At 62.7% G+C, this 115,343-nt stretch carries 97 protein-coding genes and 6 pseudogenes (2 of these 103 running past the window's edge); 59 read left to right on the top strand and 44 right to left on the bottom strand.

Going from position 1 to position 115,343, the window contains the following annotated elements:
• On the bottom strand, window positions 1–370 hold the beginning of the coding sequence (locus LNV07_RS09865) for a two-component regulator propeller domain-containing protein (protein ID WP_263570996.1). It extends 3,584 nt beyond the left edge of the window; 370 of the gene's 3,954 nt are visible here — the first part of the coding sequence; the start codon lies at window positions 368–370; its stop codon lies beyond the left edge, outside the window.
• Between the two features lie 150 nt (window positions 371–520).
• Window positions 521–1,417 carry a LysR family transcriptional regulator gene (locus LNV07_RS09870; protein ID WP_263570997.1) on the bottom strand — a complete coding sequence of 299 codons (897 nt, stop codon included), beginning with the start codon at window positions 1,415–1,417 and terminating at the stop codon, window positions 521–523.
• Between the two features lie 74 nt (window positions 1,418–1,491).
• On the opposite strand from LNV07_RS09870, the gene LNV07_RS09875 reads away from it, so the two are divergent.
• The 5 genes from LNV07_RS09875 (at window position 1,492) to LNV07_RS09895 (ending at window position 8,022) form a co-directional block, all read left to right on the top strand.
• Window positions 1,492–2,124 (top strand): cupin domain-containing protein, encoded by a 633-nt coding sequence (locus LNV07_RS09875; protein WP_263570998.1) that lies wholly within the window; start codon window positions 1,492–1,494, stop codon window positions 2,122–2,124.
• On the top strand, window positions 2,121–3,497 hold the full coding sequence (locus LNV07_RS09880; protein WP_263570999.1) for an MFS transporter: 1,377 nt from the start codon (window positions 2,121–2,123) through the stop codon (window positions 3,495–3,497). The genes LNV07_RS09875 and LNV07_RS09880 overlap by 4 nt, the downstream gene beginning before the upstream one ends.
• 182 nt (window positions 3,498–3,679) lie before the next feature.
• The gene (gene groES, locus LNV07_RS09885; RefSeq protein ID WP_263534656.1) at window positions 3,680–3,970 is read left to right on the top strand and encodes a co-chaperone GroES; all 291 of its coding nucleotides are present in this window, start codon (window positions 3,680–3,682) and stop codon (window positions 3,968–3,970) included.
• 180 nt (window positions 3,971–4,150) lie between these two features.
• The gene (gene groL / locus LNV07_RS09890) at window positions 4,151–5,803 is read left to right on the top strand and encodes a chaperonin GroEL (RefSeq protein WP_263571000.1); all 1,653 of its coding nucleotides are present in this window, start codon (window positions 4,151–4,153) and stop codon (window positions 5,801–5,803) included.
• A 206-nt stretch (window positions 5,804–6,009) separates the two neighbouring features.
• Window positions 6,010–8,022, top strand: coding sequence for a DUF1631 domain-containing protein (locus tag LNV07_RS09895; protein WP_263571001.1), 2,013 nt, complete (start codon window positions 6,010–6,012; stop codon window positions 8,020–8,022).
• Here LNV07_RS09895 and yihA read toward each other — a convergent pair.
• Window positions 8,019–8,768: a ribosome biogenesis GTP-binding protein YihA/YsxC gene (gene yihA / locus LNV07_RS09900; protein WP_263571002.1), complete on the bottom strand. Its 750-nt coding sequence runs from the start codon at window positions 8,766–8,768 to the stop codon at window positions 8,019–8,021. The genes LNV07_RS09895 and yihA overlap by 4 nt on opposite strands.
• A gap of 104 nt (window positions 8,769–8,872) precedes the next feature.
• Between yihA and LNV07_RS09905 the strand changes: the two genes are divergently transcribed.
• The 12 genes and pseudogenes from LNV07_RS09905 to LNV07_RS09960 all read left to right on the top strand — a co-directional run bounded on the left by LNV07_RS09905 (window position 8,873) and on the right by LNV07_RS09960 (window position 21,615).
• Window positions 8,873–9,475 carry a c-type cytochrome gene (locus LNV07_RS09905; RefSeq protein ID WP_397545555.1) on the top strand — a complete coding sequence of 201 codons (603 nt, stop codon included), beginning with the start codon at window positions 8,873–8,875 and terminating at the stop codon, window positions 9,473–9,475.
• Between the two features lie 119 nt (window positions 9,476–9,594).
• A complete protein-coding gene (locus LNV07_RS09910) occupies window positions 9,595–11,748 on the top strand; it encodes a cytochrome c biogenesis protein ResB (protein ID WP_263571004.1) in 2,154 nt (717 codons plus the stop codon).
• Window positions 11,745–13,124 carry a c-type cytochrome biogenesis protein CcsB gene (ccsB, locus tag LNV07_RS09915; RefSeq protein WP_263571005.1) on the top strand — a complete coding sequence of 460 codons (1,380 nt, stop codon included), beginning with the start codon at window positions 11,745–11,747 and terminating at the stop codon, window positions 13,122–13,124. The genes LNV07_RS09910 and ccsB overlap by 4 nt, the downstream gene beginning before the upstream one ends.
• A 7-nt stretch (window positions 13,125–13,131) precedes the next feature.
• Window positions 13,132–13,923 carry a substrate-binding periplasmic protein gene (locus tag LNV07_RS09920; RefSeq protein ID WP_263571006.1) on the top strand — a complete coding sequence of 264 codons (792 nt, stop codon included), beginning with the start codon at window positions 13,132–13,134 and terminating at the stop codon, window positions 13,921–13,923.
• A gap of 85 nt (window positions 13,924–14,008) precedes the next feature.
• Window positions 14,009–14,989 carry a protein-methionine-sulfoxide reductase catalytic subunit MsrP gene (msrP, locus tag LNV07_RS09925; protein ID WP_263571007.1) on the top strand — a complete coding sequence of 327 codons (981 nt, stop codon included), beginning with the start codon at window positions 14,009–14,011 and terminating at the stop codon, window positions 14,987–14,989.
• A 1-nt stretch (window position 14,990) separates the two neighbouring features.
• Window positions 14,991–15,617: a protein-methionine-sulfoxide reductase heme-binding subunit MsrQ gene (locus LNV07_RS09930; protein ID WP_263571008.1), complete on the top strand. Its 627-nt coding sequence runs from the start codon at window positions 14,991–14,993 to the stop codon at window positions 15,615–15,617.
• 84 nt (window positions 15,618–15,701) lie between these two features.
• Window positions 15,702–16,586: pseudogene (locus LNV07_RS09935) on the top strand (NAD(P)/FAD-dependent oxidoreductase); the annotation flags it as partial.
• 87 nt (window positions 16,587–16,673) lie between these two features.
• On the top strand, window positions 16,674–17,042 hold the full coding sequence (locus LNV07_RS09940) for a dihydroneopterin aldolase (RefSeq protein WP_263571267.1): 369 nt from the start codon (window positions 16,674–16,676) through the stop codon (window positions 17,040–17,042).
• Window positions 17,043–17,058: 16 nt separating this feature from the next.
• The gene (gene ttcA, locus LNV07_RS09945) at window positions 17,059–17,976 is read left to right on the top strand and encodes a tRNA 2-thiocytidine(32) synthetase TtcA (protein WP_397545556.1); all 918 of its coding nucleotides are present in this window, start codon (window positions 17,059–17,061) and stop codon (window positions 17,974–17,976) included.
• On the top strand, window positions 17,977–18,696 hold the full coding sequence (locus LNV07_RS09950; protein ID WP_263571009.1) for a response regulator: 720 nt from the start codon (window positions 17,977–17,979) through the stop codon (window positions 18,694–18,696).
• A complete protein-coding gene (locus LNV07_RS09955) occupies window positions 18,693–19,994 on the top strand; it encodes an ATP-binding protein (RefSeq protein ID WP_263571010.1) in 1,302 nt (433 codons plus the stop codon). Before LNV07_RS09950 ends, LNV07_RS09955 begins: the two co-directional genes overlap by 4 nt.
• 85 nt (window positions 19,995–20,079) lie before the next feature.
• Window positions 20,080–21,615, top strand: a complete 1,536-nt coding sequence (locus tag LNV07_RS09960; RefSeq protein ID WP_263571011.1) for a Do family serine endopeptidase — start codon at window positions 20,080–20,082, stop codon at window positions 21,613–21,615.
• Window positions 21,616–21,622: 7 nt separating this feature from the next.
• On the opposite strand, the gene LNV07_RS09965 is transcribed toward LNV07_RS09960, so the two are convergent.
• Window positions 21,623–22,501: a Kdo hydroxylase family protein gene (locus LNV07_RS09965; protein WP_263571012.1), complete on the bottom strand. Its 879-nt coding sequence runs from the start codon at window positions 22,499–22,501 to the stop codon at window positions 21,623–21,625.
• Between the two features lie 113 nt (window positions 22,502–22,614).
• Between LNV07_RS09965 and glmU the strand changes: the two genes are divergently transcribed.
• From glmU to LNV07_RS10015, 10 genes and pseudogenes are all read left to right on the top strand, one after another.
• Window positions 22,615–24,000 carry a bifunctional UDP-N-acetylglucosamine diphosphorylase/glucosamine-1-phosphate N-acetyltransferase GlmU gene (gene glmU, locus LNV07_RS09970; RefSeq protein WP_263571013.1) on the top strand — a complete coding sequence of 462 codons (1,386 nt, stop codon included), beginning with the start codon at window positions 22,615–22,617 and terminating at the stop codon, window positions 23,998–24,000.
• 128 nt (window positions 24,001–24,128) lie between these two features.
• The gene (locus LNV07_RS09975; RefSeq protein ID WP_263571014.1) at window positions 24,129–24,572 is read left to right on the top strand and encodes a hypothetical protein; all 444 of its coding nucleotides are present in this window, start codon (window positions 24,129–24,131) and stop codon (window positions 24,570–24,572) included.
• A 116-nt stretch (window positions 24,573–24,688) separates the two neighbouring features.
• On the top strand, window positions 24,689–25,225 hold the full coding sequence (locus LNV07_RS09980) for an SRPBCC family protein (protein WP_263571015.1): 537 nt from the start codon (window positions 24,689–24,691) through the stop codon (window positions 25,223–25,225).
• A 315-nt stretch (window positions 25,226–25,540) separates the two neighbouring features.
• Window positions 25,541–25,699, top strand: a pseudogene (locus LNV07_RS09985) (DinB family protein); the annotation flags it as partial.
• On the top strand, window positions 25,696–26,106 hold the full coding sequence (locus tag LNV07_RS09990; protein WP_263571016.1) for a GFA family protein: 411 nt from the start codon (window positions 25,696–25,698) through the stop codon (window positions 26,104–26,106). The pseudogene LNV07_RS09985 and the gene LNV07_RS09990, both read left to right, overlap by 4 nt.
• A 150-nt stretch (window positions 26,107–26,256) precedes the next feature.
• Window positions 26,257–26,778: a class IV adenylate cyclase gene (locus tag LNV07_RS09995; protein ID WP_263571017.1), complete on the top strand. Its 522-nt coding sequence runs from the start codon at window positions 26,257–26,259 to the stop codon at window positions 26,776–26,778.
• A 23-nt stretch (window positions 26,779–26,801) separates the two neighbouring features.
• Window positions 26,802–27,359 carry a GNAT family N-acetyltransferase gene (locus LNV07_RS10000; RefSeq protein WP_263571018.1) on the top strand — a complete coding sequence of 186 codons (558 nt, stop codon included), beginning with the start codon at window positions 26,802–26,804 and terminating at the stop codon, window positions 27,357–27,359.
• Window positions 27,360–27,395: 36 nt separating this feature from the next.
• Window positions 27,396–27,758: a DUF1801 domain-containing protein gene (locus tag LNV07_RS10005; RefSeq protein WP_263571019.1), complete on the top strand. Its 363-nt coding sequence runs from the start codon at window positions 27,396–27,398 to the stop codon at window positions 27,756–27,758.
• 26 nt (window positions 27,759–27,784) lie between these two features.
• Window positions 27,785–28,111: an isochorismatase family protein gene (locus tag LNV07_RS10010; protein ID WP_263571020.1), complete on the top strand. Its 327-nt coding sequence runs from the start codon at window positions 27,785–27,787 to the stop codon at window positions 28,109–28,111.
• Window positions 28,112–28,388: 277 nt separating this feature from the next.
• A complete protein-coding gene (locus LNV07_RS10015; RefSeq protein WP_263571021.1) occupies window positions 28,389–29,276 on the top strand; it encodes a LysR substrate-binding domain-containing protein in 888 nt (295 codons plus the stop codon).
• Between the two features lie 27 nt (window positions 29,277–29,303).
• Here LNV07_RS10015 and LNV07_RS10020 read toward each other — a convergent pair whose 3' ends face one another.
• Both LNV07_RS10020 and LNV07_RS10025 read right to left on the bottom strand, forming a co-directional pair.
• Window positions 29,304–30,221 carry a transposase gene (locus LNV07_RS10020; RefSeq protein ID WP_263571022.1) on the bottom strand — a complete coding sequence of 306 codons (918 nt, stop codon included), beginning with the start codon at window positions 30,219–30,221 and terminating at the stop codon, window positions 29,304–29,306.
• A 95-nt stretch (window positions 30,222–30,316) separates the two neighbouring features.
• Window positions 30,317–30,817 carry a thioredoxin family protein gene (locus tag LNV07_RS10025; RefSeq protein ID WP_263571023.1) on the bottom strand — a complete coding sequence of 167 codons (501 nt, stop codon included), beginning with the start codon at window positions 30,815–30,817 and terminating at the stop codon, window positions 30,317–30,319.
• Window positions 30,818–30,908: 91 nt separating this feature from the next.
• On the opposite strand from LNV07_RS10025, the gene LNV07_RS10030 reads away from it, so the two are divergent.
• Genes LNV07_RS10030 through LNV07_RS10045 form a run of 4 tightly spaced genes read left to right on the top strand, consistent with a single transcriptional unit; the run spans window position 30,909 to window position 34,323 of the window.
• A complete protein-coding gene (locus LNV07_RS10030; protein ID WP_263571024.1) occupies window positions 30,909–31,829 on the top strand; it encodes a DUF808 domain-containing protein in 921 nt (306 codons plus the stop codon).
• 58 nt (window positions 31,830–31,887) lie between these two features.
• A complete protein-coding gene (locus LNV07_RS10035) occupies window positions 31,888–32,115 on the top strand; it encodes a hypothetical protein (protein ID WP_263571025.1) in 228 nt (75 codons plus the stop codon).
• 25 nt (window positions 32,116–32,140) lie between these two features.
• Window positions 32,141–32,791: a UPF0149 family protein gene (locus LNV07_RS10040; protein ID WP_263571026.1), complete on the top strand. Its 651-nt coding sequence runs from the start codon at window positions 32,141–32,143 to the stop codon at window positions 32,789–32,791.
• A complete protein-coding gene (locus LNV07_RS10045; protein ID WP_263571027.1) occupies window positions 32,788–34,323 on the top strand; it encodes a M48 family metalloprotease in 1,536 nt (511 codons plus the stop codon). Before LNV07_RS10040 ends, LNV07_RS10045 begins: the two co-directional genes overlap by 4 nt.
• Here LNV07_RS10045 and LNV07_RS10050 read toward each other — a convergent pair.
• A complete protein-coding gene (locus LNV07_RS10050) occupies window positions 34,320–35,438 on the bottom strand; it encodes a PEP-CTERM sorting domain-containing protein (RefSeq protein WP_263571028.1) in 1,119 nt (372 codons plus the stop codon). The two genes, LNV07_RS10045 and LNV07_RS10050, sit on opposite strands and share 4 nt — an antisense overlap.
• Before the next feature lie 186 nt (window positions 35,439–35,624).
• The gene (locus LNV07_RS10055) at window positions 35,625–38,327 is read right to left on the bottom strand and encodes a S9 family peptidase (protein ID WP_263571029.1); all 2,703 of its coding nucleotides are present in this window, start codon (window positions 38,325–38,327) and stop codon (window positions 35,625–35,627) included.
• A gap of 111 nt (window positions 38,328–38,438) precedes the next feature.
• On the opposite strand from LNV07_RS10055, the gene LNV07_RS10060 reads away from it, so the two are divergent.
• Window positions 38,439–38,750, top strand: coding sequence for a hypothetical protein (locus LNV07_RS10060; RefSeq protein ID WP_263571030.1), 312 nt, complete (start codon window positions 38,439–38,441; stop codon window positions 38,748–38,750).
• 46 nt (window positions 38,751–38,796) lie between these two features.
• Here LNV07_RS10060 and LNV07_RS10065 read toward each other — a convergent pair whose 3' ends face one another.
• The 3 genes from LNV07_RS10065 to LNV07_RS10075 all read right to left on the bottom strand — a co-directional run bounded on the left by LNV07_RS10065 (window position 38,797) and on the right by LNV07_RS10075 (window position 43,812).
• Window positions 38,797–40,188, bottom strand: a complete 1,392-nt coding sequence (locus LNV07_RS10065; RefSeq protein WP_263571031.1) for a cation:proton antiporter — start codon at window positions 40,186–40,188, stop codon at window positions 38,797–38,799.
• Between the two features lie 662 nt (window positions 40,189–40,850).
• Window positions 40,851–42,713, bottom strand: coding sequence for an amidohydrolase (locus tag LNV07_RS10070; protein ID WP_263571032.1), 1,863 nt, complete (start codon window positions 42,711–42,713; stop codon window positions 40,851–40,853).
• A 616-nt stretch (window positions 42,714–43,329) separates the two neighbouring features.
• The gene (locus LNV07_RS10075; protein ID WP_263571033.1) at window positions 43,330–43,812 is read right to left on the bottom strand and encodes a GreA/GreB family elongation factor; all 483 of its coding nucleotides are present in this window, start codon (window positions 43,810–43,812) and stop codon (window positions 43,330–43,332) included.
• 910 nt (window positions 43,813–44,722) lie between these two features.
• Here LNV07_RS10075 and LNV07_RS10080 point away from each other — a divergent pair.
• A complete protein-coding gene (locus tag LNV07_RS10080) occupies window positions 44,723–45,169 on the top strand; it encodes a GNAT family N-acetyltransferase (protein WP_263571034.1) in 447 nt (148 codons plus the stop codon).
• Between the two features lie 94 nt (window positions 45,170–45,263).
• On the top strand, window positions 45,264–45,713 hold the full coding sequence (locus tag LNV07_RS10085) for a VOC family protein (protein WP_263571035.1): 450 nt from the start codon (window positions 45,264–45,266) through the stop codon (window positions 45,711–45,713).
• A gap of 401 nt (window positions 45,714–46,114) precedes the next feature.
• Here LNV07_RS10085 and uvrA read toward each other — a convergent pair whose 3' ends face one another.
• On the bottom strand, window positions 46,115–51,784 hold the full coding sequence (gene uvrA, locus LNV07_RS10090; protein WP_263571036.1) for an excinuclease ABC subunit UvrA: 5,670 nt from the start codon (window positions 51,782–51,784) through the stop codon (window positions 46,115–46,117).
• 338 nt (window positions 51,785–52,122) lie between these two features.
• On the opposite strand from uvrA, the gene LNV07_RS10095 reads away from it, so the two are divergent.
• Window positions 52,123–52,638, top strand: a complete 516-nt coding sequence (locus LNV07_RS10095; RefSeq protein ID WP_263571037.1) for a response regulator — start codon at window positions 52,123–52,125, stop codon at window positions 52,636–52,638.
• A gap of 69 nt (window positions 52,639–52,707) precedes the next feature.
• Here the strand turns inward: LNV07_RS10095 and LNV07_RS25445 are convergent, their stop codons facing one another.
• Together LNV07_RS25445 and LNV07_RS10110 are read right to left on the bottom strand one after the other, a co-directional pair.
• Window positions 52,708–54,249: a methyl-accepting chemotaxis protein gene (locus tag LNV07_RS25445; protein WP_318013711.1), complete on the bottom strand. Its 1,542-nt coding sequence runs from the start codon at window positions 54,247–54,249 to the stop codon at window positions 52,708–52,710.
• A gap of 159 nt (window positions 54,250–54,408) precedes the next feature.
• Window positions 54,409–57,906 (bottom strand): DEAD/DEAH box helicase, encoded by a 3,498-nt coding sequence (locus LNV07_RS10110; RefSeq protein ID WP_263571038.1) that lies wholly within the window; start codon window positions 57,904–57,906, stop codon window positions 54,409–54,411.
• Window positions 57,907–58,021: 115 nt separating this feature from the next.
• Between LNV07_RS10110 and LNV07_RS10115 the strand changes: the two genes are divergently transcribed.
• Genes LNV07_RS10115 through LNV07_RS10125 form a run of 3 tightly spaced genes read left to right on the top strand, consistent with a single transcriptional unit; the run spans window position 58,022 to window position 61,162 of the window.
• A complete protein-coding gene (locus LNV07_RS10115) occupies window positions 58,022–59,557 on the top strand; it encodes a malonate--CoA ligase (RefSeq protein WP_263571039.1) in 1,536 nt (511 codons plus the stop codon).
• Window positions 59,554–59,760, top strand: a complete 207-nt coding sequence (locus LNV07_RS10120) for a cysteine-rich CWC family protein (protein ID WP_263571040.1) — start codon at window positions 59,554–59,556, stop codon at window positions 59,758–59,760. The genes LNV07_RS10115 and LNV07_RS10120 overlap by 4 nt, the downstream gene beginning before the upstream one ends.
• Window positions 59,750–61,162 carry an aminotransferase-like domain-containing protein gene (locus LNV07_RS10125; protein ID WP_263571041.1) on the top strand — a complete coding sequence of 471 codons (1,413 nt, stop codon included), beginning with the start codon at window positions 59,750–59,752 and terminating at the stop codon, window positions 61,160–61,162. Before LNV07_RS10120 ends, LNV07_RS10125 begins: the two co-directional genes overlap by 11 nt.
• Here the strand turns inward: LNV07_RS10125 and LNV07_RS10130 are convergent.
• Complete coding sequence (locus LNV07_RS10130) at window positions 61,126–62,361, bottom strand: benzoate/H(+) symporter BenE family transporter (protein ID WP_263571042.1); 1,236 nt, start codon at window positions 62,359–62,361, stop codon at window positions 61,126–61,128. The genes LNV07_RS10125 and LNV07_RS10130 overlap by 37 nt on opposite strands.
• Before the next feature lie 284 nt (window positions 62,362–62,645).
• Between LNV07_RS10130 and LNV07_RS10135 the strand changes: the two genes are divergently transcribed.
• Window positions 62,646–63,806, top strand: coding sequence for a response regulator (locus LNV07_RS10135; protein ID WP_263571043.1), 1,161 nt, complete (start codon window positions 62,646–62,648; stop codon window positions 63,804–63,806).
• A gap of 31 nt (window positions 63,807–63,837) precedes the next feature.
• Here LNV07_RS10135 and LNV07_RS10140 read toward each other — a convergent pair whose 3' ends face one another.
• The 15 genes from LNV07_RS10140 to LNV07_RS10210 form a co-directional block, all read right to left on the bottom strand.
• Window positions 63,838–65,172: an NRAMP family divalent metal transporter gene (locus tag LNV07_RS10140; RefSeq protein WP_263571044.1), complete on the bottom strand. Its 1,335-nt coding sequence runs from the start codon at window positions 65,170–65,172 to the stop codon at window positions 63,838–63,840.
• Complete coding sequence (locus LNV07_RS10145) at window positions 65,169–65,603, bottom strand: universal stress protein (RefSeq protein ID WP_263571045.1); 435 nt, start codon at window positions 65,601–65,603, stop codon at window positions 65,169–65,171. The genes LNV07_RS10140 and LNV07_RS10145 overlap by 4 nt, the downstream gene beginning before the upstream one ends.
• Before the next feature lie 95 nt (window positions 65,604–65,698).
• Window positions 65,699–66,190 (bottom strand): 3'-5' exonuclease, encoded by a 492-nt coding sequence (locus LNV07_RS10150; RefSeq protein WP_263571046.1) that lies wholly within the window; start codon window positions 66,188–66,190, stop codon window positions 65,699–65,701.
• A gap of 31 nt (window positions 66,191–66,221) precedes the next feature.
• Window positions 66,222–66,845 (bottom strand): EcsC family protein, encoded by a 624-nt coding sequence (locus tag LNV07_RS10155; protein ID WP_263571047.1) that lies wholly within the window; start codon window positions 66,843–66,845, stop codon window positions 66,222–66,224.
• Window positions 66,846–66,873: 28 nt separating this feature from the next.
• On the bottom strand, window positions 66,874–67,959 hold the full coding sequence (locus LNV07_RS10160) for a hypothetical protein (protein ID WP_263571048.1): 1,086 nt from the start codon (window positions 67,957–67,959) through the stop codon (window positions 66,874–66,876).
• Window positions 67,956–68,291: a metal-sulfur cluster assembly factor gene (locus LNV07_RS10165; RefSeq protein WP_263571049.1), complete on the bottom strand. Its 336-nt coding sequence runs from the start codon at window positions 68,289–68,291 to the stop codon at window positions 67,956–67,958. The genes LNV07_RS10160 and LNV07_RS10165 overlap by 4 nt, the downstream gene beginning before the upstream one ends.
• Entirely contained in the window at window positions 68,288–69,469 is a 1,182-nt protein-coding gene (locus LNV07_RS10170) for an NnrS family protein (RefSeq protein ID WP_263571050.1), read from the bottom strand. The genes LNV07_RS10165 and LNV07_RS10170 overlap by 4 nt, the downstream gene beginning before the upstream one ends.
• A 4-nt stretch (window positions 69,470–69,473) precedes the next feature.
• Window positions 69,474–69,962: an RrF2 family transcriptional regulator gene (locus LNV07_RS10175; RefSeq protein WP_263571051.1), complete on the bottom strand. Its 489-nt coding sequence runs from the start codon at window positions 69,960–69,962 to the stop codon at window positions 69,474–69,476.
• A 14-nt stretch (window positions 69,963–69,976) separates the two neighbouring features.
• A complete protein-coding gene (locus tag LNV07_RS10180; RefSeq protein ID WP_263571052.1) occupies window positions 69,977–71,185 on the bottom strand; it encodes an NnrS family protein in 1,209 nt (402 codons plus the stop codon).
• Window positions 71,186–71,211: 26 nt separating this feature from the next.
• On the bottom strand, window positions 71,212–71,514 hold the full coding sequence (locus tag LNV07_RS10185) for a DUF2249 domain-containing protein (RefSeq protein ID WP_263571053.1): 303 nt from the start codon (window positions 71,512–71,514) through the stop codon (window positions 71,212–71,214).
• Window positions 71,515–71,643: 129 nt separating this feature from the next.
• On the bottom strand, window positions 71,644–72,654 hold the full coding sequence (locus tag LNV07_RS10190) for an FHA domain-containing protein (RefSeq protein WP_263571054.1): 1,011 nt from the start codon (window positions 72,652–72,654) through the stop codon (window positions 71,644–71,646).
• Window positions 72,630–73,934 (bottom strand): S1 family peptidase, encoded by a 1,305-nt coding sequence (locus tag LNV07_RS10195; protein WP_263571055.1) that lies wholly within the window; start codon window positions 73,932–73,934, stop codon window positions 72,630–72,632. The genes LNV07_RS10190 and LNV07_RS10195 overlap by 25 nt, the downstream gene beginning before the upstream one ends.
• Window positions 73,935–74,044: 110 nt before the next feature.
• On the bottom strand, window positions 74,045–74,791 hold the full coding sequence (locus tag LNV07_RS10200; protein WP_397545557.1) for a DUF3025 domain-containing protein: 747 nt from the start codon (window positions 74,789–74,791) through the stop codon (window positions 74,045–74,047).
• Window positions 74,788–75,846, bottom strand: a complete 1,059-nt coding sequence (gene pyrC, locus LNV07_RS10205) for a dihydroorotase (protein WP_263571057.1) — start codon at window positions 75,844–75,846, stop codon at window positions 74,788–74,790. Before pyrC ends, LNV07_RS10200 begins: the two co-directional genes overlap by 4 nt.
• Before the next feature lie 47 nt (window positions 75,847–75,893).
• Window positions 75,894–76,646, bottom strand: a complete 753-nt coding sequence (locus tag LNV07_RS10210) for an SDR family oxidoreductase (RefSeq protein ID WP_263571058.1) — start codon at window positions 76,644–76,646, stop codon at window positions 75,894–75,896.
• A 100-nt stretch (window positions 76,647–76,746) separates the two neighbouring features.
• On the opposite strand from LNV07_RS10210, the gene LNV07_RS10215 reads away from it, so the two are divergent.
• Window positions 76,747–77,646 carry a LysR family transcriptional regulator gene (locus LNV07_RS10215; RefSeq protein WP_263571059.1) on the top strand — a complete coding sequence of 300 codons (900 nt, stop codon included), beginning with the start codon at window positions 76,747–76,749 and terminating at the stop codon, window positions 77,644–77,646.
• A gap of 3 nt (window positions 77,647–77,649) precedes the next feature.
• On the opposite strand, the gene LNV07_RS10220 is transcribed toward LNV07_RS10215, so the two are convergent.
• The 6 genes from LNV07_RS10220 to LNV07_RS10245 form a co-directional block, all read right to left on the bottom strand.
• A complete protein-coding gene (locus tag LNV07_RS10220; protein ID WP_263571060.1) occupies window positions 77,650–78,384 on the bottom strand; it encodes an amino acid ABC transporter ATP-binding protein in 735 nt (244 codons plus the stop codon).
• Window positions 78,385–78,409: 25 nt separating this feature from the next.
• Entirely contained in the window at window positions 78,410–79,075 is a 666-nt protein-coding gene (locus LNV07_RS10225) for an amino acid ABC transporter permease (protein ID WP_263571061.1), read from the bottom strand.
• Window positions 79,075–79,818, bottom strand: a complete 744-nt coding sequence (locus tag LNV07_RS10230) for an amino acid ABC transporter permease (RefSeq protein WP_263571062.1) — start codon at window positions 79,816–79,818, stop codon at window positions 79,075–79,077. The genes LNV07_RS10225 and LNV07_RS10230 overlap by 1 nt, the downstream gene beginning before the upstream one ends.
• Before the next feature lie 101 nt (window positions 79,819–79,919).
• Complete coding sequence (locus LNV07_RS10235; RefSeq protein WP_263571063.1) at window positions 79,920–80,828, bottom strand: transporter substrate-binding domain-containing protein; 909 nt, start codon at window positions 80,826–80,828, stop codon at window positions 79,920–79,922.
• A gap of 115 nt (window positions 80,829–80,943) precedes the next feature.
• A complete protein-coding gene (locus tag LNV07_RS10240; protein WP_263571064.1) occupies window positions 80,944–81,855 on the bottom strand; it encodes a LysR substrate-binding domain-containing protein in 912 nt (303 codons plus the stop codon).
• A gap of 26 nt (window positions 81,856–81,881) precedes the next feature.
• Window positions 81,882–83,726, bottom strand: coding sequence for an ABCB family ABC transporter ATP-binding protein/permease (locus LNV07_RS10245; protein WP_263571065.1), 1,845 nt, complete (start codon window positions 83,724–83,726; stop codon window positions 81,882–81,884).
• 61 nt (window positions 83,727–83,787) lie between these two features.
• Between LNV07_RS10245 and LNV07_RS10250 the strand changes: the two genes are divergently transcribed.
• Window positions 83,788–84,207 carry an acyl-CoA thioesterase gene (locus LNV07_RS10250; protein ID WP_263571066.1) on the top strand — a complete coding sequence of 140 codons (420 nt, stop codon included), beginning with the start codon at window positions 83,788–83,790 and terminating at the stop codon, window positions 84,205–84,207.
• On the opposite strand, the gene LNV07_RS10255 is transcribed toward LNV07_RS10250, so the two are convergent.
• The 7 genes from LNV07_RS10255 to LNV07_RS10285 form a co-directional block, all read right to left on the bottom strand.
• Entirely contained in the window at window positions 84,191–84,955 is a 765-nt protein-coding gene (locus LNV07_RS10255) for an enoyl-CoA hydratase (protein WP_263571067.1), read from the bottom strand. The genes LNV07_RS10250 and LNV07_RS10255 overlap by 17 nt on opposite strands.
• 40 nt (window positions 84,956–84,995) lie before the next feature.
• The gene (locus LNV07_RS10260; protein WP_263571068.1) at window positions 84,996–85,448 is read right to left on the bottom strand and encodes a DUF1569 domain-containing protein; all 453 of its coding nucleotides are present in this window, start codon (window positions 85,446–85,448) and stop codon (window positions 84,996–84,998) included.
• Between the two features lie 79 nt (window positions 85,449–85,527).
• Window positions 85,528–86,742, bottom strand: a complete 1,215-nt coding sequence (locus LNV07_RS10265; protein WP_263571069.1) for an acetyl-CoA C-acyltransferase — start codon at window positions 86,740–86,742, stop codon at window positions 85,528–85,530.
• Window positions 86,743–86,808: 66 nt separating this feature from the next.
• A complete protein-coding gene (locus tag LNV07_RS10270; RefSeq protein ID WP_263571070.1) occupies window positions 86,809–89,205 on the bottom strand; it encodes a 3-hydroxyacyl-CoA dehydrogenase/enoyl-CoA hydratase family protein in 2,397 nt (798 codons plus the stop codon).
• Between the two features lie 59 nt (window positions 89,206–89,264).
• Window positions 89,265–89,705: a DUF2147 domain-containing protein gene (locus LNV07_RS10275; RefSeq protein ID WP_263571071.1), complete on the bottom strand. Its 441-nt coding sequence runs from the start codon at window positions 89,703–89,705 to the stop codon at window positions 89,265–89,267.
• A gap of 56 nt (window positions 89,706–89,761) precedes the next feature.
• Entirely contained in the window at window positions 89,762–91,552 is a 1,791-nt protein-coding gene (locus LNV07_RS10280) for an acyl-CoA dehydrogenase C-terminal domain-containing protein (RefSeq protein ID WP_263571072.1), read from the bottom strand.
• A 28-nt stretch (window positions 91,553–91,580) separates the two neighbouring features.
• Window positions 91,581–92,345: a TetR/AcrR family transcriptional regulator gene (locus LNV07_RS10285; RefSeq protein WP_397545544.1), complete on the bottom strand. Its 765-nt coding sequence runs from the start codon at window positions 92,343–92,345 to the stop codon at window positions 91,581–91,583.
• Window positions 92,346–92,594: 249 nt separating this feature from the next.
• Here LNV07_RS10285 and LNV07_RS10290 point away from each other — a divergent pair, with 249 nt between their 5' ends.
• From LNV07_RS10290 to LNV07_RS10370, 16 genes and pseudogenes are all read left to right on the top strand, one after another.
• Entirely contained in the window at window positions 92,595–93,152 is a 558-nt protein-coding gene (locus LNV07_RS10290; protein WP_263571073.1) for an HNH endonuclease, read from the top strand.
• Between the two features lie 84 nt (window positions 93,153–93,236).
• Complete coding sequence (locus LNV07_RS10295; protein WP_263571074.1) at window positions 93,237–93,728, top strand: outer membrane lipoprotein; 492 nt, start codon at window positions 93,237–93,239, stop codon at window positions 93,726–93,728.
• 515 nt (window positions 93,729–94,243) lie between these two features.
• Window positions 94,244–94,744, top strand: coding sequence for a hypothetical protein (locus LNV07_RS10300; RefSeq protein ID WP_263571075.1), 501 nt, complete (start codon window positions 94,244–94,246; stop codon window positions 94,742–94,744).
• A gap of 38 nt (window positions 94,745–94,782) precedes the next feature.
• Window positions 94,783–95,145, top strand: coding sequence for a response regulator (locus LNV07_RS10305; RefSeq protein ID WP_263571076.1), 363 nt, complete (start codon window positions 94,783–94,785; stop codon window positions 95,143–95,145).
• Window positions 95,146–95,184: 39 nt separating this feature from the next.
• Window positions 95,185–95,538, top strand: a complete 354-nt coding sequence (locus tag LNV07_RS10310; RefSeq protein WP_263571077.1) for an STAS domain-containing protein — start codon at window positions 95,185–95,187, stop codon at window positions 95,536–95,538.
• Window positions 95,529–97,784: a chemotaxis protein CheA gene (locus tag LNV07_RS10315; protein ID WP_263571078.1), complete on the top strand. Its 2,256-nt coding sequence runs from the start codon at window positions 95,529–95,531 to the stop codon at window positions 97,782–97,784. The genes LNV07_RS10310 and LNV07_RS10315 overlap by 10 nt, the downstream gene beginning before the upstream one ends.
• Window positions 97,785–98,812: 1,028 nt before the next feature.
• Window positions 98,813–99,574: pseudogene (locus LNV07_RS25515) on the top strand (PAS domain-containing protein); the annotation flags it as partial.
• Window positions 99,575–100,219: 645 nt separating this feature from the next.
• Window positions 100,220–101,116, top strand: a pseudogene (locus LNV07_RS10325) (methyl-accepting chemotaxis protein); the annotation flags it as partial.
• Between the two features lie 38 nt (window positions 101,117–101,154).
• The gene (locus LNV07_RS25605) at window positions 101,155–104,037 is read left to right on the top strand and encodes a methyl-accepting chemotaxis protein (RefSeq protein WP_263571079.1); all 2,883 of its coding nucleotides are present in this window, start codon (window positions 101,155–101,157) and stop codon (window positions 104,035–104,037) included.
• A gap of 57 nt (window positions 104,038–104,094) precedes the next feature.
• Window positions 104,095–105,447: pseudogene (locus LNV07_RS25630) on the top strand (MCP four helix bundle domain-containing protein); the annotation flags it as partial.
• Window positions 105,448–106,173: 726 nt separating this feature from the next.
• A pseudogene (locus tag LNV07_RS25635) lies at window positions 106,174–106,977 on the top strand (methyl-accepting chemotaxis protein); the annotation flags it as partial.
• A gap of 47 nt (window positions 106,978–107,024) precedes the next feature.
• On the top strand, window positions 107,025–110,114 hold the full coding sequence (locus tag LNV07_RS25535) for a methyl-accepting chemotaxis protein (RefSeq protein WP_397545546.1): 3,090 nt from the start codon (window positions 107,025–107,027) through the stop codon (window positions 110,112–110,114).
• A gap of 13 nt (window positions 110,115–110,127) precedes the next feature.
• Complete coding sequence (locus tag LNV07_RS10355; protein ID WP_263571080.1) at window positions 110,128–110,676, top strand: chemotaxis protein CheW; 549 nt, start codon at window positions 110,128–110,130, stop codon at window positions 110,674–110,676.
• A gap of 18 nt (window positions 110,677–110,694) precedes the next feature.
• Window positions 110,695–111,507, top strand: a complete 813-nt coding sequence (locus tag LNV07_RS10360) for a CheR family methyltransferase (protein ID WP_263571081.1) — start codon at window positions 110,695–110,697, stop codon at window positions 111,505–111,507.
• Window positions 111,500–112,063: a chemotaxis protein CheD gene (locus LNV07_RS10365; protein ID WP_263571082.1), complete on the top strand. Its 564-nt coding sequence runs from the start codon at window positions 111,500–111,502 to the stop codon at window positions 112,061–112,063. The genes LNV07_RS10360 and LNV07_RS10365 overlap by 8 nt, the downstream gene beginning before the upstream one ends.
• Entirely contained in the window at window positions 112,060–113,199 is a 1,140-nt protein-coding gene (locus tag LNV07_RS10370; RefSeq protein WP_263571083.1) for a protein-glutamate methylesterase/protein-glutamine glutaminase, read from the top strand. The genes LNV07_RS10365 and LNV07_RS10370 overlap by 4 nt, the downstream gene beginning before the upstream one ends.
• A 3-nt stretch (window positions 113,200–113,202) precedes the next feature.
• Here LNV07_RS10370 and LNV07_RS10375 read toward each other — a convergent pair whose 3' ends face one another.
• A complete protein-coding gene (locus tag LNV07_RS10375) occupies window positions 113,203–113,568 on the bottom strand; it encodes a response regulator transcription factor (RefSeq protein WP_263571084.1) in 366 nt (121 codons plus the stop codon).
• A 230-nt stretch (window positions 113,569–113,798) separates the two neighbouring features.
• Between LNV07_RS10375 and LNV07_RS10380 the strand changes: the two genes are divergently transcribed.
• Together LNV07_RS10380 and LNV07_RS10385 are read left to right on the top strand one after the other, a co-directional pair.
• Window positions 113,799–114,686: a phosphate/phosphite/phosphonate ABC transporter substrate-binding protein gene (locus tag LNV07_RS10380; protein WP_263571085.1), complete on the top strand. Its 888-nt coding sequence runs from the start codon at window positions 113,799–113,801 to the stop codon at window positions 114,684–114,686.
• A gap of 21 nt (window positions 114,687–114,707) precedes the next feature.
• Window positions 114,708–115,343 carry the 5' end (the start) of a PAS domain-containing sensor histidine kinase gene (locus tag LNV07_RS10385; protein WP_263571086.1) on the top strand. Its footprint extends 1,644 nt past the window's final position, so the window shows 636 of its 2,280 coding nt (coding positions 1–636); its start codon is at window positions 114,708–114,710; the stop codon falls past the right edge of the window.

Raw genomic sequence — 115,343 nt, forward strand, 5'->3', positions numbered from 1 at the left:
GGCGTTGGATCTTCTCGCTCGCCAGGTCCAGGCGGTCCAGACCGGCTCGCGTGCCGATCCAGAGCTGCCCTTGCTCGTCCTCCAGCAGAGCGTCAATCAGGGAATGGCTGAGCGTGTCGGTCTGATCCAGGCGCGCATAAAAAGACTTGATGCGGCGTCCGTCGTACCTTGCTAGGCCCGCTGTAGTGCCCAGCCAGACCAAGCCTTGGCTGTCTTGCACCATGCTGATTACGGCGCCGCCGGGCAGGCCGTCCGCCACCCCCAGTTGCGAAAAGCGCAGACTGTGCAGCGAGTTGGCCGAGGCTTGCGGCACGGCCAGCAGCCAGGCCAGCAAAACTGCCAGCCACAGCAGCAGAGTCAATGCCCGCACTGTTCTAGGCAAGGCCAACAACATCGGCAAGCGCCCCAGTAAAGCCAAGTTCAGCCTCCCAAATTGTTTGCGCAAGCATAAGCCTTGGCTCGCCTTTGCGCAGTTCGGGGCTCTACCGATAAGACGGCCAAATCGACCGATTGCTTGGAACTACTCGGCGCAGACGTCCCTCACGCAGCCCCGCAACCAACGGTGCGTCAGGTCTGCATCCAAGCGCGGGTGCCAGAGCATGGAGACGGTGAACGGCGCAAGCGGCAGCGGCAGCGCGAAGCTGTGCATGCCGGCATACAGAACTCCGCTGTGCCGCTCGTGCACGCAGGTGACCAAGTCGGAGGCCCGCACCAAGGCCAGCGCGGCCGCGAAGCCCCCGACCGTCGTGGCAATTTGTCGCTGCAGGCCCAGGCCCGCCAAGGCGGCGTCGATCGGGCCTTTTTTGTCGCTGTCCCGCCTAGATACATGGACATGGGCGGCGGCGGCAAAGCGGGCGGGCGTGATTTCTTCTCCATCGCTCAGCGGATGGCCCGCCCGTACGACGCCGATATAGCGATCGCGAAACAAGCGCTGTGCGCGCACTTCCGGGCCGATGGCAGGGTCCACCACGCCGGTTTCCAGATCGACCGAGCCGTCGCGCAGCGGCCCGCTGTCCTTGTCCAGCTTGTGCAAAAAATGCAGACGCACGCCCGGGGCCTCGCCGGCAATGCGCGCCAGCAGTTGGGCCCCGAAGTTCTCCACAAAGCCCTCGCTGGCCCGCAGCGTGAAGGTTCGGTCAACCTGCCCGAGATCGAGCTTGCCGGCCGGCCGCAGCGCCGCCTCGGCATCTTGAACGAGTTGGCCGATGACATCGCGCAGCGCCAGCGCACGAGGCGACGCCACCATGCCGCGACCCGCGCGCACCAGCAACGGATCGCCGGTCGCCTCGCGCAGCCGCGCCAGCGCGCGGCTCATCGCCGACGGGCTCAGGCGCAGCCGCCGGGCAGCGCCCGCGACGCTGCCTTCAGCGAGCAACACATCCAGGGTGAAAAGCAAATTGAGATCGGGTCTGGACAAGCTGAGGCTCCGAGTTGTTGGCTCTAAGTTGCTGCTTTTGACATGGCGTTTCGCGCATGTATCGAGTGCGAATCATGCGCCTTCCGCCAGCGCTGGTGAATGACTATCTTCTGGCCATGCGCTTGAACGACGGTCGCTTGAGCGGAACAGCAGGAGAAATCATGGACAGCAACACACTTGCAACATCGATGGCGGGGATCAAGTCGGCCTGGGGCCCGCTGAGCACCGAGGTGGTCGCCGCTTGCAGCAAGCAATTGGAGGCCTTGCTCAAAGCCCCCGCCAGCGAGGCTTGGTTGGCGGCGCTGCACCGGGATGGCCCGGCCAATCAGGAGCTCTACCGCGACCACGAACAGGGCTTCATGCTCCTGGCGCACACGGAAGCAACGGGGCTGTACAGGCCACCCCACGACCATGGCCGGGCTTGGGTTATCTACGCGGTGCAGCAAGGTGAAATCGAGATGAGCACCTATGCCCGCCTGGAGCAGCCGGACGGCATGGTTCGATTAGTGAAACGGGGCTCAACGCTGCTGCGGCCCGGTCATGTGCAGGCTTATCTGCCCGGAGACATCCATGACACCTGCTGCGTGAGCGGGCCCGCCTTGCTGTTTCGCTTCACCGAGCGCGACCTGAAGAAGGAGGACCAGCAAGCAAAGCAGGTGACGCGCTATGTCGAACGGGACGGCGTCTGGACCGAGGGCCTGCTGTGATCAGCGAGCCGCAGACCGAAGCGGCAAGCGCCGGGTTGCAGGGGCCAAGGCGTAAGGCGGCAATCGCCGCCGTGTTGGCGGCCATGGTGCTGGCGGTGCTTGACGCCGCGATCGCCAACGTCGCGCTGCCCAGCATGGCGCGGGCCCTGCAGGTGACGCCGGCCATCTCGGTCTGGATCATCACCGCCTACCAAACGGCCTTGGTGATGGGCCTTTTGCCCTGCGCCGCAATGGGCGAGAGCTTGGGCTATCGGCGGGTGTTCACGAGCGGCGTCGCGCTGTTCACGGTCGCGTCCGCCTTGTGCGCATTTGCCCCATCGCTGCCCTGGCTGGTCGCGGCGCGCTTTCTGCAGGGGCTCGGGGCAGCTGCCATCATGGCGCTGGGCATTGCGCTGCTGCGCCTGACCGTTCCCCCGCACTTGCTCGGCGCGGCCATCGGCTGGAACGCGCTCGCCGTGGCACTGTCTTCGGCGGCCGGTCCCACGGTCGGTGCAATGCTGCTGGCCTTGACGAGTTGGCCCTGGCTCTTCGCCTTGAACCTGCCTCTGGGTGGGCTGGTGCTGCTCGCGAGCCGTGCCTTGCCCGACCTCGCCGGCACGGCACGGCCGCTGGACCGCTTCAGTGTGGCGCTGAATGGCGCTGTCTTTGCGGCATTGGTGATAGGCGCCGAATTGCTGGTGGAGCGGCCTGCGCTGGCCGGCGCTCTGTTTGCCACGGCAGCGATCAGCCTAGCGGCGCTGATCCGCAGAGAGATGCCCAAGCCTGCGCCCTTGATTCCGCTCGACCTGCTGCGCGCGGGACCCTTCCACATCTCGGTGCTGGCTTCGGTCTTTTGCTTCGCCGGCATGACGATGGGCTTGCTGGCGCTACCTTTTTACTTGCAACACAGTCTCGGGCAGGGCACCCTGATGACCGGGCTTTACATGACGCCCTGGCCCTTGACCGTGGCAATCGCGGCCCCGTTAGCGGGCCATCTCGCCAATCGCATCTCGACCGCATGGCTGTGCGCTGCGGGCGGCGGCTGTCTTGCGCTGGGGCTCGCCGCTGCCGCGCTCTGGCCGCTGCAAGGCAGCGCCTTGAGCTTGCTGCCCTTCACCATCATGTGCGGCCTGGGCTTTGGCCTCTTTCAGGTACCGAACAACCGCAATATGTTGCTCGCGGCGCCACGCGAAAGAGCCGGCGCCGCAGGCGGCATGCAGGCGACCGCCCGGCTGGCCGGTCAAACCGCCGGTGGGGTTTTCATGACGCTGCTATTTACCCTCGCGTCGGGCGATTCCGCACCCAGACTCGGCCTCGGGATCGGGGCGGTGCTGACCTTGGTGGCGGGTCTCGTCAGCCTGCTGCGGGTGAAACCTGCGCTTATCGCGGCATAAGGGGGCTTGAAAGCTTGCCACTCGCCCATATAATTCGATTGCTAGCACTCAACTCAAGCGAGTGCTAACGATCCAAGAAGCCCGGTTTGGCCGGTCAACGCGGATCTCGAAAATCCCCAATCGGGGCGTCCGGCCTGTCCGAATGCCTCGAACCAAAGTGTCGAAACTCTCTAGGAGAAGTGATGAATTTGCGTCCTCTGCACGATCGTGTGATCGTTAAACGTCTCGAGCAAGAAACCAAGACTGCCTCGGGCATCTTCATCCCTGACGCAGCGGCCGAAAAGCCCGATCAAGGCGAAGTGCTGGCCGTCGGTAACGGCAAGCGCAATGACCGCGGCGACCTGATCGCCCTGAACGTCAAGGTCGGTGACCGCGTTTTGTTCGGCAAGTACAGCGGCCAGACCGTCAAGATCGACGGTAACGAGCTCCTCGTCATGCGCGAAGAAGACCTCTTCGCTGTGGTCGAGAAGTAAAGCTACTGCGCGACGCGCTGGCGTCGTTGGGCGAATGCTCGGAATCCTCACGTACAGGAAGTACGTTCCGGTTCCTGCGCTTCGCCCGCTTAGCCAGCACGACGCTCGCTACGCTTTTCTTCCCAACAATTGATTTGGCAAGCAAAAGCGTAGTTCTTATTCAAGATTTGGAGAAATTTCATGGCAGCAAAAGACGTAATTTTCGGCGGCGAAGCACGTGCCCGCATGGTTGAAGGCGTGAACATCTTGGCCAACGCGGTCAAGGTCACACTGGGCCCCAAGGGTCGCAATGTGGTGTTGGAGCGCTCGTACGGCGCCCCTACCGTGACCAAGGACGGTGTGTCCGTGGCCAAGGAAGTCGAACTCAAAGACAAGCTGCAGAATATGGGCGCTCAGATGGTCAAGGAAGTTGCTTCCAAGACCTCCGACAACGCCGGTGACGGCACCACCACCGCGACCGTGCTGGCACAAGCCATCGTGCGCGAAGGCATGAAGTATGTGGCCGCCGGCATGAACCCGATGGACCTGAAGCGCGGTATCGACAAGGCGGTTGCCGCTCTGGTCGTCGAGCTGAAGAAGGCTTCGAAGGCCACCACGACTTCCAAGGAAATCGCGCAAGTTGGCTCGATCTCGGCCAATAGCGACGAGTCGATCGGCAAGATCATCGCCGACGCGATGGACAAGGTCGGCAAAGAAGGCGTCATCACCGTCGAAGACGGCAAGTCGCTGGACAACGAGCTGGACGTCGTCGAAGGCATGCAATTCGACCGCGGCTACCTGAGCCCTTACTTCATCAACAACCCAGAGAAGCAAGCCGCTCTGTTGGACAACCCTTTCGTGCTGCTGTACGACAAGAAGATCTCCAACATCCGTGACCTGCTGCCGACGCTGGAGCAAGTCGCCAAGTCGGGCCGTCCACTGCTGATCATTGCAGAAGACGTCGAAGGCGAAGCCCTGGCAACGCTGGTGGTCAACACCATCCGCGGCATCCTGAAGGTTGTGGCCGTCAAGGCTCCAGGTTTTGGCGATCGCCGCAAGGCCATGCTGGAAGACATCGCCATCCTGACCGGCGGCAAGGTCATCGCCGAAGAAGTCGGCCTGACACTGGAGAAGGTCACTTTGGCCGATCTGGGCCAAGCCAAGCGCGTCGAAGTGGGCAAGGAAAACACCACCATCATCGACGGCCTGGGCGCTGCTGCCGACATCGAAGCACGTGTCAAGCAAGTGCGTATCCAGATCGAAGAAGCGACCAGCGACTACGACCGTGAAAAGCTGCAAGAGCGCGTGGCCAAGCTGGCCGGCGGTGTTGCACTGATCAAGGTTGGCGCTGCGACCGAAGTCGAAATGAAGGAAAAGAAGGCCCGCGTTGAAGACGCCCTGCACGCTACCCGCGCTGCTGTGGAAGAAGGCATCGTGGCCGGTGGTGGCGTGGCTCTGCTGCGCGCCAAGCAAGCTGCAGGCACCATCGTTGGCGCCAACGCCGACCAAGACGCCGGCATCAAGCTGGTGTTGAAGGCGATCGAAGCGCCACTGCGCGAGATCGTTTACAACGCCGGTGGCGAAGCCAGCGTTGTGGTGAATGCAGTGTTGGCCGGTTCGGGCAACTACGGTTTCAACGCTGCCAATGACAGCTACGGCGACATGATCGAAATGGGCATCCTGGACCCAACCAAGGTGACACGCACTGCACTGCAGAACGCCGCTTCGGTGGCTTCGCTGATGTTGACAACCGAGTGCATGATTGCCGAATCCGCCAAGGAAGAAGCACCTGCAGGCGGCGGCATGGGCGGCGGCATGGGTGGTATGGGCGGCATGGGCGATATGGGCATGTAATGCCTCGCCTCAAAGCCTAAGCGCTTTGAAAAAAAACCCGAAAGGGGCCGCAGCGATGCGGTCCCTTTTTTTCGTTTATAACGAATGCGTTGAATAGTGCCCACAGTAAGCAGCGGCGACAAAGAACCAGACATTCATAATTGCAAACCAAGGCTGTGCACTCGCCCCACCCGCTATAGCCGACCCACACCAGCCTGATTCCGCCCATGTCTGCTGCACTCTCTTTGCAATCGCTGCTGAATGAAGTCCGACTCGAAACGCCGGGGCTGAGCCGCGAGTTGCTGAATGCCATCCAGGCCGAGCTGGACGCAAACACCAAGCATTTCCCGCTGCTGGAAGGCTGGCGTCGGATGCGCGGCCGCTTCGCGGCTGACTTTGAGCGCGCCATGCTGCCGCTGCTGGAAACAGCCGGACTCGGCCAAGAGCCCTTGGAGCGCCGCGCGCCTGCCAACCTGGACGCGCTAAGCCTGGTCGACGAACGTCAGGCCTTGCAGGATGTGGCGATCGCCCATGTCATCCAGGCCATCGAGGATGGCAGCGGGCCCGAACTGCATCAGCTTAGTAATTTCTTTGCCGCGCTGCGTGGCACGGCGCGTGCCCGCAAGAATGAAAACCCGCTTCGCGCCGCCTTGTTCGCGCAGGCCTTGTTGGTGGCCCTGTCCAGCGTCGAAATGGAGCCTCAACACCGTTATGACCTGATGCGCGTGGCCGCCACGCCGATGGCGCCAGCCTTGCACCGCATCTACTCAACGCTGTGCGCCCGGCTGCGCGCGGCCGAGCTGAGTCAGATGGTGTCCAGCCATGCGGCCCGCGCGCAAGACCACGATATTGCACAACGCATTGCACAGGGGCGACGCAATACGGAACCCGCCACCTTGGACGGCCTGGCTCGCCGTGTCCAAGAACACAACACACGACCAACAACCCTGCAAACACCCACGGTGGGCGCGCCGACACCGATCTTCATTGCCGGCCCCGGCCCCGACCTGCTGAGCCGTTTGTATGAGCAAATTCTGGCCGACCCTCGTCTGCTGCCAGCAATGAAGGCATTGCTGGCGCGGCTGCAGGTGGCCGTTGTGCGACTGGCCCGCCACGACAGCAATCTGCTGCATCGGCAAGACCACCCGACTTGGGCCTTGCTGAACCGTGTGGCGGCACATGGCATGGCCTTCGAGCGCGCCGATGATGAGCGCCTGCTGGCGTTTCTGCGTTTCATGACGGCCGAAACTCAGTCATTGATCGAGGCCCCAATTCCTGTTGCGGCACAGTTTCAACAGGTATTGAAGCGGGTTGAAAGCCACTTGAGCAGTCAAGCCCAGCAACGCAGCGAGCGCAGTGCCTTGGCACTGGCCTCACTGGAGCGGGAACAAAAGCGCACACAATGGCTGCGCCTGTTGCGCGAACAAATCACGGCACAAATCGCCGATGCGCCCTTGGGCCCCGAACTGCGCCAGTTTTTGCAAACTGACTGGGTCGAAGTGATCGTGCAGGCGATGGTGCTGCATGGGCAAACTTCGCAGCAGGCCTTGGCAGGCATCGAGTGGGTGGATCATCTGCTGGCCAGCCTGCACAAGCCGGACGGCGAGCGCGGGCAACAACAACTGCGCATGGCGCTGCCCGACTTGATCGCGCAGCTGCGCAGCGGATGCGATGCCATCGCGTTGAGCGAAGACAAGCGCGAGCCGGTACTGCAGGAACTGATGCTGCAGCATGGCCGAATTTTGCGAGGACTCCCGGCCTTGAGCGAAACTGCCGCAAGGCATGTCGCAACACATGCAGCGACCAGCTCCACAGCCGAGCCAAGCCCCGAGGAATTGCTGCAACACCTGTTGACCGAGCGAGAAAGCCAGCTGCCGGAGCATTGGGCTCATACCAAGGTCGACCGAGCTCAACTGCCGACGGTGGCCATGCAGTTATTTGATCAACATGACCACGATGCCTCAATGGCGGCGGTATCCAACTGGATAGCCGGCCAGCGCGTCGGCAGCTGGTATCACCTATTCATTCAAAGCGAATGGCTGACGGCGCAGATCGCCTGGATCAGTGACTCCGAGCAGTTCTACCTCTTCATCGGCCAAGACGCAGACCAGCGCCACACGCTGACGCGCGGCGCGGTGGAGCGACTGCTGGCGAATGGCCTGATCACCGCTTTGGACGACGACAGCCTGGTCCAGCATGCCGTCGACTCGCTGATGCAGGATCTTCAGAGCGAGGCCTAACTGGAATTCCGCTCGGCCTCAGCAGCGCCATCGCCGCCGCCCGCCTTGACGGGAGGGTGAACCCAGCAATGCAGGATCTGCGCCGCCTTGCCCACGCCCTGCTTCTTGAGGGCAGAAAACAACATCACCGTGATGTCGGATTCGGCGCTGGCGTTCTCGGCCAAGAAGGCGCGTGTGCCGAACAAGGCTGCATCGGCATCTTTGCGGTTTAGCTTGTCGGCCTTGGTCAGCAAGACCAGCAACTTGATCTCGCCGGTACGCACGCGCGGCGTCACGAACTCCAGCAACTGCTTGTCGAGGTCGGTCAGGCCCAGGCGCGAATCGACCATCAGCACCACGCCGGAAAGGCTGCGGCGCACTTCCAGATAGTCGGCCATCACCTTTTGCCAGCGCAGCTTGGCCGAGCGCGCCACCGCCGCGTAGCCATAGCCGGGCAAGTCGGCAAACCAGGCGTCGGCCTCGTCCTTGGGGCCGAGCTCGAACAAATTGATATGCTGCGTGCGGCCCGGCGTCTTGGACGCAAAAGCAAGCCGTTTTTGCTGAGCCAGCGTGTTGATCGCGGTGGACTTGCCGGCATTGGAGCGCCCGACAAACGCAATTTCGGGCAACTCATTGGCCGGCAAATGCACCAACTCGCTGGCGGTGGTCAGAAAACGGGCCGTGTGGGTCCATCCCAACACCACTTTTTCCGTCGGAGTTGTCTCAATTTCCGCAGAATGCTGCGACACAGATGGGGTGTTGGTCATGGATTATTCTGGCTGAATGGATTGCCATTGTAAAATCTTAAAGTTGCGCTTACCGAATCTATAAATTCATGACTAAGACTGCCGCTTTTCTGACATCTAGCCTTATGGGCATTTTTGGCCTTTTGCTTGCTTCCGCCGCCGCGGCGAATGAAGCCCACGCCCCGGCCAAGCCCGATCTGGTCAAGGGTCAAGCCACCTCGACTCAGGTCTGCGCGGCCTGCCACACGGCCGACGGTTCGCGCGGTAGCCCCGCCAACCCAATCCTGCAAGGCCAGCACCCGCAGTACTTGGCCAAGCAATTGACCGAATTCAAGTCGGGTCAACGCAAAAACCCCGTCATGCAGGGCATGGCCGCGATGCTGTCGGAAGAAGACGTCAAGAACGTTGCCGCTTTCTATGCATCCAAGCAAGCCAAGCCAGGATTTGCCAAAGACGCAGGCTTGGTTGCTTTAGGTGAGCGGATTTACCGCGGCGGCATTGCCGACCGCCAGATCCCTGCCTGCGCAGCCTGCCACAGCCCCAATGGCGCCGGCATCCCGGCCCAATATCCGCGCTTGGCCGGTCAGCACAGCGACTACACCGAATCGCAGCTGAATGCCTTCCGCTCCGGCAGTCGCGCCAACAGCTTGCAAATGAACGGTGTGGCCGCCAAGATGAATGACCGCGAAATCAAGGCCGTCTCCGACTACATCGCTGGTCTGCGCTGAAACGCCGGTCCAAGGGCCTAGCCGCTATCTGGCTTTAAATCTGCAAAAGGCCGGTGAAACTCACCGGCCTTTTTTCTTGCCGTCCTGCACCGTACCCGATGTCCTCCGACACTAGCCCCATGAGTGAGTCCCCCAGCAGCCCACCGGCCCGACCGCGCAATAGCGTCGCCAGTGAAGCGCTTGATTTGCTGTCGTCGATGCGCTTTGCGATCGCCCTGCTGACGGTAATTTGCATCGCATCCACCATTGGTACAGTGGTCAAACAGCGCGAGCCGCTGAGCAACTATGTGAATCAATTCGGCCCGTTCTGGGCCGATGTATTTGGCAAGTTCGACCTCTATACCGTCTACGGTGCCTGGTGGTTCTTGCTGATACTGGCGTTTTTGGTGATCTCGACCAGCCTGTGCATTGCCCGCAATGCACCCAAGATCATCCATGACCTGAAGAACTTCAAGGAGCATGTGCGCGAGCAATCCTTGCAGTCTTTTCACCACAAGGCGCTCGGACATATCGCCATAGGACCCGAGGTGGCCTTGAGTCAGGTGAGCGCCTATTTGGCGAACAATGGCTGGAAGACCCGTGTGCAAGCACGCGAACGGGGCGTGATGGTCGCCGCTCGCAAGGGTGCGACCAACAAGATTGGCTATTTGGCGGCCCATTCTTCGATCGTGCTGATTTGCCTGGGCGGCCTGCTCGACGGCGATTTGCTGGTGCGCGCGCTGATGTGGGCGCAGAACAAGACGATTTATCAGGGCGGCGGCTTGATCAGCGAGGTCAAGCCCGAGCACCGTCTGCCCACCAGCAATCCGAGCTTTCGCGGCAATCTGATGGTGCCGGAAGGCGGCCGCGCCGCCACCGCCATTTTGAGCATGCCCAACGGCGTGGTATTGCAAGACCTGCCCTTTGATGTCGAGCTGCAGAAGTTCATCGTCGAGTACTACGACACCGGCATGCCCAAGCTGTTTGCCAGCGAAATCAGCATCCGCGACCACGAAACCGGCGCCGTCACGCAGGCCTTGGTCAAGGTCAACGAGCCGGCCTTTCACCGCGGCATCGCCATCTATCAAAGCAGCTTCGAGGATGGCGGGTCCGACCTCAAGTTGCTGGCCCAGCCGATGGGCAAGGCCGGCGCCGGCGGCGGCGGCAATAGCAACAAGCCATTCATCATCGAAGGCCGGGTCGGCGGCAGCACCGAGCTGAAGAGCGAGGCACAAAGTCTGAAGCTGGAATTTGCCGGCCTGCGCGTGATCAACGTCGAGAACCTCGGCGGCAGCCCTTCAGCGAACGGCGGCACCGATGTGCGTAAAGTTGATCTGGTCAATTCGCTACAAAGCCATATGGGCAGCGGCGCCAAGACCCGTACGGACAAAGAGTTACGCAATGTCGGGCCCTCATTCAGCTACCGGCTGCGCGACGCATCCGGCCAGGCGCGCGAGTTCAACAACTATATGGCGCCGGTCGAATTGGACGGGCAGCGCGTCTTCCTGGCCGGCGTGCGCGAATCGGCCTCCGAGGCCTTCCGCTATTTGCGCATTCCGGCCGACGAGAAAATGAGCATGGACGGCTGGCTGCAGCTGCGCCAGGCCTTGCTGGACCCGGCCGAGCGCGAGCGTGCCGCCAAACGCTATGCCGAAGCGGCGACACCCGCCGACAAGCCACAGATGACGCCCCAGTTGCAGGCCACCGCGCGCCGCGCACTGGGTTTGTTTGCCGGGGCCGAAGGCGTCAAGCCAGGGGCAGAAGGCTCGACGGCGATGCCCGGTGGCCTGCCAGCCTTGTCACAGTTCATCGAGAGTGAAGTGCCCGAGGCCGAGCGACAGCGCGTGTCAGAGGTGCTATTGCGCATTCTGAACGGCAGTCTGTTTGAGCTCTACAAACAGAGTCGCCAACAGGCCGGCTTGGACGCGCCCGCTTCGGATGCCGCCACGCAAACCTTTATGACCCAGTCGGTGTTGGCGCTGTCGGACAGCATGTTCTACCCGGCGCCGGTGCTCTTGCAATTGGATGAATTCAAGCAAGTGCAGGCCAGTGTCTTTCAGGTGACCCGTGCACCCGGACAAAAACTGGTCTATCTTGGTGCCATCCTGCTGATCATCGGCGTATTCGCTATGCTCTACATCAAGGAACGCAGGCTATGGCTGTGGCTTGAAGCTGCGCCGGGTCAAGGCGAGGCGACGCGAATCCGCATGGCCTTGTCCAGCAGCCGCGAAACACCCGATACCGCGACCGAATTTGCACAGCTCAAGCAAGATATTTTGAAGGACAGCGTATGAATAGCGCGACCCACGGCGGCGCCCCCGGCATCAAGCTCACAACACCCGGCGCACAAGGCTTCTTCAAGGGCCGCGATGTGTTCGACTGGCTGTTCGCGGCGCTGATCATTGCCGGCGTTCTGTTCGCCTTCTCTCGCTATGGCGCCTCGATGGACGGCTACGAAAAGGGCATCCTGACCTTCGCGATGCCATCCTTGATCGCGCTCGGCTGGTTCTGGCGACCGTTACGCCTGCTGGTGGTCTTGGCCGGCGCGGCCAGCCTCTTGGCCATCAACCTCTATGGCCAGCACAGCGATGCCTTTGGCGCCGACTTGGCCGCGGCCGACAAGGTCTTCTGGCTCAAGTACATGCTGTCCAGCCAGAGTGCCATTTTGTGGATGAGCCTGCTGTTCTTCATGAGCACCTTGTTCTATTGGGGCGGCTTCTTCGTCAAGAGCGGTGAGAGCAGCGCGGCCGAAGTCATAGGCTCCAAACTGGCCTGGGGCGCCGTCTTCATGGCCTTGGTCGGCACCATGGTGCGCTGGTTCGAAAGCCACCAGATCGGCCCCGACATCGGCCATATTCCGGTCAGCAATCTGTACGAAGTGTTCGTGCTGTTCAGCTGGATGACGGCGCTGTTCTATCTCTATTACGAAGCCCGTTTCAAGACCCGGGCTTTAGGCGCCTATGTGATGCTGGTGATCAGCGCGGCGGTCAGCTTCCTGCTCTGGTACACGGTGGCGCGCGAGGCGCATGAAATCCAGCCGCTGGTGCCCGCCTTGCAAAGCTGGTGGATGAAGATTCACGTGCCCGCCAATTTCGTCGGCTACGGCACCTTTGCCCTGGCCGCGATGGTGGCAATGGCCTATCTGCTCAAAACCGCTTCGCAGCGCGCGTTGTTGATAGGCCTGATCGGCCTGCCGGCCGGCTTGATCGCCGCGATCTTGGCGGCGCGCTTCTTTGCCGCCGACCTGTCGCCCGAGACGATTCAAGGCCTTGATGGCTGGGCCCGCAAGATGGGTGGCCTGCTCTTGTTCTTCGGCCTGTGCGTGAGCCTGCGCAAGCAGTTGACCGCCCGCCTGCCCGCGCTGCCCTTGCTGGAGGACCTGATGTACAAGGCGATTGCGCTGGGCTTTGCGTTCTTCACCATCGCCACCATACTCGGCGCCTTCTGGGCCGCCGAAGCCTGGGGAGGCTATTGGAGCTGGGACCCGAAAGAAACCTGGGCGCTGATCGTCTGGCTCAATTACGCGGCCTGGCTGCATATGCGCCTGATGAAGGGCCTGCGCGGCATGGTCTCGGCCTGGTGGGCACTGAGTGGCTTGGTGGTGACGACCTTTGCCTTCCTGGGCGTCAATATGTTTTTGTCGGGCCTGCACTCTTACGGCACCTTGTAAGCCGAGCATGGCGACCCTGCTGCGCACCGTCTGCTCACTCTTGTTCTTGAGTGCGGCAGCATCGGCCAGCGGGGCCGACCCGGTACGCATCGCCACCGGAGAGCTGCCGCCCTACGCGACCGAATCGCGCCCCGACCAAGGCATTGCGCTGGCCATCGTGCGGCGCGCCTTCGAGTTGGGCGGCCACAAGGTCGAATTTCACTTTCAACCCTGGTCACGCGCACAGATGGAGACCAAGGCCGGCCTCTGGGACGCGTCCGCGCATTGGGGCGCGTCGGCCGAGCGGCGCCGCGATTTTTTGCTCAGCGACAACATCCTGACCGAGCAATGGGTGATCGTGCACCGCAAGAGCACCCCGCTGCAGTGGACGCAGCTCAGCGACCTGCGCCCCTACACGCTGGGCTATATCGCCGACTACACCTATACCCCCGAGTTCTGGGCCTTGATACGCAGCAAAGAGCTGCGCAGCGACAAGACGCCCAACGATTTGATCGGCCTGCGCAAGATGAAGCTAGCACGTATTGATGCGATGCCGATGGAGCGCAATGTCGCCTGCGACCTGCTCAAGCGCAATTTCACCACCGCCGAAGCGGACGAGTTTGCCGCGCATCCGCGCTTGCTGACCGACGCCTTCACCACTCACCTGATCCTGCCGCCTCAGCGGCCGCGCAGCGCCGGCTTGCTGGCCGACTTCAACCGGGGCTTGAAAGCCTTGCGAGACAGCGGCGAACACGCACGGCTCTTGCAAACCGTGCAATGCCCGCCGACTTGGGCCAATAGCGCGCCGGCCGCCCGCTGACAAGATTTCTTTCGAGCGCGTAAGTTTTTTGCGATTGCTGCGACAGATAACAAATGCCAGCCAACAACATCAAGAAGGTTATTCCATGTCCAGCAAAAACCTGATCATTCCCGCCTCTGAAATCACCCCTCAAGCCGCCTATGAAGATCGGCGCCAATGGCTGCGCCTGATGGCCAGCGGCGCGGCCGGCACGGCACTGGCGACCTGGGCGGGCCGCGAAGCGCTGGCTCAAACGCCCGGCGGTGGCAAATTGGCCAAGCTGCCCGGCGCGCGCAGCGCGGTGGCCGGCGGCTTGGTCCTGGAAAAGCCGACCAGCTACCAGGACGCCAGCAGCTACAACAATTACTACGAGTTCGGCACCGACAAGGCCGACCCGGCGCGCACCGCCGGCACGCTCAAGACCAAGCCTTGGACCGTCAGCGTCGAGGGCGAAGTCGGCAAGCCCGGCGTCTTCGATTTGGACAGCCTGCTCAAGCTCAGCCCCATGGAAGAGCGCATCTACCGACTGCGCTGCGTAGAGGGTTGGTCGATGGTGATCCCTTGGGTCGGCTACTCGCTGGCCGAGCTGATCAAAAAGGTCGAGCCGAACTCCAAGGCCAAGTTCATTGAATTCACCACGCTGGCCGACAAGGCCCAAATGCCCGGCCTGCGCGGCGGCTCGCTCGACTGGCCCTATGTCGAAGGCCTGCGTATCGACGAAGCCATGCATCCGCTGACGCTCCTGGCCTTCGGCATGTATGGCGAGGTCTTGCCGAACCAGAACGGCGCGCCGGTGCGCCTGGTCGTGCCGTGGAAATACGGCTTCAAGTCGGCCAAGTCCCTCGTCAAGATCCGCTTTGTCGAAAAACAGCCGACCAGCAGTTGGACCAAAGCGGCGCAGCAGGAGTATGGTTTTTATTCCAACGTCAACCCGCAGGTCGATCACCCGCGCTGGAGCCAGGCCACCGAGCGCCGCATCGGCGAAGACGGCTTGTTCGCCAAGAAGCGACCAACGCTGATGTTCAATGGCTATGCCGAGCAGGTGAGCTCGCTGTATGCCGGCATGGATCTGAAGCGGAATTTCTGAGATGGCGCGCCGCTCGCTCTGGCTGCATCCCGCCGCCAAGCCCGCCTTGTTCCTGATTTGCCTCCTACCGCTGGCCTATCTGGTCTGGGCCGCCGTGAACAACCAACTCGGCGCCAACCCGGCCGAGGCCTTGATTCGGCGCTTGGGCGACTGGAGCCTGCGCGCCTTGTGCCTGACGCTCGCGATCACACCGCTGCGCCAGCAGTTCAATCTGCCGGCGCTGGCGCGTTTTCGTCGCATGCTGGGCCTGTTCACTTTTTTCTATGCCTCGCTGCATCTGCTGTCTTACGCTTGGCTGGATATGGGCCTGGAGCCGGTCGACATCGCCAAAGACATCGCCAAACGGCCCTTCATCCTGATGGGCTTCAGCGCCTGGGCCTTGTTGCTGCCGCTGGCCGCCACTTCCTTCAACCGTGCGATCAAGTCGCTCGGTGCCAAGCGCTGGCAGATGCTGCACAAGGCCGTCTACGCGATCGCGGTGATTGCGATGCTGCACTTCATCTGGATGCGTGCCGGCAAGCAGAACTTTGGCGAACCGGCAATCTACGGCACCGTCTTGGCGCTGCTGCTGGGCTGGCGTATTCAGAAGGCTTGGCGGCGAGCGCCGGCGCTGGCCGGCCGGATCTGAAAAACCCGCGCCGCACCGGCTTTGGCGCGGGCTGGGATAATCGCCGGTTTTCCGGACCCAAGCCAACGCCCCATGCCCAACACAATGCCGTCCTCAAAAGTTGACGTCGCCATCATTGGTGGCGGGCCGGCCGGCTGCAGCGCTGCGTCCTGGTTGCATCAACTGGGCCTGAGCGTCGTGCTGATCGAGCGCGAGCCCCAGCTTTGCGCCGCCTTGCAAACGCTGCAGTTCGGGCAGGATTGGGTCTTGGGTGCGCCGGGCCAAAACCTCGCCACCCTGGGCCAGCAATACGCGCGCCACATCGAGAGTTTGGCCGCCATCCAGGTCTTGCTCGGGCGCAGCAGCAATCATCTGGACTGGAGCGCGGCCGAGGGCTGGCGCTTGCAACTCGATGATGGCCGCGGGCTGAACGCCCGCACGCTGATTTTGGCCACCGGGCAGAAGCCGCTGCGCCCGGAGGCTTTCTTCCCGACTGGCGCTGCCCCGAATGCCCGGCTGATGGATGCCTTGAGCCTGACCGCTTGCCGCGAGCATTTGCCGGCCGGCCGCATATTGCTGCTGGGCGGTGGCGACAACGCGGTCGAGAACGCCTTGTTCTTGCAAGCGCGCGGCCATCAGGTCACGCTCTGGTCACGCAGCGACTGGCGTGCCCAGCAAGGGCTGGTCGAGCGACTCCAGGCCCAAACAAGCGGCCTGAGCCTGCGCCCTCGCAGCGCGATGCCCAGCCGCTTGAGCGCCGACGACCAAGGCGTGAGCGTGCAATCGCAACAGTTCGGCGCCGAGCGCTTCGACCATGTGGCGGTGCTGCTGGGTTTCGAGGCCGAACCGAGCGCCTGGTTGCTGGTCGGCGACGCGCTGCAACGCGCCGGCGTCACCGCGCCCTCGCATCCCTTCCGTGATGAGCCGCGATTTGCGCCGCTGGGCCTGTTTGTGGCGGGCGACACCAGCGGCCGCCAACACCCCAGCGTGCAAACCGCCTTGGGCGACGGCGTCGTCGCGGCCAAAGCGGTGGAAGCATTCTTGCGCCCGCTGGGCGAGGGCCAACCCTCACCGGCGCTGCGCCGCAACAACCGCCAGATCATCCACATCAGCGGCCTGCGCTTTGGCGCCAACCTGGGCGTGCTGGACTTCGAGCGCGAAGGACCGCAGCCGATACAGGTCGATGCCGAGGTCAACCTGGGCGCGCAGATGGTGGTCTCGCGCGATGCCGACATCGGCCATGTGCTGGACTACCGGCGCGTGCGCGCCATCATCATCGATGAATGCACGGCCGAACATACCGACCTGCTGGAGGCCCTGCTGGGCAAGCTCTGCACGCGCTTGATGAAGCTGCCCGGCGTGGCCGGTGTGCGCATCAAGGTGACGAAGTTAGAAATTTTTCCCGACTGCCAAGTCGCAATCAGTGCCGAATGCGGCCAATGGTGAACATAAAGTGAACGCAATCAATATCGAAGCCCTGGCTCCCGCCGAGACCCCCGAAGACGTCAAGCTGTCGGTCGAACTCAGGAAGCTGTCCAAGCGCCTGCATCGCCAGGTCGGGCAGGCCATCGTCGACTACAACATGATCGAAGAGGGCGACAAGGTCATGGTCTGCCTGTCCGGCGGCAAAGACAGTTATTCGATGCTGGACATCCTCATCAATATGCAGCAACGCGCGCCGATCAATTTCGAGATCATCGCCGTCAATCTGGACCAGAAGCAGCCCGGCTTCCCCGAGCACATCCTGCCCGAATACCTGAAGGGCCGCGGCGTGCCCTTTCACATCGAGGAGCAGGATACCTACTCGATCGTCAAGCGCCTGGTGCCCGAAGGCAAGACCACCTGCAGCCTGTGTTCGCGCCTGCGCCGTGGCAATCTGTACCGCGTGGCCGAAGAGTTAGGCGCGACCAAGATCGCGCTCGGCCACCACCGCGACGACATCGTCGTCACCTTGCTCTTGAATATGTTCTTCGGCGCACGCATGAAGGGCATGCCCCCGAAGCTGGTCAGCGACACCGGCCGCCATGTGGTGATCCGCCCGCTCGCCTATGTGGCCGAGCCCGATCTGGTTCGTTGGGCCGAACACCGAGAGTTCCCCATCATCCCGTGCAATCTATGCGGTAGCCAGGAGAACCTGCAGCGTGTGCAGGTCAAGGCGATGATCAACGAGTGGGAAACGAAGTACCCGGGCCGGGTCGAAAACATGTTCACGGCGATGAGCAAGGTCGTGCCTTCGCACATGATGGACCGCGAGTTGTTCCCCTTCCAGACCATCAAGGCCACCGGCGTGCCGGATGCCGATGGCGACATCGCGTTTGACGAAGACGAGAGCTGCGCGCCACAAGCCCCCAGCTCGGTCATCACGCTGCGCCCACGCTGAATGCGCCTGCTGCTGGTCGAAGACGACGCAATGATTGGCGAGAGCCTGCGCTTGGCGCTGCGCCAAGAGGGCTACGCGGTCGACTGGGTGCGCGACATCAGCGCCGCCCACGCCACGCTGGCGAGTGAGCGCTTCGACCTGGTGCTGCTGGACCTGGGCCTGCCCGAAGGCGGGCCGCAAAGCCAAGCAGGCAGCGGCAACTCGGCTGCCAGCGGCTTGGATGTGCTCAAAGCGCTGCGCACCCGCCAGGACAACACGCCGGTGATCGTGCTGACCGCGCGCGACGGGCCGGGCGAGCGGGTGCTGGGCCTGGACAGCGGCGCCGATGACTATCTGGTCAAACCCTTCGAGCTGGACGAACTCAATGCGCGCATCCGCGCAGTGCTGCGCCGGCACAGCGGCCGGACTCAACCGCTGCTGAGTTGCGGCGCCGTGACGCTCGACCCCGCGACCCGCCAGGTCACGCTGGCCGCCCAGCCAGTGCTGCTGTCGGCGCGCGAGCTCGCCTTGCTGGAAGCTTTGATGCAACGGCCCGGCGCCCTGCTCTCACGCGCCCAACTGGAAGACAGGCTCTACGGCTGGGGCGAAGAAATCGAGAGCAATGCGGTGACGGTCTATATCCACCAACTGCGCCGCAAGCTCGGTGCCGACTTTATTCAGAACGTGCGCGGCGTCGGTTATTACGTCGGGCAGCCCGGCGGCAGTAGCGAGGGCCCATGAGTCTGAACTCGATGCGCGCCCGCTTGCTGCTGAGCTTGTTGGCGCTGCTGGCGGCCGCCGCGCTGGTGATGGGGGCCAGCAGCTACCGCAGTGTGTTGGCCGAGACCGAGGCCATGTTCGACTACCAACTGCGCCAGATGGCCTTGGCCCTGCGCGATCAAGGCGAGATTGCACCCAGCCAAGCGCACACCTTGAGCGATGAGCAGCTCGACTTCGTGGTGCAAATCTGGACCGCAGATGGTCGCAGCATCTATGCCTCGCGTGAACATGCCAATCTGCCGGCGCGGGCCTTGCTGGGTCTGGCCGAAATCAATGTGGCGGGCCAGCGCTGGCGCACTTATAGCGTGGCCACGCCGGGGCGGGTGATCCAGGTCGCGCAGCCGGTGCAGATTCGCCAAAAGCTCGCGGCTGCGGCCGCCCTGCGCAGCGTGCTGCCCTTGCTCTGGCTGGCGCCTTTGCTGGCCTTGCTGGGCTGGTGGCTGAGCGCCTTGACCGTGGCGCCGCTGCGTGCGGTGGCGGCCGAGGTCAGCCAGCGTGACGCGCAGGCACTCGCGGCGCTGCCCACAGCAGGGCTGCCCGATGAAGTCGCACCCTTGGTCAAGGCGCTGAATGCCTTGCTGCAGCGGCTGGGTAGCTCGCTGGATCAGCAGCGTGCTTTTGTGGCCGACGCCGCGCATGAGCTGCGCTCGCCGCTGACCGCCCTGAAGCTGCAGGCACAGTTGCTGCAACGCGCGCCCAGCGAGGCCGACCGCGCCGCCGCCATGGCCGCGCTGACGGCCGGCATCGAACGTGCCGCCCGCTTGGTTGAACAGTTACTGGCGCTGGCGCGGGCCGAGCCGGGTGGGCCAGCGCTGGCCTTGCAGACACTGGACTTGAGCGAGTTGGTGCGCGGCGTGATGGCCGACTGCCACCCGCTCGCTCTGGCGCGCGGCACCGAGCTGAGCTTGCACGCCGACATGCCCGTGCAAGTACAGGCGGAACCGACAGCGCTGGCGATGCTGGTGCGCAATTTGCTCGACAACGCCTTGCGCCACGGCAAGGCCGGCGGTCAGGTCGAATTGAGTGTCAGTGAGATCGCGGGCCGGCCGACGCTGTGGGTCGATGATGATGGGCCGGGCATTCCAGCCAATGAGCGCGAGCGTGTGTTCGATCGTTTTTACCGCCGCAACCCCGGCGCCGAAACCGGATCGGGCCTGGGCCTGGCCATCGCACGCAATCTGGCCGAACAGCATGGCGCGCAACTCAAGCTGCTTGACTCGCCTTTGGGCGGCCTGCGCGTCAGCCTAACTTTCGCCTAACTCTCGCCTAATCAAGCCCTAATGGCCAAGGCCTATCGTTCAAGTCATGCGGAATCTTCCGCGGCTTTGACGACAGGAACACGCCATGACCATCAAACCTCTGAATGCAGCCTTGCTGGCTGCGGGTCTGGCCGCAGGCAGCGCGGCCACTGCACTGATCTCGCCGCAATGGCTGAACCCTGCCCCTGCACAACCTCAAACGACGGTCAGCGCCCAAGCAAACAGCGGCGCAATTGCCAACGAAACCTCGACACCGTCGCAAGCTGCGCAGACCGGCCCCGTCCCCTATCTGGCCGCCGGCGGTGTGCCCAACTTCCGTGCCATCGTCAAACAGGCCGGGCCGGCCGTGGTCGGCGTAACCGTCGAAGGCATGCGCCGTGCCAGCCGCGAGGAGCAAGGCATGCCCGAAGCCTTCAGTGACCCGCGGTCGCCCTTCTCGCAGTTTTTCCGCGGTCAGCCCGGCCAGCGTGGCCACGAGCAAGGTGGCCAACCCTTCCGAGGGCAAGGTTCGGGCTTCATCATCAGCAGCGACGGCCTGATCCTGACCAATGCCCATGTGGTCAATGATGCCAAGGAAGTAACAATCAAGCTCAGCGACCGCCGCGAGTTCTCGGCCAAGGTCCTGGGCCTCGACAAGGCCACCGATATTGCCGTCTTGCGCATCCAGGCCAAGGATCTGCCAACCGTGCGCCTGGGCGACCCGCGCCAGTTGGAAGTCGGTGACCCGGTGTTGGCGATCGGCGCGCCGTTTGGCCTGGAGCAGACCGCCACGCAAGGCATCGTCAGCGCCAAGGGCCGCTCATTGCCCAATGACGCGGTTGTGCCTTTCATCCAAACCGACGCGGCCGTCAACCCCGGCAATTCCGGCGGCCCGCTTTTTGACGGTTCGGGCGGCGTCATCGGCATCAACTCGCAGATCTACTCGCAATCCGGCGGCTATCAAGGCCTGAGCTTTGCGATCCCGATCAATGTGGCCTTGAAGGTCAAGGACCAAATCGTCGCCACCGGCAGTGCCCAACATGCGCGGCTCGGGGTTGCCGTGCAGGACCTGACCCAGTCACTGGCCGACTCTTTCGGCATGGCGCGGCCCGACGGCGCCTTGATCGCCCAGATCAGCCCGAACAGCGCGGCCGCCAAGGCGGGGCTCAAGCCTGGTGATGTGGTCACCGAGGTGGACGGCGAACCGGTCGTGCGCTCGGGCGCTTTGTCCAGCCTGATTGGTTTGTCGGCGCCCGGTGACAAGGTCAAGCTGAAAATCTGGCGCGACCATGCGCCGCAGACGCTGAACATCGTCTTGGGCGGCGCCGAGGCCGAAGCCAAATTGGCCAGCACAGCCGCCGCCCCGCAAGGCCGCCTCGGCTTGGCGCTGCGGCCCTTGAACAAGGAAGAATCGCGCGCGCTCGGCTTGGGCACAGGCGCGGCCGGCATGTTGATCGAGGAAACGGAAGGTCCGGCCGCCCGCGCCGGCATCAACGCCGGTGATGTGCTCTTGGCCATCAACGGCCGCCCGGCGCAATCGACAGCACAGGTGCGCGAAGTCTTGGCCAAATCAGGCAATATGGTCGCGCTGTTGATTCAGCGCGGCGACAGCAAGATCTTTGTGCCGGTGAAACTGGGCTGAAGCAAGGCTACCTGAGTTCTCGCCCCAGCAGCCGCTCCAGCGTGCCGCGCGGTGAGGTCTCGGAGCGCAGTTGGTGCGCCGCGTCGAGATAAAAGGTTTGCTCCATCATGTACTGCCCGCCCATCGCGGCATGCAGGACCTGGTCACTGAACACCACCCAGGTCGTGCCGGGCGCAAAGTCGACGCGGGCTTGCGGACTGCTGCGCTGAAACTCGGCGTCAGCCTTGGCATGGTCGTGCAACTTGAGCATCAGATAGTCGGATTCGGTGCGCCGGCGCTTGGTGATATGCAGCTTCTCCAGCAACCAGGCCGAGCCCGGCAGCGGCCGCCCGATCTGCGGCAGATAGCGCTTGGCATGGGCCTCGAAGGGCTCGCCGACACGCCACTGGCGCGGTAGGCCGTCCGGGTTGATATTGCAAAAAACCCGCAGCAAGCGCGTGCCCTGCATCGGGTTGGACGGGAAGGCATCGACATGCAAACGCGTGTCGTCCTTGCGCCAACTGGTCTCGCGCCCGGCCACATTGACCGGCCGGAACGAACTGTTGCCGCGCCGCAAATGCCCCCGGTAATGCGGAAACAGGCGCAGGGCCAAGGCCTCGCTTTGCTCGGCATAGCGGCCGATCATCGCCTGCAAGGCGGCCATCTCGGCAGCGCTGCCGACCGCGCCGCGCAATTCATTGGCGGGCCAACGCACCGAGATGTTCTTGGCCTTGGCGTCCGCCCAGCGCGGGTCGAGAAACTGCTTTTCGGCCTCGTTCAGCACGAAGGGCAGATGCGGGAACTGCAGCACCTCACCGGCCTCGATCAACGCCTCAATGCCACGCGTTGGGCCGTCATCGGCCCAAGTGCCGTCAGGGAATTCGTGGATGCTCGTGACGTTGCTCATGGATTCGGGGCTGCTCGATCGGTCATGCTTGGAATGTTAACTGGGTCGGCGTCATTTGAGCGCCACGCGCGCCCGCCATAATTGCGCCTTCTCAGACCGTTCAAACACCACTTATGTCGCTGAATATTGTCATCATGGCTGCGGGCAAAGGCACCCGCATGAAGTCCGCGCTGCCCAAGGTGCTGCACAAACTGGCCGGGCGTTCATTGCTGCAACATGTGCTGAACATGACCCAAGGTCTGGGCGGCGCGCGCAATGTGGTGATCACCGGCCACGGCGCCGAAGCGGTCGAGGCGGCCGTCGCCGGGCCCGGCGTTCAGTTCGTGCGCCAGATGCCGCAACTCGGCACCGGCCACGCGATTCAGCAAGCCGTGCCGGCGATCGAAGGCGAAGGCACAACGCTGATCCTGAACGGCGATGTGCCCTTGATCAAACAGGCCACCGCGCGCCGCCTGGTCGAGGCCTGCGACGGCAAGGCGCTGGTGCTGCTGACCATCCACCTGAGCGACCCAAGCGGCTACGGCCGCATCGTGCGCCAAGGTGGCACGGCAGACGGCAATGTGCTCGCCATCGTCGAGCACAAAGACGCCAGCCCCGAACAACGTGCCATCAAGGAAGGCTACACCGGCATGATGGCCGCGCCGACGGCGGCGCTGAAGCGCTGGGTCAGCCAGTTGAACAACAACAATGTGCAGGGCGAGTACTACCTGACCGACATCGTCGCGATGGCGGTCGCCGAAGGCGTACCGGTGCTCGGCATTGCCGCGCCGAACGAGACCGAAGTCTTGGGCGTCAACAGCCCGGTCCAACTGGCCGACCTGGAGCGGCGCTTCCAGCTTGAACAGGCGACCGACTTGCTGGAGGCCGGCGTGCGCCTGGCCGACCCGGCGCGCTTCGATCTGCGCGGCGTTTTGAGCTGCGGTCAGGATGTCGAGATCGACGTCAACTGCGTCTTCGAAGGCCAGGTCAGCCTGGGCGACAACGTGCGTATCGGCGCCAACTGCGTGATCCGCAATGCCAACATTGGCGCCGGCGCGCGCATCCATGAATTCACCCATATCGACGGCGAGTCCGTCGGCGTCAAGGTCGGCGCGGGCGCCTTGGTCGGGCCATTCGCGCGGCTGCGCCCCGGCGCCGATTTGGGCGATGAGGTCCATATCGGCAACTTCGTCGAGGTCAAGAACTCGACCTTGGCCAAGGGCGCCAAGGCCAATCACCTCGCCTATCTCGGCGATGCGACCATCGGCGAGCGGGTCAACTATGGCGCCGGCTCCATCACCGCCAACTATGACGGCGCCAACAAACACCGCACCGAAATCGGCGCCGACGTGCATATTGGCTCCAACTGCGTGTTGATCGCGCCGGTGGCGATTGGTGCGGGCGCGACCATTGGCGGCGGCTCGACCATCAGCAAGAACGTCGGCGCGGGTGAGCTGAGTGTTGCGCGCGGCAAACAGGTCGCCATCGCGGGATGGACAAGACCCGTCAAGAAACGGTGACTATTGCCGACCGTCTGCGTGATAATTGCACGCAGACGGTAGTCTTCACTGCGCGACTCCCCCGACTTGAGGGAAGCGCTGCAAGCGGCCACCGCCTAGTATTGGGCCGATAGCAGTGAAAGCACATCATGGCGCGACATTCCACTCGTCTCCCGATCCCGCAACTCCAGCAGGACGACAGCATTTTGATCGACAGCACTTGGCCGAGCTTGGACGAAGCACAAACGCGCCAGGAGCAAGCCGCTCGCAGCGCTGCGCTGGAGACGCAAGCCCAATACCATGCGCAGTGTGATGACGCGGCCAGCGCCTGCTGGTATCTGTGTCGCAGCCTCGGTCTGGCAAGGCAGATGGAAGCCGGCGGTGAACCGACGCTGGAACTCCTGTTCGAATTGCTCGGCGCCTTGGCGGATCTGCCCGCCGAGATTGGCAATGCGCCGATGCCTGAGCAAGTGGGCGCCGACAAACTCGGCGTGTTTGAGCTCTGCCAGCAACTCGCTGCCGCCCGCGAAGCCAGCCAGGAAGCTTGGGTCGACGCCGACTTGGCCGCGCCCACGCAGACGCTGACGCATTGAGCGCTTGGCCGCTCAGGCGCTCAGGTTTTTTGCGCTCAGGCGGCCAGCGGGTTGGCGAGGATTGCAGAATCCGCAACTTCGCCGCATGCTAACCGGCAGTTCAACGGGAGCTGCCCATGAAGATCCTCAAATTTCTCGGCCTTGGCCTGCTCTCGCTCCTGGCCATGCTGCTGATCGGCGGCTGGCTGCTACCGTCCACATTCAGCGTCTCACGCAGCGTGCAGATTGCCGCCAGCCCTGACAAGATCTATCCCCTGGTGGCCGCGCCCAAAGAATGGCGGCAATGGAGTGTTTGGAACCGCCGCGACCCGGCCATGGTGATCGAGTACAGCGGCCCGGCCACCGGGGCCGGCGCGGTCTGGGCCTGGAAAAGCGTCAGTGAGGGCGACGGCAAGATGAGTTTCACCGCCGCAGAGCCGCCGAAGCGCGTCGCCTACGATCTCTACTTCCCCGATTTCGGCACCACCTCCAGCGGCGAGTTCCGCTTTGAGCCGCAGGCCAATGGCGCCACGCAAGTCACCTGGCTGATGAATGGCGACATGGGCAAGAACCCCTTGTTCCACTGGATGGCCTTGTTTGCCGATGGCATGGTGGGCAAAGACTTCGAGTCAGGCCTGGCCAATTTGAAATCGGTCGCCGAGAAAGCGCCTTAGGGCCGCGCCGCACAAGCCCAGCGTCTTGTTGCAGGCTGGGCTTCCCCTCGGCGCATGGCCCTCGGCTGACATACCCTGGGTGTCTGTAGAAGGCCAACGCTTGTTCGGCGAGAATATCCTGCAAACCGCCGCCTTGCGGCACGAAACTGTCGCGTGCTTCAGCGCCGTCATGCGGTCAATCATGGCAGTTTCACGTTGCTGGCCGGCGTCATTGAGCGCCCAGCGTACAGACGCCTACGGCCGCGCCCTTCATGATCCCACCCTCACCCGAAACACCCGATGAATCCCGTCACCCTCGCCGCGCTGCAGGCCCTCCCGCAGCAACTCGATCGCACCGCCATGTTTGAAGCTTATGGACCGCTGAGCTTGCGCAGCCTGGTGCATTACCTCTGCAGCCACGATCAGCCGCACTTGGCGGGGCTGCAATGGTTGCTCGGGAAAATCGAGGCCTCGCGTGTCGTGTTTGCGCCATGAATAGCTACCTCGCAACTTGTTTATGCGGCGCGGTGGCATTGGAGATTCAAGGCGGCATTGAAGCCATCATTCATTGCCACTGCTCCAAATGCCGCAAGTCCAGCGGCACAGCCTTCGCCACCAACGGCTACATTCGCTCGGCTGGCCTGCGGATTACGCGGGGTGAACAAAGCATTCGCGGCTATGAGGTCACTGCCGGGCGCAGCCGGCATTTTTGCGGCGTCTGCGCATCCCCTCTGTTCAGCTCGAACGCCGCTGACCCCGACCGGCTCAGGCTGCGCCTGGGCATCCTCGACTCTGACATCAGCGAGCGCCCCATCTCGCATAATTTTGTATCCTCAAAGGCCTCGTGGGAAGAGCTGGACGCCGAGCTCCCCCGCTATGACGGCCATGAGCCTGGGCGCTGAAGCCGCGCCGTTCAAGCCGCCAATCCGTCCTGCGTAGACGTTAGTATTCAAGCAGGCTTTGACTACAATCCCCCAACTCCATGCGTGGCGATGCGGGCAGCAAGATCCAAAATCTCGTGCAATTCTTCCAAAGAAAATAGCATCCAAAAAATGGCTCGCAACATTGAAATCAAAGCCCGCATCGCCAGCATTGACGCCTTGCGCCAGCTGGCATCGACGATAGCGGATGGCGCGCCCGTAGATATCTTGCAGGACGACACCTTCTTCAACTGCGCGCTCGGTCGCTTGAAGCTCAGGGCCTTTGTTGACGGCACGGCCCAACTTGTTTTCTATCGTCGCGCCGATACGCAGGGACCCAAGGAGTCTTTCTATGAAATCGCACCCGTTCATGCGCCCGAGGCTCTGAGAAAAACACTGACGCTCGCCTACGGCAGCGCTGGGCGCGTGAAGAAGCAGCGCAGCTTGCTGATGGTGGGGCGGACCCGAATTCACCTCGACCGGGTCGAAGGCTTGGGCGACTTCATGGAACTTGAAGTCGTGCTCGATGAGCAAGAGTCAGCCGAAGACGGGGTGCGCGAGGCCCACCGCATCATGGCGGCGCTGGGCATCCAAGCAACCCAGTTGGTCGAGGGCGCTTATCTCGACTTGCTGGCCATAAAGTCCGGCCTCTAACCCGCTGCACCCAGCCTCTGCCGATGCAAACGCTATTGATACCCGGGTTTGTAGTTCGCCCCGCCCGGCTAGAAGATGCCGCCGCCTGGGCGAGCTATGCCTGTCTGCCCGAGGTCAAGCAACACACGAGCTCGACCGCCTCGAACGTGGACGACGTCAAGGCCGAGATTCAGCGCTGCCTTGCCGGTGAGCCCAACACACCAATCCGCTTTGTCATGCTTCCACTTGGGGAGAAAACCATCGTGGCGACGGTGGGCTTTCACAGCATCTCCTCGGCGTTCGGCACGGCAGAGATCACCTATGACGTCACGCCCAGCCAATGGGGAAAAGGCATTGCCCAAGCTGCCTGCCGGGCCGCCACACGCTGGGGCTTTGAAACAAGGGGTTGGCACAGAATTCAAGCCACCACCGTCTTGAGCAATCTGCGTTCTCAACAGGTACTGCAGCGCTGCGGCTTCCAACGTGAAGGCCTCGCCCGCAAGCTCAGGCTGGTCCGCGGTGTGCCGACCGATTACTGGGTCTACTCGGCCATTCCGGAGGATCTGCCGCCCCTGGCGAGCATAATCTCAAAACTCAGCTGACAATCCCGGCACCGTCAAACACCTGAGGCCCTCCCTATGGCGACGAAATCGATTCAAACCTGGCTTGAAGACGTTCGTCTGCTCGGCGAAGAGCAGTACCAGATCGCTTCGGCGGTCCGCGCCTTGGTGCGCGAGCAGTTCAAGCCCTTTGCAGAAGAGCTCAAGTATGGCGGCATCTTGTTTTCTTCCGGCCGGCCCTTCTGCGGCGTATTTGCCTACAAAGCCCATGTCAGCGTCGAATTTGCTCAAGGTGCCCGCATCAGCGACGAATTCGGTCACCTCGAAGGGGCCGGCAAAGGCCGCCGCCATCTCAAACTCGCCTGCCTGGCCGACATCGAGAACAAGCAGCTGGCGCAATACCTGCCGCTCGCTTTGCAGGCGGCACAAACCAACTCCTAACTCGTAACTCCTAACTCCCCACTGCTATGCGCACAGCCCTGCTCATCATTGATGTCCAGAATGCTTTGTGTTTTGCCGAGTACGCGGACGTCGACAGCCGAGGCCTGATCGAACGCATCAACCCAGTCAGCGCCAAGGCGCGCGCGGCCGGCGCGCCGGTGATCTTGATTCAAGATGCGTCGCTGGAAGGCGGAGCGCTTGGACGAGCGGCTGCAGATGGCACAGACGAATATCCTCGTCGCAAAGACGGTGCCCTAGACAACGTCGTCCTGAGCGCGGCGCAGATTTCGACCCGCCTCGCTGGCCATCATCACCAGCTTCGGGCCGAGGGTCACGCCAATGAACGCTGCTGAGTTTGGGTTTGATTGACTGACTGACTGAAGCCCAACTGCGCCCCGCACCAATGCCGGGGCCAAATCCAAGGCTTTCTTACGCGCCATCATGCAGGCGAAACGGCCCTGGCCAGTTGCCCCAAAAAGCAGCAGACCGATGCAATACCAGTCATATCAATGACTTATAGCCGCTGCCAGCGGCTTGCCCACGGACTTATCCACAGGCAACGGGGATAGATCGCCCGGAGGCCGGGGCGGAGGCAGGCCGCTGCGCCCGGCGATCAGGGAAAATAGCGCGATGCGTATCCGTTCCCCTTCCCTGCATGAGTTGCATGCTTTCGCGGCTGCGGCCCGACTAGGCAGCTTCTCCAAAGCGGCCGAGGAGCTGTGCGTCACGCAAGGAGCCATCAGCCGGGCCATTGCCCACCTCGAAGCGCAGTTGGGCCACACCTTTTTTGTGCGCCGGGCTCGCGGCATCGAATTGACGACGCGCGGCCGCGACTACCTGGGCTTGATCGGCCCCGCCTTGCAAACACTGGAATCCGCCGCCATCGCGCAGCGCTCGCCCGACGAGCCAACGCGGCTGAGGGTGTCGGTTCCGCCGACCTTGGCCGCCAAATGGTTGATTCCCAAGTTGGCCGATTGGCAGGCCTTGCACCCGCAGATATCGCTGTCCCTGGCACCTTCTCAACACGAGGAAGACTTCAGCAATGCCGATATTGACGCCTGGTTGCGGCCCAGCGGTGGGGGCTTCCCGAATGGCATCGACGCCGAGTACATCGTCGGGCGCGAAATCGTCGCGATCTGCCATCCCAAGGACCTGCGCGGCCGCAATGCGCTGACTCAGCCGGTCGACTTGTTGAGCCGCCCGCTGCTCTGCAATACCAACTATCAACACAATTGGCGCATCTGGCTGGACGCCGCTGATTTAGGCGAACAAGAGTTCAAGCCAAGCGCCGATTTCGAGCAGGTTTCCATGTTGGTTCAAGCGGTGATGGCCGGCTTGGGTGTGGCCGTCGTGCAGCGCTGCTTGATTGACGATGAACTCAACTCCGGTCGCATCGTCATACCGTTCGAAGACAAGGTGGCTTTCACGGTGGGCTATATGTTGTGCACCCGCCGAGCCAGCCATTCAAACCGCGCTTTGCAGCAACTCGGTCAATGGCTGAAGACTCAGGCAGAGTAGGCTGCAAGCGCCTCGGAGCAAATGGCATCAACCCTTGGCTCGACCCAGCAGACTCTTCTCATGGCCGGCGATCAAGCGGCTGATGCGCGACACCGAGAGCCCCAACTGGGCCGCCAATGAACTCATCGTTTGGCCGGCTTCGGTGTGAGCCTTGTAAAGCGCCTGCTCTCGCGACTCACTGCTATCCAGACAATCCTGCAAGTCAAAGCCCGCAAGAAACTGCTGCTGGGCAGACTTGATTTCACGGCGCTGAAGGCCTTTTGCTGCGGGCGCAGCGTCTTGAAGCGGGAGTCTGGAGCGCTCCAGCATTGCTTCGGCGAAGGCCTCGTCGCCCAAGAATATCTGCCGCCGCAAACGCCCCGGCCATAGCTGCAGGGTCGGCTCTTTGGCGACCAACTTTGCATAGCGCTCGGCAGCCCGCCCTTGCTCCGCAGCGCTGCGCGCTTCGCGTCCAATCACATAACTCCACAACCCAACAGCATCAAGCCAAGCCGGCGCTGCGTCAAGACCGGCATGCACCCGAAAGCTGGACCAAGCCCACTGCTCCGCCCTTGCAACCAAGCCCAATCGCAAGGGATTCAACTCCACATAACGGCAGACATCCAGCAGATGGGCGTCCCGGTCAAGCAGAATCGCTTTGAAGCGGCCGTGAAATAAAGCGCCGTCGCTGCGCTGATGGCGGTTGTGATATTGCGTATAGACACCGCCCAGATGGCGCATCAAACGCGAGAGATTGGCTTGGCGGGTATAGAGCACCAGATGGTAGTGATCCGGCAGCAGGCAATAGGCCAGCACTTGGGCATCAAAACGCTGCATGGTCTTAGCCAGTAGGCCCAGAAAAACCTCACGGTCTGCTTCATCAGCAAAGGCCGGATTGCCGGCTTCGGACCAGGAACTGACGTGGTACACGGCGCCGGGGAATTCAATGCGGGGAGGACGTGCCATGCTCAAACATAGTTGACGAGAGGCAAAAAGGCAAGTCCTGACCCCAGTGCCCCCAGCAGGGAAATTGCTTCGGGGGTCAGGTCATGCAAAGCGACTCATTGCCTCGCATGCAGCCCCTCAAGCACCGCCAGCACCGCCTCATCGCCCATATTGCGGGCATCCGCCAACTCGCCGCCGCTGGTCGCGCGCAAGACCTCACCGTCGCGCTTCAACACCGCCACCGCAGGGATTCCTTTCTTCAAGGACACACCGATCTGCGCCGCCAAATCGGTGTTGCGATCGAAGCGTCCGACATTGACCTTCAGCACCACCAAGCGCTTGCCGACATGCTCGGCCAAGGAACCCGCACTCATCTTCTTGTCGAGTGCCACGCAATCACCACACCAGTTGGCACCAAACACGACCAGCACATTTTTCTGCTGAGCTTGCGCCCTGGCCAGCGCCTGATTCAACTCGGCACGCGCATCGGCCGTCTCGCTGTAGATCTGCTTGGGCGCGCTCGCGGCGCTTGCAGGAGCAGCAGGCTGACCCTGAGCCTGCACGGGCAAACCGCTGAACAAGGAGACAAGCAAAACAGCAGTGGCAATGTTCTTCATGGCAGTCAGTGAAATTTGAGCGAAAGCCGAGTGTGCCACGCAAGATGCGGTACAAAGCCGCACTTCCACTGCCCACTTTTGAAAGAACCCCATGGCGGCCTCCAGCCTGTTTGCACTGATCGACGATATCGCCACCTTGCTGGACGACGTGGCCCTGCTCAGCAAGGCTGCCGCCAAGCAAACCACCGGCGTGCTCGGAGATGACCTGGCCCTGAACGCGCAACAGGTCAGTGGCGTGGCCGCCGAGAGGGAGTTGCCGGTAGTCTGGGCCGTTGCCAAGGGCTCGGCCCGCAACAAGGCGATTCTGGTGCCCGGCGCACTGGCCATCAGCGCTTGGGCGCCCTGGGCCGTAACGCCCTTGCTGATGGTCGGTGGCACTTATCTGTGCTTTGAAGGCTTCGAAAAGATCGCCCACAAGCTTCTGCACAGCGCCGCCGAAGATGCCGACGAACAGCAAGCGCTGCGGAGCGCGGCAATGGCCTCGGAGCAAGACCTGCTGGCCTTCGAACGCGACAAGATCAAGGGCGCCATTCGTACCGATTTTGTGCTTTCGGCCGAGATTATCGCGATCACCCTGGGCACCGTCGCCGCCGCCACTTTCGCCAAGCAACTGATGGTCTTGAGCGGCATCGCGGTGTTGATGACGATTGGCGTTTATGGCCTGGTCGCGGCCATCGTCAAGCTGGACGATGTCGGCCTCTTCCTGAGCCGCAGCAAGAAGGCCATGGTGCGCGCCCTCGGCCTCGGGATGGTCAGCATGGCGCCGGGCCTGATGCGGACCCTGACCGTGGTCGGCACGATCGCGATGTTCTTGGTTGGCGGCGGCATTCTCAATCATGGCCTGCCGCAACTGCATGGCTTGGCGCCGGCGCTGGCGGCTCAGATGGGGCCGGCTTCGGCACTCGCGGGCTTGGCCGTGGACGGACTGGTGGGTCTGGCTGCCGGCGCCATCGCGGTTGCCGTTTTCACCTTGGGTCAGCGACTCTGGCGGCTTGCCAAGGGTCAGGTCTGAACACCCTCGAACATGTTTGCACTGGCGCAAATATGACAGTCCAGAGTACGATGCCGGCATGAAGATCTACCAAATTGAAGTCCAGAAGTTCAAGGCTGCTTCGAACAATATCCATGGTCAGGTGCTGTTCAAGGTCGATGCCTTGGTCTCGCCCAAGGCCGAAGTCGAGGGCATTGAGCCTAGCACCATCATTGCAATGACCGAGAAGAATGCGCGCGTGCTGATGGCCTTGTTGAAGGCGCAACTGGCTGAATTCGACGGCAAGAAAGCGCGCAGCCGCTTCTAAGGCAACGGCCTGCGACAATCACGCGATGGAATATCCCCAATACGATCCCCAATCCGACAACCTGCCACTCTCCGATGAGGAGTTGTCGACGCTGGATGACATGCTGACCAAGCTGCCCAGCGAGGCGGCGATGAATATCGAAGCGCTGGACGGCTATCTGTCGGCGCTGCTGTTGAGCCCCATCCCCTTGGCCGACCTGCCCGGCGCCGACTGGCTGCCGCTGGCCTGGGGCGGCGACGGTGATGACCTCGAAGCCTCGACCAAACCCGAAAACTACCCCTTCGCCAGCGGCAAGCAACGCAAGCGCGTGACCCTGCTGGTGCTGCGCCATCTGCGCTCCATCGCTTGGCAATGGGCGGCCAAGCCGGAGTTGTGGGAACCGATTTTCAGCGTCGCCGAAAGCGATGTCGAGGGCGAGCCCGACCTGACCGATGCCGAGGAATGGGCGATCGGCTTCTTGACCGCGGTGGATTTGGCGCCCGAGGCCTGGGAGCCGCTGTTTGACGGCCCCGTAACCGGCCCGCTGCTGGCGCCGATCGCCTTTCTGGGCGGCGACGAAAGTCAGCTCAATGACGAAGAACGCGCGCGCCTGGCCGACCCCAAGGAGCGCGATGCGATCAGCCGCGCGGTGCTCGACAATGTGCTGCAGCTCTGGGCCGCGCGCAACAAGCATTGAGCAGCGCCTTGCCTAAGGCCATGCTTCGTCGGGCGGTAGCAAGCGCACTGCTGATCGCCTTGGCCGCCCTGGCCGCTTGCGGCACGACCTCGGTCAACCCGGTCACCGGCAAGACCGAACGCACGGTGATGGACGAGGCCAGCGAGATTGCCGAGGGCCGCAAGGCCCATGCGCAGGTGTTGCAGGAGTACACGCCGCTGGCCGACCCCAAGCTGCAGGCCTATGTCAACGAGATCGGCCAGCGCCTGGCCAAGGCCTCGCACCGCAGCCACCTGGAATGGCATTTCACCTTGCTCGACAGCCCCGAGGTCAATGCCTTTGCGTTGCCGGGCGGCTATGTCTATGTGACGCGCGGCATCATGGCCTATATGGAGAGCGAAGCCGATCTGGCCGGCGTGATCGGGCATGAGATCGGCCATGTCACGGCCCGCCACGGTGCGCAACGCGCCACCCGCCAACAAAGCGCCGGCATTGGCGTGCTGGCCGCCAGCGTGCTCGGCGCGGTGCTGGAATCGCAGGGTTTGGGCGGCGCCGGTCAGCTGCTGGGTCAGGCCTCACAGACCGCAGCGGCCGGCTATGTCGCCTCTTATGGGCGGGAGCAAGAGCTGCAGGCCGATGGCCTCGGCGCCGAATATCTGTCGCGCAGCCATTACGACCCCAAGAACATGGTCGACGTGATCCATGTGCTGAAGAATCAGGAACGCTTTGCCGCCGAACAGGCCCGCCTCGAAGGCCGGCCCGCGCCCAGCGGCAGCAGTTGGCTGGCCTCACATCCCAGCAATGATCAGCGCCTCGGCCAGATCAGCCAAACCGCCTTGCAATATGCCGCCGCTGATGGCAAAAATTATCAGGACGATGGCCGCGCACGCTACCTCGCCGCCATTGAGGGCATCAGCTATGGCGAGAGTGCCGAGCAAGGCCTCAGCCGTGGCCGCAATTTCTATCACACGGGTCTGGGCTTTGCGCTGACGGCGCCGGCCGGCTGGAAGATTCAGAATGGCGCCGAGGCTTTGATGCTGAGCAACCCGGAGCAGGATGCCGGCTTGGTGCTGCGCCCCGTACCGCCCAAGTTCAGCGGTAGCCATGAGCAAATCCTGCACCAAATCTTGCCGCAGGCGGAGCAGGTGCAAGTCGACAAGCTGTCGCTGGGCGGCCTGCCGGCAAGCCACATCAATGCCGTCCAACGTAACGCCCAAGGGCAACGGTTGCCGATTGAATTCACCCTCATCAGCGGGCCGAACAAAGCCAACTACATGCTGATTTACCGCGCCCGCGATGCCAATGCAATGGCGCGCGCCTCGCGTCGAATGCAAGAAGCCGAAGCCAGCTTTCGCCCCATGACGGCGGCGGACCGCGCGGCCGCCAAGCCCTGGCAACTGCGCACGGCCACCATGCCGGCCGGAGGCTTCGCGCAATTGGCCAAGACTTCACCCTTGGGCGAGCGCGCCGAGGCGCAACTGCGCTTGCTGAATGGTGCTTTGGACAGCGATCCCAAACCGGGTCAGAAGGTCAAGGTCGTGACGCAGGGCTAAAGGGACATGGCCCTGGCTCTTGCGCCCAGCAACACACCCAGCCCCGCGATCATCAAAATCCAGGTCTCGGGTTCGGGCACAGGGGTCAGCAGGAAGGCCCGAGTGTCGCCATCAAGCGTCTTGCCATAACCCACAATTTGCCCAGCATCATTCAGGGCGGTGGCCACTTCCAGATACGAAAAATTGCCCAAGCCCCCGCTGACCAATGTATTCAAATCCAGCCAGGCGTTGCCATTCCACAAGCTCGCATGCTCGGCCGCATTACCAGTGATCCAAGCGCCACCGACGACGTCTCCGCCTCCGTTGATGCCGCGCGCCTCGCTGCCGTCGCCGCCCAAGGTACCAAGATCAATCACTTGCCCGTTGCGCCACAGCAGGCCATAGGCATAGTTCGGGTCATTGTTTTTGTCGCCATAACCGATCACATCACCCTTGGCATTGATGCCCCAGGCCGAGCTGTAACTGCCACCGGCCAGGGTACCCAGGTCGCTGACCACACCGTTGTTCCAAATTGTGGCGTGTGAGGTCGCATCTCCGGCCAAGGCGGCATCGCCGACCAACTGCCCCACATCGTTGAGGCCCCAAGCGCCGCTATTGCTGCCGCCCAGGCCAGGCAAAGCGCTCATCGCGCCACCCACCCACCGGACGGCCTGATTGGCGCTCTGCCCAGCCACCATGCCGCTGGCGTTGATGGCGATCGCCATGCTGAAGCTATTGCCCGAACCCAGATCGGTCGGAGTTCCTCCTTGCCATTGAATGCCATGGTAGGAAATGGCCCCGGTGGTGTAACCCGATCCAACGACGGTACCGGCGGCATTGATGCCATAAGCAATGCTGCCATAGACGCCATTGACATCCAAGGAGGGCAAGGCCGTCATGCTGCCGGCCGCCCAGACGAAACCAAATTCATGCGGCGTGGGCCCGCCGGTATTGCTGACGCCGACCACCTGCCCGGCAGCATTGATGCCAAATGCCTGGCTGCTGGCATGGGCCGCGCCGGCTTGCCCCAAGGTAGGTAACTCGGTCAGTTGATAGCTCAGCGCCTGCGCGTCCGGTATGGCCGTTAGCGCCAAGATCGCCAAACCGGCGCTCATAGAAAATTGTGTACTTCTCATGTTTACATTCCCCTGAAGATTGCATCACAAGGCGCAAACGGTTTGCGGGCTGGAATAGAGCCGACCGCAAGGTCCGCTGTTCGGCCAAGCTGGATCTTCGTTGCTGAGCGGCTTGGCGGTCAAGCAGAAAAAAGCCCGATAGTTGATCGGGCTTCGGTCGTAAAAATGAACCGCGTGAATACTTAGTTAAGGCGTCACGCGCCCCAGATGCTGCAGCCAGAAGGCCTCGTACTTGCGATGCCAGCCGACGGTCTTGACCGCGCCGCCCATGCCATGCTCGCCATCCGGGTCGAGGAACAGATCAACCAGACCCTCCTTGCCCGATTCCAGCAGCGCCCGATAGACATTCACCGTGTCTTGGTACAGAACGTTAGGGTCCAGCATCCCGTGCACCAGCAGCAGCGGTTTCCTGAGCCCCTTAGCCATAGGCAGCAGCGAGTATTTGCGCAGATTCGGCTTGGCTCTATCGGCCTTGCCGATGGTGCGGCCGCTGTACCAGCTGTTGTAGTTTTCCCATTCGGTCGGGCCCGCGCCGGCGATGCCGGCGGCGAACAGACCGGGCCTATTGAACATCGTGTACTGCGTCTGGAAACCACCGAAACTCCAGCCGTTCAAGCCCACACGCGCCGGGTCGATGCCGAAATTGGCCGTCATGTGTTTGAACAGGTCTTCCAGATCTTCTGTCTGCGGTAGCCCGGGGTTCTCCCAATTCGCGTCCGAGAAGCGGCGCCCGTAGTTTGAATGTCCGCGTGAATCGATCGTTACCATCACATAGCCATGCTTGGCCGCCATATACATGGCGAACACATAGGCGCTGGGCTGGAAGCTGTCGGCCTCAACCGAATGGCGGTCGTTCAGCGGGCCGCCATAGATATAGACAACGGCCGGGCGCTTGTCGGCAGCCGTCCAGCCGCTCGGCTTGAACACATAGGCCGGGATGCTGTCACCATGGCGATTCTTGAACGAGAAGCGCTCGGGGCGAAGCATGTCCACCTTGGCCCAGGCCTTGTCATGGCTGTCGGTCAAGACCTTCGCGTCGGCCTTGCCTGCCGCTATCAGCTTCAGCTCCGGCCGCGCCGCCCAGTGGCCGGCATTCGCCGCCAGCCATTGGCCGTCATGCGAGACCACCGCGTTGCGGTGATAGTCGGCCGCAGCGCCCAGCGCCTGCATCGCACCGTCGGCCAAGTTGGCGCGGAACAGATTCATCGCCGCCAAATCGCCCTTGTTGGCGACGACAAACATCGCCTTGCTGTCGGGCGTGAAGCCCAGCACCTGATGCGCCTCGAACTCGCCCTTGCCATTCTCCAGCAAGGGGCGCAGCGTGCGGGTCGCGATGTCCCAACCATAGGGCTGGCGGAAACCCGCTTCATCCAGGGTCAAGACCAAGGTCTTGCCATCGGGCGTGAACTGCGGCTGGATCACATTGACGACCTCGTGGCCAACATCGCCGCGACGCTCCAGCACCATCTCGGGCTTGGCATTTTCATCGGCACCGCCAAGATAGACGCGCAGCAATTCCTTCTCGCGTTCCCAGGTCGTGAAGGCGTAGCGGCTGCCGTCGCGGGCCCAGGCAATCGGGCTCAGCTCGAACCAGCTGTCACCGCCGCCATGGGTGAAAACCGGAGCCGGCTGCTTGGCCGGCGCGCCCTCCAGGCCGGGCACCTTGCGGATATAGATCGCCAAGGGCTTGTTCGTCCGCTTGTCGTCCGAGACCTCGCGGTCGACCTTTTTGGCGCTGGCGAAACGCTCCGCGTAATTCATGATTTCTACCTTGCGTCCGGTCGGCTCCGCTGCCGGCTTGCCATCTTCGGCCGGCTTTAACGGTGCGCGTCCGACCAAGGCCATCCAACGGCCGTCTTCGCTGATGGTGGTCGACTCGACCTGGTATTTCTTCTCCGCATCGTCCGGGTGGATCAGCTCTCGGTTGAGCACCTGCACGCCACCGGCGGCAAAGCGGGCGCGCAACACGCGCTTGTCGTCCATATAGACATAAGCCTGATCATCGGCGGCATAGGCAAGCATGCGCAGCGCGCGCGCGGTCGATTGCAGCGGCGCAATCTTGCTGTCGCCGGCGACCCAGCGGAACAGCCCGCCGCGGTAGGCAAAGATCAGCTCATCCTTTTGATTAGCCCAGACGATTTGCGTCGCACCGGGGTAAAGGTCGGTGGGCTTGAGCTTGTCCTTGGTCTGCTTTTTCTTCAGCTCATCGCGCCACTCCCACAACTCCTTGTCCTTCTCCGGCTTGTCGGCCGGAGCAGCGGCGGATGCGGCCACCGCAACGGCGACAGGCTTGCCGGACCGCTTGGCTTCCAGCGCCTCGGCCGCGCGCTTCTCGGCCTCTGCCTCGGCCTTTTCGGCCGCCTTTTGAGCATCGTCACGCGTTTTTTTGGCGGCGTAGTCCTGCTTCACCTGCTCGATTGCGGCCGCCTCCCATTGGCCCAAATCGACGCTGGCCCCTTGCAAATAGGCGGCTTGCGCCTCTTCCTTGGCCTGTCGCTCGGCGCTTTCACTGCGCTTTTGCTTGAGCTTTTTATCGAAGCGCTCGATGTCTTCTGGCGCATCAAAGGCGGCCATCAGCGCGGGCGATGTCAGGCGCTGGGTCTTGCCAGTCTTGCTGTCATGCACATAGAGGTCACTCCCCGGCTCGCCGAACGGGTTCCACAAATAGGCCAGATAGCGGCCGCTGCGACTGAACTTGGCCTCTTTGGCGTTCTCGCCGCGATAGGGCTCGGCACGGAAGACTTTTTCCAGACTCAAGACCGTGGAAGTCTGCGCGGGTGTTTGCGCCAACACCGAAAACGTCATGGCGCTCAACAGCGCGGCCAGCAAGCAAGCACTGCTTGCAGCGCTGCCTATTTTGGAATTCTTGGGGGTTTCGAGGGTCAACAAACCACATTCTCCAGGCTCGCCCAGGGTCAGGGCAGCCGGCATTCTAAAAGGCCGCCCCGGCGCTTGAGGCTGCAACTCCCTCATCTCAGGCAACTGAGGCAAACTGCAGTCATGAACTTCAGCACCGTAATGGCCACCGCAGGCCTTTTGACTTGTATCGTCTTAGCGATTCGCATGTGCCTGAGCCCGCGTCAGCGTCAGCGAATGGACGCGCAGCTGCGCCAGGCCTCTTGGGCTCTGCGTGACGCGGGCCAGCGCTTGAGCAGCTGGCTGCGCAGCCGACGCTTCAAAAACTCAGCGGCCACGCAGGCCGACGCCTTGATCCGCCGCGCCAAAACGACCGCCAAGCCCGAAGGCGAATGGGACGGCAATGTCTATCGGCCCAAGAGCTTCAACAAAGACGAGCCGCGCAAGCCCCATTGAGGCAATCCCCGTCAATGCCGGTGCAGCCAGGCGGCCTGGCTATCGTTCAAGCCAAATTACTGGCAGCTTCGCCGACGGGGCGCCCTGCAGAAATGGCGTCCAACTCCCCCGACTCGCGCGCCTTGCGACCATAGAACAGCTCGAACAGCGGGCTGGCCATCATCGTCGTCACCACCGCCATCAGCACCAGCATCGAGAACAAGGCCGGCCCGATGATGCCTTTTTGCAGGCCGATATTGATGATGATCAGCTCCATCAGGCCACGCGAATTCATCAGCGCGCCAATGCCTAAAGCGGTGCGATTGTCTTCGCCCGCCATGCGCGCGGCCAGGTAGCAAGCACCAAACTTGGCCAGCACCGAAGCCAGCAAAATACCCATCGCGATCAGCAACAGCTCGAAGGAATTGATCATGTCAAGCCGGGTATTGAGGCCGGAATAGGTGAAGAACATCGGCAGCAGCAGCACCACGGCGAGCGGCTCCACCTTCTTCTTCAACTCGGCTGCAAACAGGCCACGCGGCATCACCGCCCCCAAGATGAAGCCGCCAAAGATCGCATGGATGCCAACAGCGTCCATGATGAAGGCCGACAGGCAAAACAGGATCAGCGTGATGCCAAGCACGGTCGTGCTCATCTCGCCTTCGCGCTCGACCATCTTGCCGAGCGGCATCAGCAGCTTGCGGCCGAACAGCAGGATGAAACTGCTGTAGATCAGCCCCCCGCCGATGGCCAGCACGGCCACACCCGGCCCAGCACCGAATGCCGCCAGCACCAGCGCCAACACACACCAGGAGACGGCGTCATCGAAGGCGCCGGCCGTCAATGTCAAGGTGCCCAAGGAGGTATTGGCCAGGCCGCGCTCATTGATGATGCGGGCCAACATCGGGAAGGCGGTCAGCGCGATGCAAGCCCCCATGAACAAGGTCGCATTAGCCTTCGAAATGCCCTCGGCAAACAGCCCCGGAACGTCGAGCAGAAATGGCGTGATCAGCACGGCAATGAAGAACGGCGCCGCAATGCCGGCAATCGACACGCCGATGGCGCTGCGCGCCTTGGTCTGAAAATGATCCAGCCGCAAGGTCGTGCCGACCAGAAACATATACAGGCCGACCCCAAGCTGTGCCCCCGTGTAGAGGACGTTCTTCATCTCCTTGGGGAAGATCACGGCCTGAAGCTCAGGAAAGAACAGGCCCAGCAAGGAGGGGCCGAGGACCACGCCCGCAATCATCTCGCCGACCACCTGGGGTTGGCCGAGGAACTTTCGCCCGAGCCAGCCGACAACGCGGCAGGCCAACATGATCACCGCCAGTTGCAAAAAGAAACGGACGCTGAAGTCGCCAGGGGAGTAGCTTTGCGCCGCCGCAGGGACGGCCGGGCCATGCTTGGCGAATATGTCGCCTGCGATGGCGGTAACGTTGCCGATGATGTCGAATGCCATGAAACTTCCAGTCGCGAGGGGTGCGGGCCGACGACCGTCGCTGGCCCGCTCAGGCAATATTAACGACAACGTTGTCTTGAAAAAACTCGAACTACCGTAAACCTGCTGCGCTCACTATGCCAGCGGCACGGCTTTTGTCTATCCGGGCGAGCCAACTTGTGCCTACTTACCTACAAAATACCGCCAACCGAGTTAGAGGCTAAGGGCCGACGGCAGCGATCAGAAAATTGGTTTGAACTGGGACGCTGGGGCCATGTTTTCAGATCGGCGCATCAATCCTTGAGCCCAATAATCCGGTCGATCCCCTTCATCCTGGCTAAAAAGCTCTTTCCAACCGAAGGGCTAGGATGGATCGATCAGGCTCTTGTTTAGCCATCTCCGTCTCGCCGTTCCTGACCCGCCTGGACGCTAACAGGCGACACAACAAGAACGGCCCTGCAAGCGCGGGTCGGCCGCCGAGGCCTGCCCTACGCTTTCACTTAAAAATGCATGTCCATGTCAGTCTCGGCCCCCATAACGATCAGACAAAGCGGCTAGCCGAGCTGGAGCGCACGACCGAAGCGCCAAGCAAGAACCACGACACCGATTTAATGCCCGCCCTATCGGGTCAAGCCTCGAATACGCAATCAAGACTTGAGTCCCAACAGGCATAGCGGGCCGCCTCAGCGCCCCACTTGACCGCCCGCCATCACGGCGGTCAAGCGGAACATTGCATCATGGGCACAGGCCTCGCCGGGCTCGGCGCCATGCCCGCCGAACGCGGTCAGCAAGGGCGTGATGTCGGGCGCAGCGGCGGCGGTCCGCGCACCGGGCTCAAGCCGGAAGATGGTCTTGCCTTCCTTGATCGTCTCGGTGACCTTGATATTGGCAATCGTGGTCGGTTTGACCACCGTCGGGTCTTTCGACAGGACGGCAAAGTCGGCCAGCTTGCCGACCTCCAGGCTGCCCTTGGTCTTTTCTTCGAAGTGATGGAAAGCCGGCCAGATCGTCATCGCCTTCAAGGCGGTGATGACGTCCACGCGATGCTCTGCACCAACGATGCGACCCGATCCGCGCGCGCGGCGGGTGACGGTCGCGTCCAGCACCCGCATCGAGTCCGGGAAGGCCACCGGTGCATCATGGTGGCTGGAGAAGATCATGCCGCGCTTGCGCGCCCAGCCGGTGGGCGAGATATTCAAGCCCGCCTGTGGGCCGACGGTGTGGTCGAGATGCCAGTCACCCCAGTAAAAAGTATGCATCGGGAATAGCGAGGGGATGACGCCGAGCGACTTGAAACTGTCGAACTGGTCTTCGCGCAGGAACTGACCGTGGATCAGCACATTGCGCAAGGCCTTAGCCTGGGGAAAACGCGCCTGTGCGGCCCGGTGGGCCGAGATCAACAGATCTGAGGCGCGCTCGCCGTTGGAGTGGGTGATGATCTGGATGCCGTTCTCGGCCGCCCATTGCACGGAGCCCAGCACATCCTCGGCGGAGGCAGCGGCATAACCGGAGTAACCGACGGGATAGTTGCCGACCGGCTTGTAGTAGGGCTGGTCGCGCCAGGCGGTGAACCCTTGCGGGCTGCCGTCAATCGTGAGCTTGGCCCCCGCGACGCGGAAGCGATTGGTGTAGGTGCCGCTCTGGTTCGCCTTGATGAAGGCGCGGTCCACCAGCACATCGGTGTAGGTGTTGACGTCATTGTCGAAACCACCCTCGGCCGCGACCTGCTTCATCACGGCGACGACCTGCGGCGTGGACCTGCCCTCCTCGGCCGTGGTGTAGCCAAAGCGCGCCCACAGCTTGGCACCCTCGCGCGCGAAGGTCTTCATGCCTTCCGGCCCGACGCGGCCAAGCACCAACGGCGCGCCATTGAAAAACGCGGTTTCCTCCAGCGTGCCATTGGGCTCGGTGCTGCCGGGCTTGCGCTGGATGACGCCGCCGGCCGGGTCCTTGCTGTTGGCGTCGTAGCCCAGTTCCTTCAACATGGCTGAATTGACGGTGGCCAGATGCCCGGACTGGTGGACGATCAGGATGGGAATGTCTTTAGAGACTTCGTCCAGTTCCTCTTTGCTGGGATGGCGAAGTTCTTTGAGCTGTGCGTTGTCGTAGCCAAAACCGATGATGAGTTGGGTCTTCTCGACCGCAGCCGCATTCTTCTGGACCCAGTCACGCAGCGTCAGCTGCAGTGAGGCGATGTCATTGACCTCACCGTCGGGCGGCGCCAGCAAGTTGGCCGAAAGCGCCTGCAAGCCACCGATGACGATATGACCATGCGCGTCGAAAAAGCCGGGAATGAGGGTTTGACCCTTGAGATCGACGAGCCGGGTATTCGGGCCCTTCAGCTTCATCACATCGCGGTTCTTGCCCACGGCCATGATCTTGCCGTCGGCCACAGCGACCGCCTCGACGCGCATCGCCTTGTCGTTCATGGTGAGGATGGTGCCGCCCGACCAGATGCTGTCGGCCGCCGTTGGGGCGATCTGCTGGGCCGCCATCGCTGGCGCGGCGATGGCGACGATGGCCGCCATCAGTGCGGACGTTTTCATCGGGCTTCCTCGTTTCATCACAGGGCTCCTCGCCAAGAGTGGGGGGGGGTTGATCGGTATGGATTCAAGCCAGCACAAGGAGGCCCGGGCAGGCGCCGAGGCCCATTGCTGCAGCAGGATTTTGCCACTAGAGATGGAGCGTTAGGCGCAGCCCAATCCTTCATCAAGCAACTCGCACCAAGACGGTTCGCATCAGGCATATTCCGATTCGAACTGGCCCTCCACCCCGAAGTGTCCAAGGTGTTGACGATGACGATGCGGTCGACGCGTGCAGCCAGCATTGAAGCCTCGATCGTGACCATGTTCGCTGAGAGCAGCGCGGCGCGTTCTTGGGAGCGTCTCGGTCGCCCAGAGACACGATAACAAGCACTCGAGATCCATCCGGCACGTTGCTTATGCGTTCCGGCCGAGAACGGACGATGGCAGTGAAATTGATGCCGGCTTCTCGACACACCTTGAGTATTCCTTGCCCTAGACCACCGGCAGCGCCGATAACAGCCAGATGACGGGGCAGTGGTCGAGTTGAGCTACCGATCAAAGGTCTTGTCATAGGCAGATTCATGAAGGGATCGGGGCGATCAATTTCTGATCTGTTCGGCTTGAACTTGCTTGCGGCTCAAAGAACCCGCAGTACCTCAAACTGCTGTCGGATTGCTGCGACCTGTATCGACACCTCATCACCCTCGCATTTGCCCAGCATGGCCCTGCCCAACGGGGCTTCGGTGCTGATGACCTGAACGAGCTGAGCGCCGTTGAGCAACTTCATGCTGCCTCCATCCGGGCCGAGAAAGAGCTGTTGCTGCTTGTCGTCGGCATCGACCAGGCAGACCAGCGCCCCGAGCCGTATACCTTTGCTGGCGTCGTAGGGGCAAGGGTGAAATTGGCGCCATTTGACTATGGCCTGGCGGATGGCTTCGGCGCGCCGAGCTTGGCCGGTGGCCAGGTAGGCGGCTTCGAGCCCCAATGTGTCGTACTTGTTTTCGGCGATGTTTTCTTCGTGAGTCGCCGTTTCATGGGCGGCCCGCGCTGCCTGTTCGGCTTGCAGCAGGTCTTCGGCAAGCCGTTCCAGCACCCACTGCTGCAGCAAGAATTTATCCATGATGAAAGGTAGGCGTCTCAAACAAGCGGGGGGCAGGTCTTGATTATGAAGGGCCCCGCCAGCTTTCGACGCCTCTGGCGGCTGCAGGTTAACTCCAGCAATGGGCACGCAGTTGCCACGGAGTCATTGCCTCCGAAATGCCCTGGCCTGCGCCAGGCCGACAGTTCGGACAAGCGCCGCGTAGCTGACATTCGATTCGCCAACCGTTTTGTTCGTTGGCGGCCTACTGGCGATGTTGCAGCCTCACGGTCCAGGCCAGTTCCTTTCATTCGAGTGCGCAAAGTGGCGGCGACAGGGTGCCCGAAGCGGTCAATTGCCTTCATTTGGTACGCTCACAAACCGGCCATGAATCGTCATAGATAGATAGATAGATAGATAGATAGATAGATAGATAGGTTGGCGGTGAACACCGTGAACCCCAACATCGCCGTAGCCATGAGAACGGTTGGTGGCACGCGGCGGTGTTGGAGGCCTCGGGCTGACTCCAATGACCTACCGGGCCGATCACCCAAACGGGCTCATTCAAATGTCGGCGCGGTGGCTAAACCTTGGTTCGGCGCCAACACAGGATGCTCGCCGCTGCTGCGGCACTGAGCGAGCGGGACCGCAAGGGTTAGGGCACTTTAACAACCTTGAAAAATAGCTCTTGACTTCAAGTTAACTTGAACTTACATCATGGCCGCATGCCAAAGAAAACTTTCATGCCCATGCGAGAACCACCCGGAACCCAGGCGCCTCAAGACCGGGCGGCCAAAGCGGTGATTGATGCCCACCAGGCTTTGCATCCTTCGATGCGCTGCGCACCACAGGTGCGTGCACCCTCCTTACATCCCCCGCAGGCTTCAGCTGGCGCCTCCTACTTTGCGCAACTATCACCAGCCATGCGGGCTAACTCCTGACTCGAACTGCCATGAATCTGCCGATTGATTACCTTGCTGTACATGAAACGCCCTCAGTTCAGACCTACCAGGCGCTGCGCCTAGGGTCTGGACTCAGCGGCAAGACCGACGAAGCCGCCGAACGCGGTCTTCCCAACACGCTTTTTGCTGTGCAGATTTTCCATGGGGCACAGCCGGTCGGCATGGGCAGGGTAATCGGCGACGGGGGCTGCTTCTTTCAGGTCGTAGATATCGCAGTATTGAAGCAACATCAGGGGCGCGGCCTGGGCAAACTCATCATGACCGAGATCCGGAAATACATCGAAACCCAGGTCCCCTTGAGCGGCTATGTCAGCCTGATTGCGGATGGCCGGGCGCAAGAACTGTATGCCCAATTTGGCTTCGTCAACACGGCGCCGCGCTCTGTAGGCATGGCCTACAGGCGACCCAAGCTCGATGAGGCGAATGCCGGTGCGTAAATCGCCGCCGGCGCTGCCGCTGACGCAGGCCAGCAGCCCTTCTCCCCCAGGCACTCAGCCTGCACGTAACCCGCTTTCCATAAACATCAACGCCATGCGCGCGAAAGTCCAAACCATGTCCGAGGAATACCTGGAACATGTCAACGTCACGGTCAAAAATTTAGATGCCACGGCCGAATTCCTGCTTGCCGCCATGCCCAATTGGCGCATTCGCGCGCGCTCAAAGATGAACTGGTTCGGGAACGAAGTTGACTGGCTACATATTGGCACGCCGAGCAGCTACATCGCCCTGCAAAGTGGCGGGGAAGGCGATGGCCTCAATTGGAAGGAATCACAGGTCGGCGTCAAACACATCGGTTTGGTCGTGCCCTCACTCAGCGCAGTCATCGAGCGCCTAGCGGCCGCGGGCTACCAGGTGGACCACCTGGGCGCTTCACACCCGCACCGCAAGAGTGCTTACTTCATTGAAGCCGACAGCCTGCAGTTTGAATTCATCGAATACCTATCCACCGTGACAGAGGAGCGCAATGACTACTCGCGATGAAACACCTCGCTTGGAGCTAGGAGTCTGCGCGGCAGAAGGCGGCGATAGCGAGAATCGACCCCAGCCAGGACAGTTGGTGCCGGATTTGCAGCCCCATAGCCCGGCTATGGGGCAAAAAGACGGTGCCGAATGGACGGCTGCGGTCGGTTCGCAGCCGCCGATCCTTCTGCCGCGCAGACTCCTAGCGTCAAAGTGCAATGACTGGGTATGCCCAGATGGGCGACAGCAACGGGCACCCTGCCGCCGTTTGGCGCTCACCCATTTTTTGCTGACCGGTGCCGCGACGACTGGCCAGCGCGAATCGGATTGATCGGCCAATTAGACCCATCAAGCGCTTCTCGAAGGCAGCACAGTGCGGATGAGCGGCAGTCTGCCGAGGCTAGCCTGGCATAACGCGAACTTCATGCGCCTCGGGCCAGCACCGGCCGCAAGGCCACCCCCGTGTGCGAGCCCGCTGCCACCACCGCTTCGGGCGTCCCCTCCACCACCACCCCGCCACCGGCCGTGCCGCCGTCAGGGCCCAGGTCGATGACCCAGTCGGCTTCGGCGATCACGTCGAGGTCATGCTCGATCACGACGACCGAATGCCCGCCCGCCACCAGCCGGTGCAGCACGCGGATCAGGCGCTCGACATCGGCCATATGCAGGCCCACCGTCGGCTCGTCCAAGACGTAGAGCGTGTGCGGTGCCTTCTGGCCGCGCCGCCCGACCTCGTCACGCACCTTGACCAACTCGCTGACCAGCTTCATCCGCTGCGCCTCGCCGCCGGACAGCGTCGGCGACGGTTGACCCAGGGTCAGATAACCCAGACCCACGTCTTGCATCAACTTGAGCGGATGGCCAATCGCCGGCATCGCGGCGAAGAAGGGCGCGGCCTCATCGACCTCCATCGCCAACACATCGCCAATGCTCTTGCCCCGCCAGCTAACGCCCAAGGTCTCCGGGTTGAAGCGCTGGCCGTGGCATTGGTCGCAAAGCACTTTGACATCGGGCAAAAAGCTCATCTCGATGGTGCGCATGCCCTGACCCTCGCAGCCGGGGCAGCGACCTTCGCCGGTATTGAAGCTGAAGCGATTCGCTGCGTAGCCGCGCGCGCGGCTCTCCAAGGTGTCGGCAAAGAGCTTGCGGATCGCGTCCCAGAAGCCGATGTAAGTCGCAGGGCAGCTGCGCGGCGTCTTGCCGATCGGCGTCTGATCAACTTCCAAGACCCGGTCGACCAACTCATGACCCTCAATGCCGGCGCAACCGATCCAATGTGCCGGTGCCTTGCGCAACGGCACGGCCTGCGCCATGTTCGCCAGCAACACATCGCGGGCCAGGGTCGACTTGCCCGAGCCCGACACGCCGGTCACCGCGACCAGGCGGTGCAGCGGCACATCCAGCGTCACATGCTGCAGATTGTGCAGCGTCGCATCCAGCACGCGCAAGCGCGGCGCATCGGCCAGCATCTCGCGGCGCGGCTGCAAAGGGTGGATCAGCGGCTTGGACAGAAAGCGCCCGGTGACGGAGTCCGGCTGCAACGCCAGATCGGCCGCCGACCCTTGAGCCACCACATGACCGCCGCGCTTGCCGGCGCCGGGGCCGATGTCGATGATGTGGTCGGCGCGGCGTATCGTGTCCTCGTCATGTTCGACCACGACCAGCGTGTTGCCCAGATCGCTCAAGCGCCCGAGCGCCTTCAACAGAATCTGGTTATCTCGCGGGTGCAGGCCAATCGTCGGCTCATCCAAGACATAGCAAACGCCTTGCAGGTTGGAGCCTAACTGCGCGGCCAGGCGGATGCGCTGCGCCTCGCCGCCCGACAGCGTCGGTGCGGCGCGGTCCAGCGTCAGATAGCCGAGGCCAACTTCTTCAAGAAACTCCAGCCGACCCTTGATCTCGCTGACCACATCCCGTGCGATCTCGGCGTCACGCCCCAACAGCGTCAAACCATCGACCCAGATGCGCGCGTCCTTGACGCTCCAGGACGCCACCGTGCTGATGGCCTGCTCCTCAAAGGTCACCGCCCGCGCCGAGGGGTTGAGCCGCGCACCGTGGCATTCGCCGCAGGGCTGGTCGGCCAGGCCTTCGATCTCGACCTCTTGGCCGGCAAAGCTCTGCTCGCGGCCGCCCTTGTCGTCCTGAATGGAATCATCCAGCGCCTTGCGCTGCTCACGCGTCAAGGCCAGACCCGTGCCCACGCAGCCCGTGCACCAGCCATGCTTGCTGTTGTAGCTGAACATGCGCGGATCCAGCTCCGCATAGCTGGTGCCGCAGGTCGGGCAGGCGCGCTTGGTGCTGAAGACCTTGACCGTGCCAATACCCAGCGTCGAATGCGCCTCGGCGATTGCCTTGTGCAGGCCGTCCAGCGGCGTCAGCAGATGCAGCACGCCCTTGCCCAGGTCCAGCGCCTTGGCCAAGATCTCGCGCAGCTCGGCTTCCTTGTCGGCCGAGATGACAAGATCACCAACCGGCAACTCCAGCGTGTGTTCCTTGAAGCGATCCAGGCGCGGCCAGGGCGCGGTGGCGATGAACTCGCCGTCCACGCGCAGATGCGTGTAGCCGCGCGTCTTCGCCCATTTGGCCAGGTCGGTGTAGAGACCCTTGCGATTCATCACCAGCGGCGCCAAGAGGCCGACATGCTGACCCTTGTGATCGCGCAGCAGTTGCGCCGCAATCGACTCGACGCTTTGCGGCCGCACCGGCGTGCCGTCATGCATGCAATGCTGGACGCCTAACTTCACATACAGCAGGCGCAGAAAATGCCAGACCTCGGTGGTGGTGGCCACCGTGCTCTTGCGCCCGCCGCGGCTAAGGCGCTGCTCGATGGCGACCGTCGGCGGAATGCCCCAGACCGCATCGACCTCGGGCCGGCCGGCCGGCTGCACGATGGAGCGCGCATAGGCATTCAACGACTCCAGATAGCGGCGCTGCCCCTCGTTGAACAGAATGTCGAAGGCCAGCGTTGACTTGCCCGAGCCCGACACGCCGGTGATCACATTGAATTTGCCGCGCGGTATCGACACATTGACCGACTGCAGATTGTGCTCACGCGCATTGACGATCTGGATCGCCTCCTCACCCTTGGCGCGGGCGCGGCGGGCTCGAATCAAGCTCTGCAGCGGCATGCCCTCTTCGACCTTGTGCTCGATGGCGACCGCCGGCCTGTCCATATGGGCCGAGTACTCGCGCAGCGCCAGCGCGGTATGCGATGTAAGGTGCTCCTTGACCTGCTCGGGCGTGCCGACGCAGACCAGCTCACCGCCGCCCTCGCCGCCCTCGGGGCCGAGGTCGATCAGCCAATCGGCCGCGCGGATCACGTCGAGGTTGTGCTCGATCAGGATCAGCGAATGGCCGATGGTCAGCAACTTGCGCATCGCCCGCATCAGCTTGGCGATGTCATCAAAGTGCAAGCCGGTGGTCGGCTCGTCGAACATGAAGAGCGTGCCTTTTTTGGCCAGCGCCTGGCGCGGCTTGCTGGCCGCTTCGGCCAAGAAGCCGGCCAGCTTCAGCCGCTGCGCCTCGCCGCCCGACAGCGTCGGCACCGGCTGGCCCAGCTTCACATATTCCAGCCCCACATCGACGATGGGCTGCAGCTTGGCGAGCACTTCGCGGTCGCTGCTGAACAGGCGCACCGCTTCGCTAACGGTCAATTCAAGCACGTCGGCCACACTCATGCTGCGCTCGGCTCTTTCGAGCTTAACGTCCAGCATCTCGGCCCGGTAGCGCCGGCCATCGCAATCGGGGCAGCGCAGATAGACGTCGGACAAGAACTGCATCTCGACATGCTCGAAGCCCGAGCCGCCGCAGGTCGCGCAACGGCCGTCGCCGGCATTGAAGCTGAACATGCCGGCCGTATAGCTGCGCTCGGCCGACATCGGCGCGGCCGCAAACAGCTTGCGCAGCTCGTCAAACGCGCCGACATAGGAGGCCGGATTCGAGCGCGCGGTCTTGCCGATCGGCGACTGGTCAACGAACACCGCATCGGCCAACCAGTCGGCGCCGAGCAGGGACTCATGCTGGCCCGGTGTCTCGGTCTGCTGGCCAAAATGGCGCGCCAAGGCCGGATACAGAACGTCTTGCATCAGCGTGCTCTTGCCCGAGCCGGACACGCCGGTCACGACCACCATGCGCTGCAGCGGGAACTCGATGGTCAGATTGCGCAGATTGTGCTCACGCACGCCTTCAATGATCAACTTGGGCGTGCTGGCTTCGACCGGGCGCTTCACCCCCATGCCGACCAGCTTGCGCGCGCCCATATAGGCGCCGGTCAAGGTGTCGGCGGCACGGATGCTCTCGGGCGTACCGTCGAAAACGATCTGACCGCCGCGCTCACCCGGCCCCGGCCCCATATCGATCAGACGGTCGGCCGCCAGCATCACCGCCGGGTCATGCTCGACGACGACCAAGGTGTTGCCGGCGTCGCGCAGGCGCTGCATCGCCTGCACGATGCGGCCCATATCGCGCGGGTGCAGGCCGATGCTGGGCTCGTCCAGCACAAACAGGGTGTTGACCAGCGAGGTGCCGAGCGCCGTCGTCAGGTTGATGCGCTGCACCTCGCCGCCGCTGAGCGTGCGGCTCTGGCGGTCCAGCGTCAAATACCCGATGCCGACATCGCAGAGGTATTTGAGCCGGTTGCGGATCTCCTCCAGCAGCAGCTTCAGCGCGTCATCCAAGAGCGTGCTGGGCAGCTGCAACTGATCGAGGAAGCTGCGCAGCCGGTGGATAGGCAGCTGCATCAGGTCGTGCAGGGCCAGTCCCGGCAAGGCCTCCAGTTGTTCGCGGGTCCAGTCCACGCCTTTGGGCATCAAGCGCTTTGTCGGCGGCAACAGAGAGTCGGCCAGTTCCTTGCTGCCAACGCGCCAGAGCAGCGATTCGGTCTTCAGCCGTGCGCCGTCGCAAGTGCCGCAGGTGGTGTAGCTGCGGTACTTGGACAAGAGCACACGGATATGCATCTTGTAGGCCTTGCTCTCCAGATACTCGAAGAAGCGCTTGACGCCGTACCACTGCTTGCTCCAGTTGCCGGTCCAGTTCGGCGAGCCGTTGATGACCCAGTCTTGTTGCGCCGACGAGAGCTGATTCCAGGAGGTGTCGCGCGGGATGCCGGCGTCGGCGGCGTACTTGAGCAGGTCGTCCTGGCTGTCTTTCCAGGCCGGCGTCGACAGCGTCTTGATCGCGCCATTGCGCAGCGTCTTCTTGCCGTCCGGGATCACCAGGCCTAGGTCAACCCCGATCACTCGCCCGAAGCCCCGGCAGGTCTCGCAAGCACCCATCGCCGAGTTGAAGGAGAACAGCGGCGGCTGCGGCTCCTGATAGCGCAGATCACTTTCCGGGCAATGCAGGCCGGTGGAGTAACGCCAAAGTTCGGCGTCTACACCTTCTTCTGCCGGCAGCACATACACATTCATACGCCCGCTGCCGCGCTTCAGGCACAACTCGATCGCCTCCATCGCCCGCTGCTTGTCGGTGCCTTGCAAACGGAACCTGTCCGCCACCACGTCGAGCAGCTTGCGCGGGCCCGTGATGGAGGCCACCTCACGCTCGGCCTGCACCTTGGTGAAACCGCTGGCCGACAGCCACTGCGTGACCTCGTCCGAGCTGGTCGTTGCCGGCAACTCGACCGGAAAGGTCAAGACGATTCTTGGATCCAAAATGCGCGTACGTTCAAGCAGCTCCAGATAGACCGTCTGCGCCGTGTCATGACGCACCGGCTGCGCGGTTTTCTTGTCGAACAGCTCGGCCGCGCGGGCAAACAGCAGCTTGAGGTGATCGTTCAGCTCGGTCATCGTGCCGACCGTGGAGCGTGAGGTGCGCACCGGGTTGGTCTGGTCGATCGCGATCGCCGGCGGCACGCCGTCGACCCGGTCGACCGCCGGTCTGTCCATACGGTCGAGGAACTGGCGCGCATAGGCCGAGAAGGTCTCGACATAGCGGCGCTGCCCCTCGGCATAAAGGGTGTCAAAGACCAGACTGGATTTGCCCGAGCCGCTGGGGCCGGTGACGACGGTCAACTCCCCCGTGTGCAGATCCAGATCGAGGTTCTTCAGATTGTGTTGACGGGCGCCGCGGATGCGGATGGTGCCTTCTGACATGGGGTGTTGCCTGCTGCTGCGCTGGGAGCGGACATTCTAGGAAGCCTTGTCGCCCAAACCTGTCAGTAGGCCCTTGATGCGCAAGAAATACTCGCGCCCGGGCAAGTTCAAAGTCGATTGACAAGGATGCAGGCGGGTCAAGCCCCCGATTTCGGGGGGGGCAGGCCTCGGACGCAGATGTCCGAAACGTCCCATTGCGAGACAGTCATTCCAAGGCAACAATGCCGACCAGCGCCAAGTCAGTTCAAAATTCAAGGCCCGGCATTGGGCATCAGAGAACCAGGCGCCACAAAGAGCGCCAAAGGCAAGCAGCCTGCACAGAGAGGGAGGGAGGGAAGATGGAAACAATCAGTTTCAAGAGCGCCGTCGCGGCCAACTGGTTGCGCATGTCCGCTCGGAATTCAGGCGATGCCACCGCCCCGGACAGCGACAGCGATAGCGCCAAGCTGCTCGCGAATATGGAGCCGCCGGTGGTGCTGCTGGTTGAAGACAATCAAATCAACCAAGTGGTGGCACTGGAGTTCCTGGCCGTGATGGGCCTGCGCACTCGCCTCGCCAAAAACGGCCTCGAAGCCTTGGCTGCCGCCCAAGCCAGCCCGCCAGATCTGGTTTTGATGGACATTCAAATGCCCGGTATGGACGGGCTCGAATGCACCCGCCAACTGCGTGAGTTGCAGCGTGCTGGCAAATTGCCGGCCTTCCCCATTTTGGCCTTGACGGCTCATGCGCTGGAAAGCGATATCGCCGCCAGCATGGCCGCCGGCATGGACGAGCACCTGACCAAGCCGCTGGACTTTGCCGCCTTGCGCAGTCGCCTGGGCCGCTGGCTAGCGCTGCCCGGTCTTAAATCCTGACGCGCCGGCGCCACGGGTGAATATTCACAGCTGGCAATTGCGGGCCAGATCAAGCCCTTTTTCAGCCTCTCACCGCTTGGTCCTGAACACCGCAACCGTGTCATTCAGGCCCTGCGCCTGTTGTTTCAAGGACTCGGCCGCGGCCGCGGTTTCTTCGACCAGCGCGGCGTTCTGCTGCGTCATGCTGTCCAGCTGCGTGACCGCCTGATTGATCTGCGCAATACCGTCGGACTGCCCGGCGCTGGCCTGGCTGATCTCGTTGACGGTGGTGGTGACGCGCTGCACCGCACCGAGGATTTCATCCATTGACGCACCGGCCCGGCTGACTTGGCTGGTGCCGGCATTGACGCGCTCGACCGAGTCCATGATCAGCGTCTTGATCTCCTTGGCCGCCTCGGCCGAACGGCCCGCCAGGCTGCGCACCTCGCTGGCCACGACCGCAAAGCCGCGCCCTTGCTCGCCGGCGCGGGCCGCCTCCACGGCGGCATTCAAGGCCAGGATATTGGTCTGGAAAGCCACGCCGTCGATGACGGAAATGATGTCCGAAATCTTGCGGCTGGCGACCGAGATGCCTTCCATCGTGCCGACCACCTCGCTCATCACCGCCGCGCCGTCGCGGGCGCGATCGGCGGCCGTGTCGGCCAATTGATTGGTTTGGCGTGCGGCTTGCGCCGTGTGCTTGACCTGCTCCGTCAGCCCCTGCATTGAGGCGGCCGTCTCCTGCAGGCTCGACGCCGCCTGCTCGGTGCGCATGGACAGATCCTGACTGCCCAACGCCACCTCGCTGGACGCATGACCGATGGAATCGGTAGCGCCGCGAATCGCCAGCACCAACTCGCTCAGGCGCTCCTGCATGGCCACCACCTGCTCCATCACCAGGCCGATTTCGTCCCGTTGACCGACCTCGATATTGGCGCGCAGATCACCATCGGCGACCGACTGCATCACGCCCTGCATGGCGGCCAAGCGACGGCGCAAATTGCGCACAAAGACCTCCACCGCAAACATGGCCAGCGCGCCCACCAGAATGACCGCCACCAGGCCAAAACGCGCATCGCCACTGGCAATCGCTTCGACATCGTCGATATAAACACCCGAACCCAACACCCAACCCCAAGGGGAAAAACCCATCACGAAGGAACGCTTGGGCACCGGATCGGTGGAGCCTGGCTTGGCCCAGAGATAGTCGACATAGCCTGAACCGCTGGCCTTGACGACCTGCACAAACTCAACGAACAAGGCCTTGCCCTTGGGGTCTTTATTGCCGGTCAGGTCCTTGCCATCAAGCTCCGGCTTGATCGGATGCATGACCATGCGCGGGCCCATGTCATTGATCCAGATGTACTCGCTGCCCGAGTAGCGGATCTTGCCGATTTCAGCGGCGGCGGCTGCTTTGGCATCCGCCTCGCTCATCGCCCCCGACTTGGCCTTGTCGTGGAAGCCGCTGGCGATCTTCTCCGCGCGTTTGACCTGCTCCACCGTGGTCACCATCTTGACCGCCATCAAACTGGCGGCTTCTCTTTGCCCCAACCACAGAATCAACAGCACAAAGCCCGCCACGGCCGCCATAACTGCCACGCGCAAACGCGTCGCCAACATCATCTTTGACATGCCAGTCTCCAGGTTATTGTGTCCGCTTGATGACGCGGATCGATAGTTGAGTCAATCCGTCTGACTATGCCGGACGAATGGCGGGCCTGGCAAGGCGGGCAAGCGGCGATAACTGGGGAGAACAACGGTCGTCTCTTCCGAACAACCGGCCGCCCCGATTCAAGACCGGCTCAGCGGCTTCAGGAGTTCGGCCAAGTCGCTTTCGGTAAACAAGGGCTGTTTGCGCCCGGTGGAGCCGCTATACATGCTGTCGGCCAGCGCGGCCTTGCGCTCCTGCAAGGCCAGGATGCGCTCTTCAATCGTGCCCTGCGCGACCAGCTTGTAGACAAACACCGTGTGCGTCTGGCCAATCCGGTGGGCGCGGTCGGTGGCCTGATTTTCGACCGCTGGATTCCACCAGGGGTCGTAATGGATCACGGTGTCGGCCTGCGGCAGGTTCAGGCCCACGCCGCCGGCCTTCAAGCTGATTAAAAACACCGGCACCGCGCCGCTGGTGAACTGCTCGATCAAGGCCTCGCGATTTTGGCTTTGGCCGGTCAGCTTGACCCAAGCGATATCGAATTTCTTCAGCTCGGCCTCGATCAGCGTCAGCATGCTGGTGAACTGCGAGAACAGCAGAATGCGCCGCCCCTCGGCCACCATCTCCGGCAGCAGCGTCATCAGCTGCTCCAGCTTGGCCGAAGTCTTGACCTTTTGCGCCGCCGCCAGCTTCAGCAAACGCGGATCGCAGCAAACCTGACGCAGCTTCAGCAACGCATCCAGGATGGTGATCTGCGACTTGGCCAGGCCCTTGGCCGACAGCGCCTCACGCACCGTCTTCTCCATGCCCAAGCGAATTGTTTCGTACAGATCAGCCTGCTTGCCCTCCAGCTCCACGCGTTCGATCGTTTCAACCTTGGGCGGCAACTCGGTCGCCACCAAGGCCTTGGTCCGGCGCAGCATGAAGGGCGTGATGCGGGCGCGCAGTTGCTGCAGGCGCTCGCTATCGCCTTGTTTTTCAATCGGCGTGCGGAACAGCTCGCCGAAGCGCTTTTGGCTACCCAGAAAACCCGGCATCAGAAAGTGGAACAGGCTCCAGATTTCGCCCAGATGGTTCTCCATCGGCGTGCCCGACAGGCAGAGCCGGTGGCGGGTCTGCAGCTGACCCACTACCTGAGCGGCATGGGTGCTGGCGTTCTTGATGTTCTGCGCCTCATCCAGCACGACCAGATGCCACTGCGCCTCCAGCCAGCGTTGCTTGTCGCGCTGCAAGAGCGAGTAGGGCGCGATCACGATGTCGTGCTCGGCCATGCTGCCTGCCACCTCGTGGCGATCTTTGCCGTGGATCACCAGGCAGCGCAAATCGGGGCAAAAGCGCTCGCTCTCGCGCCGCCAATTGCCCATCAGGCTGACCGGCGCAATGATCAGCGCCGGCCGCGTCAGCCGGCCGGCGTCTTTCTCGATCTGGATATGGCTCAGGGTCTGCAGCGTCTTGCCCAGCCCCATATCGTCGGCCAAGATGCCCGCCAGACCATGCTCACGCAAGAATTGCAACCAGTTCAGGCCCTGGCGTTGGTAAGGGCGCAGGCTGGCCCGCACCGTCGCCGGCACGGCCACCTCGGGCAATTCGGCGCGCCCACTCAGGCGCTGCACCAACTCGCGCAAAGATCCCAGGCCAGCCCAGACCGCGCCCTCGCCCAGGCCAGCGACGGTGCGCAAGGCGTCCAGTCGGGAAATCTTCAAGCTCTCGCCACCGAAGTCGCCGACCAACTCCAGCAGCGCCGCCAGCCAAGGCTTGAGCGCCTCGGTGGGCAGGCGGATGAAGCCGGTTTGCGGCGGCGGCCGGGGCAGGTAGACATGGGCCGGGATGTCCGGCGCACCGGTCACGGGGTCAAGCGGGCTGCCCGCCAAGGCCGCAATCAACGCCGGCAGCATGGGCAGAATATTGTGGCGTGCGCCGTCAATCTCCATGCCCAGCGACAAATCAAACCAGGGCGAGGTGGCAGCGGCCTGCTCTTCGTCATCCGGCTCGCCGCCCGAGGGTCGCATCTGCACATCGAGGCCTTCGGCACGCGAAATCCAGTCGTTCAGACGCTCGTCCAGAGTGAGCTCAAAGCCGGCCTCGCGCAGCGGCGCGAAGTCGGCCTCGGCCCAGTCCAGCCAAGGCTGCTGAGACTGCCTGCCGTCTAGGCCATAACTGCCAAGTTCGATGGCAGAGGGTCCCAAACCCAGCTGGCGCAGAGCGGCGAAGGCCGCATTCTCGGCCATCAAATCGCGCGGCATGCGTAGGCGTTTCCCCTGCACCTCGACCAAGGCCGTGGCAGCCTGCCCATGCCAATTGCCTCGCTGCCCGGCGTAGTCGAACTGCAAATTGGCCACCAGCAGGCCACCCGTCGCGAGCTCGCTTTCCGCCACCGGACGCAAATGCAGATGGGCCGTGGGTCTGACGCTGGGCAGGGTCTCGATCACCCCCAAAACCGGCGGCAAGGGCACGGCGCCTAGCCATTGCGTCAAGGCTTCCTGGTGCTTTTTCAAGGCCTCGGCCTGCAGGGCAGGCGCCTTGAGCAGCGCCGCCACCTGGGCCGCGCTCAGCCCCTGCGTCAAGACTTCGCCACATTGACGTCGGATCGGGTCGAAGTACAGCATCGGCTTGTTCAAGCAAAGCTGAGCGGCTTCGCTGTTCGCAAACTTCGGCCGCAAGGCCCAAGCGCTGTGCCCCAGCTTGGCATCGCTGATCTCATGCCAGGCCCAGCCCAGCTCCATCGGCTCGCCCCATTGGATCGCCGCTGCGGCCAATCCATCGTTGCCGAGCAAACGCCCGGTGCCGGCAGCTTTTTCCAGCATCAGCAGACCGAGTTTCCCCTCCGGCTTGGCCTTGCATTGGTAGCCATAGCTGGAGTAATAGGTGTTGGCAGTGGGCGGCATCGCGCGCATCAATTGCAGCAACTCAAGATCGGTCTCACTCGCTTGCTCAAAGGCGGGCAAGCCCTGTTCGGGCGGGTACTTCAAGCTCTTGGGCTTGGCCCAAGCGCCATTGGTCTTGATGTAGGAGGTTTGCAGCTCCACTTGCAATACCGGGCCGGGGCTGTGCAGCTCGATCTGATACAAGAATTGCTCGACCCGCTCGACCGCCGGCTGTTTGTAGTAGTAGCGTGCCAAGCCGCGCATCGGCTGGGCCTCGGGCGCGCCCTTGGCACTGTGTTCAAGCTCGATCAACCAGCGCATGAGCTGCGCTTCGGCCTCAAGCCTGGCCCGTTCTTGCACACGCGCCAGCTCCGCCTGGCGTGCCGCTTCCAGCTCTTGCGGCGTCATGGCCGCGGCCGCCGGCCTGGCCGACTCGCCCAATAAGCGCAGTCCTTGGTAGCCCGCCTTGATCATCAAGGCGACGCCATGTTTGCACTGCGAACCCACCGGGCAACTGCAATCGCTGAGCCACTCGAGCAAAGCCCCCCGGGGGCCGAGCCGGACATCAATCCCCAGTTCATAGGGCAAGCGCTGGCTGCCTTGCACCTCGCCACTGACCTGCCACCAGCCGCCCTTGAGCGGTGCTATCTGCAGACTCAAGACCTTTTGAGTGCGGTACAGCGACAAACCCCGCGCATAGCTGGCGCCATCGCAGCCACTCGCCAAATCGCTCAGTTTGAACCAAAGACTGGCGGCAAAGGAATCGGTCGACATCAAAATACTCGCTCAACGGTCGCGCAACAAAGGCTGCACTTTACGCGAGCGGTCGCAGCAGCCGTGCAGCAAGTCACAATCGCCTCATCCGTGCTTGTTAGGCCTGCCCTCACCCATGAATGCCAACCTCTTTGCCGCCCTGCGCGACGCCTTTCCCGCCGATCTGGACGCGACGGCCATCGAGTGCGCCGACGCGCTTGGCCAGCCCCTCTGCTATAGCTGGCGCGACCTCGAACGCGGCACCGCGATGCTGGCGAATCTCTTGCTTTCGCTGGACCTGCCAGCGGGCAGCCGCGTCGCCGCGCATACCGAGAAGAGCGTCGAGGCCTTGATGCTCTACCTGGCCGTCTTGCGGGCCGGTTATGTCTACCTGCCGCTCAACCCCGCCTACCAGGCGGCGGAGCTGGACTACTTCATCAAAGACGCCGAACCGGCCATGCTGGTCTGCGCCGGAGCCAACTTTGGCTGGGCCTCCAAGCTGGCCTTTCTGGCCGGCACGCAATATGTATTCACGCTGAATGAGGACCGCAGCGGCAGCCTGCTCGAGCGCGCCGCCCACATGAGCGACGAGCATGACATTGCCGAACGAAACGCCGACGACCTGGCCGCCATTCTCTACACCAGCGGCACCACCGGCCGCAGCAAGGGCGCAATGCTCAGCCATGGCAATCTGCTCAGCAACGCCCGCACGCTGAAGGACTTGTGGGGCTGGCGCGCCGACGATGTGTTGATCCACGCACTACCGATTTTTCATGTGCACGGCCTCTTCGTCGCCTCGCATGGCGCGCTGTTGGCCGGCGCCAAGATGATCTGGTTCGCCAAGTTCGAGCCGCGCGAGGTGATACGCCGCTTTGCCGACGCGACGGTCTTCATGGGCGTGCCCACGCTGTATGTGCGAATGCTGAATGAGGCCGGGCTGACTCCGGCCGCCTGCGCCCATATGCGGCTCTTCATCAGCGGCTCGGCACCGCTGCTGCTCGACACCTTCACCGACTGGCAGCAGCGCAGCGGCCATATCATTCTGGAGCGTTACGGCATGAGCGAGACGCTGATGCTGACGTCCAACCCCTGCCGCGCGCTGGACGGCGACCGGGTCGGCGGCACCGTCGGGCCGGCGCTGCCCGGCGTCGAGTTGCGCATCAACAATGAAGCCGGCCGCCCCTGTGCCGTCGATGAGATCGGCGCCATCGAGGTGCGCGGCCCGAATGTGTTTGGTGGCTACTGGCGCATGGTGGAGAAGACGAAGCAGGAGTTCACCGAAGACGGCTGGTTCAAGACCGGCGACGTGGGCAAGCGCGACGCCAATGGCTATGTCACCATCGTCGGCCGCAGCAAGGACCTGATCATCTCCGGCGGCTTCAATGTCTACCCGGCCGAGATCGAAGGCTTTTTGAACGAACTCGAGGGCGTGGCCGAATCGGCGGTGATAGGCGTGCCGCATGCCGACTTCGGCGAGGCCGTCGTCGCCGTGCTGGTGGCCAAGCCGGGCTGCAGCCTGGACGGGGCGGCGCTGATCGCCACGCTGAAGCGCCAAATCGCCGGTTTCAAGGTACCCAAGCAGATCTTCATCGTCGACGAGTTGCCGCGCAATGCGATGGGCAAGGTGCAGAAAAATCAGCTGCGCGAGCAACACGCCGGACTGTTCCCATGACGACCGCCAAGCAGCCACTTGACGACAAATGCCCTCGCTGCGGCGAGCCCTTTCACTGCGGCGCGGCCGAGCCGCGCTGCGACTGCTTCGATATCAATCTGAGCGCGGCGCTGCGCCAGAGCCTGGCCGTCCAGTACAGCAGTTGCCTGTGCATTGCCTGCTTGAAGGCCTTGCAAACAGCCAACTCCGGCCATGCCAAGTAGACCCGCAACGCGCTACCAAAGGCTGGCGCAAGACCTGACCCTGGGGATAGAAAAGGGGGAATGGTCGACAGGTGAGCGCCTGCCCTCTTTGCGCGAGCTTTGCCTCACGCACGCCGTCAGCATGGCCACCGCCAAGCGGGCCTTGGAGACACTGCTCGACCTAGGCTTGGTGCAGGTGCGCGCGCAATCGGGCTTCTTCGTGGCGGCAAAGCCGGCCGAGGAAAAGGCCAAGGCACAAGGCCCCGATTTGCAGCAGTTGCACCACCAGCGCGAGCGCATGCTGAGCCTGATGCAATTGGCCGAACAGCCGCTGCCGGTGTCGCTGCAGATGGCCGGCCCGGCCACCGAGCTGCTGCCGACCGAGGCGATGGCGCGGCTGTTGACGCGCTTGTTGAAACGCTCACCCGAGCTCTTGGCCGAGAGCGCGCCGGTCGCCGGCGTTTTGGGCCTGCGCGAGGCCTTGTGCGAGCGCTTCGCGGCGCTTGATGTGGCGGCCAAACCCGGCGACCTGCTCATCACCCAAGGGGCCAGCGAGGCGCTCAGCCTGGCGCTGCGTGTCCTGACCCAGCCGGGCGACAAGGTGCTGGTGGAAAGCCCGGTCTACTTCGGTCTGCATCAAACCCTGGCCAGCCTGGGCCTGCTGCCGGTCGAGCTGCCCTGCTCGGCCGAGGGCGGGCTCAGCCCCGAGGCGGTGGACCAAGCGCTGCAAGACTGGCCGGATGTCCGTTGCCTGGTGGTCACGCCCAATTTCCAAAACCCGACCGGCGCGCTGATGCCCGACGCGGCCAAACGCCGCTTGCTCAAGGTCGCGGCCGCGCATGATTTACCTATCATCGAGGACGACATTTTTGGCGACCTGCACTTCGGGCCGCAACGGCCGCGCCCCTTGAAGGCCTGGGACCAGCAAGATCGGGTGCTCTACTGCGCCTCGGTGTCCAAGACCTTGGGGCCGAGCTTTCAGATCGGCTGGTGCCTCAGCGCCCGCCACGCCAAGGCCTTGACCGGCCTCAAGCTAAGCGCCAGCCTGGGCGGCGGCGGCTTGATGCAGCGCGCCTTGGCCGAGTTCATCCGCGACGGCCAATATGACGCACAAATTGCCAGGCTCCGCCATGCGTTGGCCGAAAGTTCGGACCGCTATTTGCAGGCCTTGCACCGCTATTTCGGCACGCGGCTGGATGTGGTGGCACCAAGCGGCGGCATGTTGCTCTGGCTGAGCCTGCCGCGCCAGCTTGACAGCGTCGCCCTGCTGAAACTGGCGCTGCAGCAAGGCCTGGCCTTCAGTCCCGGCACGGTATTTTCCAGCCAAGGCCGGCACCGCCACTGCCTGCGCATCAATATCGGCCGGCCCTTTGACGCCCAGGTCGATCAGGCCTTGAGCGGGTTGGCCGACTTGCTGGATTGAAGCCCGGCCGACGGGCTGCGCCAACTCATCACGGCATGCGTCAGCAAACCAAAGGCCAGGCCCCAGAAGGCGGCCGACAAACCCAGCATTGAGACGCCGGAAGCGGTGGCCAGCAAGGTCACCAAGGCGGCCTCGCGCTGTGCCGGCTCGACCATCGCCCCGCTCAAGCCGCCGGCAATCGCGGCCAGCAGAGCCAGGCCCGCCAAGGCCGCGATCAAGGCCGGCGGCAGCGCAGCGAACAGCAGCGCCAGCGTCGCACCGAAGCTGCCGATCAAACAGTAGCCCCCCCCGCAAGCCAGGCCGGCGATGAAGCGACGGCCTGGGTCGGCATGGGTTTGCGGGCCGGTGCAAATGGCGGCCGTGATCGCTGCCGGGTTGATCGCGTGGGCGCCAAAAGGTGCGAGCAAGACCGAGATCAGCGCCGTGCCACCGACCAGCGCGGTGGCCGGCGGGGCATAGCCATCATTTCGCAGAACCGCCAGGCCCGGCACATGCTGGCCGCTCAAGGTCACCAGCGCCAGCGGCAGGCCGAGATTCAACAAGGCATTGAGACTGAAGCTTGGCGTCGTCCACTGCGGAGCGGCCAACTGCAAGGCCAGCTGTCCCAGTTGCAACTGCCCGCTCAAGGCACAAAAGGCCAGGCCGACCGCCAACACCCAGGCCACCGCATAGCGGGGTTGCAAGCGGCGCGCCAACACATAGCTAAAAAACATCAGCAAGACCAAGCCCGGCTGGCTCTGCATCACCGTGAATAGATTGAGCCCGAAGCGCAACAAAATGCCGGCCAACATCGCCGCCGCGAGCGGCTTCGGCAGCCATTGCATCAAGCGCACGAACAAGCCGGTGAAGGCCAGCGCGGCGATCAGCAGATTGGCCAAAATAAAGCCCCCGACCGCTTCGGCAAAAGGCAGGCCGGGTAGGCTGACCAAGAGCAGCGCCGCGCCCGGTGTCGACCAGGCGGTGATCACCGGCATCCGGTAGCGCCAGCTCAAAAGCAGGCCCGACAGGCCGCTGCCGATGCTGATGGCCCAGATCCATGAGGCGGTCTGGGCGCTGCTCATATTCGCCGCCTGCGCGGCTTGCAAAACGATCACCAAAGGGCCAGCGTAGGAGATCAACACGGCGATCAGGCCGTTAATCAAGGCGGGGGAATGGGCAAGCAGCCAAGGGGCTGGCCTCGTCGTTGTAGCTGGGTTCATAGGGGGCTCCTGTCCTGCCCCGAGACTAAGCCTTGCCCGAGCAGGGCAACAGGCTCAGTAGATGGCCGCACTCGCCCCCGACGGGCCGCTGTGCTGCAGCACAGTTTTTTTCCAGATTCGACCCAATTGCGGTCTTGCCAGGCCTCAAACTGGCATTGTGCCGGCGACCTTTTCCGCGCTATGCTGGCACCGACGCCTGATTACCATTGCCAGTCAGCAGTGGCATCAATGCCCTGCGAATCAGTTTCAGCAGATCAGCCTTTAGCCCAACGCCGAAAACCCGAATGAACGCACCTGCCCTGCCCACTCTATTGGTCGTTGACGATTCGCCCGACATTCTGATCTTGATGGAAGAGCTGCTGAGCGATCAGTACAACATCAAGACCGCGCCTGGTGGAGTGCAGGCGCTGGAGATCATCGACAGCTCGTCGCCGCCGGACTTGATCCTGCTGGACTGCATGATGCCTGGCATGGACGGCTACGAAACCTGCCGCAAGCTGCGCAGCTCCGGCGCGGCCGGCACGCCGGTGATCTTCCTGTCCGCGCTGAGCTCGATCGAAGAGCGACTGCTGGGCTACTCGGCTGGCGGCGATGACTATGTCTGCAAGCCCTTCGAAATGCCGGAATTGATCGCCAAGATCGAACGGCAACTGGCCGTTTCGGCCTCCAAGCGCGAACTCGGCAATCAGCTCAACGAGGCGGTCAATGCGGTGATGAGCAGCGCCGACATGGTCGGCGAGGTCGGCGTCGTGCTCGACTTTCAACGCGCGCTGAATGCTTGCTCCGACTACGCCGGCATTGCCGCCCAGTTGTTCGAGTCGTTCGAGCGTTATCGCCTGGACGGCTGCATCCGCATCCAGGGCAAGGCGGGGTCGATTTCGCTCAACAGCAAGACCTCGTGCACGGCGCTTGAGCTGTCCATTCTGGATCATCTGGCCGCGCAGAAACCCGACCCTCGCATCCGCCCTTTCGGCCCCCACACCAGCTTCAATTTCGGCAGCATCATTCTGTTCCTGCGCGATCTGCCGATGACACGTCCGGCCGATATGGACCCGGAGCTGTCCGAGCGCTATGGCCGTGCGATCGACAACGTCGCCTTGCTGGTCGAGGGCGCTTGCACCAAGGTGGCGGCGCTGGACAACGAACTCGCCGTCCGTGATCTGAATGCCACCGTGATCAATATGGTCGGCATGACCCGAATCGCGCTGGCCGATATCGCGGCCCGCAACCAAGAGCAGTCGGCCGAGGTGCAGTCGCTGTTCGAGGCGCTCGCCAAAGACGTCGATGACAGCTATATCCATCTCGGCCTGGCCACGCAGCAAGAAGACTTTCTCAGCGGTCTGATCAAATCCTATATGACGGCGGTGATGCAATCCTTGGCCAAGGGCCGGGAGACCGAGAGCCGCCTCGGTCAGGTGATCGAGCAACTTGGTCAACTGGAATAGGTGCATCGCCGCCTGAAGTCGGCGGAATGGTCTAGTGAATCAACCCTAGCCAACTTAAGGCCAGCGCCGCCACGCAAGCCAGGATCAAGCCGATGCTGACCCAGGCCGCCAGCGCACTCCAAGGTCCGCTGCGCGCCGCCCCCATCACCCGCTCGTCACGCACCAGCAATTGCAGCGCGATGACATGCAGCGGCAGCATCACCGCGTTGACAACCTGGCTGGTGTAGATCAAGGGAATCAAGGGCAGGCCCGGCAAGGCGACCACGCTGGCCGCCGCCACCGTCAGGCCGACAAAGGCGGCGTAGAAAAGCTGGAAATGGCGCGAGTCCAGATCCAGCGAGGCGGGCGCGCCTATGCCTTCGGCGATCGAATAGGCGGTCGCCAAGGGCACGATGGCCGCCGCCAGCAGCGATGCGCCGAGCAGGCCGGCGCCGAACAGGATGGTCGCAAAGTTGCCGGCCAAGGGCGCCAAGGCGGCGGCCGCGTCGCTGGCGTCCTTGATGTGCACGCCGGCCCGGTTCAAGGTGGCCGCACAGGCCACCGCAATCGCCAGGCCGATCACGCCGGTCAACAGTGAACCCACCACCACATCGACGCGTTCCCAGCGCAGCTTGTCCAGCGTGACTTTTTTGTCCACCGCATAGGACTGGATGAAGGCCAGACCCCAAGGCGCCAAGGTCGTGCCCAGCGTGGCGGCGATCACCACCCAGCCGGCCGGGCTGTCCGGGAGATGGGGAATCACGGAGTTATGCAAGACCTGACCCCAATCCGGTGCGGCCAGGATGCCCGCGACGATGTAGAGCGCCAGCGTCGATGAGATCAGGAGCAAGACCCGCTCGACGCGGTGGAAGGAGCCGTAGACCACCAAGGTCGACATCAATACCGCAGCGATGGGCGAGCTGATCCAGTTGGGGATATCGATCAGAGAGCCGGCGGCCGAGATGCCGCCGTATTCCGCGCAGATGGTGCCGAAGTTGGCGAACAGCAGGCCCAAGGCCCCGAAGTAGCCCGCGCCCTTGCCCCAACGCTCGCGGATCACGCCGACAAAGCCCAGGCCGGTGACCGCGCCTATGCGCACCGCCAGCAAATGGAACTGCACCAGCAAAATCGTCGAGGCCGGAATGATCCACAAGAGCCGATAGCCGAAGTCCGTACCCAAGACCGAGTAGGTGGTGATACCGGCCGGGTCGTCGTCCGACAGGCCGGCCAGCAGACCCGGACCGAGCACCGCCAGGAAGGCGGCGAACGCACCGGCGCCGGCCGAGCGAAAGCGCTGAAACCTTAGGGCGATGCCGCGCCGATGATGGGCGACGGCGTGCGGAGGAGCCTCCCGCCTGGCGTGATGCAGCCCTCGCCTTGACCTCACTTCACCACCAAGACCGGCACTTTGGCGAGCGTCAAGACCTTCTGCGCGACGCTGCCCAGGATGACCGCATCGAGGCCGCGCCGGCCATGCGAGCCCATCACGATCAAGTCGCAGCCACTGCTCAGCGCGTGTTCGGTGATGGCCTGCGCCGGGCCATGTTCGCGCAGGATATGGCTTACGCATGCCACCCCCGCCGCCTTGGCAGCGGCCTCGGCCGCGACCAGCCCCAGCTTGGCCGCAGACTCGGCCGCCTCCAGATACAAGGCCATTGCCTCGGTGCTGCCGTCCGGAAAATACACAAAAGGCAGCGGATCGATGACGCTGACGATCTCCAGCGCGGCCCCGTAGCGGCCGGCCATATCAGCCGCAACAAGAGCCGCGCGCCGGGCCGTTTCGGAGCCATCGGTGGGGAGCAGGATTTTTTTGAACATGGCAGTCTCCAAGCAGAACAGCCATGATCGAGCCGCAGCGCCGTCGGCGCCTTGCTTAATATCAAGGCAAACGTCGACTCCGCGCGAATAAATCGTTACGACCCATCCTGCTTGACACGCTGCAAGGCCAGTTGCAGAACCATCGCATCGCTGCTGGCGCGGTGGCGGCGCAAATTTTGCTCGGCACGCACCTGGTCCAACACGCCGCCCCAGCGTGCGGCCTCGGCCTCGTTGAGCAGGCTGCGCAGATCGGCCAGGCGAAAACTCGGGCTCAGGTCGCAAACATCGAAGAGCCGCGCCAGCCAAGGATAGTCATGCGCCCAGGCATCGCAGTAGACGGTTTGCCCGGCCAGGCGACGGTTGATCTGTTCGGCCACCCACAGCGGCGGTTTGCCATGGCGCTGCAGAATCTCGCGCGTGATGCCGTGCAAGGCCTCGGCCGATGCATCCCAATGCAGCCAGTCGGGCTCGGGCTGGATCAAACAGCAAAACACCGTGCCGCCCGCCTCGACAAAACCGATCTCGATGGGATAACTGCCTCGGCCAAAACCCGAGGCTTCCACATCGAGGATGGTGGGCAGCGTCATGGGCCAAGTGTACGGGCCGCCGGTGTGCTGCTCAGGCAGGGTTGTCGATGATGAGTTCGCGTTCGAACAACTCGATCGCCGCCTTGGCGACCTGCTGGGTGTCGTAATAGGCATAGGCGCTGACGGCCGCCGCGCCGACGACAGGCACCCAGCGCGACACGCCTTTTTGCAGCAGGCGCTGGCTCAGCTTGGCGCCGACCGCACCGACCACGCGCTGCAAAAGCGCCGTGGTGGCGGGCCGGATCAAGACCCGCTGGCCGACACGCACCGCCAGGTCGCGCACCGCCTGTGCCGCCGTGTGGCGGAACAGGCAGTAAATCATCTGCGCCTGACCGAGCTGGGCCGAGCGGCCATACAGGGCCGCGATGTCGGCCACCAACTGCGACTGGATATGCCAGACCGCCGCCATCTCCGGCAATATCGTCAGCCAACCCAAGGGGCCGGGCGGCAGCGCGAAAGCACCGGCGGCCATCGCGGCCTTGGACGCGGCATCACTGGCCGCCTTGTGCGCGGCAATTGCGGCCAGCGAAGGGCTGGCACTTGGCAGCGCCTTGGACGCCGGCGCCGTGCCTATCAGCGTCAGCAAAGCGGTCGACAGCCGCGACTGCATTTGATCCTTGGACGGGTCGATTGGCAGAAATTCCTTCTTGTTCATGGCTCGACTTTAGCCGTTTCGATCGGCATCAGCGGCGCGACAACAGCGCCATCGTCAGACCAAAGGACAGCAAGGCCAGCGCATGACCCAGGCCGGCGGCGGCCAACCAAGACGGCCGCCCGCCCAGCACGGCGACACTGCGCAGCAACAGGCTGGCGGCCAACAGCGCCAGCGGTGCCAAGGCCCAGCGGCTCGGACGCGGGCGCAGGCCGGCCAGCGCCGGCAGCATGATGGGCGCATGGCCGAACACCATCGCGAAGACAAAACCCAACCACAGCAGATGCCAGGCAATGCCGCCGGCATGGCCTTGGCCGGCCAAGCCCGCCAGCGCCGCCGCCAGCAGCCAGACATAGCCCAGCAACAGGCAAATCGCGGTATGGCCGGCCCAGCCGGGCATGCGCCATTGCAGCCGCGCCAAATCAAAGCACAGCAACCACAGCGCCAGCAGACCGAGCACCGACCAGCCCAGCCTGGCCGCCAACAACGGCGCCGGGCCCATCAACAAGGCCACCCCGGCCAGCAGCGCCCAGGCCAATAGAAACACGCGGCCGGCCCAAATCGGCAGCGGCCGCAAGCGCATCAACTCACGCCGCTCGCCGACAATCGTCAGCAGCAAAAACAAGCTCCAGGCCCAGCGCGCCTGCATCGATGCGGCCGACGCAAACGCCAGCGCCGCCCACAGCAAAGCCAAGGCCGCACTCGCTTCGACCGCCAAGGGCAGCGACAGCGCCCGGTGCCTGGCCGCCCACAGATAGAGATAGATCAGCCCAGCCGCCGCCAGGGCCCAGAGCCCGGCGGCCCATTGCGTGGTGCCCGCCAGGGCCAACAAACCGGCGGCACCCGACACCAAGGGCACCCAGACACCGCGCCGCAGCGCGACCACCCGCTCCAGGCTGATCAAGGTTCCGAAAAAGCCGGCCGACATCAGCGCGCCATGCAGCAACAAGGCCTGCGCCATCGGGCCCGCCTGTGCCGTGGCCAGGGGCAAACTGCCGAGCCTCTGCAGCCCGCCGGCCAGCGCGCCGAGCAGATTCAACAAGGCCAGCAAGGCGCAGATCAGAATCCATCCGCGCGGCAGCGGGGCCGGGCCAAAGCGACGCGGCGGTTTGCTCATGCCGAGCCGCCACCCCAGGCAAAGCGCAGGCGCAGGGCGGGAGCCATGCGCTCGGGCGTCCAGACCTTGTCCCAGTCCATCTCCACCTCGATGCGCCAATCGGCGGGGCACAAGCGCTCGATCGCGCAGCCGGCATCCTCGATGATCTGGTCCGCCATCGGGCAGGTGGCACTGGTCGGCACCAGCGTCAGCGCGGCCAAGCGCTCACCCAGCTCAAGGCTTTCGACCAGGCCCAGGTCGACGATGTTCTCGCCGATTTCGGGGTCGGCAACGGCGCGCAGCGCTTGCATGATTTGCTCGCGCAGTGAAGAGAAGAGTTCGGATTCGTTCATGGCGGCATTCTCGCTGCAGGCCGGCGCAGCAACCAAGGCAGGTAGCGGCCGGCCCAGCCCAGGCCCAATAGGGCGAAACCGGCCGCGGCATAAGGCAGTAAAAAGCCCGCCGCTGCCGGCCAGATCGCGCCGAACAGCCGCGCCAAAGTCAGCGCCTGCAGCAAGGCCTGCAAGACCCAGAGCCAGGCGTCCACGGCAACACTGCGACCCTGCTGGACGGCAGTCACACGACTGACCATGGCCAGCAGCGTGCCGCCCATAAAGCCCAGGCTCAGCGCATGCAGCGGCGCCAGCCCCAAGCCCAGCTCGCTGCCAAGACCCAGGGCCGCGGCCGCCTGCGCCCAAGCCTCCAGCGCAAAGCTGAGGCCCAGCCACAAATAGCCGATATAGAGTTGCGCCACCAAGGGCGTGCGCCGGGCGGCGGCCAGTTCGGGGCGCCTGGCATCGCGCCACAACAGCAAGGCCAGCGCCGCGAAGCCAATTGCTGCGATGGCGGCCAGGCCGGCGCTCGGCCGCCGGCCGCTCAGCCCTGCCAACTCAAGCCCGCTGCGCGCCGCCAGGCCCGTCAACAAGGCCGCAAACAAGGCCGGGGCACGCCGGCCTTGCTGGTGCAAAAAAGGCGTCAGTCTTTGCAGCGCCAGCGCGAACACCCCGGCCACGCCCAAGCACAGCCCCAGGCGGGCGGCGACTTGCAGCAGCAAGAGACGGTCGAGGCCGATCGCCAGCGCCGCCAGCATTTGGCTCAAGCCGATCCAGGCCAGGCCGGCAATCAAACCCAGCGCATGCGGCGAGAAGCGCGCGGCGGGCAAGCGGCAAAGCAGCAGCAAGCGCAGCGCCAGGCCCGCCAGCAGCAGGCCTATCAGCAAGGCCGCGAGGGCGGCCACCAAGCGCAGGCCGAGGCCATCGGCCAGCAGCAGCGCGCACCAGGCCAGCCAGATTCCGGCGGCAGGCGCCCAAAGGCCGCGCGCCGATTGCGCGGGCAGGCCCAACCAGCGCGGCAGCGTCGTGAAGGCAAAGCCGGCAATGAACAGGGGTATGACGCCCAAACCCATCAGCAAGCCGTGCAAGGCCGCGGCCGGCAGCAGCGTGGTCTGGCCGCCGCGCAAACGCAAGTACCACCACAAACCCGCCACGGGCCAAAGCATTGCCGCGGCGCCGAACAGCGGGCGATGGGGCATAGGTTCAAGCTTCGCCGAGCGGCACCGGCGGCTTCAAGCTTGAAGCGCGGCGCGGCTTCGGCAGGCTGACAATGCTGCTGAGCTTGGCCCCGGACGGGCGCCTCAACAGGTCGGCCAGCGAATGGCGATCCAGCTCGGCCATGAAGGCGGCCAGCGCCGCGTTGACGATGCCGGTGAGGCTGCACATGCCGGTCAAATTGCAGCTATTGGCCGCACCCAAACATTCAACCAGGTAGAAGTCCGACTCGACCGAGCGCACCAGGTCGCCCAGCATCAGCTCGGCCGGCGGCAAGGCCAGCTTCATGCCCCCGCCCTTGCCGCGCACCGTGCTGATCCAGCCATGCTGGCCGAGTTGGTGGGTGATCTTGGTCAGATGCGCCTCGGAAATTCCATAGGCCTGCGCGACCTCGCCGGTGGTGCACAGGCGCTCAGGGTGCTGACCCAAATAGATCAGCAGCCGCAGCGCGTAGTCGGTCATGGTGGTGAGTCGCATCGAATTCTCTCAAGTCAGCCCGGCAGGCCGTCAACCCTTGGCCGAATCAGCATCGGCGCATAACGCCACAAATAGATGGCAAACGACAGACTCCACAAGGCTGCGGACAACCATACCGCCTGCATCAAGGCGGCCGGCAGCAGCAGCGGCACGAACACCCGCACCAGCCCTGCGCCCAGCATCGCCAGATAGGCCGCCAGTTCCACCGGCCCCGCCTTCAGTGGCCGGCCGGTATGGCCGAGCGCCGTGCGCGTGATCATGCCCAGCGTCATCAAGCCGATCAGGCCCACGGTTAGCGCATGGGTGGCCGGGCCCGAAGGCAGCAAGCCCAGCACTGCGGCTGCCCGCAAGGCCAGATGCAGCAGCAGCCAGGCGTAGGCCGCATGCAGCACCCAGACGAGCGGATTGCCCAGCGTCTTCCAGGGCTGCCAGAGCCACCAGCGCGCGCTGTGCGCCACCAGGGCCAAGATCAAAGCCGTCAGCAACACGGGACCGTCCATGCCCAGCCCATCGCTGGCGAGCACAAACAAAACGCTGCTCATGGCCACGCGCTCCAGCCTCTCATCGCGGCGCGCGTTCATGCCCGGCACCCCGTTGTTGGAGAACATCGGCAACACCCGCCCGGCCATCACGGCGATCATGAACAAGACGATGTCCAAGGCCAAGGGCAGACCCAGGCCGTTCGCCAATTGGCGCGGCAAAGGCAGCAGGAGGCCCATCAGGTTCAGATGCAAGGCGGCCACGGCCAAGCCCATGGCGAACAGCAGGCCAACGAAGAAATAGTTGCGCTTGTTGCCGCCGGCCGCCAGCGCACGCCACAGACCCCAGGCCGCCGCCCAAGGCACGGCCACATTGACCAGCAGCGCCGGCCAGACCCAGGGCGTCAGCACCAGCACGCGGGCCAGCAACCACAAGCCGGCCAGAGCCATCAGCGGGCGCCCGGTCGGCGTCGCCTTGCCGGACCAATTGCGCCCGGCCGTGAACAGGAAACCGATGACGATGGCCAGCGCGTAGCCGAACACCATCTCATGCGCATGCCAGGCGGCACCGCGCAAGCCACCGGCGCTCAACAGCCCGCTGAACTGCAAGGCCCACAGCGGCACCGACAAAAGCGCCAGCAGCGCGGCCAGCAAATAAAAGGGCCGAAAGCCGAGATCCCAAAGCGCCAGGCCTTGGCTGACCCGCGGCCGCGGCTCCTGCAGTTGAACAAAGACACTGCTCATCGAAGCTGCTCCGCTGAATTACTTGCTCAGGCGCCGCTGCAGCAGCCGCAGCAGGCCTTGGCAGCAGGCTTGCGGCTGACGCGAACCAGCCATTGCACGGGCCCCGCTTCCAGCGTCTGCCAATCAAACAGGCCCGGCCACATGGCCTGGAACTGGCCCTTCAGCGGCAGTGGCTCATGGTCGACCAGCAGATCGATCCAGCCCCCCACCGGCAAAGCCTCGAAATGCTGAAAGATCGTCGCATGGCGTTGGGCCGGAGGGATCAGCCGAACGTCGATGAGCGGCTTGATGGCTTGGCTGGGCGCCATGGGCTTGAAGTCGGTGTCCATATCGTTCTTTCATAAGTTGCATATTGAATGCACCTATTGTGAAAGCAAACTTCACCAAAAGCAATATTCAAAATAGAACTTATGATCTAACGCAAACCGGAGGCCTTGCCGGCGGACCGCCCCCTAGCCCTACTCTTCGCCCCCGGCCTCGGTGCCGCTCGCGTCATTGTCCTTATTGGCTTGGCGAGCCAACTCAGCCTCCAAAGGCCTCAAAGCGTCGATCAAGGCTTGCGGTGACTTCGGTTCAACCAGGCGGAAGGCAGGTGGCGGCAAGGTACTCAAATAGGGCGGGCCGAACCAATATTGCTGCTCCTGGCGGCGGGCGACCGTCAGCACCGTCAAGGTGGCCAGGCCGGACAGCGCGGCCAGTGCCAGCCAAGGCCGGGCTCGCGGCCAGACCAAGCTGGCGTGCCACCACAGCAGCGCCGCCAAGCCTGCGGGGAAGACCATGGCATCCAGCACCAGCAAACGCGGCCAGGACATGGCGAAAGCGAGCACCGGCAGGCTGATGCCGATCAGATGCAGCGCCGTGACGGCGATCAAAGCCCGGCGCAGATGGGTCACGAAGGGAAAACGGTGTTGGAACAACTGCGTCACCAAAGACCACAGCCCGGCCCAGCCCAGCAAAACCACCAAGGGCCCCAAGACCGCGCTGCTGTAATCGACCCAGGGCGAACCGGGATTCAGCTCCGACCAACGATCAAACCACAGCAAGCCCAACCAGAGCAGCAGCAAGGCCGGTACCCAAGCGGCAGCGACTTTCGCCGCGCGCTGCTGATGCTGCTGCAACGGCAACTCGGGCGCCAGGGGCTCGGCATTGCTGCGCCAGCGCAAATGGCTAGCGCCGAGCTGAAAGTTCGACATGCCGCCCAAGGCAGCGGCATCTCCCGCTTTGAGGCGCCGCTCGCCCATCCAGCCGCCGTTGAGGCTGGGCATCAGCAGCAAGTTGGCAACGCCTTGTTCATCCCATTGCACTTGCGCATGCTCGGCCGCCAAGTGGACATCATCAAGCACCACATCGCATGCAGGCGAACGCCCGATACTGGCCGGCCAGCGCGTGATGCGCTGCACCTGCCGCACCAAGCCATCACGCCCGAGGACTTCGATGACCGCAATCAGTTGTTCTTGGCGCTGATCCATGCGAAGCCCTCCAGGTAATGCGCGCTCAATTTCAAGGCGTTGTCGAAGCTGACGCCGCGGGCATCAAAGCGCCCCAAAGCGCCCTCGGTGCTGCCGTCAACGGTCGTCACCAGCACGCTCAAATCATGCAGCCCGGTGAGCTTGCGATAGGCACGCAAGCAAACCACCGCCCGCAGTGGTAAACCGTCCCGCGAGATGAAGTCCTCCTTGCAAAAAGGCGCGGTGCGGTACTTGTCTTCGCGACCCAGTCGCTCATTGCGAAAGCTGCCCGAATACTGCTTGGCGAAGCGGATCGCGCCAAGTTTGCTGCCGTCATAGGCCTCGTGCGACATGTCCAGATAGCCGGTCTGCAGCGCACCGCTGACGAACACCGCATGCTCCATCCGGCATTGCGAACGCTGAAACTCCAGGCCCTTGGTGTCGGCCGGCGTGCCCCGCCCCCAGCAGCGCATGAACTGTTCTTGCGGCACAGGTAACTGGTAATGTGCATGGCCAGCACTTGCCCAAGGCTGAGCCAGGAAGCGCTGAGTCAACTCGGCCTGATAAGCCATCAACTGCTCGCGCAAACGCGGCCAGGCGGGCGCCGTCAAAGGCTTGGCGCCGCGGCTGCGCTCAAGCAGCGCTTGCGCATACTGACCCGGCACCAGAAAACTCATCTGCTGCGCGAAGGACATCACCGACACATTGACGCCGACAACGCGGCCTTCTTCATCGACCACCGGCCCGCCGCTCATGCCCGGGTTGATGCCGCCCGAGAAGTAGATCAAGGGATCAAAGCTGCGCTCGACCAGGCCGTTGTAATTGCCCTCGACGACGGCAAAGGCAATGTCGTGCGGGTTGCCCATCGAGTAGATGCGGTCACCCTTGGACAAGGGCATGGTGGGCGGGCGGAAGTTCAGCACGCCGCGCTCTTTCAAGGCGCCGGGCACGGTGCGCAGCAAAGCCAGATCGCGGCGCACATCAAAGTCGATCAATTCCAATTGCCCTTCTTGGCCATCGGTGCTGGCGAAGCGCAGGCGATAACGCTCAGGCTCCAGGGCAAACTGGCTGATGACATGGTAATTGGTCAAGACATGCCCATCGGCGCTGACCAAGAACCCCGAGCCGACCGAGGCCTGGCTGTTCTGCGTCTTGAGCAGGGTGCGGATCTGCAGCAGCTGCGATCGGGCATCCTCATAAATTCGCCGCGCACTGGCCGACACCTGGGCCGGCGGTGCCGAAGCAGCGGCCGAGGCAGGCGCGGCGGGAGCCGGCGCATTCGGCTGCGCAAGCGCCGCCATGCCAAACGACAAGACAATGGCCGCACAGCAACGCTGGCCGGCCCTAAAACCAGATCGAAAAATCAGCAAGCGATTCCCCCGCATCTCACAATTGCGCGATGCTAGCCGGTTTACCCACGCGCTGCAGGGCGGAAAACACCGGTGTCCGCATAGAAGTTCTCGTCTTCATTGCCCGCCCACCAAGCCGGCACGCCCAGCACCGGCAAGGGGTGAAAGGGCTTGCCGGCCAGCCAGGCCGGATCAAGCGGCGCGTCGATCAAAGCCGCGCAACCGTCCAAAGGCATGACCAAGACATGGGCACAGATCGGCTTGCGCGGCTGCATCAGTTTTTCAAGCAAGGCATGACCGATCAAATGCAGCCTCGCCTGCGCCCACAGCGGCCGCAAATGGATGAATAGGCGCTGCCAATCGCGCGCCACCAAGGCCTCACACAGCTCAGGCGGAGCTTGCAGCAGGGCGGCGTTTTCATCCACCACCGTCAAGGCATCGCGCAAGCGGCCGCGCTGCGCCTGCACGCCGCCGCTGACGGCCAAGGCCTCTATATGCGCGGCGTTCAGCCCCGTCTTGAGCTCGGGCCAATGCAGCCAGATCAGGCCGTTCAGCAAGTCATGCAGGTTGTCGCGGGTCGGCACGCAAGCGCTGCGGTGAATGAAGGCCTCATAGGCCTCGCCGGCCGGCAGATCCGCTTGCGCGACGAAACACAAATCCCCATGGCTCAGCCGAATCGGCCGCTCGGGCAGCCGGCGGTTGAGCGCCTCGGCAACCGTGGCGCCCGCCCGCAAGTCCGCGGTCAAGGCCTCGCCGGTCTGCCGGTAAGGCGCCAACCAAGCGGCGCTCCAGTCCAGGCTCCAGTTCAGAGCAGCTTCCAGCTCAAGGTCTCGCCGCCACGCAGCGGCTTCAGCTGCGCCTCGCCAAAAGGCACGGCGCTTGGCAGCGTCCAGTCCTGCTTGCGCAAGGTGACCCGCTCGGTATTGCGCGGCAGGCCGTAAAAATCAGCGCCGTTGAAGCTGGCAAAAGCCTCCAGTTTGTCCAGCGCGCCCATCGCCTCGAAGGCCTCGGCATACAGCTCCATCGCCGAAGCTGCGGTGAAGCAACCGGCACCGCAGACCGAGTTCTCCTTCATCTGCGAAGCATGCGGCGCGCTGTCGGTGCCGAGGAAGAACTTGGGGCTGCCCGAGGTGGCGGCCTTGATCAAGGCCTGGCGATGGATCTCGCGCTTCAAGACCGGCAGGCAGTAGTAATGCGGGCGCAGGCCGCCGGTGAAGATGGCGTTGCGGTTGTAGAGCAGGTGTTGCGGCGTCAGGGTCGCAGCGGTGAAGGCATCGGCGCCGGCCACAAATTGCGCGGCCTCCAAGGTGGTGATGTGTTCGAACACCACCTTCAGCTCGGGCATATCGCGGCGCAGCGGCTGCATCACGCGGTCGATAAAAACCGCCTCGCGGTCGAACACATCGATGTCGGGGTCGGTGACCTCGCCATGCACCAGCAGCAAGAGGCCTTCGCGCTGCATCGCTTCCAGCGTCTTGTAGGTCTTGCGGATGTCGGTGACGCCGGCATCGCTATTGGTGGTGGCGCCGGCCGGGTAGAGCTTCAAAGCGACCACGCCGGCATCCTTGGCCCGCTTGATCTCGTCGACCGGGGTCAGGTCGGTCAGATACAACGTCATCAAGGGCTGAAAGCTCATGCCGGCGGGCACCGCCGCCAGGATGCGTTCGCGGTAAGCCACCGCCTGCGCGGCGCTGGTCACCGGAGGCCGCAGGTTAGGCATGATGATGGCACGGCCGAACTGGCGCGCCGTGAACGGGATGACGCTTTGCATCGCCCCCTCGTCGCGCACATGCAAATGCCAGTCATCGGGGCGGGTGATGCTCAGCTCCTGGGGAGCCACGGTGGAGTTGGGTGTGTTGGCCATGGGGGGATTGTCCCAAAACTCAACGGCCAGTTTTCAGCCAGACTTATTCAGGCCAAACCGCCGTTGGCGCGCAGCACTTGTCCGTTGACCCAAGCCGCCTGTGGGCCGACCAGGAAGCACACCAAGTCCGCGATATCGTCGGGCTGGCCGAGGCGCTCGAGCGGCGGCATTTTTTCAAAGGTCTGGATCTGCTCGGGCGTCTTGCCGCTCAGAAACAAGTCGGTCGCGACCGGGCCCGGCGCCACCGCGTTCACGCTGATATTGCGGCCGCGCAACTCTTTGGCGAGCACCGGCGTCAGCGCCTCCACCGCCGCCTTGCTGGCGTTGTAGACGGCGTAGCCCGGCAGCTTCAAGGCCAGGCTGCTGCTGGAGAAATTGACGATACGCCCGCCATCATTCATGCGTCGGGCGGCTTCGCGCATGCAGTTGAAGCTGCCGCGCAGGTTGATGGCCAGGGTTTGCTCGAACAACTGATCGCTGGTGTCGGCCAAGGGCGCCACGCCCAGGATGCCGGCATTGTTCACCAGCACATCGAGCTTGCCCAGCGCCCGCTCGGTGGCATCAAACAAGGCCCGCACCTCGGCGGCATCGGCGACATCGGCCCGGATCGCCACGGCGACATAACCCTCGGCCCGCAGCGCCACCACCAGCGCCTCGGCGTCGGCCGCCTTGTTGGCGTAGTTGACGGCGACGGCGTAGCCCGCTGCGGCCAGGCGTCTTGTGATCGCGGCGCCGATGCCGCGCGAGGCGCCGGTGACGAGGGCGACCTTATTGACTTGCTTGGCTGCGTTGGCGCTCATGAAATGTCCTTGTTGTTTCGAATGATCGAATCATGACTGCACGAACAATAAAGATAATCATGGAAAATTCACTAACACTATTCGACAAATCCAAACAATCATGGACCGATTCGATGAAATGCGGGTGTTTGTGCGCATCGTCGAGCGGCGCAGCTTCACCCAGGCCGCCGACGACCTGCAAATCCCTCGCGCCACCGTCAGCAATGCGATTCAAAGTCTGGAAGCCCGGCTTGGTGTGCGTCTGCTGGAGCGCACCACCCGTCAAGTCAGCCCGACGCTGGACGGCGAGGCCTATTACCAGCGCTGCTTGCGCCTGCTGGCCGATATGGAGGAGGCCGAGGACTCGTTTCGCAACAAGGCGCCCAAGGGTCTGCTGCGGGTGAACCTGCAGGGCACGCTGGCACGCAGCTTTGTGATCCCGGCGCTGCCCGCGTTTCTGGCCCTTTACCCGGACATTGAGCTGCATATTGGCGAGGGCGATCGCTTGGTCGACCTGCTGCGCGAGGGGGTGGACTGCGTGCTGCGGGCGGGTCTGCTGCAAGACTCGTCCATGGTCGGCCGCCGGGTGGCAACGCTAGAGCAGATCACCTGCGCCAGCCCGGCCTATCTCGCCGAGTTCGGCATGCCGACCAAGCTCGACGGACTGACGACCGGCCACCGTGCTGTGAACTTCGTGTCGAGTGCCACCGGGCGGGCGCTGCCGCTGGAATTCATGCTTGACGGTGAGATGCGGACGCTCACGCTCGCGAGCCGCGTGTCGGTCAGCGGCGCCGATGCCTATGCCGCAGCGGCGCTGGCGGGTTTGGGCCTGGTGCAATTGCCGCGCTACCGGGTAGCGGCGGACTTGGCGGCTGGCCGTTTGCTGCAGGTCTTGCCCCAGTCGCCACCGCCGGTCTTGCCCGTTAGCGTGCTCTACCCGCAGAGCCGGCAACTGTCGGCCAGGGTGCGGCTGTTTGCCGACTGGCTGCAGGCACTGTTTGCGCAGGCGCTGCCCGCTTGATCCTCAGTGCTGCAGGATCTTGTCCAGGAACTCCCTGGCCCGCGCCGAGCGCTGTTCGGGTTTGCCGAAAAACTCTTCGCGCTTGCAGTCCTCGACGATCTTGCCGGCGTCCATGAAGATGACCCGGTGGCTGACCTTTTTGGCGAAACCCATTTCGTGGGTCACGCACATCATCGTCATGCCCTCTTCGGCCAGCTTAACCATCACGTCCAGCACCTCGCCGACCATCTCGGGGTCGAGCGCGGAGGTCGGCTCGTCGAACAACATCACGATCGGGTCCATCGACAGCGCGCGCGCGATCGCGACCCGCTGCTGCTGCCCGCCGGACAGCTGACCGGGGAATTTGTCCTTGTGTGCCGACAAGCCGACCCGATCCAGCATCTTCAGGCCGCGCACCTTGGCCTCGTCGGGCGTGCGGCCCAAGACCTTGATCTGCGCAATCGTCAGGTTCTCGGTCACGCTCAGGTGCGGGAACAACTCGAAATGCTGAAACACCATGCCGACGCGTGAGCGCAGCTTGGGCAGATTGGTCTTGGGATCGGCCAGCGAGATGCCGTCAACAATGATGTCGCCCTTCTGGAAGGGCTCCAGCGCATTGACCGTTTTGATCAGCGTGGACTTGCCCGAACCGGACGGCCCGCACACCACCACCACCTCACCTTTTTGGATATTGGTCGTGCAGTCGGTCAACACCTGGAAAGTGCCGTACCACTTGGAAACGTTTTTGATGTCGATCATTTGTGATTCTCCTGGGCCAGCATGACTAGCGGATGATGGCAATCTTCTTTTGCAAGCGGCGCACCAGCATCGACAGACTGAAGCAGATGACGAAATACACCGCAGCGGCGACCAGATAGGTTTCCACCGGCCGATTGAAATTGCGCCCGGCGGTCTCAAAGCCCTTCAGCAAGTCATAGGCACCAATCGCGTAAACCAGCGAGGTGTCTTGGAACAAGATGATGGTCTGCGTGAACAGCACCGGCAACATATTGCGAAAGGCCTGCGGCAAGACCACCAACTGCATCGTCTGCCCATAACTCATGCCGACCGCGTAGCCAGCATAGGTCTGGCCCTTGGGCACGCTCTGGATGCCGGCCCGCATGATCTCCGCGTAGTAGGCGGCCTCGAACAGCGTGAAGGTCACGATGGCCGAGATTTCGGCACCGAGAGGCCGACCGATGAGGAAAGGGATTAGCAGGAAGAACCACAGGATCACCATCACCAGCGGAATGCTGCGCATGGTGTTGATGTAGGCCGCAGCCGGCAGCGCCAGCATCGGCTTGCCGGACAAGCGCATCAGCGCCAAAGCGGTGCCCAGAGCGATGCCGCCCACCATGGCGACCAGGGTCAGTTGCACCGAGAAGTAGAAGCCCTGCAGCACATAGCTGCCGACCACACCCCAGTTGAGAAAGCCAAAATCGAGATTCATTATTGACTGCTCCCCACCATGCCCGGCACGCGGGCGCGCAATTCGATGAAGCGGGCGACCGCATAGATGGCGATCGACGAGATGAAGTACAGCCCCGTCACCGCCAGATAGATTTCGATGCCCTTGGAGGTTTCCTCCTGCGCCTGGCGGGCAAACATGATCAGCTCGGGCACCGACACCGCAAAGGCGACGGCCGAATTCTTGACAATGCCCATCGCCTCGCTGGTCAGCGGCGGGATCACGATACGCAGCGCCACCGGCAGCAAGATGTGGCGGTAGGTTTGCGGCAGCGTCATGCCGACCGCCAAGCCCGCATAGGTCTGACCCTTGGGCAGGCTCTGGATACCGGCCTTGACCTGCTCGGAAATACGCGAGGAGGTGAAGAAGCCCAGGCCCAGCACGACCAGCAAGAAGCTCGGTATCTGCTTCATCACCGGCAGCAACTCGGGCACGACGAAGTACCAGAGAAAGACCTGCACCAGCACCGGAATATTGCGAAACAACTCGGTCCAGGCGTCGCCCAGCAAGACCAGCTTCTTGTTCGGCGTGGTGCGCAAAATACCCATCAGCACGCCGAAGAATAAGGCCAGCAGCAGCGCCAAGCCCGACACCGACATGGTCCAGCCCCAGGCCGAAAGCATCCAATCCAGATAGGTGATTTCGCCGCCGCTGCCAAAGCAGCGAGGAACGTCCTGCTGGTCGATGGTGTCCTTGCAGAACACCTGCCAATCCCAATTAGACAAGGCATTTCTCCTATCTCAAAAACACCAGGCCGCCCTTGCAAAGCCGGGCGGCCTGTTCATTGCTTGTTGCCAGAGGGCTAGCTAGCGAAGGACGTAACTACTTATTTCTTGGCGTAGTCTTCGGCCGGCTTGTCGTTCGGGTTCGCCCAAGCCTGCTTGGTGTTGTCGTTAGGTGCCATGCCGACCTTGGTATTGGTCGGGGGGATCGGCTGCTCGAACCATTTGCTCCAAGTCTTGGCGATGTCACCGGACTTCATCTGCGCCTTGATGCTGTCGTCGACGGCCTTCTTGAAGGCCGGGTCGTCCTTGCGGATCATGATGGCGATAGGCTCGACCGACAGCACCTCACCAACCACCTTGAAGTCGGCCGGTGCCTTGGACTTGGCGACCAAGCCAGCCAGAATGGCGCCGTCCATCACGAAGGCATCGGCACGGCCGGACTCCAGCAACAAAAAGCTGTCGGCATGGTCCTTGCCGAAGACTTCCTTGAAATCCACTCCGGTGGCGCGCTCGTTCTTGCGCAGCGTCTGCACCGAGGTTGTGCCGGTTGTGGTGGCGACGTTCTTGCCATTCAGTTGTGCAATTGCGCTGATACCGGAGTTGGCCTTGACCAAGATGCGCACTTCTTCGACAAAAGTGGTGACCGCAAAAGCCACATCTTTTTGGCGCGTGGCGTTATTGGTGGTGGAGCCGCACTCGATGTCGACCGTGCCGTTCTGAACCAAGGGGATGCGGTTTTGCGAAGTCACCGGTTGGTACTTGACGGCCATCGCGCTCATACCCAATTGCTTGCGGACATCACGCAAGACGTTCTCGCAAATTTCGACGTGATAACCAACAAACTTGCCGTCACCCAAGGTGTAGGACAAGGCGCCGGAGGACTCACGTACACCCATGGTGACGCTGCCGCTGTCCTTGATTTTCTTCAAGGTATCTTCGGCCTGAGCCAAGCCGCTGGCCAAGCCGGTAGTAGCCGCCAGGGCAAGGACGAACAAAGTCTTCTTGGTCATAAACACTCCTGATTCAATTTTCGGATTTTGCGTAGCAATCAGCCGCCATCTTAGGGGCACAGCGGCCCAGTCATAGGCCGAGACGAATACGTGTTTTCACGCATGTACGAATCGTCTATTCGGTCAAAAATTTCCACAAGGCTTGTGCCGCCGGCTTGTTGCGCCTCGAAATTTCGGTGCGTTCGCGATAGATTCGCAACTCCATATTCAATTCAAATTCTCCGCTCGGAGCCGCCCGCACCAGATTCTTGGCCGCCACTTCCTTTTTGACCGAGCTGGCCGGCAAGAAGGTCAGGCCATGGCCCTCAAGCGCCATCGCTTTCAAGCCCTCGGCCATGTCTGTCTCGTAAATGGCATCCAAATTCAACGGCACGGCCGAAGCCTTGGCGATCAGTTCGACCAGCCGGCCCAGATAGGCACCGGAGGCGTAACTGAGGAAAGGGATTTTCTGTCCCGGCCGCCCGGGCAGTCGAAACATCGGCTCACCGTTGGCATCGGCCTTGGCGTAGGCGGCCAGGGTTTCTTGGCCCAGCGAGGCCATCTGATAGCGCTCGGGGTCCAGTTGCAAGGGCTGGCTGGCATGGTGATAGACGATCAACAAATCGCAATTGCCTTCGCTCAACTGCAGCATCGCGTCGTGCACATTGAGCGCATTGAGTCGGCACTTGAGCGCACCAAAGCGCTGGCGCAGATCCATCAGCCAATGCGGGAAAAAGCTGAAGGCCAGCGAGTGCGGCACCGCGAACTCGATCATGTCTTGACCGGCCGACTGATGGCTGCGCAGCATATTGCGCGTCGCCTGCAGATTGCTCAGGATTTCGACCGCCTGACCCAACAGGGTCTCGCCGGCACCGGTCAAGCGCGTCGGATAGGAGGAGCGGTCCACCAGGTCCACCCCCGCCCAAGCCTCCAGCGCCTGGATACGGCGCGAGAACGCCGGTTGGGTGACATGCCTCACTTGGGCGGAGCGCGAAAAGCTGCGCGTCTCGGCCAAGCTCACAAAATCTTCAAGCCATTTGGTTTCCACGCGATCAGTGTAGCCGGCCCAAATGGCTAGGCCTGCAAGGCGGGCACCGGCTGGTCACCGCCGCTCTGCTGCAAACGCCACATCCTGGCATAAGTACCCTGCTGCGCCAGCAGCGCCTCATGCGAGCCGCGCTCGACGATGCGGCCGGCCTCGAGCACCAGGATTTCATGCGCATCGACCACCGTGGACAGGCGGTGCGCGATCACCAGCACCGTCTTGTTCTGCGCCGCCGATTCCAGCTCGGCCTGAATCGCGCGCTCGTTGGTCGAGTCCAGCGCCGAGGTGGCCTCGTCAAAAATCAGCAAGGGCGGGTTCTTCAACAAGGTGCGGGCAATCGCCACGCGCTGCTTCTCGCCGCCGCTGAGCTTGAGTCCGCGTTCGCCGACCATGGTGGCGTAGCCCTTGGGACTGGCGTTGATGAAGGCGTGGATATGCGCCGCGCGCGCCGCCGCCTCGACCTCGTCCTGACTAGCACCGGGGCGCCCATAAGCAATGTTGTAGGCCACCGTGTCATTGAACAGCACGGTGTCCTGCGGCACGATGCCGATCGAGCGGCGCAGACTGCTCTGCGTGACGCCGCGCAGATCTTGGCCATCGATGGTGATGCGGCCGGCGTCGATGTCGTAGAAGCGGTAAAGCAGGCGCGCCAGCGTGCTTTTGCCGGAGCCACTCGGCCCCACCACGGCGACCTTCTTGCCCGCCGGGATCTCGAAGCTGACATCGCGCAGAATCGGCCGCGTCTTGTCATAAGCGAAATTGACCGACTCGAAGCGCACCGCCGCGCCCTGCACCGCTAACTCCACGGCCCCAGGTACATCGGCGACCTCACGCTCGCGCTCCAAAAGGCCGAACATCTTGTCCAGATCGGTCAGGCTTTGCTTGATTTCGCGGTAGATCACGCCCAGGAAGTTGAGCGGGATATAGAGCTGGATCATGAAGGCATTGACCATCACCAGATCGCCCAAGCTCATGGTGCCGGACACGACACCCACGGTAGCCCGCCACAGCATCAGCACCAGCGCGGTGGCGATGATCAATTGCTGGCCGGTGTTCAGCAGCGACAGCGTCGACTGCGCCTTCAGCTGCGCGCGGCGCAGCTTCTCCAGGCTTTCGTCGTAGCGCCGCGCTTCGAAGTCTTCGTTATTGAAGTACTTGACCGTCTCGTAGTTCAAGAGCGAGTCAATCGCCCGACTATGGGCGACCGAATCCAGCTCATTGAGCTGCTTGCGAAACTTGGTGCGCCACTCGGTCACGACGATGGTGAAGCTGATGTAAAGCACCAGCGCGGCCAGCGTGATGTAGGCGAACCAGGCGTCGAACTTGATCGCCAACAGGCTCAAGACCAGCGTCACCTCGATCAGCGTCGGCACGATGCTGTAGAGCGAATAGGAAATCAGCGAATGCACGGCGCGGGTGCCGCGCTCGATGTCGCGCGTCATGCCGCCGGTCTGACGCTCCAGATGGAAGCGCAGACTCAAGGCATGCAGGTGACGGAATACCTGCAGGGAGATGCTGCGCGCCGTGCCCTCGGTGGCCTTGGCGAAGATCAGCTCGCGCAACTCGGTGAACAAGGAGGTCATCAAGCGCAGCGCGCCATAAGCGACCAGCAGACCCAGCGGCACCACGGCCATGCTGGCGGCCGAGCCCGGCTTGATGACCAGGCTGTCGACCAGCGACTTCAAGAGCAGCGGCACCGCCACATTGCTCAGCTTGGCAAACAGCATGAAGCTCAGCGCAAAACCGACGCGCCAGCGGTAGCGCCACAAATAGGGCAAGAGCTTGGCTATGGTGGCCCAATCGCTGCGCGGAGCGGCCGGCGTTGATGGGGCCTTGCCGTCTGATTCAGGAGTAAGCGCTAGGCTGCGTCGCATGTGTTGTTTTAATTGTTGGGCTGTGGCCGAGAATGGCAGGGCAATTCTCTCAGGAAGCACCATGACCGATACAAGCAATCCAACAAACCCCGCAACTGCGAACCCCTATCCGCGTGAGTTGGTACTGCGCGTGATGCCGATGCCGGCCGACGCCAATCACAACGGCGATGTGTTCGGCGGCTGGATCATGGCGCAGGTCGACATCGCCGGCTCGGTCTTGCCGGCGCGGCTGTCCAAAGGGCGGGTGGCGACGGTGGCGGTGAAGGAGTTCCTGTTCAAGCAGCCTGTATCGATCGGCGACTTGCTGTCCTTCTACTCACAGATCGTGCGCGTCGGGCGCACCTCGATCACCGTGCAGGTCGAGGTGATGGCCGAGCGCAACCCGGTCAACCCGGAGGTGGTCAAGGTGACCGAGGCGCAGCTGACCTTTGTCGCGATTGACGACACGGGCAAGCCGCGCGCCTTCACTCAAACTTCGTGAAATCCGGCTGCCGCTTCTGGAAGAAGGCCTGAAACGCCTCCATCGCCTCGGGTGAACGCAGGCGGGCGCCAAACAACTCGGCCTCGACCTTGATCGTCTCCAACACCTGAGCGGCGCTGTGGCGGCGCATCAGCCGCTTGCTCTCGCGCACCGCACTCGGCGCCAAGGCATTGAAGCGCTCGGCCACACGGCGGGCATAACTGACGACTTCACCTGCCGCCAGCACACCATTGGCGATACCGCATTCCACCGCATCGGCGCCGGTGAAGGGGTCGCCAAGCAATAGCTTTTCGGCCGCCTTGGCGTGGCCCATCAGGGTCGGCACGATCAGGCTGGAGCCGAATTCGGGCACCAGGCCCAGGCCCACAAAAGGCATGGCCAGGCGTGAATCGTCCGCCACATAGACAAAGTCGCAATGCAAAAGCATGGTCGTGCCGATGCCGATCGCCGCACCGTTGACGGCGGCGATGACCGGCTTTTCGCAACCGAGCAAGGCGCGCATGAACTGGAACACCGGCGCGTCTTCATCGCGTGGCGGGCTGCTCATGAAGTCTTCGATGTCATTGCCAGAGGTGAAGACGGTGGGCTGACCCTGGATCAAGACCGCGCGCACCGTCTTGTCGGTGTTGGCTTCGATCAAGGCATCGGCCATGGCCGAATACATCTCGCGGGTCAGCGCATTTTTCTTCTCGGGGCGGGCAATCTCGATCGTGGCCACACCGTTGACGATGGCGGTTTTGATGCTCATGGGGCAGTCTCCAAAAATCGGTGAATTGTGAGGCAGGGATTCAGGATGCGCGGCCGAGTTGTTGCCAATGATTGGCCAGGTGCATCAGATGCGCCCGCTCGTACTCGTCGCGGCTCAAAGGGCCATAGGCGAAATGCGGTGCCAAAGCACCCTTGTGCGCCGCGAACGCGTCCATCGCATCGAGCAGGCGTTGCACCGAGGACTTCAGGCTGCGCTCGACGTCCAGCGCCGGCGCGCCGGGAATCGGTTCATCCAGGCTGTGCGACATCTTGCCGCGAGCATTGAACAAGGCCCAGGCCGCAGCACCCACGCTGGATCGGAACCATGCCGGCTTCGACTCGGGAAAGCCGCTGATGGAGAACTCGATGCTTTGCGCCAGATGCTGTAGCAGCTGCGCCAAGGTCCAAGCGTTGTCGCGAACCTTGGGCGGGCTGAACAACAACTCGAACACCGCCTTGCGCGCCTGTTTCCAGGTCGCGAAGGCGGGGCTCAAGTCGCCCTGACAACCGGCGAGCATTGCCGGCGCGGCCAGCACAACTGCACCGCGCAGAACTGACCGCCGTTTAAGCATCTCAAAGCCTTTCAATGATGCCGGCAGCACCTTGACCGGCGCCGACGCACATCGTCACCATGCCGTACTTCTCACCGGTGCGGCGCAGGCCGTGGATCACCGAGGCGGCACGGATGGCGCCGGTGGCGCCCAGCGGGTGGCCCAGGGCGATCGCGCCGCCGTTCGGGTTGACCTTGCTACGGTCGAGCACGATGCCCTTGCTGTCGAGGTCGTTCAAGACGGCCAGCGACTGCGCCGCGAACGCTTCGTTCAACTCGATCCAGCCCAAATCTTGCGCCTTCAGGCCGGCCAACTTCAGCGCCGCAGGGATCGCCTCGATCGGGCCAATGCCCATGATCTCGGGCGGCACGCCGCGCACTGCGAAGCTAACAAAGCGGGCCAGCGGTGTCAGGCCGAAACGCTTGACCGCCGCTTCGGACGCGACGATCAAGGCGCCGGAACCGTCGGAAGTCTGCGAGCTGTTGCCGGCGGTGACGCTACCCTTGGCGGCGAACACCGCGCGCAGCTTGGCCAGGCCTTCCAGCGTGGTGTCGCGGCGCGGGCCTTCGTCGATCTCGACCATGCGGCGACGCTCGCTGATGGAACCATCCGCCAGATTCGGCAGGCGCTCGATGATCTCGAACGGTGTCATCTCGTCCTTGAAGGCACCGGACTCGATCGCGGCCAAGGCACGCAGATGCGATTGCAGCGCGAATTCGTCTTGCGCTTCGCGGCTGATCTTCCACTGCTGCGCGACCTTCTCGGCCGTCAGACCCATGCCGTAGGCCAGGCCCAGGTTTTCGTCACGCTCGAAGATGGCCGGCGACAAGGAAGGCTTATAGCCGCCCATCGGCACCATGCTCATCGACTCGACGCCGGCGGCGATCATCACCTCGGCCTCGCCGACGCGGATGCGATCGGCGGCCATTTGCAAGGCGGTGATGCCGGAGGCGCAGTAGCGATTGACCGTGACGCCGCCGACCGTATTGGGCAGGCCGGCCAGCACCGCGCCGACGCGGGCGATATTCATGCCCTGCTCGCCTTCGGGGAAGGAGCAGCCGACGATGGCATCCTCGATCGCTGCGGGGTCAAGACCCGGCACTTGGGCCAAGGCGGCTTGAATCACCCGCGCCAGCATTTCGTCCGGACGGGTGTTTTTGTAATAGCCCCGGCCCGACTTGCCGATGGGCAGACGGGTGGCGGCGCAGATATACGCTTCTTGAACTTGCTTGCTCATGATGTTCTTTCCAATTCTCTTGATCGGTAGGTGACGGGGCCATTCGAGCCCCGTCACATGAAGCCGTTAGTTGCGAACTGGCTTACCGGTTTGCAACATGCCCATGATTCGCTCTTGCGTCTTGGGGTGCTCCAGCAAGCCACAAAAATGCTTGCGCTCCAGCGACATCAAATACTCTTCGGACACCAGCGAACCGGCCTCGACCGCGCCGCCGCAGACCACATCGGCGATCAGGCTGGCCAAATAGAAGTCATGTGCGCTGATGAAGCCACCGTCACGCATATTGGCCAGCTGACCCTTGATGGTGGCGATGCCGGAGCGGCCCGCGACCGGGAACAGCGCCCGCAGCGGTGCGCGGTAGCCGGACTCGGCCATCGCCTTGACCTGCGCCGTGGCGACATGCAGCAACTCGTCCTTGTTCGGCACGATCACATCGCTGTCGAGCAAGAAGCCGTTCTTGCGGGCTTCCAAAGCCGAGGTTGCAACCTTGGCGGTGGCGGCGGTCGTGAAGCCGTCCTTCAGGAAAGCAAAGATGTCGGCATTGGCATTGCCGGCAGCCGCCATTTCGGCCGCACGGCGGGCGATATAAGTCAGGCCGCCGGCACCGGGGATGAGCCCAACGCCAACTTCGACCAGACCGACATAACTCTCCATATGCGCGACACGGCGCGCGCAATGCACGGCCAGCTCGCAGCCGCCGCCCAGCGCCAGGCCACGCATCGCGGCCACGACCGGCACGCTCGCGTAACGGATGCGCAGCATCGCGTCCTGCAGCTTCTTCTCTTCGGGCGCAATGCCCTTGGCACCCGACTTCATGAAGACGGGCATCAGCGCTTCGAGGTTGGCGCCGGCCGAGAACACATCATCCGGCGACCAGATCACCAAGCCCTTGTAGCCGGCTTCGGCGATTTCGACCGCCTTCAGCAGGCCTTCGGTCACGGTCGGGCTGATCAGGTGCAGTTTGGCGGTGATCGAAGCGATCACGACCTCGTTGTCCAGGGTCCAAACGCGCAGCTCTTCGTTCTTGAACAGCTCGGTACCGGCCTTCAAGGCGTCAACAGAACCTTCGCCGAACAAGGCCTCGGGGAAGGCTTGACGCTGATAAACCGTCAGCTCGGTGCGGGGCTTGAATTTGCTTTCTGCCGCGCTCCAGGAACCGGCCGCGCTGTGCACGCCGCCGTTGTCGGCCACCGGTCCGGTGAAGACCCAGGCCGGCAAAGCGGCGCTGGACAAGGTCTTGCCGGCGGCGATGTCTTCGGCCACCCACTCGGCCACTTGCTTCCAGCCGGCTTGTTGCCAGAGCTCGAACGGGCCTTGGCTAGAACCGAAGCCCCAGCGCATTGCGAAGTCGATCTCGCGCGCGGTGTCGGCCACCGTGTCCAGATGCACGGCGCAGTAATGGAAACTATCGCGCAGGATGGCCCACAGGAACTGCGCCTGCGGATTGGTGGACTCGCGCAGCAGCTTGATGCGATCGGCGGCAGGCTTTTTCAGCATGCGGGCGACGATCTCGTCGGCCTTCTTGCCGCCGGCCACATATTCACCGGTTGCGCCGTCCAGACGCATGATGTCCTTGCCGACCTTTTTGTAGAAGCCCGCGCCCGTCTTCTGACCCAAAGCACCCTTTTCGATCAAACCGGCCAGCACAGCCGGGGTCGCATAGGTCGAATAGAAGGGGTCATCCTTCAGATTCTCTTGCATGGTCTTGACGACATGGGCCATCGTGTCCAGGCCCACCACGTCCGCCGTGCGGAAGGTGCCGCTGGAGGCGCGACCGAGCTTCTTGCCGGTCAGGTCATCAACCAGGTCAACGCTCAGGCCGAACTTCTCGGCTTCGATCATCGTGGCCATCATGCCGGCGATGCCGACCCGGTTGGCGACGAAGTTAGGCGTGTCATTGGCGCGCACAACGCCCTTGCCCAGACCCGAGGTCACGAAGGATTCCAGCTGATCGATCACGGCCGGCAATGTCGTCGGCGTATTGATCAACTCGACCAGATACATATAGCGCGGTGGATTGAAGAAATGGATGCCGCAAAAACGCGGTTTGATTTCTTCCGGCAGCGCTTCGGCCAGCTTGGTGATGGACAGGCCCGAGGTGTTGGACGCGACGATGGCGTGGCCGGCGACGAAAGGCGCGATCTTCTTGTAGAGATCGAGCTTCCAGTCCATCCGTTCGGCAATCGCCTCGATGATCAGATCGCATTCACCCAGCAGGGCAAGATGCTCTTCGTAGTTGGCGGCCTGGATCAGCGCCGCGTCTTCGGCCACACCCAGTGGCGCGGGCTTGAGCTTTTTCAGGCCCTCGATGGCTTTGGTGACGATGCCATTCTTGGCACCTTCTTTGGCCGGCAGATCAAACAGGATCACCGGGACCTTGAGGTTGACCAGATGAGCGGCGATTTGCGCGCCCATCACGCCAGCGCCGAGCACGGCGACTTTACGAACTTGAAAACGACTCACAGAATTCTCCTGACAAATACGGATAACGAGCCCCTACAGACTCGTCAAAAACCCAAGCCTTACTCGACACGAATCCAGGTTTGCGTGCGGCCCAACATCGGCATGCCGATATAGCCACGCACTTCCATCTTCTTGCCGCCCTCCACCGGCTTCAGGCGCACCTTGTAGACCTTGCCATTGTTGGGGTCGAGGATGTCACCACCGTCCCACAATTCGGCATCATTGCTGCTTTGCTTGACGTTACGCAAGATAGTCATGCCCATCACCGGCTTGTCCTTGCGCTCATCGCTGCACTTGTCGCATTTGGCGTCGGCCTTGGCCGGGTCCAACAGCTTCTCGATCACGGCGCTGAACACACCCGCGGTGTCACTGACGCGCACCAAGGACTTCTCGACCTTGGTTTCATCGTCGATCGTTTTCCACAAACCTGTCGGACTGGCCTGCGCCACGCACAGGTTGGCAACAAGACTCAAAACAGCAGCAGCAATCAATGACTTCATGGTGTCTCCAAAAGTTTCAGCGATAAACGGGTGCCGGGCTTCGCCGGCTTTGCACATCAGAACAACTCTTCTTCCATTTCCATCAGCGATGGCAGCCCGGCGCGGGCGGTGCGGATCAGCATTGCGGTCTCGGGCAGCAGCTTCGCAAAATAGAAGCGCGCTGTCGAGAGCTTGGCGCTATAAAACTTGTCGCCACTGGCTTGCTTTTCCAAGGCCACCTTGGCCATGCGGGCCCAGAAGTAGGCAAAAGTCAGGTGCCCCACGACGCGCAGATAGTCCACCGCTGCGGCACCGACCTCGTCCGGGTTGGTGAAGGCCTTCATGCCGATTTCGGTCGTCAGCTTGGTGACCTTGTCGCCCAGGTCGGCCAGCGGGTTGATGAATTCCTGCATCGCCTCGTTGGTGCCTTCTTGCTCGACAAAGGCGGCAATCTTGGCGCCGAACTTGCGCAGCTTGGCGCCGTTATCGCCCAGCACCTTGCGGCCCAGCAGGTCCAAGGACTGGACCGTGTTGGTGCCCTCATAGGTCATATTGATGCGCGAGTCACGGACGAACTGCTCCATCCCCCACTCATGGATATAGCCGTGGCCGCCGAACACCTGCATGCAGTGCGAGGTCGCGATCCAGCCGTTGTCGGTCAAAAAGGCCTTGATGATGGGCGTCAGCAAGGCGACTTCGTCGTTCGCCTCTTTGCGCTCGTCTTCGTCATCCGAGCTGATCGCGCGGTCCATCGTCACCGCCACATAGGTGGCCAGCGCACGGCCGCCCTCGACATAGGCACGCGCGGTCAACAGCATCTTGCGCACATCGGGGTGGACGATGATTGAATCGGCCGGCTTTTCGGGCGACTTCGGGCCGCTCAGCGCGCGCATCTGGATGCGGTCCTTGGCATAAGCGGCGGCGTTTTGATAGGCCACCTCGGTCAGTCCGAGTGATTGATTACCCACACCGAGTCGGGCTGCATTCATCATCACGAACATTGCCGCCAAGCCCTTGTTCGGCGCGCCGACCATGGTGCCGACCGCGTCTTCCAAGACCATCTGGCAGGTCGAATTGGCATGGATGCCCATCTTGTGCTCAAGGCCGCCGCAGAACACGCCGTTGCGCGCGCCCAAGGAACCGTCGGCATTGACATTGAACTTGGGCACGATGAAGAGCGAAATGCCCTTCGAGCCTTCGGGCGCACCGGGCAGGCGGGCCAGCACCAGATGGACGATATTGGCGGCCAGGTCATGCTCGCCGGCCGAGATGAAAATCTTGGCGCCGGTGATTCTGTAGCTGCCATCGGCCTGGGGCTCGGCCTTGCTGCGCAGCAGGCCCAAGTCGGTGCCGCAATGCGATTCGGTCAAGCACATGGTGCCGGTCCATTCGCCGCTGGTCAGCTTGGGCAAGTAGATCGCCTTTTGCTCCGGCGTGCCATGCGCGTGCAGCGCCTCGTAGGCCCCGTGGCTCAGGCCCGGATACATGGTCCAGGCCTGATTGGCCGAATTCAACATCTCATAGAAAGCCTGGTTGATCACCACCGGCAGGCCCTGGCCGCCGTACTCGGGGTCGCAACCCAGCGCCGGCCAGCCGCCCTCGACATACTTGGCATAGGCCTCCTTGAAGCCCTTGGGCGGCGTCACCTCATGGGTGGTTTTGTCTAGCTTGCAGCCTTCGGCATCGCCACTCAGATTCAGTGGAGCCAGCACCTCGGAGGCAAACTTGCCGCCCTCTTCCAGCACCGCGTTGATGGTGTCGGCGTCGATGTCGGCGTGGGCCGGCAACATCTTGAGTTCGTCGACAACGTTCAGCACTTCGTGCATCACAAATTGCATGTCGCGCAGTGGGGGGTTGTAGATCGGCATTGCTTGCTCCAGGTTAAAACTAGTGAGATCAGGCGCGCTTCTTGGCGGCGGCCCGAGGTTTGGCTGATTTGGCTGACTTGGACTTGGGCTTGGTCTGCTCGTCAATCTGCAGGCCCAGCGGCGTGGCATAAAACTGGATCGTGCGCTCGAAGCCCAGGCCGGCACGGCCCACGGCACCGGGGTTGCGCATGAATCGGGCATCGTGATGCAAGGACAGAATCAGCCCGTGCAGCTCGAATAGTATTTGGTGAACATCGGCGTCGGCGTGCAAATGGCCGGCCTCTTGCGCCAGCACGATGGCCTTGTGCAAGGCGCCATGCCAGTCGCGCACCATCGCGACCAGCGCATCGCGCACCGGGCCGGGCCGGTCGTCAAACTCGACCGCGCCGCTGATATAGATGCAGCCCGAATCGACCTCCACCGAAACGCGGCCCACCCAGCGCTCGAACAAGGCGCGCAGGCGCGGCAAGCCGCGCTCCTCGCGGATCGCCGCGAAGAACACCTCCTCCTCGAACTTGGCGTGATATTCCATCACCACCGCGATCTGCAATTCTTCGCGCGAGCCGAAATGGGCAAACACGCCCGACTTGCTCATCTTGGTCACATCGGCCAGCGCGCCGATCGACAAGCCCTCCAAGCCCATATGCGAGGCCAAACCCAGCGCCGCCTCCAGAATGATGGCGCGGGTATGCAGGCCTTTTTGCAGCGAACGCACCACCCTCGCAGGCTTGAGCTGCGGCTGCGGGGCCGACTCAGGCTGGGGAGCAAAGGGTGCAGAAACGGACACAGGCATTTTCCAAGGCTAGATCAGGTTCGCCATAATAAAACGAACGATCGTTCTATTTTGCAGAATCTTGGGTTCGAATGCCTAACTTTTTACAAAGAATATTTAGGGGTCCGCGCCTAGAAAATCACGCCGCGGGTCTAGTCCGTGCGGGGCTCATGACACCGCTTTGACGGTGAAGCTTGCCTGCCAATTCCGTGCATAGCACTTGAGTCCTTGCACGGTAATGAAGTACGCTGTGCCCTGGAGGTGTTCAACTTGGACGTGCTTCAGCTCGATATTTCTGGTCGCCCGCAAGCATGGATCACGCCGCGTGAAGCGGCCGTGATCTACGCCAGCGACGGCGTAGCCTGGACGCTGGGTGACCCCTGCCAGATCTTGCGCGGGGGCTTTCAGCGCCGCACCGGCGTCCAATCCCGCATCGAAGTGCACCCCATCATTGCGGTGCGCGGCAGCGTCCCCAGCCGGGCTTGGCGCCAAGCGCCGGCGCTATCGAACGCCAAACTATTTGCCCGCGACCGCTATGTATGCGCCTATTGCGGCCACAGCTTTCATGCTGACGGCCTGACCTGCGAGCACATCCAGCCCAGTTCTCGCGGAGGCTCCGACAGTTGGATGAACTGCATCACCGCGTGCCGGAGTTGCAACGGCCGCAAAGGCAGCCGCCTGCCCGAGGAGGCCCATATGAGCCTGCTGTTTTTGCCCTATACACCCAGCTTGCATGAAGACATGATTCTGCGCGGCAGGCGCATCCTGGCCGATCAGATGGAGTTCCTGCTTGCCAGCGTGCCGCGCTCCAGTCGTCTGCACGGCTAAACCAGCAAACCGATAATGAATGGCTGTCAACGACGCTCGAGCGAGCTACGTTGAAGTCATTCAAGTTTCCTGGAGTCCCGTCAGATGAAGAAGTTCGCAATCCTCACCGCCAGTCTCGTTGCCTTGGCAGCTTTGAGCGCTTGCTCGACCAGCAACCCCGATGTGATCAAACGCCATGACACCCAAAGCCTTTCGCAGGTTCTTGATGCCACCGTGTTGTCGGTGCGTAATGTGACGGTCGAGGGTTCACAAAGCGGCGGCGGCGCGATAGCGGGCGGCGTGGTCGGTGGCATTGCCGGCTCCACGGTCGGCGGCCGCAAGGAAGGCCAAATCGCAGGCGTACTCGGCGCGGTAGCCGGCGCCATGATTGGCAACGCGATCGAGCGCAGCGGCACTCAAGAGCAGGCGGTCGAGATCTTGCTGCAACTGCGCAATGGTGAGCGCCGCGCCGTCGTTCAGGCCAAGGCCGCCGACAGCTTCAAACCCGGTGACGCGGTGATCCTGATCACCACAGGCGGCAAGACCCGCGTCACGCGAGCCCCCGAGTCGACAGCAGGTTCTTCTGCCGCACCGTAAAAAATAGTCTGGCCTTGATGACAGGGCTGCGCGCGCCTCGCTCGGCGCTCTGTCACAAGAAAGCAGCGGCCGGCGCGGGATGCGCCGAGGCGAGTCGCGCTGAACAAACCGCCGAACAAACATTAGGCTGGGCCGCACCCAGCTTGCTGCCCCTCCCCCCCTCGAAACGCCTGGCGCGAAGCGACAAGTCTGCGCCGCTCTCAGGTATTTCCGCGCCCACCCTCAGGTGTGCGGCCGATTCCCCCCCTCATCCGTCAAGCCTAAAGTCCAGTCACGAGACCGCCCGACCAAGACGGTATCGCTTGGCGCTGCACTTTTGACCAGCAAACTGGCTCAGGAAAATCAGTGCAAACCCAAGAAGAAGTCAAAAGTTTTTTGCCGTATTCACCGTATTGATTGTTAAAAAGCTCACATATTCAGGCTTCACTTTCGAAGCCAGGCAGTGAAACTAGCGAGCTCTGCGGTGTTCTTCATCGGTAAACGCCAAGTCATGGTCTGTCCTAGAAAGGCAGTGAATGAGTCAAAGACCGGAAGGGGCTTTAGCTTCGGATCCAGCGGCCCAAGGGGTGGCGCTGATGGCCGAGCACATCACGCCAATTTGGGGCCGTCAACTGGAGGCAATCCAAGCGACCCTGCAAAACGGCTCCGTCGAGTTGCTGAGCAACTTCGCCAGCATCTTTGAATTGCAAGACCAGTTGCATATCCAGTTCGCCCACCTCCCCCCCGACACCGCTCACACCGAAGCGCTACAGCAAATCGACGTCGACCTGCAAATCCAATGCGAGCGAGCCTTGCATGGCCTGCAATTCGCCGATCGGCTGTCCCAGATGGTCGAAATTCTGCACAAGAACCTCAGCCGCTTTAGCGCTGAATTGCCCAATATGGCAAACGCTGGCGAGGCCGAAATGCAGGCTTGGTCGGCGGCGTTCGAGGCCAGCTTCACCACCGAAGAACAACACCTGTTTCACCACGGCAAGTCGCCGCCGCCGCGCCAAGACAACGTCGAATTTTTCTGAATTTTCACTGCGATTTCCAAGAACTTGAAGAGGACACCATGAGCAAAACCATATTGGTCGTTGACGATTCCGGCAGCTTCCGCACCGTCGTCAAGCTAGCCCTGATGAAAGCCGGCTATACAGTGGTCGAGGCGGTTGACGGCAAAGACGCCTGCACCAAGCTCGACGGCAAGATCAACCTGATCGTCTGCGATGTCAATATGCCGAATATGGACGGCCTGGAGTTCCTGCGCCATGTCAAGACAATCGCCGCCTACAAGTTCACGCCGGTGATCATGTTGACGACCGAGTCGCAAGAATCCAAAAAGGCCGAGGGCCGCGCGGCCGGCGCCAAGGCCTGGATCACCAAGCCTTTCCAGCCCTCGCAGTTGGTCGATGCGGTCAACAAGCTCTGCGTCTGAGCCTCTCGAACCTAAACCAATATTCAACCGGAGCCTGCCATGCTGGACTCGATTGATGCTGCCGCTGCACCGCCCTTCAGCCTGACGCTAGGCCCCGAGCTCACGATTGCTCAGGCGGCGGACACCCATGGCTTGCTGCTTGAAACCCTGAGTCGCCTGGACGGTCTGAACCTCAGCCTCGACCTCGGCGGTGTCAGTGACTTCGACAGCTCGGGCGTCCAGTTATTGCTGGCGGCCCAGCGCAGCATGCATGAGCGGCACGCGCTTTTGCTGCTGCCCGCCCCCAGTGCTGTTGTCTTGGCGGCGCTGCGTTGCTACGGCCTCGACGGCGAGCTGAAAGCGATTCGATCCGTGGCCGCAAAAGAAGCCAGCGAGGAAATCCCATGTCAATGACCGACGACGACGCAGAGATACTGGCCGTAGCCAGGGCCGGTTTTCTGGACGAGGCGCAAGAAATGCTGCGTCAGTTTGAGGAGGGCCTGCTGGTACTGGAGAACAATCCGGAAGACTCGGAAAGCCTGAACTCGGCCTTCCGGGCGGCGCACACGATCAAGGGCACGGCCGGCATGTTCGGCTGCGACGCCGTCGTGACCTTCACCCATGAGGCCGAGACCTTGCTGGAGGCCTTGCGCTCCAACCAGCGCCAGTTGGATGACGATGTGGTGGCCGCCTTGCTCGAAAGCCGCGACCAGATCGAGTTGCTGCTGGGCGAAGTGCAAAGTGGCGACAGCGACCCGGCCGTGGCCGCAAGCAGTGCGGCGCTGGCAAGCCGCTTGCGCGCCTTGTTAGGTGCACCCGAACCGGCCCAAGCGAGCAAGCCCGTCGCCGCCGCTGCGCCGGCCGCCGCCGCGCCGGTTGCGGTCGACAAGATTTGGCATCTATCGCTGCGCTTTTTGCACGATGCGCTGCGCAACGGACTGGATCCGCTGTCCTTTCTGCGCTACCTCGCCACCTTGGGTGAAATCAAGGCCATCACGGCGCTGTCTGCCGCCGTGCCGCCGCTCGAATCACTCGACGCCGAGGCCTGCTATCTGGGCTTTGAGTTGCGCTTCGAAAGCACGGCCTCGCTGGCCGACATCACGCGCGTATTCGAGTTCGCGGCCGAAGACAGCAGCATTCAAATTTTGCCGCCGGGCACCGCGCCGGCAGCGTTCGAGACCCTGGCCACCTTGCGCTGCGGCGACGATGCCGAAGCCCGCGTTGCCCTGTTCGACTGCTGGCGGGCGATGGGCATGCACTTCGATCTGCGCGTGGAGGTGATAGGCGCTCCGGCCAGCGAAGAGGCCCCGGTGCTGGTGCCCCATATTGAACGCCGCGCGGCCGCTCCGGCGGATGGCGCGCAACGCAAGGTCAGTGATCGCCGCAGCGGCGAGGGCGAGCGCCGCGAAGGCGGCCGCGACCGCCGCGCCGGCGACGAAACCCGTTTTGTGCGCGTGCGCGCCGACAAGCTCGACAAGCTGATCGACCTGATCGGCGAGTTGGTCATCGCAGGCTCCGGCGCGCAGATGATTGCCCACCAGGAAGGCGCCGAGGTCTTGCTGGAGGCCACCCAGCGCGTGATGGATCTGGTGCAGGAAACCCGTGATGGCACCTTGGCCCTGCGCATGGTGCCGATCGGCGAGACCTTTGCACGCTTCCAGCGCGTCGTCCGCGATGTGTCCAAACAACTCGGCAAAGAGGTCGATCTGGTTGTCAGCGGTGGCGACACCGAGATGGACAAATCGATGGTCGACTCGATCGGCGACCCGCTGATGCACCTGGTGCGCAACAGCATGGATCATGGCCTGGAGACCTTCGACGAACGCCTGGCCACCGGCAAACCTGCCGCCGGGCGCTTGGCCCTGAATGCTTATCACGAGGCCGGCTCGGTGGTGATCGAAGTCAGCGATGACGGCCGTGGCCTAGCGCGTGACCGCATCATCAAGAAGGCGGTCGAGCGCGATCTGATCGCGGCGGGTCAGGTCTTGTCCGATCATGAGGTCTGGCAGCTGATCTTCCAGCCCGGTTTCTCCACCGCCGAGCAGGTCACCGACCTGTCGGGCCGTGGCGTCGGCATGGATGTGGTCAAACGCAGCATCGAGTCGCTGCGCGGCACCATCACGCTGACCAGCACCGTCGGCCATGGCACCTTGACGCAGATTCGTCTGCCGCTGACGCTGGCGATGATCGACGGCTTCCTGACCATGGTCGGTGGCGTCAACTATGTGCTGCCGCTGGCGGCGGTGTCGGAGTGCATCGATGTCCCGGCCGAATGCGCGAAGCAGAGCGACCGCGTCAGCGGCACCTTTGATCTGCGCGGCGAAATTCTGCCTTGGTTGGATCTGGCCCGCTTCTACGGCATCAGTGCGCAAGGCCATGAGACCGAGCACAGCCGCCGCCGCAGCGTAGTGGTGGTGCGCGACGGCCCGACCCGCATCGGCCTGATCGTCGACCGCTTGCTGGGCGAGCACCAGACCGTCATCAAACCGCTGTCCGGCATCTTCCAGCACCTGAAGGCGCTGGCCGGCTCAACCATTCTAGGTTCGGGTGAGGTCGCCTTGCTGCTGGATGTGTCGGGGCTGTTTGCCGCTGCCATCCGGGAAGGTCAGCACAAGAAAACAGCAAGTCAAGCAAGTCGTGCCCCGAGCGGGCAAGCCTGACTCACGTTCAATAAAAGTTCTTCGGAGATTGGCTGATGCTTTCCCTGCTGCGCAAACTCATGCTCTGGCAACGCTTCGTCCTGCTGGCTCTGATCGCCATGCTGGCCTGCGCAGTGCCCTTCACCTTGGTGTTGAAAAACTTGAATCAGCAGCTTGAGGTCGCCAAGGCGGAAGACTTTGGCCTCGACCCCTTGCGCTCAACGGTGGAGGCGATCCGGCAGCTGCAAATCCACCGCGGCCTGGCCGGCTTGGCGCTCAACGGTGACGCAACCGCAAGCGCCAAGTTGCAGGATGTGAGTCGAGCGCTGGCCAAGCCACTGGATGAATTGCGCAAGCTGCTTCCCGTCGATGATCCACACTACCAGCGGGTTCGCGAGCAGGCCACAGCGCTGCAGGCCGCGTCGCAGCAACTGACCGCCAAGGTCGCCTCGCGCGCTATCGACGCGCCAAAGAGCTTTGCGGAGCACAGCCGCTTGGTCGACGATGCACTGCTGCTGATTGAAAGCGTCTCAGATACCGCCGGATTGTCCTTGGACCCCGAGGAGGCCACCTATTTTCTGGTCACGGCTGCGGCTGAATATCTACCCCAGCTGTCCGAGTCAATGGCGCAGGTGCGAGGCAAGGGCGCGAGCATGGTGGCGGGTCTGAGCGCCGGCAAGGAGTTCAGCGCGTCGGATCTGTCCGCGCTGCACGATTTGCGCCAAAAAACGGAGTTTTGGCGCCAGCGCGCCAAGCGCCAAATAGAAAAGTCCTTGAGCAGCGAACCGAAGCTCGCCACTGCGCTGGACAAGCCCGTCACAGTGGCCTTGCGCGCAGCCGACGAGTTCCTCCAGCAGGTCGACAAGCAGACCGGTGGCGGCAAGCCCACGATAAGCGGCCAGGAGCTGTTCGCTCAGGGCACGGTGGCCGTCGAGGCGCAGTTTGCGCTGGTCAAGGCAGCGACCGAGGCGCTGGAAAATTTGCTGCATGAGCGCACACGTACGCTGACCTTGCAGCGCAATGTGGGCAGCTCCGCCTTGATCGGTTTCATGCTGCTGGCCCTTTACGTGGGTGTGCTGATCGTGCGCTCGATCACCCAGCCGATACACCGCGCGATGGCAGCAGCCAATGCGGTGGCCCAAGGCGACTTGGCCTTCGACACCCACGACGCTCATCACGATGAGATGGGCAGCTTGCTCGGCAGCTTGGGCCTGATGCAGAGCAATCTGCGCCAACGCATGGCGGATGATGCCCAGCTCAGCGCCGAGACCGGCCGCATCAAACAAGCGCTGGATGTCTGCTCGACCAATGTGATGATTGCCGATGTCGACCTGAACATCATCTATATGAACAGTTCGGTCGCCAAGATGATGCAGGGCAATCAGGCCGAGCTGCGCAAGAGCCTGCCCAACTTCGATGCTGGCCGACTGATGGGCAGCAATATCGACAGTTTCCACAAAAACCCCGCGCATCAGCGCGGCATGCTGGCCAATCTGCGCGGCGAGTACAGAACGCAAATCAAGGTCGGCGGCCTGGACTTTGGCCTGGCGGCAAACCCCATCATCGATAGCAAGGGACAACGCCTGGGCACCGTGGTCGAGTGGAAGGACATGACAGCCGAGTTGGCCGCGCGCGAGCGCGAACTGGCGCTGGCAGCGGCCAATGAGCGGGTCAAGCAGGCGCTCGACATCTGCTCGACCAATGTGATGATCGCCGACACCGACCTGAACATCATCTATATGAACCGCTCTGTCACGCAAATGATGCAGGGCAACGAGGCCGAGCTGAAGAAGGTCTTGCCTAACTTCGATGCCAAGCGGCTGATGGGAACCAATATCGACGGCTTCCACAAGAATCCGGCACATCAGCGCGGCATGCTGGCCAAGCTGCAGTCCGAGTACAAGACGCAGATCAAGGTAGCGGCGCTTGACTTCGCCCTGGCCGCCAACCCCATCATCGATGCAACAGGCAAGCGCCTCGGTACGGTGGTCGAGTGGAAGGACATCACGGCCGAGTTGGCCGCGCGTGAACGCGAATTGGCGCTGGCCGCCGAGACCTCGCGCGTCAAGCAGGCGCTCGACATCTGCTCGACCAATGTGATGATCGCCGACCCGGACGGCAACATCATCTACAACAACAGCTCCGTCGCCCAGATGATGGCCCGCAACGAGGCCGAGCTGCGCAAGGTCTTGCCGGCCTTTGATGCGCGCAAAATCGTCGGCAGCAATTTCGACCAGTTCCACCGTAACCCCTCACATCAACGCAATCTGCTCGGTGGCCTGAAGAGCGAATACAAGACCGAGATCAAGGTCAGCGCGCTGACCTTCGCCCTGATCGCGAACCCGATCAATGACAGCAAGGGCAATCGCCTGGGCACCGTGGTCGAGTGGAAGGACCGCACGGCCGAAGTAGCGGCCGAGGTCGAGGTCGGCGCGATGGTGGACGGTGCGACGCAGGGCAACTTTGCCGAGCGCATTGCGCTGGAAGGCAAGGAACCTTTCTTCAAAATGTTGGGCGAGAAGTTCAACTCCTTGGTCGAGACCGTCAGCGGCACCATCCGCGAGGTGCGCACCGCGGCCGACCAGTTGGGCGGTGCCTCGGATCAGGTCTCGCAGACCTCACAGAGCTTGTCGCACTCGGCCTCGCAACAGGCCGCCAGCGTCGAAGAAACAACCGCTTCCTTGCAAGAGATGGCGGCCTCGGTGAAGCAGAATTCCGACAGCGCCAACGTCACCGACGGCATGGCAACCAAGGCCGCCAAGGAAGCGATGGAAGGCGGCCAAGCGGTCGGCCAGACGGTGGACGCGATGAAGCAGATCGCCACCAAGATTTCCATCATCGACGACATTGCCTATCAGACCAATTTGTTGGCCTTGAACGCAGCGATCGAGGCGGCCCGCGCCGGCGAGCATGGCAAGGGCTTTGCGGTGGTGGCGGCCGAGGTGCGCAAGCTGGCCGAACGCAGCCAGGTCGCCGCGCAGGAGATCGGCACCTTGGCGGCCAACAGCGTCAAGCTGGCCGAGCAGGCCGGCACCTTGCTGACGAATATGGTGCCCTCGATCCAGAAGACCTCGGAGCTGGTGCAGGAGATTGCGGCGGCCTCGGGCGAACAGTCGCAAGGGGTGTCGCAGATCAACGGCGCGATGAATCATCTGTCCACCGCGACGCAGCAAACCGCATCGGCCTCCGAAGAGTTGTCGGCCACCGCCGAGGAGTTGTCGGCGCAGGCCGCGCAGTTGCAGGAGCAGATGGCCTTCTTCAGACTCGCCGACGACGGTGATGGCGGCGGATCGGGCGGTAGCAGTAGCAGTCGGCGCAGCGGCAGTGTCCAGCGCAAGCCGGGCCAACGCTAGGTTGGCCAAATCAAATCCACAGACCAGGAGAAATACAAATGTCTCTCTCGAATATGCATGTTGGTCAACGGCTGGGCCTGGCGTTTGCCATCGTGCTCGCGCTCTTGCTGGCCTGTGTCGGCTTGGGCCTCTACGAGTTGCGTGCCAGCAACCAGGCCATGGATCATCTGATTCACGATGTGAATCAGAAGACGGCGCTGATCAACAAGATGTCGGAGAGCGTGCACATCGCGCAGCGCGTCGGTCGCAGCATGATTCTGCTGCAGGACAAGGCGGCCATCGAGGCCGAGCGACCCAAGGTTGCCGCGGCACGCAAGGTCTATGGCGAAGCGCTGACCGCGCTGGAAAAGCTGCCCAGCGACGATGAGGCGCAGCGCCTGCTGGCCAGCATCAAGGAAAAGGCCGCAGTGACCCGGCCTTTGCTGGATCAGGTGATGGACCTGGCCACAAGAGACAAGGCCGAGGCGACCAAGATCGTGCTGGAGAAGGTCAACCCGGCATCGAAGGCCTGGCAGGACGAAACCGCGAGCTTTATCGACCTGCAGGCTAAACGCGCCGCGACCGATTCGGAGCAGGGCAAACAGGCCTACCAAACCGCACAGAACACCTTGATGGCACTCGCTGCGCTGGCGGTGGCGCTGGGCGCCGGGGCCGCTTGGACGGTCACGCGCGGCATCACAAGGCCGTTGGCGCTGGCGATCAAGACCGCCCACTCGATTGGCGAAGGCAAGCTCGATAACGAGATTGCCGAAGACGGCCAGGACGAACCCGGCCAGATGCTGGTCGCGCTGGCCGCGATGCAGAGAGACCTGCGCGAACGCAATGAACGCGAGGCCGTCACGGCGATGGAAACCAGCCGCCTCAAGCAGGCGCTGGATACTTGCTCGACCAATGTGATGATCGCCGACGCCGAGCTCAACATCATCTATATGAACCGTTCGGTCACGCAGATGATGAATGGCAACGAGGCCGAGCTGCGCAAGGGTCTGCCCAACTTCGACGCCAAGCGTCTGGTGGGCAGCAATATCGACAGCTTCCACAAGAACCCCGCCCATCAGCGCGGCATGCTGGCCAATCTGCGCGGCGAATACAAGACCCAGATCAGGGTTGCCGGCCTGGACTTCGGTCTCTTCGCCAACCCCATCATCGACGCCAATGGCAAGCGCCTAGGCACGGTGGTCGAGTGGAAGGACATCACCGCCGAACTGGCCGCGCGCGAACGCGAGTTGGCCCTTGCATCGGCCAACGAACGCGTCAAGCAGGCGCTGGACAGCTGCTCGACCAATGTGATGATCGCCGACGTTGACCTCAACATCATCTATATGAACCGCTCGGTGGGGCAGATGCTGCAGGGCAATGAGGCCGAGTTGAAGAAGGTCTTGCCGAACTTCGATGCCAAGCGCCTGATGGGTGCCAATATCGACAGCTTTCACAAGAATCCGGCGCACCAGCGTGGCTTGCTGGGCAAGCTGCAGAACGAGTACAAGACGCAAATCAAGGTCGCCGGCCTGGACTTTGGCCTGGTTGCCAACCCCATCATCGACAGCACCGGCAAACGCCTGGGCACGGTGGTCGAATGGAAGGACATGACCGCCGAATTGGCCGCCCGTGAGCGCGAATTGGCGCTGGCGGCCGAAAACTCGCGCGTCAAACAGGCGCTCGACATCTGCTCGACCAATGTGATGATCGCCGACCCGGACGGCAACATCATCTACAACAACAGCTCCGTCGCCCAGATGATGGCCCGCAACGAGGCCGAACTGCGCAAGGTCTTGCCGGCCTTTGATGCGCGCAAGATCGTCGGCAGCAATTTCGACCAATTCCACCGTAACCCCTCACATCAACGCAATCTGCTCGGTGGCCTGAAGAGCGAATACAAAACCGAGATCAAGGTCAGCGCCCTGACCTTCTCGCTGACCGCCAACCCGATCAACGACAGCAAAGGCCAGCGCCTGGGCACCGTGGTCGAGTGGAAGGACCGCACGGCCGAAGTGGCGGCCGAGGTCGAGGTCAGCGCGATGGTGGACGGCGCGACGCAGGGCAACTTTGCCGAGCGCATTGCGCTGGAAGGCAAGGAGCCTTTCTTCAGAATGTTGGGCGAGAAGTTCAACTCCTTGGTCGAGACCGTCAGCGGCACCATCCGCGAGGTGCGCACCGCCGCCGACCAGTTGGGCGGTGCCTCGGACCAGGTCTCGCAGACCTCGCAGAGCTTGTCACACTCGGCCTCGCAGCAGGCCGCCAGCGTCGAAGAGACAACCGCGTCCTTGCAAGAGATGGCGGCCTCGGTGAAGCAGAACGCCGACAGCGCCAACATCACCGATGGCATGGCCACCAAGGCCGCGCGCGAAGCGATGGAAGGCGGCAAGGCGGTTGGCCAGACGGTCGACGCGATGAAGCAGATCGCCACCAAGATTTCCATCATCGACGACATTGCCTATCAGACCAATTTGCTGGCCTTGAACGCAGCGATCGAAGCGGCCCGCGCCGGCGAGCATGGCAAGGGCTTTGCAGTGGTGGCGGCCGAGGTGCGCAAGCTGGCCGAACGCAGCCAGGTCGCCGCGCAGGAGATCGGCACCTTGGCGGCCAACAGCGTCAAGCTGGCCGAGCAGGCCGGCACCTTGCTGACGAATATGGTGCCCTCGATCCAGAAGACCTCGGAGCTGGTGCAGGAGATTGCGGCGGCCTCGGGCGAACAGTCGCAAGGGGTGTCGCAGATCAACGGCGCGATGAATCATCTGTCCACCGCGACGCAGCAAACCGCATCGGCCTCCGAGCAGCTCTCGGCCACCGCCGAAGAGTTGTCGGCGCAGGCCGCGCAGTTGCAGGAGCAGATGGCCTTCTTCCGGCTCGCGGATGACGGCTCCGGCAACAGCGGCAGTGGTGCTGGCAGCCATAACAAACGTCGTACCACAAGGCGCTGAGTCAAGCGGCAACCGCCGCCCTATCGGCATTGAGTTTTCGGTCCAGGAGAAATATCTATGACACTTGCCAATCTTAAAGTTGGTCAAAGACTGGGTCTGGCTTTTGCCATGGTCCTGGCTCTGTTTGCAGCGACTGCGGGGTTGGCTTTACGCGACTTGGCCAACTCCAACCATGCGCTGTCCCATGTGGTGTCGGAGAACTTCAGCCGCATGGTGGGGCTCAACAGCCTGTCGGAGCAGGCCCATGTCGAGCAGAGGGTGGTGCGCAGCATGATCCTGTATTCGGCCAAGGAGGCGATCGAAGGCGAACGCGCCAAGGCCATGCAGGCGCGCAAGGCCTTTGACGAGGCCTTCGCAGCCTTGCTGAAGAACACCGAACGCGACGAAGACAAGCAAGTGCTGGGGCAGGCCCGCGAGCAGGCCAACAAAACCCGCGCGCTGACCGACCAGGTGATGGAGCTGGCCGCGCTGAACAAGGACGAGGAGGCCACCAAAATTCTGCTGGAACAGGCCAGCCCGGCCGGCAAGGTTCTGCAAGGCCAATTGGACAAGGCAGTTCAACTGCAAATTGACGACGCCAGGGGAGATGCCGAGGACTCCGCCAAGGAATACAGCCAGGTGCGCGCCTGGCTGATCGGTTTGACCCTGCTGTCGTTTGCGATCGGCAGCGCCGCCGCCTGGTTCGCCACCGTCAGCATCACCCGGCCGCTGACGCGAGCCATCAAGACCGCCAGCGCCATCGGCAGCGGTGAGCTGAACAACGACATCCCCACCGACGGCCAAGATGAACCCGGCCAGGTGCTGGCGTCCTTGGCGGCTATGCAAGACGAGCTGCGCAGCCGCAATGACCGGGAAACCACCGCGCTGGCCGAGACGGCCCGTGTCAAACAAGCACTCGACATCTGCTCGACCAATGTGATGATCGCCGACGCCGACCTCAACATCGTCTACATGAACCGCTCGGTCACCCAGATGATGCAGGGCAACCAGGCCGAGTTGCGCAAGAGCTTGCCCAACTTCGATGCGAATCGTTTGATGGGCGCCAATATCGATGGTTTCCACAAGAACCCCGGCCATCAGCGCGGCATGCTGGCCAATCTGCACGGTGAATACAAGACCCAAATCAAGGTCTCCAATCTGGACTTCGGTCTGATCGCCAACCCCATCGTCGATTCGGCAGGCAAGCGCCTGGGCACCGTGGTCGAGTGGAAGGACATGACGCAGGAGTTGGCCGCGCGCGAGCGCGAACTTGCTTTGGCCGCCGTCAACGAGCGGGTCAAGCAAGCGCTCGACATCTGCTCGACCAATGTGATGATTGCCGACATAGACCTCAACATCATCTATATGAACCGCTCGGTCACGCAGATGCTGCAAGGCAATGAGGCGGAGCTGAAGAAGGCGCTGCCCAACTTCAATTCTCGTCAGTTGATCGGCGCCAATATCGACAGCTTTCACAAGAACCCGGCCCATCAACGCGGCATGCTGACCAAGCTGCAGAGCGAATACAAGACGCAGATCAAGGTCTCGAGCCTGGACTTCGGCCTGATCGCCAACCCCATCATCGACGGAGCCGGCAAGCGCCTGGGCACGGTGGTCGAATGGAAGGACATGACGCTGGAGCTGGCCGCGCGTGAACGCGAACTGACGCTGGCCGCCGAGACGGCGCGCGTCAAGCAGGCGCTCGATATCTGCTCGACCAATGTGATGATCGCCGACCCCGATGGCAACATCATCTACAACAATACCTCGGTGGCCCAGATGATGGCCCGCAACGAGGCCGAGCTGCGCAAGGTCTTGCCGGCCTTTGATGCGCGCAAGATCGTCGGCAGCAACTTTGACCAATTCCACCGTAACCCCTCACATCAGCGCAATCTTCTCGGTGGGCTGAAGAGCGAATACAAGGCCGAGATCAAGGTCAGCGCGCTGACCTTCGCCCTGATCGCGAACCCGATCAATGACAGCAAGGGCAATCGCCTGGGCACCGTGGTCGAGTGGAAGGACCGCACGGCCGAAGTGGCGGCCGAGGTCGAGGTCAGCGCAATGGTGGACGGCGCCACGCAGGGCAACTTTGCCGAGCGCATCGCGCTAGAAGGCAAGGAGCCTTTCTTCAAAATGCTGGGCGAGAAGTTCAACTCGCTGGTTGAAACCGTCAGCGGCACCATCCGCGAGGTGCGCACCGCCGCCGACCAGTTGGGCGGCGCCTCGGATCAGGTCTCGCAGACCTCACAGAGCTTGTCGCACTCGGCCTCGCAGCAGGCCGCCAGCGTCGAAGAAACCACCGCTTCCTTGCAAGAGATGGCGGCCTCGGTGAAGCAGAACGCCGACAGCGCCAACGTCACCGACGGCATGGCCACCAAGGCCGCGCGCGAGGCGATGGAAGGCGGCAAAGCGGTCGGTCAGACGGTCGACGCGATGAAGCAGATCGCCACCAAGATTTCCATCATCGACGACATTGCCTATCAGACCAATTTGCTGGCCTTGAATGCGGCGATCGAAGCGGCCAGAGCGGGTGAGCATGGCAAGGGCTTTGCGGTGGTGGCGGCCGAGGTGCGCAAGCTGGCCGAGCGCAGCCAGGTGGCGGCGCAGGAGATCGGCACGCTGGCGGCAAACAGCGTCAAGCTGGCAGAGCAGGCCGGCACCTTGCTGACGAATATGGTGCCCTCGATCCAGAAGACCTCGGAACTGGTGCAGGAGATTGCGGCGGCCTCGGGCGAGCAATCGCAAGGGGTGGCGCAGATCAACGGCGCAATGAATCATTTGTCCACCGCGACGCAGCAAACGGCATCCGCATCCGAGCAGCTGTCAGCCACCGCCGAAGAGTTGTCGGCGCAGGCCGCGCAGTTGCAGGAGCAAATGGGCTTCTTCCGCCTCGCCGACGATGGCGGCAGCGGCGGCAGCGGTCATTCAAGCGGCAACAAACGCAGGCCCGGCAAGCGCTGATATTCAGGCGTCAGCGTCCATAAAACCAACAACCCCGAAAGACCTTCATGCGTAGCAATCTACCCATCACGCAGCAGGAATATCTGCTGAAAGAAGGCATGACCATCGTGTCACGCACCGACCTCAAGGGCCGCATCACCTATATCAACGACGACTTCATCGAGGCCAGCGGTTTCACCGAGGCCGAATTGATCGGTGAGCCGCACAATCTGGTGCGCCACCCCGACATGCCGGAGGAGGCATTCGACGATATGTGGAAGGTGCTGAAGGACGGCCGGCCCTGGACCGGCCTGGTCAAAAACCGCTGCAAGAACGGCAACTTCTACTGGGTGCTGGCGAATGCGACGCCGGTCAAGGAAGGCAATGCGGTGGTCGGCTATATGTCGGTGCGCACCCGGCCCGGCCGCGATCAGGTCGCCGCTGCGGAAGCGCTCTACCGCAAGTTCAAGGAAGGCAAGGCGCAGGGCTGGGTGATACGCGACGGCCAGGGCGTTCGCCCTGGCATGGTCGACAGCCTGCAGCGCTGGTTGGGCGCCTTGAGTCTGGGCAGCAAGACGCTTTTGTGCACGCTGCTATTGGTGACCGGTGGCCTGGGCCTGGGAATGGCCTGGCCGAACATGAACATGCTGCTTGGCGGGCCGGCTTTGGCCTCACTGCTGCTCGGCCTATGGGGACTGAAGGCCACCGCGTCTCGGCTCGCCGACACCTTGAACCGCGCCGCCGCGCAGTTCGAGCAATTCGGCCAGGGCCGCTTTGACGGCATCGTCGAGGTCAGCGGTCAAGACGAGTTGGCCGCCATGATGCTGGCGCTCAAGCGGGTGCAGACCCGGCTGGGCTTCGAGTTCGCCGATACCAAGAAACGCGCCGACGAGGCCGAACGGATTCGCCAGGCGCTCGACGTCGCCGCCACCAACATCATGGTGGCCGACAGTGGCTACAACATCATCTACGGCAATGCCTCGTTGAAGGCGATGCTGGGTGAGGCCGAAGCCGACATCCGCAAAGACCTGCCGCGCTTTTCGGCCGGGGCGGCGGTGGGCAGCAATATCGATGTCTTCCACAAGAATCCCAGCCATCAGCGCGGCCTGCTGGATCGTTTGAACAGCACCCACAAGACCCGTTTGACCATAGGCGGACGGCGCTTCGACTTGATCGTCAACCCCATCATCACGGCCGGCAAACGCCTGGGCACCGTGGTCGAATGGAAGGACATGACGGCCGAACTGGCGGCACAGGAAAAGGCTCAAATAACCGCGTCGAACAACGAGCGCGTCAAGCAGGCGCTGGACATCTGCTCGACCAATGTGATGATCGCCGACAGCGAGCTCAACATCATTTATATGAACCGCTCGGTCACACAGATGATGCAGGGCAACGAAGCCGAACTGAAGAAGGTCTTGCCTAACTTCGATGCCAAGCGGCTGATGGGCACCAATATCGACGGCTTCCACAAGAACCCGTCGCATCAGCGCGGCATGTTGGCGCAGCTGCAAAACGAATACAAAACGCAGATCAAGGTCTCGTCGCTGGACTTCGCCCTGACCGCCAATCCCATCATCGACGCCGCCGGCACGCGCCTGGGCACCGTCGTCGAGTGGAAGGACATCACCCAGGAATTGGCCGCCCGCCAACGCGAACTGGCGCTGGCCGCCGAGACCTCGCGCGTCAAGCAGGCACTCGACATCTGCTCGACCAATGTGATGATCGCCGACCCCGAAGGCAACATCATCTACAACAACGTCTCGGTCGCGCAGATGATGGCCCGCAACGAGGCCGAATTGCGCAAGGTCTTGCCGGCCTTCGATGCACGCAGAATAGTCGGCAGCAATTTCGATCAATTCCACCGTAACCCCTCACACCAGCGCAATCTGCTCGGTGGGCTGAAGAGCGAGTACAAGACCGAAATCAAAGTCAGCGCCCTGACCTTCTCCTTGATCGCCAACCCGATCAATGACAGCAAGGGCGTTCGCCTCGGCACCGTGGTGGAGTGGAAGGACCGCACGGCAGAAGTGGCGGCCGAGGTCGAGGTCGGCGCGATGGTGGACGGCGCCAATGGCGGCGACTTTGCCAACCGCATCGAGCTCGAAGGCAAGGAGCCTTTCTTCAAGATGCTGGGCGAGAAGTTCAACTCGCTGGTCGAGACCGTCAGCGGCACGATACGCGAGGTGCGCACCGCCGCCGATCAGCTGTCGGGCGCCTCGGATCAGGTCTCGCAGACCTCGCAAAGCCTGTCGCACTCGGCCTCGCAGCAAGCCGCCAGCGTCGAACAGACGACCGCGCAATTGCAGGAAATGGCCGCCTCCGTGAAGCAGAACTCGGACAGCGCCAATGTCACCGACGGCATGGCCACCAAGGCGGCCAAGGAAGCGATGGAGGGCGGGCAGGCGGTCAACCAGACGGTCGAAGCGATGAAGCAGATCGCCACCAAGATTTCCATCATCGATGACATCGCCTATCAGACCAATTTGCTGGCGCTCAACGCCGCCATCGAAGCGGCCCGTGCCGGCGAGCATGGCAAGGGCTTTGCCGTGGTGGCGGCCGAGGTGCGCAAGCTGGCCGAGCGCAGCCAGGTGGCCGCGCAAGAGATCGGCACCCTGGCCGGCAACAGTGTGAAGTTGGCGGAAAAAGCCGGCACCTTGCTGACCAATATGGTGCCCTCGATCCAGAAGACCTCGGAATTGGTGCAGGAGATTTCGGCCGCCTCGGGCGAACAGTCGGAAGGCGTGTCGCAGATCAATAGCGCGATGAACCATTTGTCCACCGCCACCCAGCAAACCGCCTCGGCCTCGGAGCAGCTGTCGGCCACGGCCGAGGAGTTGTCGGCTCAGGCGGCGCAGTTGCAGGAGCAGATGGCCTTCTTCAGGTTGGCCGATGACGACGGCGGCGGCAAACCAGCGCCCCGGAGCAGTGGCGGTAGTGGTGGTAGTGGTGGCGCGGCCTCGGGTAGCGGTGGAGGATCCTCGCGAGGGCGCAGCCAGACGGTGGCCCAAAAACTGCAGCAGTACAAAGCCCCGGCTGGCGCAGCGCGCGCGCCGGCACCCGCACAGGCTGCGGCCCCAAGCAGCCCGTCCAGACCGAGCAAAGGGATCAAACCCGTCTCGGGCGAAGTCGATGAATCGCATTTCAAACGCTTTTGATTGAGGAGCCATCATGAGCAGATCCACACGCGATGCGCCGGCCGACCTCTTGCGCGGCGCCATCGCCGAACAAGCGGCCGCCGGGCCGATGTGCCAGATGCTTCGCTTGGCCGTGGGCCAAGAAACGCTGGTGGTACCGATCGAAGCGGTGCGCGAGATTTTGGAGGTCGGGCGCATGACCCCGCTGCCGCAGACCCCCGACTTTGTGCGCGGGGTGATGAACCTGCGCGGCGCGGTGGTGCCGGTGATCGACCTGGGCGCGCGTTTCGGTTTTGGCGCCACCGAGATCGCCCGGCGCTCCGCCATCATCGTGGTCGAAGCCAAGGGTGACGATGACTTTGACCGTTTGGTCGCCGGCTTGCTGGTGGACGCGGTGTTTGAGGTGCTGGATGTCGACTCCAAGCGCATCGAGGCGGTGCCAAACCTCGGCGTGGGTGTGGCGGGAGAATTTTTGGCCGGCATGGTCAATGTGGCCAGCGGTTATGCGGCCCTGCTCAACCTCGATCAAGTTTTATCACCGGTAGCGCTGTCGGCCCTGATCGCCGAAGCGCAGATTGCCTAAGCCAGAACCGTTCACGCCATGAGCCAACTCTCAGCCGAATCTTTTACCGCCATCACCGAGCTCTTTCACCGCATCTCGGGCATCAAATTGGTCGAGAGCAAGCACGCGCTGGTGCAGAGTCGTTTGCAAAAACTCAGTACCGATTCCGGCGAAGATGACATCAATGTGTTCGTGCAGAAGATGGTGCGCGGCCAGATGCCGGAGTCGCTGCTGGTCAGCGTGGTGGACAAGCTGACCACCAATGAAACCTACTTCTTCCGCGAACCTCAGCACTTCGAGGATCTAGCCAGACGCGCCGAGGCGCATCGTGACGGCTCCGAGTTTCTGGTCTGGAGCGGTGCATCATCATCGGGCGAAGAGGCCTACAGCATCGCCATGACCTTGGCCGACAAATTGGGCCTCGGCAAAGGCGGGCGCCCTTGGTCTATACGCGGCACCGATCTATCCACCAGCGTGGTGGACAGTGCGCGCCAAGGCCTCTACCCGATGGAGCGGGCCCGCAATGTGCCGATGGACTTCTTGAAGCGCTTTTGCCTGCAGGGCTTCGGGCCTTATGAGGGTCAGCTCTTGATCAACCGAGAATTGCGAGCCAAGGTGCAGTTTCAATGCGCCAACCTGATGCAGCCGCTGCCCACCTTACCCATGTTCGATGTGATTTTTTTACGCAATGTGTTGATCTATTTTGATGGTCCGGCAAAAACCGCCATCGTGAACCGCGTGATCGAGCGACTCAAGCCCGGTGGCGTGCTATACCCTGGCCATGCGGAGTCACTTGCGGCGCTTAGCCTTCCACTCAAGGCGATAGCGCCGGCAATCTATCAACATGCATAAGCCCCATAGCCCCCATTCAGCGCATTCAACATCCTTGCCGGCCCGCCCCACAGCTGGGGCGGTCGGTGGCGGCCCGCAGATCATCAATCTGATGCCGGGGCAATGGCACTTCGGTCAGGCCGCCACGCTCAAGACCTTGCTCGGCTCTTGTGTGGCGATCACCTTGTGGCATCCGCTCAAGCGCTATGGCGGCATGTGCCATTTCCTGCTACCGAGCCGGGCGACTCGTGGCCAAGGCGCCTTGGACGGTCGCTATGGCGATGAGGCCATTGAATTGCTCTTGCAAGGCATTGCCCGCACCGGCACCAAACCGAGTGATTACATCGCCCATCTCTATGGCGGCGCCGACACCATGCCCGACGGCATGAATGTGAAGTTCAATGTCGGCGAGCGAAATATCGAAAAAGGCTGGGCCTTGATCGATAACAACGGCTTTCAGTTGCAGGACGTTGATGTCGGCGACAACGTACCGCGCACCGTCGTGATCGACCTCGCCACCGGCAAGGTCGACGTCAAGCGCAGCGCAGCACCCGGCTCGATCGGAGGCCGCAAGTGAGCGCGCCGCTGCGGGTTGCCATCATTGACGACTCGGCGGTGGTGCGCAAGCACCTCGGCGCCGTCCTGGAAGCCGCCGGCATCCAGGTCAGCATCACCGCCAGCGATCCACTCTTTGCCTTGCCCAAGCTGGAGGCCGATTGGCCCGATGTGATTGTGCTCGACGTCGAGATGCCGCGCATGGACGGCATTACGTTTTTGAAGCGTTTGATGAGCGAGCACCCGATGCCGGTGGTGATGTGCTCGACCTTGACCGAGGCCGGCTGCGAAACCACCATGCAGGCCTTGGCGGCCGGCGCGGTCGGTTTTGTCACCAAACCCAAGCTGGGGCTGCGCGACTTTCTGGAAGATCCGGGCAACGGTTTGGTCGGCGCGGTGCGAGCTGCGGCGCGGGCCAATGTACGTGCCCTGCCCAGCCAACTCGCCATTCAGCAGGGGCCTCAATCCGCCAACGCCACACAGAGCGCCACCACCGGCGCCGCACGTGCAAGGCGGCCCTCCCCCATCATGAATATCAACGCGATGGCGATGGCCGAGACCACCGATCGCGTGATCGCTTTCGGTAGTTCTACCGGCGGTGTGCAGACGATAGAGGCCGTGCTCAAGCAATTGCCGCGCACCTGCCCGGGCATCGTGCTGGTGCAGCATATGCCGGAGAAATTCACCCAGTCCTTTGCCGCCCGACTCAACACCGTCACCGATTTGGAAGTCATCGAAGCCAAAGACGGTGACCGCGTCATCAACGGTCGTGTCTTAGTGGCGCCGGGTGGGCGGCATATGCAACTCAAGCGCAGCGGCGCGCAGTATGTGGTGGAGGTGCGCGACGGGCCGCTGGTCAACCATCACAAGCCCTCGGTCGATATCCTGTTCAAGTCGGTCGCCCATTGCGCCGGCCGCAATGCCATCGGTGCGATCTTTACCGGCATGGGCGACGACGGTGCGCGCGGCTTGCTGGAAATGCGCAAGTCAGGCGCCATGACCTTGGCTCAGGATGAAGCCAGCTGCGTGGTCTACGGCATGCCCAAGGCGGCCGCCGAATTGGGCGCGGCCCAGCATGTCGTGGCCTTGTCGGATATGGCCGCGGTACTGCTCAAATTGAGCGGCATGGCGACCGGCCCGCTCGGCAACAACGGATAGGACTCAGGCGAGCACCTTGTCGATCACCTTCATCAACTCCATCGGGCTGAAGGGTTTGATCAGGTATTCGTCGGCGCCGGCACTCAGCCCGGCTTGCCGGTCGCTCTCTTGACCGCGCGCGGTCAGCAAGATCACCTTGCTCTGCCGCATGACAGGATCGGCCTTGACCTTTTGGCAGACCTGCAAACCATTCAGACCACCGGGCATCATCACGTCAAGCAAAATCAGATCGGGCAGGAAGCTGCCCGCCTTGGCCAAGCCAATATCACCGTTCGGTGCTTCGTCGATTTCGTAGTCGTCAAACTCCAGCGTTACCCGAATCAATTCGCGGATTTCATCTTGGTCTTCAACGATCAAAATCTTCTTCATGGTCACGCCCTTGGCCGAATAGACATTGCCTCCAATAATGCCTGAAATTTGTCTCGCTGGGGCCTCCACATAGCGTCTGCATCAATCAAACTGCAGCGAAAAGACAGGGCCTTTTCATGCGCCTCAAGTTTCCGCAGAATAGGGCCGAAGAGGAAAGACAAACATGGGCGTGCCGCATTGTGCTGGGCGGATCACGCACCGAATCCATAACCCGACCGGAGCCATGCCGAATGAAAGCAAATCACGTCTCAATTGCCAAGCGCCTGCTGCTCAAACTCATGCTGCGCTGTGCCTTGCCCCTGGCTTCTGTGCTGAGCTTGATGCCCACAGTGCAAGCAGCTGACGAACCGACCTACCGCTTCTCGCCAGTCAACCAGGCCAGCATCGCGCTGTCGGCCGATTACTGGAACCCCATCGTGGCCTATGTATCGGAGAAAAGCGGCGTCAAGTTGGTGCTCAAAATCGGCCGCACCTCGGCCGACACCACCGCCTATGTGCTGGCTCAAGAGGTCGAGTTTGTGTTCAGCAACCACCTCTTCAGCCCCGAACGAGACAAGCTCGGCTGGAAGGTGTTCGGCCGCCGCTTGACGCCACCGATTCATGGCCAGTTGATCGTGCCGGCCGATTCGGCCATCACCGACATCGCCCAGCTCGGCGGCAAGGATGTGGTCTATCCAGGCCCCGAGGCGTTCGTGTCCTACAAGGTGCCCTACGCTCAGCTGCTGAACCAAAAAATCGACACCAAGGTGGTGTTCGCGGGCAATACCGACGGGGCGCTGGCACAACTGTTCAGCGGCAAGGTGGCGGCGGCCGGCGTCAATTCGCAACTGGCCGAGAACTACGGTCGCCGCGAGAACAAGAAGTTCCGCGTCTTGTGGAGTTCGGAGCCCATGCATGACCTGGCCCTGATGGCAGCGGCCAAGGTGCCCGAGAAAGATGTGCAGGCGGTCGCCAAAGCCTTTGCCGGCATGCACAAAGACCCCAGGGGCCAGGCGATTCTGCAAGAAGTATCCAAGCATGTCGGCCTGACCCAGGAGGCCCATTTCATCAGCTCCGATGGCAGTGAATACGCGCCCTACCGCAAGTTCTACCAGACCGCGCCGGCGCAGTTGCGCTAAGCCATCGAGCGTTCGCGATCCATGCTGCTCAGCCGCCTGCTGCCCTCCAGCCTGATCGGGAGGGTGTTTCTGCTCTATCTCGTTTCTATGCTGCTCTTTATGGGCGGGGCCTTGGGCTGGTACGCCTCACGCAGCTACACAAGCAGCATCGCCAACGCGCAGGACTCGGCCCTCACCTTGATCAGTCTGTTGGGCCCGGTGGTGACCGATTCGGCGGTCATCGGCGATTACGAAACCATCGAGCGTGCTTTGGAGCGCAGTGCCAAACATGCCGACATCGGCGCCGCGCTCTTCATTGACCTGAAGGGTGGGCGGATCGAGCGGCGGGGACATGAGGCGCCGAAATCACATGCACCGGCTTGGCTGGAGCGCGCAATTGCCGAGCAGCTCGATGACCTCAACCTCAATATCGGGGCCGGCGGCAAGGACTACGGCGTACTGCGCATGCACTTCAGCACCGAGCAGATCGCGGCCGATTTCTGGGAGCAAACAGTTTTCGCCCTGAGCCTGGCCGGATTGTGTTTGCTGGCCAGCCTAGCCTTGGTGTGGTGGCCACTGAAGCATTGGTTAGGCAAGCTCGGCCAGATCCAGGCCTTTGGTGAGCAGATGCAGGTGGCAGGCGGGGTCTTGAGCCCGATGCAGGCAGAAGACGCCCCG

It is taken from the genome of Roseateles oligotrophus (assembly GCF_025717515.1).
Taxonomy (GTDB): domain Bacteria; phylum Pseudomonadota; class Gammaproteobacteria; order Burkholderiales; family Burkholderiaceae_C; genus Paucibacter_A; species Paucibacter_A oligotrophus.

Coding starts and splice junctions, on each gene's coding strand:
- LNV07_RS25445 (WP_318013711.1), bottom strand. CDS start 54,249: ATGTCAAAGATGATGTTGGCGACGCGTTTGCGCGTGGCAGTTATGGCG.
- LNV07_RS10125 (WP_263571041.1), top strand. CDS start 59,750: ATGCCAAGTAGACCCGCAACGCGCTACCAAAGGCTGGCGCAAGACCTG.
- ccsB (WP_263571005.1), top strand. CDS start 11,745: ATGAATAGCGCGACCCACGGCGGCGCCCCCGGCATCAAGCTCACAACA.
- LNV07_RS10215 (WP_263571059.1), top strand. CDS start 76,747: ATGGACCGATTCGATGAAATGCGGGTGTTTGTGCGCATCGTCGAGCGG.
- LNV07_RS10175 (WP_263571051.1), bottom strand. CDS start 69,962: ATGCGACTCACCACCATGACCGACTACGCGCTGCGGCTGCTGATCTAT.
- LNV07_RS10360 (WP_263571081.1), top strand. CDS start 110,695: ATGAGCCAACTCTCAGCCGAATCTTTTACCGCCATCACCGAGCTCTTT.
- yihA (WP_263571002.1), bottom strand. CDS start 8,768: ATGACCAACACCCCATCTGTGTCGCAGCATTCTGCGGAAATTGAGACA.
- LNV07_RS10280 (WP_263571072.1), bottom strand. CDS start 91,552: ATGCCGATCTACAACCCCCCACTGCGCGACATGCAATTTGTGATGCAC.
- LNV07_RS10020 (WP_263571022.1), bottom strand. CDS start 30,221: ATGGCACGTCCTCCCCGCATTGAATTCCCCGGCGCCGTGTACCACGTC.
- LNV07_RS10040 (WP_263571026.1), top strand. CDS start 32,141: ATGGAATATCCCCAATACGATCCCCAATCCGACAACCTGCCACTCTCC.
- LNV07_RS25535 (WP_397545546.1), top strand. CDS start 107,025: ATGCGTAGCAATCTACCCATCACGCAGCAGGAATATCTGCTGAAAGAA.
- LNV07_RS10155 (WP_263571047.1), bottom strand. CDS start 66,845: ATGAACAAGAAGGAATTTCTGCCAATCGACCCGTCCAAGGATCAAATG.
- LNV07_RS10305 (WP_263571076.1), top strand. CDS start 94,783: ATGAGCAAAACCATATTGGTCGTTGACGATTCCGGCAGCTTCCGCACC.
- LNV07_RS10095 (WP_263571037.1), top strand. CDS start 52,123: ATGGAAACAATCAGTTTCAAGAGCGCCGTCGCGGCCAACTGGTTGCGC.
- LNV07_RS10065 (WP_263571031.1), bottom strand. CDS start 40,188: ATGGCATTCGACATCATCGGCAACGTTACCGCCATCGCAGGCGACATA.
- LNV07_RS10375 (WP_263571084.1), bottom strand. CDS start 113,568: ATGAAGAAGATTTTGATCGTTGAAGACCAAGATGAAATCCGCGAATTG.
- LNV07_RS10300 (WP_263571075.1), top strand. CDS start 94,244: ATGAGTCAAAGACCGGAAGGGGCTTTAGCTTCGGATCCAGCGGCCCAA.
- LNV07_RS10250 (WP_263571066.1), top strand. CDS start 83,788: ATGACCGATACAAGCAATCCAACAAACCCCGCAACTGCGAACCCCTAT.
- LNV07_RS09990 (WP_263571016.1), top strand. CDS start 25,696: ATGAATAGCTACCTCGCAACTTGTTTATGCGGCGCGGTGGCATTGGAG.
- LNV07_RS10135 (WP_263571043.1), top strand. CDS start 62,646: ATGAACGCACCTGCCCTGCCCACTCTATTGGTCGTTGACGATTCGCCC.
- LNV07_RS10225 (WP_263571061.1), bottom strand. CDS start 79,075: ATGAATCTCGATTTTGGCTTTCTCAACTGGGGTGTGGTCGGCAGCTAT.
- LNV07_RS10030 (WP_263571024.1), top strand. CDS start 30,909: ATGGCGGCCTCCAGCCTGTTTGCACTGATCGACGATATCGCCACCTTG.
- LNV07_RS10115 (WP_263571039.1), top strand. CDS start 58,022: ATGAATGCCAACCTCTTTGCCGCCCTGCGCGACGCCTTTCCCGCCGAT.
- LNV07_RS10380 (WP_263571085.1), top strand. CDS start 113,799: ATGAAAGCAAATCACGTCTCAATTGCCAAGCGCCTGCTGCTCAAACTC.
- LNV07_RS10220 (WP_263571060.1), bottom strand. CDS start 78,384: ATGATCGACATCAAAAACGTTTCCAAGTGGTACGGCACTTTCCAGGTG.
- LNV07_RS10255 (WP_263571067.1), bottom strand. CDS start 84,955: ATGAGCATCAAAACCGCCATCGTCAACGGTGTGGCCACGATCGAGATT.
- LNV07_RS10265 (WP_263571069.1), bottom strand. CDS start 86,742: ATGAGCAAGCAAGTTCAAGAAGCGTATATCTGCGCCGCCACCCGTCTG.
- LNV07_RS10075 (WP_263571033.1), bottom strand. CDS start 43,812: ATGGATAAATTCTTGCTGCAGCAGTGGGTGCTGGAACGGCTTGCCGAA.
- groL (WP_263571000.1), top strand. CDS start 4,151: ATGGCAGCAAAAGACGTAATTTTCGGCGGCGAAGCACGTGCCCGCATG.
- LNV07_RS09995 (WP_263571017.1), top strand. CDS start 26,257: ATGGCTCGCAACATTGAAATCAAAGCCCGCATCGCCAGCATTGACGCC.
- LNV07_RS09930 (WP_263571008.1), top strand. CDS start 14,991: ATGGCGCGCCGCTCGCTCTGGCTGCATCCCGCCGCCAAGCCCGCCTTG.
- pyrC (WP_263571057.1), bottom strand. CDS start 75,846: ATGGCCAACACACCCAACTCCACCGTGGCTCCCCAGGAGCTGAGCATC.
- LNV07_RS10195 (WP_263571055.1), bottom strand. CDS start 73,934: ATGGCGGCGCTTGCGCAGCCGAATGCGCCGGCTCCCGCCGCGCCTGCC.
- LNV07_RS10060 (WP_263571030.1), top strand. CDS start 38,439: ATGAACTTCAGCACCGTAATGGCCACCGCAGGCCTTTTGACTTGTATC.
- LNV07_RS10070 (WP_263571032.1), bottom strand. CDS start 42,713: ATGAAAACGTCCGCACTGATGGCGGCCATCGTCGCCATCGCCGCGCCA.
- LNV07_RS10315 (WP_263571078.1), top strand. CDS start 95,529: ATGTCAATGACCGACGACGACGCAGAGATACTGGCCGTAGCCAGGGCC.
- msrP (WP_263571007.1), top strand. CDS start 14,009: ATGTCCAGCAAAAACCTGATCATTCCCGCCTCTGAAATCACCCCTCAA.
- LNV07_RS10190 (WP_263571054.1), bottom strand. CDS start 72,654: ATGGATCAGCGCCAAGAACAACTGATTGCGGTCATCGAAGTCCTCGGG.
- LNV07_RS10120 (WP_263571040.1), top strand. CDS start 59,554: ATGACGACCGCCAAGCAGCCACTTGACGACAAATGCCCTCGCTGCGGC.
- LNV07_RS10365 (WP_263571082.1), top strand. CDS start 111,500: ATGCATAAGCCCCATAGCCCCCATTCAGCGCATTCAACATCCTTGCCG.
- LNV07_RS09975 (WP_263571014.1), top strand. CDS start 24,129: ATGGCGCGACATTCCACTCGTCTCCCGATCCCGCAACTCCAGCAGGAC.
- LNV07_RS10000 (WP_263571018.1), top strand. CDS start 26,802: ATGCAAACGCTATTGATACCCGGGTTTGTAGTTCGCCCCGCCCGGCTA.
- LNV07_RS10185 (WP_263571053.1), bottom strand. CDS start 71,514: ATGGACACCGACTTCAAGCCCATGGCGCCCAGCCAAGCCATCAAGCCG.
- LNV07_RS10035 (WP_263571025.1), top strand. CDS start 31,888: ATGAAGATCTACCAAATTGAAGTCCAGAAGTTCAAGGCTGCTTCGAAC.
- LNV07_RS09955 (WP_263571010.1), top strand. CDS start 18,693: ATGAGTCTGAACTCGATGCGCGCCCGCTTGCTGCTGAGCTTGTTGGCG.
- LNV07_RS09920 (WP_263571006.1), top strand. CDS start 13,132: ATGGCGACCCTGCTGCGCACCGTCTGCTCACTCTTGTTCTTGAGTGCG.
- groES (WP_263534656.1), top strand. CDS start 3,680: ATGAATTTGCGTCCTCTGCACGATCGTGTGATCGTTAAACGTCTCGAG.
- LNV07_RS10015 (WP_263571021.1), top strand. CDS start 28,389: ATGCGTATCCGTTCCCCTTCCCTGCATGAGTTGCATGCTTTCGCGGCT.
- LNV07_RS10150 (WP_263571046.1), bottom strand. CDS start 66,190: ATGACGCTGCCCACCATCCTCGATGTGGAAGCCTCGGGTTTTGGCCGA.
- LNV07_RS10160 (WP_263571048.1), bottom strand. CDS start 67,959: ATGAGCAAACCGCCGCGTCGCTTTGGCCCGGCCCCGCTGCCGCGCGGA.
- LNV07_RS10050 (WP_263571028.1), bottom strand. CDS start 35,438: ATGAGAAGTACACAATTTTCTATGAGCGCCGGTTTGGCGATCTTGGCG.
- LNV07_RS10285 (WP_397545544.1), bottom strand. CDS start 92,345: ATGCCTGTGTCCGTTTCTGCACCCTTTGCTCCCCAGCCTGAGTCGGCC.
- LNV07_RS10110 (WP_263571038.1), bottom strand. CDS start 57,906: ATGTCGACCGATTCCTTTGCCGCCAGTCTTTGGTTCAAACTGAGCGAT.
- LNV07_RS09960 (WP_263571011.1), top strand. CDS start 20,080: ATGACCATCAAACCTCTGAATGCAGCCTTGCTGGCTGCGGGTCTGGCC.
- LNV07_RS09910 (WP_263571004.1), top strand. CDS start 9,595: ATGAGTGAGTCCCCCAGCAGCCCACCGGCCCGACCGCGCAATAGCGTC.
- LNV07_RS09950 (WP_263571009.1), top strand. CDS start 17,977: ATGCGCCTGCTGCTGGTCGAAGACGACGCAATGATTGGCGAGAGCCTG.
- LNV07_RS10130 (WP_263571042.1), bottom strand. CDS start 62,361: ATGAACCCAGCTACAACGACGAGGCCAGCCCCTTGGCTGCTTGCCCAT.
- LNV07_RS10025 (WP_263571023.1), bottom strand. CDS start 30,817: ATGAAGAACATTGCCACTGCTGTTTTGCTTGTCTCCTTGTTCAGCGGT.
- LNV07_RS10355 (WP_263571080.1), top strand. CDS start 110,128: ATGAGCAGATCCACACGCGATGCGCCGGCCGACCTCTTGCGCGGCGCC.
- LNV07_RS10275 (WP_263571071.1), bottom strand. CDS start 89,705: ATGAAGTCATTGATTGCTGCTGCTGTTTTGAGTCTTGTTGCCAACCTG.
- LNV07_RS10235 (WP_263571063.1), bottom strand. CDS start 80,828: ATGACCAAGAAGACTTTGTTCGTCCTTGCCCTGGCGGCTACTACCGGC.
- LNV07_RS10210 (WP_263571058.1), bottom strand. CDS start 76,646: ATGAGCGCCAACGCAGCCAAGCAAGTCAATAAGGTCGCCCTCGTCACC.
- uvrA (WP_263571036.1), bottom strand. CDS start 51,784: ATGTCAGAAGGCACCATCCGCATCCGCGGCGCCCGTCAACACAATCTG.
- LNV07_RS10310 (WP_263571077.1), top strand. CDS start 95,185: ATGCTGGACTCGATTGATGCTGCCGCTGCACCGCCCTTCAGCCTGACG.
- LNV07_RS10005 (WP_263571019.1), top strand. CDS start 27,396: ATGGCGACGAAATCGATTCAAACCTGGCTTGAAGACGTTCGTCTGCTC.
- LNV07_RS10170 (WP_263571050.1), bottom strand. CDS start 69,469: ATGCCCCATCGCCCGCTGTTCGGCGCCGCGGCAATGCTTTGGCCCGTG.
- glmU (WP_263571013.1), top strand. CDS start 22,615: ATGTCGCTGAATATTGTCATCATGGCTGCGGGCAAAGGCACCCGCATG.
- LNV07_RS25605 (WP_263571079.1), top strand. CDS start 101,155: ATGTCTCTCTCGAATATGCATGTTGGTCAACGGCTGGGCCTGGCGTTT.
- LNV07_RS09875 (WP_263570998.1), top strand. CDS start 1,492: ATGCGCCTTCCGCCAGCGCTGGTGAATGACTATCTTCTGGCCATGCGC.
- LNV07_RS10245 (WP_263571065.1), bottom strand. CDS start 83,726: ATGCGACGCAGCCTAGCGCTTACTCCTGAATCAGACGGCAAGGCCCCA.
- LNV07_RS09980 (WP_263571015.1), top strand. CDS start 24,689: ATGAAGATCCTCAAATTTCTCGGCCTTGGCCTGCTCTCGCTCCTGGCC.
- LNV07_RS10085 (WP_263571035.1), top strand. CDS start 45,264: ATGCGCGCGAAAGTCCAAACCATGTCCGAGGAATACCTGGAACATGTC.
- LNV07_RS10080 (WP_263571034.1), top strand. CDS start 44,723: ATGAATCTGCCGATTGATTACCTTGCTGTACATGAAACGCCCTCAGTT.
- LNV07_RS10295 (WP_263571074.1), top strand. CDS start 93,237: ATGAAGAAGTTCGCAATCCTCACCGCCAGTCTCGTTGCCTTGGCAGCT.
- LNV07_RS10010 (WP_263571020.1), top strand. CDS start 27,785: ATGCGCACAGCCCTGCTCATCATTGATGTCCAGAATGCTTTGTGTTTT.
- LNV07_RS09965 (WP_263571012.1), bottom strand. CDS start 22,501: ATGAGCAACGTCACGAGCATCCACGAATTCCCTGACGGCACTTGGGCC.
- LNV07_RS10180 (WP_263571052.1), bottom strand. CDS start 71,185: ATGAGCAGTGTCTTTGTTCAACTGCAGGAGCCGCGGCCGCGGGTCAGC.
- LNV07_RS09895 (WP_263571001.1), top strand. CDS start 6,010: ATGTCTGCTGCACTCTCTTTGCAATCGCTGCTGAATGAAGTCCGACTC.
- LNV07_RS09905 (WP_397545555.1), top strand. CDS start 8,873: ATGGGCATTTTTGGCCTTTTGCTTGCTTCCGCCGCCGCGGCGAATGAA.
- LNV07_RS10165 (WP_263571049.1), bottom strand. CDS start 68,291: ATGAACGAATCCGAACTCTTCTCTTCACTGCGCGAGCAAATCATGCAA.
- LNV07_RS10145 (WP_263571045.1), bottom strand. CDS start 65,603: ATGTTCAAAAAAATCCTGCTCCCCACCGATGGCTCCGAAACGGCCCGG.